The sequence below is a fragment of the Devosia sp. LjRoot16 genome (genome assembly GCF_964252795.1).
Taxonomy (GTDB): Bacteria; Pseudomonadota; Alphaproteobacteria; order Rhizobiales; family Devosiaceae; genus Devosia_A.
The window spans coordinates 500,789-613,625 of the sequence record NZ_CAXUPH020000004.1 but is presented as its reverse complement, the minus strand read 5'-3'; the positions used below and the strand labels follow the sequence as shown (position 1 = coordinate 613,625).

Genomic DNA, 112,837 nt, shown 5'->3' with positions numbered 1-112,837 from the left:
CCTGGTGTTCGTGCTCGGGCTGACGCTGCCGTTCGAGGCGGTGATCACCCCGCTCTACTACGAGATCAAGGCACTCGGGCTGCTCAACACCCGCTTCGCGATCATCCTGCCGCTGATCGGGCTCTACATGCCGTTCGGCGTCTACTGGATGCGCACGCATTTCGTGAACACGCCCAAGGAACTGTCCGAGGCGGCTCAGATCGACGGGGCGAGCGAGTGGAAGCAGTTCTGGCTGGTGCACGTGCCATTGGCGCGGCCGGCAATCATGTCGCTCGCCATCCTGCAGTTCCTCTGGACCTGGAACCAGTTCCTCTTACCCGTTGTGCTCGTGCAGGATCCGCTGCAGCGCACCATGGCGGGGGCGCTCGGCGCCTTCCAGGGGCAGTGGGGCACCGATGTGCCGCTGCTCTGCGCCGGCGCGCTGCTGATCCTTGCGCCGACCATCGCGATCTTCCTGATCTTCCAGCGGCAATTCGTGGCGGCGCTGTTGCAGGGGGCAGTGAAGGGCTGAGCCGACGCCCCCGGCCCGCTCAACCGTTGCGCGCGTTGTCGCTGTCGCCTTCAACCAGTTCCATCGGCCAGACCCGGTGCACGATGCCCTGCGGATAGATGTCGGCATAAGCCGGCATCGAGGCCAGCAGCGACTCCCCCAAGGCAATCCCCACGTCGCGCAGCGACAGCCTGAAACAGGTAAGCGCCGGCGACAGAAACCGGGACAGCGGCGATTCCCGGAAGGCGATAACCGCCACGTCCTGGCCTGGGTTCAGCCCCGCATCCCTGAGGCCCCGGTAGAAGCCGATCGCCATCAGCTCGTAGACCAGCAGGATGGCCGTCGGTCGCTGCGCCATGCTGATCAGCTGATGCGCCGCCTGGTACCCGCCCTGTTCCGATGACGAGGTGTAGATCACGAGGCTCTGCTCGAAGGCGATGCCGTGCCTGGCCAGGGCGTCCTTGTAAGCCTGGAGGAAAATGACGCCAAGATTGATATCGCTGCTCGGGACGGCAACGGCGATGCTGCGATGGCCCTTGGCGACCAGCCGGTCCACGGCGCGGTTCGCCACCCCTTCGAAATCGAGGTCGATCCAGGGATGGTCGCTGGGGGTGCCCGTCCGGCCGAGCGCGATGAACGGCACGTGCGCCTTGTTCAGAAGCTCGACGCGCGGATCCTTTCGATGCGTCGCTGAGATGATCAGCGCATCGACCAGCCGGCGCGCGATCATGCGGCGCAGATACTCGGTGGGGTCTTCGTCGGTGGCGCAGGGGAGCACCACCAGATCCAGCTGGTGCCGGCTCAACACCGCCTGAACGCCGTCGAAGACGCCGAAAAAGAAGTTGTCCGGGTTCCCCGAGGTGTCGGCGCCGGACTCCATCATGAACCCGACGGCATTGGTCGTGCCCTGGCGCAACGTGCGTCCGGCCTGGTTGGGCACATAGCCGAGTTCGGTTGCTGCATCGAGCACCCGGCGGCGGGTTGCCTCATTGACGTCGGGACGTCCGTTCAAGGCACGGGAGACCGTACCGATCGAAATGTTCAGATGTTCGGCAAGGCGGCGTATGCCCTTCATAATACTCGCTTTTCCCAGCGCGCCGGAGGCTTCCGAAAACGTTTACGCAATTCTCTTGACACAGAAATGCCGGCGAATATAGCGTCGTAAACGTTTACGAAGCCGTCGCGCACGCCGAGATAAGGCGTCGGCGGATTCCCTGGGGAGGGGCAATCACGTGTCATTTCGCGCCGTTCTGGCCGGGTGCGGAGCTATGTCGAAAGGCTGGCTCAAGGCCATCGCCGAAACGCCGGCGCTCCGAGACCGCATCACCATTGTCGGCCTCAACGACATCAACCCCGACGCGGCGCATCGCCTCGCGGCGGAGTTCGGCCTCGGCAAGGCGGCGGTCGAAAGCGATCTCCAGGCTCTGCTCAACGGTACCCGGCCGGACCTGCTGTTCGACGTGGTGATCCCCGGCGCCCGGCATGACGTGGTCGCCACGGCGCTCGCGCATGGCTGCCACGTGCTGTCGGAAAAGCCGATGGCCGCCAGCCTCGACGACGCCCGCGACCTCGTCGCTCGCGCCGCCAAGGCCGGCCGGATCCACGCGGTGGTGCAGAACCGTCGCTACATTGCCGGCGTGCGGCGCATCCGCCGGTTGATCGACAGCGGCGCCCTCGGCGAGCTGACGGCGCTGCATGCGGACTTCTTCATCGGCGCGCATTTCGGCGGCTTCCGCGATGCCATGCAGAACGTGCTGCTGCTCGACATGGCCATCCACACCTTTGACGCCGCCCGCTTCATGGCGGGCCGGGATGCCCGGGCCGTTTATTGCCTCGAAAGCAACCCGCGCGGCTCGTGGTACCAGCACGGCGCCGCCGCCAACGCCATCTTCGAACTCGAGGGGGACGCGACCTTCACCTACCGTGGGTCGTGGGCCGCCGAAGGCGCCAACACCAGCTGGGAAAGCCGGTGGCGGATCATCGGCACCCGCGGCACGCTGCTCTGGGATGGCGCCGACCGGTTCGAGGCGCATGTCGTGGCAGGCGAGGACGGCTTCCACCGGCCACTGGCGGAGCTCGCCGTGCCGGAGCCCGCCGAGGACAGCCAGACCCACGGCCATGCCAGCGTCATTGCCGATTTCCTCCGCGCCATCGAGACCGGCACGCCACCGGAAACTGTCGGCAGCGACAACGTCAACAGCCTCGCCATGGTGTTCGCCGCCATCGAGAGCGCCAAAACCCGCCAGCGTATTCTTATCGAGACCCCTAGATGACCAATCCCACCAAAACCATTCGCATCGGCACCATGGTCAGCGCGACGGCCGGCACCGCCGCGCCGCGCATCGCCGAGATCGCCGACCTCGGCTTCGAGAGCTTCGAGCCGTTCTTCTGGCAGACCACCAACGGACAGGACCTCGCCGAGCTCGGCAAGCGCTGCCTCGATGCTATCGGCAACCGCGACATCACCATCTCCACCCTCGGCATGTTCGGCAATCCGCTGGAAGACCAGGAGATGGACCGCCAGACGCTCGATGGCTGGAAGGCCTGCATCGACAACGCCCATCACTTCGGCGCCACGACGGTTGCCGGCTTTACCGGCCGTATCAGGGGCAAGCCGCTGACCGACAGCCTGCCGCAGTACAAGAAGGTCTGGTCGGAACTGGCGAAACGCGCTGCCGACAAGGGCGTCAGGATCGCCTTCGAAAACTGCGCCATGGATGGCAACTGGCAGACCGGCGACTGGAACATCGCCCACAATCCCGACGCCTGGGAGCTGATCTTCAACGAGACGCCGGACGACAATATCGGGCTCGAATGGGAGCCCTGCCACCAGCTGGTCTACCTGATCGATCCGCTGCCGCAGATCCGCAAGTGGGCGCACAAGTTCTTCCATGTTCACGGCAAGGACGCGACCGTCCGCTGGGACGTGATCAAAGAGCACGGCATCTTCGGCAAGCAGAAGTTCGTGTTCATGCGCACGCCGGGCTTCGGCGACAGCAACTGGACCGACATCATCTCCGAACTGCGTCTCGCCGGCTGGTCTGGCTCGATCGACATCGAGGGCTGGCACGACCCGGTCTATCGCAACGCACTCGAAATGACCGGCCAGGTCCGGGCGCTCGAACATCTCAAGCAGGCTCGCGGCGGAGACTTCGTGAATCTGGCGGCGAACTACGAGGGCGGAGACCCCTCGCTTCGACGCGCCAGCTGATGACTGGTGCCGGCGGGGGAGCCGGCACGCAACCCGTGCAAAGCACGAAAGGGAGGACGTGACTATGACTAGGATTGCTCTGAAGGCACTGACGGCTGCTGCCTTTGCAACTGTCACCATCGCCAGCCTGACCAGTGTCGCCATGGCCGAAACGCTGCGCGACAACTGGTGCAGCGACGTCAAGATCCGGTTCTTCGCGGGTGGCGCCGAGGGAGATGCCTTTGCCTCGATCGTCTACAACGGCGCCGTCCAGGCGGCCAAGGATACCGGCGCTCAGGTCGACTATGTGTTCTCGGGCTGGAGCTCGGAAAAGATGATCCAGCAGCTGCGTGAGGCCATCGGCGCTGCTCCGAACGGCATTGCCATGATGGGTCACCCCGGCAATGCCGCGATCATGCCGCTTGCCGAGGAGGCCTCGGCCGCGGGCATCAAGATGATGTACCAGAACGTGCCGGTCGACGAGGTCACCGCCAAGTTCGGCGGCGGCTATGTCGGCGCGCAGCAGAAGCCACAGGGCAAGGCCCTGGGCGAGGAAGCCATCCGCCGCTTCGGCCTCAAGGCCGGCGATGTTGCCATCGTCATGAGCGACTGGTCGCAAATCGAGCGCGCCGAACGCGAACTGGGAACGCTCGAGGCCTTCGAGGCCGCCGGCCTCAAAGTGGTCAAGCTGCAGTCGCCGCAGGAACTCGGCACCGACCCGAACACCGGCATTCCGGTGATCACCGCCGCCATTACCGCCAATCCGGACGTCAAGCTGATCGCCTATCCGGGCGGCCAGCCCCTCGGCAATGCCGCGACCTATATGCAGGCGGCCGGCAAGAACGCCGGCGACATCATCAACATCGGCTTCGACACCAGCCCGCAGATCGTCGAGGCATTCAAGGATGGCTGGGTCCAGCTGACCTCCGACCAGCAGCCGTTCCTGCAAGGCTACATGCCGATCCTGTCGCTCTGCCAGCAGGTCGTCTACGGCCTCGGCGCGATCAACGTCGATACCGGCGCCGGCTTCGTTACGCCCGAGAATTACGGAGCGGTTGCGGACCTCGCCAAGGAAGGTCTTCGCTAAGAGTTTCCGGCGGCAGGGGTCCGGCTCCGGCCGGGCCCCGGCCTATCCACTTGCAGCGAGGGCATCGTGCAAAATCGTATTATCGAGCTCAAGGACATCAAGAAGTCCTATGGGCAGGTTTACGCCCTTGGCGGCGTCGACCTTCATGTCGACCAGGGCGAGGTGGTTGGCCTCGTCGGCGACAATGGCGCCGGTAAGTCCACACTCATCAAGATTCTCGCCGGCGCGGTTCGGCCGACAACCGGCGAGATTCTGGTCCGCGGCGAGCCGGTTTCGAACTGGAACGCGGGACGCTCGCGCGAGGCGGGCATCGAGACGGTGTTCCAGGACCGAGCGCTGGCTGTGCAGCAGACCATCATCTGGAACATCTTCATGGGCCGCGAACTGGTGGGCCCGCTTGGCTTTCTGAAAGTCCGCAAGCAGCGCGAAGAGGCCGAACGGCTGATGCGCGAGATCGGCTTCACCTCCAAGGTCTTCGGCCCCAGTTCCATTGTTGGGCAGCTGTCCGGCGGCGAGCGCCAGGGCGTCGCCATCGCCCGGGCGATGTACAACCAAAGCGACCTGATCATCCTCGACGAGCCGACGACGGCGCTCTCACTCACCGAGACGGCCAAGGTTTTCCATTTCGTCCGGCAGGCGCGAGCGGCAGGACGCTCGATCCTGTTCATCGGCCACAACATCCACCACGTGTTCGATATCTCCGATCGCTTTGTCGTGCTCGATCGGGGGCGCGTGGCGCTGCAGGCCACCAAAGCTGAACTCGGCTCGGCCGAAGCCCTGGTCCGTTTCATGGAAGAACTCGCCCATCCGGGCGGCGCCGGCGTTCAGTCCACAGGAGGGACAGTATGACCGATACAGCCAATCGTGACGGTCAGTCGCCGGCAAAAGCCCTCGACGCGGACACCGTCCGCCGCGTTGCCGAAGGCAAGCACGCCGACCGCTCCAGACTTCGCCGCTTCCTCCGCGACCACCGGCCGGCCGTCGGTTCGTTCGTCGTGCTGGTGGTGATGCTGGCCTGCTTCTTCGTGGGCAACCCGGAAGTGTTCTCGCAGTGGAACATGTATCGCGCCGTGCTCATCGGCCTGCCGGTCGTGCTCTTCGTCGTGGTGCCGCTGGTCTACGTGGTGACCGTGGGCGAAATCGACCTCTCCTTTCCGGCGACCATCGGCATGGCCGGGTGGGTCTTCGCGCTGGTGGTCCAGGCAGGGTACGATCCGTTTCTCGGCATTATCGCGGCGGTGCTGACCGGCCTGGTCCTCGGGCTCTGCGTCGGCTGGCTCGTGGTCTATGCCAACCTCTCGTCGCTCATTGCCACACTGGGCATGAACTTCATGCTGCGCGGGCTGATCCAGATCAACACCGAGGGCAAGTCGATCGCCCTGGTGGGCCTGCCCAAGACCCTGACCTTCCAGATTTTCGGCGGCCAGTTCTTCGGCATTCCGGTGCAGGTGCTCTGGGCCTTGCTGTTCGTGGCGATCTGCTCGTTCATCTACAACCGGCACCGCTTCGGCGTGCATGTGCACATGGTCGGCGACAACCCCGACGCAGCGCAGCAGATGGGCATCAATGTCAAGCTGGTGCGGCTCAAGACCTTCGCCTTCGTCGGCCTAGGCGCAGCGCTCGCGGGTGTTGCCGCCGTGATGATCAACTACACCTGGTGGCCGACCTCGGGTGATGGCTATCTGCTTCCTGCGCTGGCCTCGGTATTCGTTGGCGGCACGGCGCCATGGGGCGGCATCGGCACGATCATCGGCAGCGCCATCGGCAGCTTCACGGTGTCCTTCATTCAGTCGGGCGTCGTGGGAGCGGGTCTCTCCGGCTTCTATGTGCAGTTCTTCTACGGGCTGATCATCATCCTGTCGCTGCTCGGGCACCGCTGGAACCAGGTCCGCTATCGGTAACCTCTCAAGCACCGCTCCTGTTGGAGCGGTGCTTTCACACCGGCAGACCGAAGCCCCTCCGCTCAGGCCAGCCCCTCGCGCAGCACGGCCATGAAACGCTCGCGGCTGGCCTTGCTGATGACCCGCACATTGGCTGGCCGATCGGTCATGGCGCGGTCGTCGAGGATGGTCTGGCCGCGGGTCAATCCGTCCTCGGTTGAGACGAAGACAGCGGCGTCGAAGCTCTCGACTACCACCTGCTCATCGAGGGCCACGGCAACCGCGATGGGGTCGGGCAGGTCAAAGCCGGCAAGCCCCGAGACCTCCTGGCAGAACCGCCGCAGGGTAGCCTGGCAATCGACCGCGACAATGGCGGTGGGCGTGCCGATCTGTCGGAGGCTGGCCGCCTCGTGGTCGTCGATCACCGCATATTTGCGCGAGATGTCCCAGCCGATCATGGTGATCGGCATGCCCGAGGCGAACACCGCCTCGGCGGCTTCTGGGTCGGCCCAGATATTGTACTCCGAAACCGGGGTGATGTTGCCGTAATAGTCCGAGGCGCCGCCCATGATTAAGCAGCGGCTGATCCGGCCCGCCAGCCACGGCGCCTTGCCGAGCGCGATGGCGATGTTGGTGAGGGGGCCAAGCGTGATCACTTCGATCCCGTCTTCATGGCTTTCAGCCAGCGCGATCAGCGCGTCGGCGGCGTGGCCCGGGCTCGGCGCCCATGGCGCGTCGGCGAGCTGCGTCGGCACCAGTCCGACATCGCCCATGCCGTCCTCGCCGTGCACGAACTGCGCGGTCTCGAGCGGCCGCTGCAATGGCCGGTCGGCGCCCTGATGCACCGGCAGGTCCATGCCGCAGAGTTCGCGGATGAACAGCGCGTTGATGGTCGCCTGTTCCAGCGGGCAATTGCCCGCCACGATGCCCAGCGCTTTGACATCCGGACCGCGGAATCTGAATGCCAGCATCAGGGCCACGGCGTCGTCGGACGCGGTGTCGGTATCGATGAAAATCGGCCTGCCCATTTCTGCTCCGTTCCAGGTTGGCGCATGGTCCCAGGCGGGACGCGCTTCGATCGGAGAGAGAAGGGGACGAACGGCGCCGCGACAAACGACTTTTCGTCTTCGTTACGGCGAAAAACTCAAGCGCATGCCGGCAAGCCCGCGGCACCCGACTGACCCTGCCGGCGGAACCACTTCACCGCCGCCGCGGTCGCCGGATGCCGACGGTCCCGCGGTGGTAAGGCGAGGTGGTAGCTGCCTTTGCGCATGATGCGCCCGAACGGGGCAACCAGGCGTCCGTCCGCCAGCGCCTCGCCGATGATCTCCAGCGGCGCAATGGTGCTGCCGACCCCGGCCTCGGCTGCCTGCAGGGTAAAGTACATCCGCTCGAACTCGTGCATTTCGGTGTAGGGCGCGTCCGTTCCACCCTCGCGCAGCCAATCCTCCCAGATCGCCGGGCGGGTGCGCGATACGAGCCTCGGCAAGCCCGCCAATGCCGCGCGTGCATCCGGCTGCCGGGTCAGACGCTGGCCGGCGACGACCAGCGCAAAGCTCTCGGGCATGATGTCGACATAGCTGGCGTCGCTGCCCGCACTGTGCTCGCCGACCGACAGCCAGAGCGACACCGATGGGTCGGAGATATCGGGCGGGCGATCCCAGCTGACCAGCTTGATGCTGCCGCCGAGCGCCGCTTCGAGCCCAGCCTGGCGGGGGATGAGCCATCGCAGCGTCGTCGTGGCGGGCGCCGCGATGACCAGCGGTCGTTCGACATGCTGCCGGCCGAGCCGCGCCGAAGCCTGGCGCAACCGCTCGAAAGCCGGGCCGACATCATCGGCAAAGGCCTGCCCGGCGTCGCTGAGGCCGATCCGGCGACCGGCGCGAATGAACAGTTCCACCTTGGCTCGCCGCTCGAGCTGGCGGATGAGCCGGCTGACGGCGCTCTCGGTGACCCCGAGTTCAGCTGCAGCCCGCTTGAAGCTTCCCAGCCTCGCCGCCGCATCGAAGGCCCTGATGGCGGTCAGTTGCCCCATGACGTCGAGAGAGGAGAGCGACATCGATACCTCGTTGCGGACCGCGCCCGATGCTGACGCAGCAGGCGCAGTCTAGACCAGCCTGACACCGCCGTCAGGTCGGTCGCGAGGCGCTAGAGGCGCAGCCCGTTGGCGTCGAACGCCAGCGCGGCGTCGGGCTCGATGCCGACGCTGATCGGCGTGCCGGTGGCGATCCGGGCGTGACCCTTCTGCTGGATCGTCACCTTGGTCTCCCCGTCCCGCCCGACGGCGTAGACGTAGGAGACGCCGCCAAGCTGCTCCACCACCTGCGCCGTCGCGGTCAGCGCGCCGCCCTCCGGACGGGCCTCGGTAAAGTGCTCGGGCCGGATTCCGACGCTGACCGTCTGGCCGACGCTGACGCCTTTGCCACGGCACCGGACCTGCAGTTCCGGAGCGTCGAACGCGGTCAGGGAAACCGTCACGCCACGATCGTTGATGCCGGTTACCGTGCCCCCGAGAAAGTTCATTCGCGGTGAGCCGATGAAGCCGGCGACGAACAGGTTGTCGGGATCGTCATAGAGCTCGATCGGCGTGCCCTGCTGCTCGATCTTGCCGGCCCGCAGCACCACGATGCGGTCGGCCAGCGTCATCGCCTCGACCTGGTCGTGCGTCACGTAGACCATGGTGGCGCCGAGCTGCTGATGGAGCTTGGCGATCTCGATGCGCATCTGCACGCGCAATTCGGCGTCGAGGTTGGACAGCGGCTCGTCGAACAGGAAGGCCTTGGGTTGGCGCACGATGGCGCGGCCGATGGCAACGCGCTGGCGCTGGCCGCCCGACAGCTGACGCGGCTTGCGCTGCAGCAGCTCGGTCAGCTCCAGCGTACCGGCGGCACTGGCGACACGCTGGGCGACCTGGTCGGCGGGCATCCCGCCCATCCTGAGGCCAAAGCCGAGGTTCTGTTCCACCGTCATGTGCGGATAGAGCGCGTAGCTCTGGAACACCATGGCCACACCCCGCTCTGAGGGGTCGAAATCGGTGACGTCCTCGCCGCCGATCAGCACCTGGCCAGAGCTCGGTTCCTCGAGGCCGGAAATGGTCCGGAGCAGGGTGGATTTGCCGCATCCGGACGGTCCGACGAAGACGACGAACTCGCCATCCCCAATGTCGAGATCGACGTCGTGGATCACGGTCACCGCGCCGAAACTCTTGTTGATGCCTCTGAGCTGAAGTTCAGCCACGGTTCCCTCCCTGCTTGCCTGCTAACGCGCTGCCCAGAGGGCGCCGCGCTCGAAGATGGTGCGCATCTGCGGCACCTCGAATTCTCCCACCACATGGCCGAGCGACGAATAGAACACCCGGCCCTTGCCAAAGCGGCGCTTCCACACCACCGGCATCACCACTCCGTCGATCTCCTCGAACTGCTCACCCGAGAAGGTGGTGGTGGCAAGCACCTCCACGCTGGGGTCGAAGTGCATGTAGTACTGCTCCGACCGGTAGGGAAAATCGCCGATCCCGGCCATGATCGGGTCATCGCCGCGCGTGACGTTGATCGTGTAGTCGATGATGTTGCCGGGGTGGGCCACCCACTGGCCGCCGGTCATGAACTGATAGTCCGGCTCGTTACGGAAGCTGTCGCACATCAGCCCGTGAAACCCGGCAAGGCCGGTGCCGCCGCGCACGGCGGCGAGGAGGTTCGTCAGTTCCTCGCGCTCGATCCGCGACATCGTGATGACCGGCACGATCAGGTCGAACTGGCTAAGGCCGTCATCGGCAAACGCCTCGGTGGTGTTCTCGAGGGTGACCGCGAAGCCATGGCTCTCGAGCATGCCGCCGACGAGGCGCGCGCTCTGCTCCGGCGTATGGCCATCCCAGCCTCCCCACACGATCAGGGCTGACTTGCTCATGGAAATGTTTCCTCCAGTTATGCTGCGTTCCACGGGGCGCTGTAGATGTCGCGCAGCATCAGTGCTGCGGCCCCCCGGGCCCAGAGCTGGTCATCCAGGGTGTGGAAGATCAGCTCGGTGGAATTGAAGTGAGTGAGAAAGCTGTTGGCCTGCGCCGTGGCGCGCACCATCGGCGCAATGGCTTCGCCATAGCGCTGCGACTCCACCGCGACGATGATCTTGGCCGGGTTGACCAGGTTGATGATGTGGGAGAGCCCGATGCCGAGCTTTTCGGCCTGCCGCTCGATGAGGCGCTGCCCCCTTGCATCGCCCGCCTGGGCAAGCCCTGCGAGGTGGTCGAGCAGGTCGTACGAGGCGGCGGCGTCCAGCGCCTCGCCCAGCTCCTGTCGCGCCAGCCGGCGCATGGCGACATCGCCTACATAGGCGTTGAGGCAATCACGCTGGCCGCATTCGCACGGCATCCCCTCATTGCCGACCTTGGTGTGGCCGAAGGCCGGTCCCAGCTTGCTGGAGCCGCGCTGCAGGTCGTCCTCGAGCCACAGCCCGAGGCTCGCCGTCTGGTCCAGCACCACGACGCCGAAGCTGCGGACGCTCTGGGCGTAGCCGAACCAGCTCTCGGCCAAGGCGAGGAGGTTTGCTGGCTTTTCGAGTTTCACCGGCAGGCCGGTGCGCTCGCCCAAAAGCGTCCCGATGGGGATTTCCCGCTCGCCGAACACCGAGCTGGCGTAGCTGCGGCCGGAGCGGGGGTCGACGATACCGGGGATGCCGATGCCGATGCCCTTGATGCGGCTGCGATCCACCCCCGACTTGCCGATGCACTCCTCCATGGCGTCCTCGATCAGGTCGACGATCACCTCGGCGGGCTGGCGGGCCAGCCGCACCGGCAGTTGCACCGAGGCGACCGTCTCGCCGCGGAAATCGATCAGGGTTGCGGTGGTCAGCGCCTGGGAAATACGCACGCCGATGACAAAGGCCGCGTCACGCACCAGCCCGAGCAGCACCCGTGGGCGGCCGCGTAGGGTCTCGTTGGTCGGCGTGGTGTGGATGGCCTCGATCAGCCCCTCCTCGATCAGCGCGCCGGTGATCGCCGACACCGTAGTGCCGCTGAGCAGGGTGCGTTCGGAGATCTCGACCCGCGAAATCTGGCCATGGCACCGGATCGTCTCCAGCACGTGGTACTTGTTGATTTCCCGCATCAGCAGCGGATCAGCGATCTTTACGGCCACGAACTCGCCCCGGGCATCTGGTCAGTCAATTGCTTTGCAACCCGTACAAAAGGCGCTGATGGCACGATCGTCGAAAACCCGGCACTCAGCGGCAGAGTACCGAAAAACAGGCGGTCCTCAAGCGTCAATCCGCAGATTGAGCTGTTTCTGCAGAGCTGAGGTACGTGCCTCTTGCTTCCTTTAATAAGGGATGCTTAGAAAGTAGCAAGTGGTGATTGCGGTAGGGACCGCGTCTGCCGCTGCGGCCGACTGCGCCAGAGAGCGCCCCCCGGCTGCCCAAAGGAGGAGGAAACCCATGAAGCGAATTGCGCTTGCCGCAATGCTCGGCCTGATGGCGCTCGCGCCGGTGCAGGCTCAAACAGTGGTGAAGTATCTGAACATCGCGTCCATCCCGGACGAGGTGAAGCTGATGACTGAGGCGGTGGCAGAGTACGAGGCCGCCAATCCGGGCGTGAAGATCGAGCTGCCGTTCCTCGAGAACGAGGCGTTCAAGGCCAAGCTGACCACGCTGCTGCAGTCTGCCGATGCGCCCGATGTGTTCCACTCATGGGGCGGTGGGGTGTTCTACGAGCAGGCCAAGGCCGGCGTGCTGCGGCCGATCGAGGGCGTCCTGTCTCAGGAGGCCAAGGATGCCCAGGGTACGGCAGGCGTTGCGGCCTTCACCGCGCCTGACGGCCATATCTACGGTATCGCCCGCGACGTGGCCGAAGTGGTGCTGTGGTACAACAAGGCACTGTTCACCCAGGCCGGCGTCGACCCCGAGAGCCTCAAGACCTGGGATGGGTTCCTCGCTGCCGTGCAGAAGTTCAAGGATGCCGGCATCACCCCGCTGGCGATGGGTGGCAAGGACAAGTGGCCGGCTCACTTCTGGTGGAGCAAGCTGGTGGTGCGCCTCGCCGGGCAGGACGGCTTCAACGCCGCGGCGCGCGGCGAGGGCGACGGCTTTGCCGGCGAGGACTTCGTCAAGGCCGGGCAGTTCTTCCTGCAGCTGGCTCAACTCGATCCCTGGCAGGAGGGCTTCCAGGCCGCCACCTATGGCGATGCCTCGGGCTATTTCGGCGACGGCAAGGCTGCGATGCACCTGATGGGCGACTGGGACTACGGCGCCATGAAGGACAACTCGGCGACCAAGCAGGGTATCCCGGATGACCAGCTCGGCATTCTGCCGTTCCCGACCATTGATGGAGGCAAGGGCGACCCGACCGATACGCTGGGCGGCCTGTCTGGCTACCTGTTCTCCAAGAACGCCTCCGACGACGCGGTCAAGTTCATCGAGTGGTACAACGCCAAGCCGGTGCAGTCCCGCTTTGCCAATGCCGGCTACTACATCCCGATCGTCAACGGGGCGGCCGACGGCATGACCAACCCGTTCAAGGTGCTGGTGGCGCAGGATATCAACAAGGCCCACTGGCATGCGCTGTTCTTCGACCAGGCCCTCGGGCCGGCGGTCGGTGGCGTGGTGAACGATGTGTCGGCGGATCTCGCCGCCAACGCGATCAGCGCCGAGGACGCCGCCCAGCAGGTCAAGGAAGCCGTGGACGACGCGGCCAATTAAGGCGTTGGCCTAAGGTCGGCGGGGCAACGATTGCCCCGCCGACCGCATCTGCCTCGAAGGGAAGCCAGTATGGCAAGCATTACGACCGGAGTTGCCGCGGGAACAGGCGTCGCCGTCCGCCGGCGCCGCTACATGGATCGCAAGAGCCTGGTTCCGCTGCTGATTTTCCTGCCACCCTCGCTGATCCTGTTCACCGTGTTCGTCGTCTTGCCGATGGTCGATGCGGGAACCTTCTCGTTCTTCCAGTGGAACGGCTACGGGCCTATCACCAATTTCGTCGGCTTTGAAAACTATGCCGACGTGATCAACCATCGCAATTTCGGCACCGCGGTGCGCAACAGCCTGATCGTGGTGGCCGTCTCGCTGCTGATCCAACTGCCGCTCGCCATGTGGTGCGCCATTGCCCTGTCCGAGCGCTCGGTCAGCATCAACATTTTGCGGACGATCTTCTTTTTGCCCTTCATGCTGGCCGAGGTGGCGGCGGGGCTGATCTGGAAGTTCGTCTATGACGGCAATTACGGGCTCTTGCCGATCCTCGGCGACGCGCTCGGCACCAAGATGCCGTTCGTCCTGGCCGACAAGTTCTGGGTGATCCCGGCCATCATGCTGGTCATCACCTGGAAGTATTTCGGCTTTCACATGATGATCTTCATCGCCGGCCTGCAGTCGATCCCCAACGAGGTGGTCGAGGCGGCGCGGCTCGATGGCGTCAAGAAGTGGCAGATCGTGCGCCACATCAAGATCCCGATGATCCGCTCGGCCATCGTGGTGTCGGTGTTCTTCGCCATCACCGGCGCGCTGCAGCTGTTCGACATCATCATCCCGCTCACCAATGGCGGCCCCTCGCATTCGAGCCACACCATCGTGACCTTCCTCTACCAGTTCGGCATCCTGCGCATGAAACTGGGCTTTGGCGGCGCGGTGAGCGTGCTGCTGTTCATCGCCTGCGTAATCGTGGCGCTCGCCTACCGGCGTATTCTCTTCAGGGTGGAGCAGAACTGATGGCCACGGCATCGAGGAAACGTCGTCCGGCCATTTCGGCCTTTCAGTGGATCACGCTGCTGGTGGTCGCCGCCTTCGTGATCGTGCCGTTCTACACCACCGCCCTCGGCGGCTTCAAAGAGATCGGCGAGCTGCGCGTCAATCCGTTCGGGTTGCCGCAGAGCTGGGATCCGGCGCGCTTCGCCGAGATCATCGGCGGGCCGCGCTATGTGCCCTCGTTGCTCAACTCGCTGCTCGTCGCGCTGGGCTCGGTGGTGCTGTCGACACTGCTCGCTTCGATGACCGCCTTCGCCTTCGCCCATATCAAGTTCTTCGGCAGCCGGTTCCTGATGAGCTACCTGATGCTGGGGCTGCTGTTTCCGTCGGCTACCGCCATCCTGCCGCTGTTCATCAAGATGCGCGACCTGGGGCTGCTCGACAGCCACCTGGGCATCATCATCGCGCAGGTGGCGTTCTCCATCTCGTTCTCGGTGCTGCTGTTCTATAACTTCTTCAAGGAACTGCCCAAGGAGCTGATCGACGCGGCGCGCATGGACAACTGCGGCTATATCCGCATCTACTGGTATGTGACGCTACCGCTCTGCCTGCCGATCATCGCTACGGTCGGGGTGTTCAATTTTGTCGGCAGCTGGAACAGCTTCCTTTTGCCGCTGATCGTGCTCAACTCCGACGCCAACTATACCTGGCCGCTGGGGATCATGCAGTTCCAAGGCCAGTACGGTTCTGACTGGCCGCGCATCCTGGCGTTCCTCACCCTCTCGATCCTCCCCGCCATCGCCTTCTTCCTGTTGGCGCAACGCTACGTGATCTCGGGGCTGACCGGCGGCGCCGTCAAAGGCTGAAGGGTTGTCCCCAGGGCGTGGCAGGTGAACGCGGCGAGTTCACTGTCGTGTTGCGCCTTGCCGGCTGCCGAGTAGCTTAAATCACGGGAGAGTCTGGCAGCGGGCCGGGGTGCCCGTGAGACCGGAGACCAGATGACGCGGGTCAGGCCAATCACCGAAGCGGACATTCCAGGCTTTCATGCGGCGCTTGACGCCGTGGCGCGGGAAAGCAGCTTTCTGAGGGGCAACCAGGCGCCACCACTGGACGATGTCGCGAGCTTCGTTCGCGGCAATATCCAGACCCGAAACCCGCAATTCGTCGCGCTCAGCGACCAGGGGAGCATTGTGGGTTGGTGCGACATCGTCCGCGGACGCGGCGAGCACGAGAGTCACCTGGGCGAACTGGGTATGGGAGTCATGGCGCAGTGGCGCGGCGCCGGCCTTGGCAGGCGGTTGCTGGCCGCGACCGTGGCGGCCGCCGATGCGGAGAGATTCCTGCGTATCGAACTCAGCGTCCACTCAGACAACCTGCGGGCAATATCGCTCTATCGCGGCTTTGGGTTTGTCGAGGAGGGGCGGAAGCTGAAGGCGCGCCTGAAGGCTGCCGTGCCTGTTGATGTGGTGCTGATGGCCCGCCTCAGGCCAGTGGAGGATTGGCCTTCGCGCTAGCCGGCAGGGGCAGCCACAGGAGTTCCCGGTGCTACGCCACGCTTCCGGTATCCGAAGTCGAGCGGATCAGCGTTTGCCTGGCCGATGCCAGGTGCCTGCGGCAGGCGGTGGCGACCGCGCTCCGCGATCGGCTCAGCAGTGCATCGATGTAGGCAAGGTGCTCGCGGATCGCCACCTCGTTGCGCTCCCGCTCGTCCTTCTTGTTCCACTGGTAGTGGTAGTGGAAAATCAGCGTGATGATGTCGAAGAAGCCGTCGATGAAGCGGTTCGGCACCGCCGTGTTCACCAGCCGGTGAAAGCGGCTGTCGAGGTCGGAAAAGTCCTGGAAGCGGGTCTCGATCTCGCTCAACAGGTCGATATGCTCCTGCCGCAACCGGCGCAGTTCGTGCCACAGCGGCGAGCTCCCCGGCAGGCTGCTGAACTCCCGGGCTGACCGCAGTTCGAACATCTCGCGGATCTCGAACAGCTCCAGTGCGAAGCTATGGGTGAAGCCCTGCAACACCCAGCCACCGCTCGGCCGCCGCTCAATCAGCCCGAAGCGCTGGAAGCTGTTCAGAAACTCGCGGATCACCGTGGTCGCAACCTTGAACTGACGCGCCAGGTCGAGCTCGTTGATCAGGGCCCCGGCTTTGGCATCGCCGCGCAGCATCCATTCCATGAACTGTTTCTCGACTTGCACCGAGGTCGGAACCGTCTCGGCTTCGGGGAAGGGCTGCACCTCGCCGGCTGAGGCACGCGCAAAGCGCGACCGTCCCGTACCGGCCACCACGCCCTGCTCGGTCAGCGTCGCGAGGATCTTGCGCACCGTGGTGCGGCTGACGCCCAGCTCGGCCGCGAGCATCGTTTCAGACGGTATCGGATCACCGTCGCGCAGCCGCGAGGTCAACAGCAGGGCGTCGTTGAAGGCCCGTTTGAACAGCGTATCCGTCTTCACATCGCTCTCCGTCTGTTCTGTTCTGTAACTGATAAAAAACAATTTGACGATGTCCCGAAATAGAAGTTTTTTGTACATAAGAAACACGAGGGAGGGGCGTGTGCTGGTGAAACAAGGACCAGATGCGGAGCCGGCTGAGGTACGTACCCGGCCGCTCGCCGACGGCGCGGCGCTTGGCGTCGCGTTGAAGCTGCTCGGCATCGGTCCGCTGCTGATCCTGATCCTGCTGGTGGTCGGCATCAGTCTTGCGACGCCCAACTTCCTCAAGCCGGTCAATCTCGGCAACATCCTGGCGCAGACCGCGGTGATCGCCATTGTGGCGATCGGGCAGCACCTGGTGATCCTGACCCGCGGCATCGATCTTTCGGTCGGCGCCAACCTGGCGCTGGCGACGGTGATCGGTGGGCTGGTTTTCCGGGTTGCCGATTCCGGTCCGCTGGTGATGGCCGCGATGCTTATCGCCGGTGGGGCGGTGGGAGCCATCAACGGCATTGTCTATGTCTTCGGCCGGCTGCCACACCCCTTCATCATCACGCTCGCAACGCTCAGTATCGCCCGCGGCCTGGCGCTGGAGTTCGCCACCGGGCACACCACGATGCGCGGCATGCCGATCGAGATCGCGTTCATCGGCGGCGGTTCGACATTGGGCATTCCCAACTCGTTCTTCGTGGTGTTCGGCGTCGCCGCGCTGGTCCTGCTGATGGCCCGCGCCATGGTGTGGGGGCGCTGGATCTATGCGGTGGGCGGCAAACCCGAGGCAGCGGTGCAGATGGGCATCCCGGTCAAGTGGGTGCTGGTCTCGGTCTACGTCATCTCGGGCCTCTGTGCGGGCGTCGGCGCCATCGTCTTGGCGGGCCGCACCGAAGCCGCCTCACCGCTTTACGGGAACCTGCTCGAGCTCGACACCATCGCGGCGGTGATCATCGGTGGCGCCAGTTTCCTCGGCGGGCGCGGCCATATCGGGCATGCCCTGGTCGGCGCGGTGATGATCGGGGTCATCCGCAACGCCCTCAACCTGCTCAATGTCGATGTGTTCTTTCAGATGATTGCCATCGGGGCGATCATCGTACTGGCCGTCGAGGCGGACGTGCTGCGCAACCATCTGGAAGCGCGGGTGCGCGTCATGCAGTCGGGGAGGGCGTCATGAGCGCCGCCGCGTCCGCCTCGCCGGTCCATTCCGCCTCGCCGGTTCTGGCCGTCAACAATGCCGAAAAGCGCTTCGGCGCCGTGCACGCCTTAAAGGGCGTGAGCCTCGAGGCGTATCGCGGCGAGGTGCTGGCGTTGCTCGGCGATAATGGCGCCGGCAAATCAACGCTGGTCAAATGCATCAGCGGCGTCCACGGCCTGGATGGCGGCGAAATCCTGCTCGATGGCCAGCGGACCGCCATCCACAACCCGGCGGCCGCCCGCAGCGCCGGCATCGAGACCGTCTACCAGGACCTGGCGCTGTTCGACAACCTGACCCCGGCGCAGAACTTTTACTGCGGGCGGGAGCTGTCTTTCCCCTCCTGGCTGCCACGCGGCATGCGGCTGCTGAGGCGCCGGGCGATGGACCGGGAGGCGGCGGCGGTGATTGACCGGCTGAAGGTCCGGTTGCCCCGCTTCGACGCACCTGTGGCGCTGATGTCGGGTGGGCAGCGCCAGGCGATCGCGGTGGCGCGAGCAACCGTGTTTGCCCGCAAGGTGGTGATGCTGGACGAGCCGACCGCGGCGCTCGGGCTGCGCGAGGCGCGCAAGGTCCTCGACCTCATCGCGCAGCTGCGCGACGAGGGCAACGCGGTGATCCTCATCACCCACAACATGGAACATGTCGTCGAACTGGCCGACCGCGCCGTGGTGCTGCGGCAAGGGCGCAAGGTCGGCGAACTCAAGCCAAGCAAGGCAAATCAACACGAACTGGTCTCGCTCATCGTCGGAGCGGAGGCCTAGATCGTTTCACCGTTCAAGTGAAACGGTGAAACGATCTAAGTCATTGATTTTGGAGCGCTTTCGAACCGGAAAAGTCTGCAACTTTTCCTGAAAGCGCTCTAGGGCGCCGGTGCAGGCGCTCGGGGATCGATTCCGAGGGGGATCGAGGAGAGCGACCGCCAACGCGGTCGGAATGGGAGGAAACTATGAAGCTCAAACGACTGCTGGGAGGGCTGGCGCTCGCCGCGGCGATTGCCGGGCCTGCCATGGCGCAGGACAACGTGAAGCTCGGGTTCATCACCAAGTTCCCGGTGCCGTTCTTCGCCACCATGGAAGATGCGGCCAAGGCTTACGCCGCGGCCAATCCGGGTGTCGAGATCATCTACGGGCAAGGCACCTCGGCCACCGATATCGAGGGCCAGATCGCCCAGATCGAATCGATGGTCACCCAGGGTGTGCAGGGGATTGCCCTGACCCCGGTTGATCCGACCGTGGCGCCGGCGCTCGACAAGGCGATTTCCCAGGGCGTGAAGATCGTCCTGATGGACAACAACATCCCCGACTGGAAGGGGCGAACCTCGCTCGCCACCACCGACAACTATGCCGCCGGCGTGATCGCCGGCCAGTACCTCAAGTCGGTGCTCAAGGCCGGCGACACGCTCGGCATTCTCGAAGGCGTCCCTGGCGTTCCGGCGCTGGATGATCGCGTCAATGGCATGCTCGAGGGCCTCAAGGGAGTTGAGGTCAAGGTGGTCGGGCGTGCCGGCACCAACTGCACCGAGGAACTCGGGATCAACGTCGCCCAGGATCTGCTCACCGCCAATCCTGATCTGAAGGCGATCTATGCTGCTTGCGGCCCTCCAGCCGCAGGAGCCGCGCAGGCCATCAAGAACACCGGCATCGCAAGCGACGCGATCGTCCTGGTGGGCTTCGATTTCTGCTGCGGAGAAGCGGAAGCCCTGACCGCAGGCATCGAAGACGCGACCGTCGCGCAGTTCCCGGCGAAGATGGCCGAGCTCGGCGTCGATGCTTTGGTCAAGGCCATCCGCGGCGATGAGGTCCCACTCCTCATCGACTCGGGCGCCGCACTGGTGACCAAGGACACCATGTCCCAGTTCCAGTGACGCGCCGCGAGAGCCGGGCCCTCGGTCTCCCCGGGACCCGGCTCTCGCATCTCTTCTTCCGCCACCTACAGTCGAAAGCAGTTTGAATATGCATGCGCTTGTCTGCCGCCAGCCCGGAATGCTCGAGCTCGAGACCCGGTCAACCCCACACCGCGGCGAAGGCGAAGCGCTGGTGCGCCCGCTCAGGGTGGGGATCTGCGGCACCGACTACCACATCTATGAGGGCAAGCACCCTTTCCTCGAGTATCCGCGCGTCATGGGACATGAGTTGGCGGTCGAGGTGCTGGAGGCGCCGGCCGGGTCCGGTTTCGCTCCCGGCGAGATCTGCGTGGTCAACCCCTACATTTCCTGCGGCAGCTGCATCGCCTGCCGCGCCGGCAAACCGAATTGCTGCGTGCGGATCGCCGTGCTCGGCGTGCATCGCGATGGCGGCATGGCCTCGCTGCTCAGCCTGCCCGCGTCGAACCTGGTCAAGGCGGCAGGCTTGAGCGTCGATGCCTGCGCAACAGTCGAGTTCCTCGCCATCGGGGCGCATGCAGTCCGCCGTTCGAACGCGCGGGCAGGACAGCGTGCGCTGGTGATCGGCGCGGGTCCCATCGGTCTTGGCGTGGGGCTTTTCTCCAGCCTCTCGGGCGCTGAGGTCACCATGATGGATCTCGATCCGGAGCGACTCGCGGCCGCCGAGGCGATCGTCGGGGCTCAAACGATCGCGGCGGGCGACGGGGCCAGGGAGGCCGCCGCCGCACAGACCGGGGGAGACGGTTTCGACATCGTGTTCGATGCGACCGGCAACGCCCGCTCGATGCAGAACGGCTTCGATTTCGTCGCGCATGGCGGAACCTATGTCCTGGTCAGCGTAGTGAAGAGCCCGATCAGCTTCGAGGACCCCGATTTTCATCGCAAGGAGATGTCGCTGCTGGGCAGTCGCAATGCCACGTCGGAGGATTTCCAGCGGGTGATCGCCGCGATCGCGTCCGGTCGCGTCCCCATCGATAAGCTCATCACGCATCGCACGACGCTGACTGATGCGGCGCGCGACATTGCGCTCTGGGCCACGCAGAAGCGTGGACTTATCAAGGCGGTGATCGAGATCGCCGCCTAGCCGTCGGTCGCTTTGCGACTGCGGTCTGCAGAACCTCGCGGGTCATGGCACCCGCGGGGCGATGCCCGTTTGGTGCTGCCAACCGAGGTCGCGGCACTGACATGTTAGAAGGATTTTTCAGCTGTGAGCGTCCTCACCGGCTTGTGACATGCAACTTAGATGATAACGTTTCAACTTACTTGATGGAGGAACGGCCCAAGGCCGGCAATCAAGGAGGAGGAACCAATGAACATGCATAAACTCACGTCCAGAATCCGCCGTCGCGCCGTGCTGGCCGGGGCAAGCCTCGCCATCGTCTTGGCGGCAGTGCCGGCGCTGGCGCAGGATTTGAGCGGCGAGCTCGTCATCTTGCAGTGGCAAGGCGGCACCGATGCCGAGATGTGGCAGAAGCTCGAAGCCGATTTCACCGCCAAGAACCCCGGCGTCGCCGTCCGCGAACTGGTGGTGACGGGGCAGGGCGACATGCGCGGTCCGATGCGCACGGCGCTGCTCGGCGGCGAAAAGGTCGATATCATCATCAACACCTGGCCGGCCTTCCGCGCCGAGCTGGTCGATGCCGGTATCCTGCGTCCGATCGATGATCTCTGGGCCTCGGCCGGGCTCGACGCCGTGCTCGACCAATCCTGGAAGGATCTCGGCTCTACTGCTGGCGTCACCTATGGGGTGAACTACACCTACGGCGATCGCTCGGCCATCTGGTACAAGAAGGCCCACCTCGAAAAGGCCGGCGTCGAGCCTCCCAAGACCTGGGAAGAGTTCCTCGCTTCGATCGACAAGCTCAAGGCTGCCGGCTTTGCCGCGCCGATCGCCATGCCCGCCAAATACTGGGCGCATGGCGAATGGTTCGAAACGCTGCTGCTGCGCACCGGTGGCGTCGAGGCGGCTTCGAAACTTGCCGCCCACGAGATCGGCTGGACCGACGATATCGTCAAGACGACGCTCAAGAAGTATGCCGAGCTGCTCAAGGCCGGCTGCTGCGGCACCCCGGAGCAGATGTTCGCCGGTGACTGGGACTACTCGGCCGACCAGATCTTCACTGCCGATGCCTCCAACTACCTGATGATCGGCATGTGGATGAACGCCCGGGCCCGCAACGACTACAAGCTCAACGAAGGCGTCGACTACTCGATCTTCCAGTTCCCCTCGCTCGGCCTCGGCCATGACGACACCTCGAGCGTCGATGCCAAGGAAGTGGCGGTCACCGCCAATGGCGCCAATCCGGCGGCGGCCGACGCCTTCGCCGTCTACATGGTCAGCAAGGACGCTGCCGATATCCTTGCCTCCTACGGCTATGCCTCGCCCAGCAAGAACGCCGACCCGTCCCTGCTCGGTCCGGTGCAGCAGATCGCGACCGCGGCCGTGGCGCAGTCCAAGGTGCAGTTCGTGCTCGGCGACCTGCTCCCCGGCGACCTGGTCGACGAATATCGCGTGCAGCTGCAGAAGTTCCTGCAGGATCCGTCCGACGCGACGATCGACGCGGTGACCGCGGCGATCGAGGCCAAAGCGATGGAACTCTATTGATATGCAGGACTCCGTAGCCCCCCAGACGGCGGGCTCGCGTCCCGGCGTTCCCTCCCGGCTTCGCGGCGAGCAGAGCAATCTGCTTGCCGCGAAGCGGAGGGTCAGGGACTGGCCGGCAGCCTGGCTGCTGATCACCCCGGTGCTGATCCTGTTCGGGATCGCGGTGGTGTTCCCGCTGATCGATACGATCCGGCTCAGCTTCTTCGACATCAAGGGCCTCGCCAAACCGAAATTCATCGGTGTGGGCAACTACGTGAAGCTGTTCACCGATCCGGCGTTCCGCAACACGCTCTTGACCACCCTGACCTTCACCATCTCGACCACCATCATCTCGGTGGGGCTGGGCTGGATGCTGGCCATGGTGAGCGCTTTCGCGCCGCGCCAGACGCTGCCCTTCCGGGTGATGATTTTCGCCGCGTTCGGAATTTCCGAGGCGGTGGCCGGCTACATGTGGATCGGCATCCTGCGCCCCGACGCCGGTGGCCTGCTCAATGCGGTGATCGGCTTGTTCCAACCCGGCTTCGCGCAGCCCTGGCTGGGCGACCCGCGCACTGCGCTCTGGGTGTTGATCATCGCCGCATCCTGGGGCGGCGTCGGCCTGCCGCTGATGCTCTGCTTCGCCTCGGTGCAGTCGATCCCCAAGACCCTGTTCGAGGCGGCCTATATCGATGGCGCCAACCATTGGCAGGTGATGCGCAACATCATGATGCCGCTGTCGCTGCCTGGCGTACGGGTGGCCGTGTTCATCAACCTGCTTGGCGCGCTCCGGGCCTTCGACATCATCTACATCCTCACCGGCGGTGGTCCGGTGCGCAGCACCGAAACGGTGGGCTATTTCATGTACCGGGAGTCGATGACCCAGTTCAAACTCGGCTACGGCGCCGCGGCGACCGTGGTGCTGCTGGTGGCCGTGCTCGTCGTTTCCATTCCCGCCATCATCCAGCGAACGGCAGGTGCAAGATGATCGGACGCGCCCCCCGCTGGCCCACCATCGTGCTTGGTGTCTTCGGCTTCATCTGGATCATCCCGATCATCGGCATCGTGATGACCTCGATCCGTCCCCTGGCCGAGACGTCGCGCGGCTGGTGGCGTATCGACAGCTTCACCCTCACGCTCAGCGCCTGGCAGCGGGTGTGGGAGGCCTATCCGCTCGCCCCGGCCTTCGTCACCACGGCCATCCTCGCGGTGCTCGCCACCGTCGGGACCATGCTGCTGACGCCCGCCGCGGCCTACGCCTTCCACTTCCTGAAATTCCCGTTCCGCCGCCTGCTGCTGATCATCATCATCAACGCCTTCGTCCTGCCCCAGCAGGTGGTGATCATCCCGCTGTTCCAGCTGTGGCGCGAACTGGGGTTGATCGACAATTTCCTCGCCGTGCTCATCCCTTACATCGGGCTGAGCTTCGCCTGGTCGATCTTCCTCGTGAAGAACTTCCTCGAGGATTTCCCGACCGAGGTGGTCGAGGCCTCGCGCATCGATGGCGCCGGGCCGCTGCAGACCTTCTGGTACATCGTCCTGCCCAACAGCCTGAGCTCGGTGTTCGCCACCGGCATCCTGCAATTCCTGTGGACCTGGAACGCCCTGCTGCTGCCCTTGCTCTATCTCAGGACCAACGTGCCGCTGCCGGTGATCCTCGCCCGCGTCAACGGCACCTATGAACTCAACTGGGACCTCCAATCGGTGGCGGCCATCGTCACCACCGTGGTTCCGTTGGTTGTCTTCCTCATCTTCCAACGTCAATTCGCCGCCGGGGCTGAAACCCGCACCGGCGCCAAGGATTAGTCATGCCCGCCACGAACAAGCCGCTCCGCTATCGCCAGATCCACCTCGATTTCCACACTTCCGAGCACATTCCGGGGATCGGCTCGGCCTTCGACCCCGAGGATTTCGTGGCGACGCTGAAGGCGGCGCATGTCAACTCGATCACCATCTTCGCCAAGTGCCACCATGGCTGGTCGTACTACCCCACCAAGGTCGGCGCGCCGCACCCCAACCTGATGCGGCCCGACCTGATGGGCGACATGGTCAAGGCGCTGACCGCCGCCGATATCGAGGCGCCGATCTACATCTCGGTGCAGTGGGACGAGCGCAACGCCCGCATCCACCCCGAATGGCGGGTGCGCAGCGCCACCGAGAACCGCTTCGACCCCGATCAGTTGACCGCCGGCTGGCACACGCTCTGCCTCAACCACCCGGCCTATCGCGCCGAGCTGCTCGAGCAGGCGCGCGAAGTGGCCCGCAACTACGAGACGCCGGGCCTCTTCTTCGACATCGTGCTCACCCCAGATTGCGTCTGTGCCGAGTGCCTCGCCAGCATGGCCGAGCAGGGGCTCGACCCCGAGAACCCGGCGGACCGGCTGAAGAACGATGAGGCGGTCAACGAGCGGTTTCGCGCCGAGACCAGCGCGGCGCTCAATGCCGAATTCCCCGGGCTGCGCGTCTTCTACAATTGCGGCCATATCCACAAGCAGGGCCCGCAGCGCTTTTCCACCTACACCCATCTCGAGCTCGAAAGCCTGCCGACCGGCGGCTGGGGCTATGACCATTTCCCCTCGAGCGCCCGCTATGCGGCAACGCTCGGCCTCGACATGGTGGCCCATACCGGCAAGTTCCACACCAGCTGGGGCGAGTTCGGCGGCTTCAAGCACCCCGATGCGCTGGAATTCGAGGCAGCGCAGATGGTGGCGCTGGGGGTCAAGTGCCTCGTCGGCGACCAGTTGCACCCCGACGGCTCGATCAACCCCGACACCTACGCCTCGATCGGCCCGGCCTATGCGCGGATCGAAAAGCTCGAGCCCTATCTCGAGGGCGCCCGTCAGGTCTCGGACGTGGCGATCCTCACCGCCGAGTATTTCCACCCGGTCGGGGCGCGCAACAACCTGAGCGACGACGGCGCGGCGCAGATGCTGCAGGAGCTGAAGCTCCCGTTCGACGTGATCGACCCGGCAACGCCGTTCGAGAACTACAAGCTGATCATCCTGCCCGACGAAATCCCGGTCGATGCCGGGCTCGCGGCCGCGCTCAAGGCCTATGCCGACAATGGCGGCAAGCTGATCCTGTCCGGCAGGTCGGCGATCAACCCCGATGGCAGTTTTGCTGTCGACGCCGGCATCCGCAGCGCCGGTCAGGTGGCATTCGAGCCGTCCTATGTCCGCGCTGCCTCCGGACTCGACGCCGGCCTCACCGCCTCACCCTTCGTCATGTATGGGGTCGGGGAGGCGATCACAGCCGAGGGCGCCGAGGTGCTGGCCGAAATCGGCCCCTCCTACTTCAACCGCAGCTACAAGCATTTCAGCTCGCACCAGCACGCTCCCGATGATCCCGCGGCGGCCTCGCTGGGGGCAGCGGTGACGGTAAAGGGCGGCATCGGCTACATCGCCTACCCGATCTTCCAGATGTACCACGCCATGGGTCAGCCGCTGTACAAGTACCTGGTGCGCGGGCTGATCGACCGGCTGCTGCCCAGCCGCGCCATCGTCACCGACCTGCCGTCGTCCGGTCGGGCGACGTTGACGCAGCAGGCGGCGCAGCAGCGCCATGTCCTCCACCTGCTCTATGGGGCGCCGCAGATCCGCGGCAAGGCGGTGCCGGCCGGCGAAGGCCATACCCGCGTCATGGAAATGATCGAGGATATTCCGACGCTTGGGCCGGTGACGGCCTCGGTGCGCTTGCCGCGTACGCCAGCCCGCGTCTATGACGCTCTGACGGGGGAAGACGTGCCGTTCACCAATGGTGGCGATCGCGTGGAAGTGCGGCTCCCGAGCCTTCGCATCCACGCCGCGCTGGTCTTTGAGGGAACGGTTTGAGCGACACCGACGACACCGAGAGCGGCCGGCGGCGCCACGCCACCATCGTCGAGGTCGCCGACCGCGCCGGCGTCGCCATCGGTACCGTGTCGCGCTACCTCAACGGCCACCCGGTGCGCCGCGGCAATCGCGAGCAGATCGAACAGGCAATCGGCGAACTCGGCTATCGCCGCAACGCCATTGCCGCCGCCATGAAGGCCGACCTCACCAACACGGTCGGCTTCATGGTGCCCTCGCTGTCGGAGTTCCACGCGCCGGTGCTCGAGCATCTGAGCCGGTCGATGCGTCGCGCCGGCCGGGCGCTGTTGAGCTATTGCCATGATGCCAACCCGGCATCGATTGGCGATGCGCTCGATTTCTTCGTCACCCATCGGGTCGATTGCCTGATCATGGATGGCCGCAACGACGTCGATGAGCGCATCCTCGAGCTCATCGGCAACGGCACGCCGGTGATCTTTTACGACAATGGCTGGCCGGGCCTGCCGGTGGATCGGGTACTGGTCGAAAACCGCGCCGCGAGTTTTCGCGCTGTCACGCACCTGCTCGATATCGGTCACACCCGCATTGCTGTGCTGACAGGCAATATCGGCGACTGGACCGGCGGCGAGCGCTTCGAAGGCTATCGCCAGGCGCTGCTCGGCCGCGGCATCGAGATCAACCCCGACTATGTGCTCGATTCGCATTGGTACGAGACCGAAGCCTATTCCGGCATGCTGCGCCTGCTCTCGCTCCCCGAACCGCCCACCGCACTCTATTGCTGCAACTACAACATGGCGGTCGGCGCGCTGCGGCTGCTTCGGGAGCACGGCTTGCGGGTTCCCGACGACATCTCGCTGGTCAGCTTCGACGACGTGCCGCTGTTCCAGCTGCATGAAACCGGCATTACCGCGGTGGCTCAGCCGGTGGCCAAGATCGCCGAGACCATCACCTCCATCATGGCCTCGCGCCTGTCGGATCGCGGCCTCAGCCACGCGCCGCACACCATCACGCTCAACTGCGACATTATCCTCCGCGGCTCGACCCGCCGCCTGCCAGACGCCCAGCGCCCCCGCTGATCCAACCCCTTCGCGCTTCCGAGGACCCGACCATGCCACGCTATTGCCTTGACCTCGATACCCCCGCGGCCGGGTTCATCGACAGCTTCCTCATCGGCAATGGCTGGCTCGGGGCGACGCTCGGCGGCGGCGTCGGCACCGAACGCTTCGCCCTCAACCTCGATACGGTGTGGTCCGGCGGGCCGCTGCAGCCCGCAGCCGACGAGGGTCCAGCTCGGCTGATGCCCGAACTGCGCGAGGCGATCCGCCGCCGCGATTACCTCAAGGCCGACGAGTTGGGGCGAGCGCTGCAGGGCAAGGCCTGGACCCAATCCTACCAGCCGCTCGGCGCCATCGAGCTCACCTATGCCGATGCCGATGCGACCGCCTACACCCGCCGCCTCGATCTCGCCGAGGCCGTGGCCCACAGCAGCTACGGCGCGGTTCGGCTCCAGAGCTTCGTCTCCCATCCCGATGGTGTGCTGGTGGCGACTGCCACGGGGCAGGGAGTGCTGGCGCTCGACAGGGTGGGCATGGCGTTCGTTTCGCCACACCCCGACACGCACATCTCGCTGTCCGAGGAGCATGGCATCAGGTGGCTGGTGGCCACCGCCCGGGTGGCTGCGCATGTCGTTCCCAACTACGTGCCGAGTGAGGAGCCGATCCGTTACGACGCGGCTGCGCCTGCGGCCGATGACACCGTCGCCACCGGCATGGGCTATGCCGTCGTCGCCGCAGTTGAGCGCGACAGGCAAACCGGCGGCCTCCGCCTCATCGCCTCCGCCGCCTCGGGCTATCGCGGCCACGATCAGCGGCCCAGCGCCGATTTCGCGGCCCTGGTGTTGGAGGCCCGGGCGCGCGTCGCAGCGGCCCTCGAGACCGGTCCAAGCGAGCTCCGACAGCGCCACCGCGACGATTATCGGCGCTTCTTCGATCGCGTCGACCTCGACCTCAGCGCCTCAGGTCCCGTGGCGGAACGGGCCGAGCTGCTGTTCCATTTCGGCCGCTACCTGATGATCTCGAGCTCGCGGCCCGGCACCGAAGCGAGCAACCTGCAGGGCATCTGGAATGTCGACGTGCGCCCGGCATGGTCGAGCAACTACACCATCAACATCAACACCCAGATGAACTACTGGCCGGCCGAGGCCACTGGTCTCGGTGACCTCCACACCCCGATGTTCAAGCTCACTCGCGAGCTTGCCGAAGCCGGCGCCGTCACCGCCCGGCGCTACTATGGCGCGGCCGGGGCGACCGCCCATCACAATGCCGATCTCTGGCGCTTCACCGCGCCGGTGCCCGGCATCCCGCAATGGTCGAACTGGCCGGCCGGCCTCTACTGGATGGCGGCGCACCTGCAGCACCATCTCGACCACGGTAGCGCGGGGGAGGGATTTGCGGCGGAGACGGCGCTGCCGGTGTTCCGCGCCGCGACCGAGTTCGCCCTCGACATGCTGGTCGACGACGGCGCCGATGGTCTCGTGGCCAGCCCCTCGACCTCGCCCGAGCACAGCTTTGTCGTCGGCGACGCCAAGGTCGCCATTACCGCGGGCACGGCGATGGATCAGGAACTGATCCGCGAGACGCTCGAGAATTTCGTCGGGCTCGCCGACCCCACCGATCCACTTGCAGTGCGGGCGCACGCGGCGCTCGGTCGCCTGCGCCTGCCGGTGATCGGCGCGGCCGGCAACCTGCTCGAGTGGGACGACGACAAGACCCCGGCCGAGCTGGGGCACCGCCATCTCTCCCACCTCTACGGCCTCTATCCCGGCATCCGCATCACCGAGACCGGTACGCCCGAGACGTTCGAAGCGGTGCGCCGCGCCCTGGCGCTCCGCCTCGACAACGGCACCGGCTATACCGGCTGGAGCCAGGCCTGGGTGCTCTGCCTCGCGGCGCGTCTCAGGGATCGCGATTTGGCCGAGCGCTCTATCAGCGGGCTGCTCGACCATCTGACCTCGCGCGCTCTGCTCGTCCTCCACCCGCATGACGGTTGGCCGGAGGGCAACGTGTTCCAGATCGACGGCAATTTCGGCGCCGTGGCCGGGCTTACCGAACTGGTGGTGCAAAGCCACGAAGGCGCCATCAGCCTGTTAAAGACGCTGCCGCCGAGCTGGTCGGCAGGCAGCATCCGCGACATCCGCTGCCGTGGCGGGCACCGGGCGAGCGTTTCGTGGCAGGAGGGCAGGCTGACGTCGGCAGCCATACTGGCCGGGCGCGACGGCGAGATCGTCGTCGACCTGCCGGATGGCGAGGTTGCCGTAACCGATCCGTCGGGACCTGTGGCCGTACGACTCGTTACTGGCGCCGCAGCGGGCAGGCGCCGCCTCGCCTGGAGCGGCAAGACGGCAACGCGCTACGCCATCTCTCCACGCTGAGCCGTGGGCTCGGCGTTGATAAGTCGATGCTGTCTTTGGAGGAAAGTGGTGCCCGGGACCGGAATCGAACCAGTGACACGCGGATTTTCAATCCGCTGCTCTACCAACTGAGCTACCCGGGCAACCGTGGCGCCCGAGGGCGCTAAGTCGGGCGGTTTATAGGGGGCATTGTCGGGGTGCGCAAGCGGGTTTTGCCATCTTCCTCAATGTGGAAAACCCGCCTTGGAAACCGGGCATGGAAGCCCGGTCCCGGGTATCGTTTCTGCACCATTCCGGTGGCTTGCTGCCGGCCGCACGGCTAGTCTGCCGCCGATTCAAAAAGAGGAGCCACCATGCTTGAGGATATCAGGGGCAAGCGCGCCCTCATCACCGGGTCGTCCACCGGCATCGGGGCCGCAGTCGCCAAGGAACTGGCGCGTCTGGGCGCCGCCGTCGCCGTGCACGGCAACAAGAATGCCGAAGCCGCCGAAGCCGTCGCCGCCGAGATCCGCGCCGCGAGCGGCAAGGCGGTGGTGGTGCTCGGTGACGTGAGCAACTCGGCCTCGGCCGCCCGAATCGTCGCCGATGCGGCGGCCGGGCTCGGCGGGCTCGATATCCTGATCAACAATGCCGGCGCGATTCTCGATCGCGTCACCAACGCCGCCTTCGACGATGCGACCTACGACCGGGTCTATAACCTCAATGTCCGCTCGGTGCTGGCTGTCACCAAGGCCGCCTATCCGCACCTGAAGGCCGCCGGCGGCGGTTCGATCATCAATACCGGCTCGGTGGCCGGTCGCTTCGGCGGCTTTGGTGGCTCGGCCGTCTACGCCTCGGCCAAGGCCGCGGTGCACTCGATCACCCGCAACGCGGCCCGCGAGTTCGCCCCCGACCACATCCGCGTCAACGTCGTCGCCCCGGGCTTCATCATCACCCCGTTCCACGACAAGACCCCGCAATCGGTCAAGGACAACGCCGCCGCACAGATCCCGATGCAGCGGCTGGGCACGGCCGAAGATTGCGTCGGCGCCTATGTGTTTTTGGCTTCGGACTCGATGTCCGGCTACATCACCGGCCAGATCATCGACGTGAACGGCGGGCAACTGATGCCGTGAGGGGTGGAGGCGGCAGACGCCGGATCATCAGTCGGGCATCTCCCCCTTGGCGGGGGAGAAAGCGATTTCTTAGGTTTAGCCGTTTGGCTAAGCCTTAGAAATCGCAAGAGAGGGGGACGTGAAGGATGCGCCAACCAGTCCCGCCTCGGCACCGCGCCTTCGCCAAATCCCTCCGCACCGACAGCACCGACGCCGAACGCAAACTCTGGTCCGTGCTCCGCGCCGGGCAACTCGATGGCTTGAAGTTCAAGCGCCAGGTGCCGCTCGACGGCTACATCCTCGACTTCGTCTGCCTTGAGGCCAGGCTGATCATCGAACTCGATGGTGGCCAGCACAGCGGCTCTGCTGCGGATCTGGTGCGCGACGAGCACTTTCGGGCGGCAGGCTTTCGCACGCTGCGGTTCTGGAACAACGACGTGCTGGAGAACCTCGGCGGGGTGTACGAGAAGCTGCGGATCGTGCTGAGAGATCGCGACCCCCTCTCTGGCGAAAACTAAGGGCCTAGCTGCGCTAAACCCAAGTTTTCGCTTTCTCCCCCGCCAAGGGGGAGAGTCCCGACTGATGCGCCGATGCAAATGGAAGCCACCGAACATCTCCCCCTTGGCGGGGGAGAAAGCAAAATCTTAGGTTTAGCCGTTTGGCTAAGCCTTAGATTTTGCAAGAGAGGAGGTCGTTTTGCGGACCCTACTCCTCGTCTTCCGCCTCATCGATCTTGGGAACCCCATCCTCCTCATCCACCTCCACCGGCTCGGCCGGGATCACATAGCTCCCGCTGAGCCAGCGATTGAGGTCGATGTCCTGGCAACGGCCCGAGCAGAACGGATGGTGTTGCTGGCTCGACGGTTTGCCACAGATCGGGCAGGGCCGCGTCGGCTTCAGCTTGATGATCTCGGCGGTCATTCGGAGCGTTTCCAGGAAAAGTGCGAAGCGGTTTTCCGGTTCGGAAGCGCGACCACTATAGAACTCTTAAACCGCTGTCAGGTTCGACTGGTTGAGCCAGTTGAAATGCACCGGATAGCCTTCACCCGCCAACAGCCCCACCGTCTCGTTGAGTGGCAGCCCGACCACCGCCGAGTAGGAGCCCTGAAGCTTCAGGACGAACGCCCCGGCGATGCCCTGGATGGCGTAGCCGCCGGCCTTGTCGCGCCATTCGGCGCTGGCGAGGTAGCTTTCGATCTCGCGGGCCGAGAGCCGCTTGAAGCGGATGCGGGTTTCGACCAGGCGTTTGCGCATCTGGCCCGACGGCGTCAGCATGGTGACGGCGGTGAACACCCGGTGCGAGCGGCCCGAGAGCACGCGCAGGCACTCCGAGGCTTCTTCCATCGTCTCGGCCTTGGGCAGGATGCGGCGGCCCACGGCCACCACGGTATCTGCCGCCAGCACCAGCGCGTTACCCGCGATGCCGGTGGTCTTGGCCTTGTGCTGCGCGGTGATCGCCTTCTGGTCGGCGAGGCGCTGCGCGAGCTTGCGCGGCAGCTCGCCTTTTTCCGGCGTCTCATCGATATGCGCCGGCACCAGATGTTCCGGCTCGATGCCGATCTGGTTGAGCAGCGCGAGGCGCCGCGGCGAGGCGGACGCGAGGATAAGCTCGGGACGGCTGGCCATTGGGTGCCCTATTTGAAGCGGTAGGTGATCCGGCCCTTGGTCAGATCGTAAGGTGTCATTTCGCACAACACCTTGTCACCCGCCAACACACGGATGCGATTCTTGCGCATGCGGCCGGCAGTATGGGCGATGATCTCGTGCTCGTTTTCCAGTTTCACCCGAAACGTCGCGTTGGGCAGCAGTTCGGTGACCACTCCCGGAAATTCGAGCACTTCTTCCTTAGCCATACTGTCTCCATCAGCAGCGCGGCAGTGTCACCCGCCGCACTTCCGGATCTTACCTGAAGCGGTAGTTGATCCGGCCCTTGGTCAGGTCGTAGGGGGTCATTTCGACCAGCACCTTGTCGCCCGCCAGCACACGGATGCGGTTCTTGCGCAGCCGGCCCGCCGTATGGGCGATGATCTCGTGCTCATTCTCCAGCTTCACGCGAAAAGTCGCATTCGGCAGCAGTTCCGTGATCACGCCCGGAAATTCGAGCACTTCTTCCTTAGCCATTCTCTCTCCTGAGACGGCCCCGCGAAACACGTTACTGGCAATGTCGGGGGCTTGAATTGGGCGCCACCTATACTGGATGTCGCCCGGTTTGTGAACCACCCGCAGGTGGGGATGCTCTGTTGATATGGGGAATGCGGTACGATTTGAGAAGTGGGTGACGTTTGCGCGCTGACTGCAGGCAGACGGCCCCCTCCCATCCTCCCCCATGAAGGGGGAGGTGCCCTGCCGGTTCACTCGGTACGATCATAGACAGAGCCTCGACTCTTCACCTCCCCCTTTATGGGGGAGGTCGGGAGGGGGCCGTCTCTATCAGTCAGCCCGCTCACCCCACCTTCGCCGGCGCCGCCACCAGCTTGTCGAGCCGTTCGCGCACCCGCTGCTGCAGTGTATCGCGCAGGGTGCGATAGGCGCTGAGCACCGCTTCGCGGTTGCCCTCGGTCTCGGTGGGGTCCGGCATCGGCCAGTGCTCGATCGCCCCCATCTCCAGCCCACGCCGTTCGACCGCCTCGGGCGCGTCGGTCGACAGCGTGATGACGAGGTCGAAATGGTTGGCCACCAGCTCGTCCATGGTGTGCGGAGTATGCACGCTCATATCGATGCCGATTTCTTCCATCACTTCGTGCACGAACCCATCGGCCTTGCCCGAGCGCACCCCGGCCGAGCGGACGATCAGCCGGCCGGGAAAGAACCGCCGCGCCAGCGCCGCGGCGATCGGCGAGCGCACCGAGTTCATCGAGCAGACGAACAGCACTGTCGGCAGGTTCGACTCGCGCTCGTCGATCCGGCTGGCGAAGGGCTGCACCGCGCAGATCAGCGTGAACAGCCGACGTGCGGTGTTGAGGTCCATCTCCAGCTTGTTGTCGAGCCGGGTGCGCAGCAGCTCCGCCGCCTCGTTGTGCAGGCCGCGCCGCGCCATGTCGACGGTTTCGATCTGGTAGGTCGAGCCGGTCTTGATCGCGTCGTAATAGCTTTCGCGAATGCGGAAATAGTCGCGGATCAGCCGCCGGAACGGCGTCAGCGACAGATAGTGCGCGGCGATCGGCTCATAGGTGTCGGGGTTGCGCACATCGAGCACGATGTAGTTCGAGATGATCGAGACGTGCAGCGCGTAAGGCCCGGTCGCCTTCACCCGCGCCGGGGCGAAGACGTTCTCCTCGACCAGGTCGTAGATGGCGATGCGCCACTCATGCACCTCGTCGGGGTCGACCGAGGTGATGGTGTTGGGGTCCAGCGTCACGGCGACGATGCGATCGCTTTTCGGATCGAACTGTCGCGGCGTCAGCGCCATCTAGCGATTGAGCCTTATGGCGATCGAGCGCTCATGCGCCCCGAGCCCCTCGGTTATCGCCAGCGTCCGGGCTGATGGAGCCAGTTCCGCCAGCGAGGCTGGGTCGCACCCGAGTACCGAGGTCCGTTTCATGAAATCGAGCACCCCCAGGCCGGACGCATAGCGCGCCGAGCGGGCGGTCGGCAGCACATGGTTCGAACCGCCCACATAATCGCCGATCGCCTCGGGCGTGTGATGCCCGAGAAAGATGGCACCAGCATTGCGGATTTTGGGGAGCAGCGCCTGCGGATCCTCGATCGCCAGTTCCACGTGCTCGGACGCGATGCGGTTGGCGAGCTCCACCGCTTCCGCCATCGAGGCGACGGTGATGATCGCGCCGAACTCTTCCCAGCCGGCGCGGGTGATCTCGGCCCGCGGCAACAGCTCGATCTGCCGCCACACTTCGTCCTCGACAACATCGGCCAGCCTGGGGTCGGTGGTGATGAGGATCGATTGCGCCCCGCCGCCATGCTCGGCCTGCGCCAGCAGGTCCGCCGCCACCCAGGCCGGGTTGGCGGAAGAATCGGCGATGACCAGCACTTCCGACGGCCCGGCGATCATGTCGATGCCCACCGTGCCGAACACCTGGCGCTTGGCCGCCGCCACATAGGCATTGCCCGGCCCGACGATCTTACTGACCGGGGCGATGGTCGCCGTGCCGTAGGCCAAGGCGCCGATCGCCTGCGCTCCGCCGATCCGGTAAATCTCGGTCACGCCGGCGATCTTCGCCGCCGCCAGCACCGCATCATTGGCCTCGCCGCCCGGCATCGGCACCACCATGGCGATGCGGCTGGCGCCGGCAACCTTGGCCGGCACGGCGTTCATCAGCACCGACGAGGGGTAGGCCGCCGTGCCGCCCGGCACGTAAATGCCCACTGCCTCGACCGGCGTCCAGATCGTCCCCAGCGTCACCCCGAGGTGATCCTGGTAGACGTGGTCCAGCGGCTTCTGCTTTTCGTGGTGCGCGCGGATGCGCTCATGCGCCACCGTCAGCGCCGAAATCACCTCGGCAGAGGTTCGCGCACTGGCGTCGGCGATTTCCTCGTCGGTAACCCGCAGCGCCCACGCGGCCTGCGCCGGCTTGTCGAACTTTTCAGTGTACTCGATCACCGCCGCGTCGCCGCGTGCCTTCACGTCCGCGAGGATCGTGGCCACCGCGTTGCCCACTTCCTCCGAAGCTTCGCGCTTCGAATTCAGCAGTGTCTCGAAAGCTTCGGCAAAGCCGGCATCCCGGCTGTCCAGAATAACTGGCATTAGTCGACGTGCTCGGGTTTGACCTTCGCCGCCCAGGCGGCGCCCAGATCCTGCAGCCGCGCTTCCAGCACTTCCACTTCCAGCCGCACCGTGCCGCCGCCGGCAAACGCCAGGTCGACCCAGCCGCTCGGCGCCGCGTTCTCGGTGAAGCGGATGGTCAGCAGTTCCAGCGCGCCCTCGAGCGAATTGGTGTCGATCCCCGCCACCTTCACCCCGGTCACCCGGTCGAAGTGCAAAGCCGCGCGCTTCCGCACCCCCGCCTTGGCGTTTCCACCGTCTTCCCAGGCATAGCGGTTCATCAGCAGCGCAAAGCGCTGGTCGGCCTTGGCGTAACCCATATCGCCGACGCGCACGATGGCGTCCTGCGTGGTCGCCGAAATCACGTCGAGGTCTTCGCTATCAAGCGCCAGAAGCTTGAGATCGGTCATGTGTTGGGGGTCCGGAAACGGTGGAATTGACCAGCAAGTGGGGGCCCGACAGACGATCTACAAGCTAAGCGCCGAGGGGGCAATCGCATATGAGCGCAGGTGGCTCCCGCGACCCCCTCTCTTGTGGGAGAAGGTGCCCGAAGGGCGGATGAAAGTACGGGAGTCTTAACGCACTCGCTCCTCTGCGGAGGAAAATTACCTCTCCCTGATTTTCTGCTGAACGCAGAAAATCTGGCCCTCCGCAAGGGCGAGGAAGAAGTCGGTGATTGGTGCAATTTACTTGATAACTGACCAGTCAGTCAGTTATAATCATCCTCATGAACACCACCGACAAGAAGTTCCGCCGGCGTGCAGAGGCGCGGCCGGACGAGGTGCTGGATGCGGCGCTGGAGCTGTTCATCGAGAAGGGCTTCGCCTCGACCCGGGTCGAGGACATCGCCAAGCGCGCCGGGCTGAGCAAGGGCACGGTCTATCTCTACTTTCCATCCAAGGAAGCGCTGCTCGAAGGGCTGGTGCGGCGGGTGGCCCGATTGCAGAGCGGGCGGTGCCGGATATGGCCCAGTTCGAAGGCGATCCGCGCCTGCCCATCGCCATGCTGGTGCATACGCTGCAAAATCTGCTCTGATCCCAATAATCTCGCGGTGCCGCGGCTGATCCTGCGCGAGATCATGAATTTTCCGGCCATTGCCGAACTCTATCGCCGCGAGGTGCTGGGCAAGGTGATCCCGGCGCTGACGGCGCTGGTGGCGCGCGGCGTCGCTTCGGGGCAGTTGCGAAAATCGATCCGGAAATGACCGTGCGCTCCATTGTCAGGCCCATCGTGGCCCATGTGGCGCTGAGCGAAGTTTCAGCATGCGGCGGAAAAGAGGGCTGACGCTCGACCGGCTGGTGGAAAACCACCTCGATATCCTGTTTCACGGCATTTCGCCTGCGGGCGAAGGAGACGCCATGAGCGACTTTTCGGCGGTCTGTTGGCGGCCGTTCTCGCCTTCTTCGCGCACGATGCCGGGCCCACTGGCTTCACCGGCTATATCAGGGCCGACTATGTCTATGTCGCGCCGGTGAGCGCAGGACGGATCACGGAAATCGCGGTGGCCGAAGGCCAGTCGGTGAGGCGCAGGCGACCTGCTCGTGCTCGATCAGAGCCAGCAGCGAGCCCTGCTGTCGGCGGCCGAGGCGCGCGTGGCGGCGGCGCGGGCGACGCTCGAAAATCTCGAGACCGGCAGCCGCAGCGAAGAACTCGATGTCATCCGCGCTTCGCTGAGCAAGGCCGAGGCGGATCTGGGGCTGGCGCGAAAGAGGACAAATCTCACGCGCAGCGAGCAGCTTGAAAAAGCGGGCACGGTTTCGGCGGCCAAGGTCGAGGTGGACAGCAATGCGGTGGCGTCGGCCGAGGCGCCGTCGAACAATTGAAGGCGCAACTGGCGGTGGCCGAACTGCCGGCGCGCTCAGGTCAGCAGGTGGCGGCGGAGGCCAATCTCGCCGCGGCAGAGGCCGATGCTCAAGGGCGCGGATAAATCTTCTCCCGAACGGCAAGTGCATGCGCCGGCCGCAGGCGTCATTGAAAAACTCTATTATGCCGTGGGCGAAGTGGCGGCCGTGGGGACCCCGATTGCCTCCATTCTGCCGGACAAGGCGCTTGAGGCGCGGTTCTTCGTACCAGAGACGGCGCGGTCGAGCCTTTCCGTCGGGCAGGCAGTGACCGTCACCTGCGATGGCTGCGCCGATATGGCAGCGACCGTGGTGCATATCGCGAGCAGGCGCGAACGACGCCACCGGTGATCTATTCGACCGAGGAGCGCAGCCGGCTCGTCTATCTCGTCAAGCGCGGCTTGATGATGCGGCAAAGCTGCAGCCGGGCCAGCCGGTCACCGTGCTGCCATGAGCGAGCCGCTGGTCATCGATGTGCATGGGCTAACCAAGAATTTCGGGCCGAAGCGGGTGGTCGACCATTTCGACATCCAGGTGCCGAAGGGCGCGATTTACGGGTTTCTGGGGCCGAACGGCTCAGGCAAGACCACCACCATTCGCATGCTCTGCGGGCTGCTGACGCCGGATGAGGGTGAGGGCACCTGCCTCGGTTTCGATGTGCGGAAACAAGCCGAGCAGATCAAGGAGCAGGTCGGCTACATGACGCAGAAGTTCTCGTATTACGAGGACCTCTCGATCCGCGAGAACCTCGATTTCGTGGCGCGCATGTACCGGCTCGACCGAAGGAAACAACGGGTCGACCAGGCGCTGGCCGATCTCGGGCTCGCCGACCGCTCGAGGCAGCTGGCCGGCTCACTGTCGGGCGGCTGGAAGCAGCGGCTGGCGCTGGCGGCGTGCCTGCTGCATGAGCCGAAACTGCTGCTGCTCGATGAACCCACCGCCGGCGTCGACCCCAAGGCACGGCGCGATTTCTGGGACGAGATCCGCCGGCTTTCCGCCATGGGTGTCACCGTGCTGGTCTCGACCCACTACATGGACGAGGCCGTGCAGTGCGACTTCATCACTTACATCGCCTACGGCAAGAAGTTGATCGACGGGCCCTCGGGCAAGATTCCCGAAATGGTGGGGCTCGAGACGTGGCGGGTGGAAGGGCCCGAGCTGGCCAAACTCGAGGACCGGCTGCTCAAGGAGCCCGGCGTAGTGCAGGTGGCGCGCTTCGGCACGGTGCTGCACGTCTCGGGCACCGACAAGGCGGCGCTGGAATCGACGGTCGAGCGGCTCAAAGCGGAAGGCACGCATCGCTGGAGCCTGCAGGTTGCCGGGCTCGAGGAGGCCTTCATCTACCTGATGACGGGGGCACGCGACAATTTCGCTGGTGATAGCGGCGCCGCGCCGGCGGGAAAGCAGGCGGCATGAACCTCGGCTTCTCGCTCAAGCGCTTCGGCGCCGTGCTCTACAAGGAATTCATCCAGATGCGGCGCGACCGCATCACCTTCGGCATGATGATCGGGTTGCCGATCATCCAGCTGTTCCTGTTCGGCTTTGCCATCAACGCCGACCCGCGCAACCTGCCGACGCTGGTGGAGATGGGCGATAACGGGCCGTTGAGCCGGGCGGTGATCGCGGGGATGCAGAACTCGTCCTACTTCGCCTTCAAAGGCGCGGTCTCCGGGATCGGCGAGGGCGAAGAGGCGCTGCGCCGGGGTGAAGCCAACTTCGTCGTGGTGATCCCCGAGGATTTTGAGCGCGACGTGGTGCGCGGCAACAAGCCGGAGATTCTGGTGGCAGCCGACGCGTCGGACCCATCGGCGACCGGCGGGGCAGTGGCGGCGCTGTCGGGGATCGTCAACGTGGCGATCGGCGAGACGCTGACCGGACCCCTGGCGCAGCAGGCGGGGTCGGCGCCGTTCTCGATGGTGGTGCACCGGGAGTATAACCCGGAAGGCAAGACCTCGACCAATATCGTGCCGGGGCTGCTGGCCATCATCCTGTCGATGACCATGGTGATGATCACCGCGGTGGCGATCGTCAAGGAGACCGAGCGCGGCACCATGGAGATGCTGATCGCGACGCCGGTAAAGCCGCTCGAGGTGATGCTGGGCAAGATCCTGCCCTATGTGTTCGTCGGCTATGTGCAGACCGCGGTGTTTCTCGCGGCAGCGAGCCTCGTCTTCGGGGTGCCGTTCGAGGGCAGCGTCTGGGCGTTCTTCCTCGGCTTCAACCTGTTCATCGTGGTGAACCTGGCGCTGGGCTTTTTGATCTCGACGGCGGCCAAGAGCCAGATGCAGGCGATGCAGCTGAGCTTTTTCACCATCCTGCCCTCGATCCTCCTCTCCGGCTTCATGTTCCCGTTCGCCGGCATGCCGGGCTGGGCGCAGTTCATCGGCCAGGCCGTGCCGGCGACGCATTTCATCCGGCTCATTCGCAAGGTGATGCTGAAGAGGGCGCCGGGACATTCGATGTGACCCGCTGAGCTGACCGCGCTCGGCGTGATCGTGCTGTTGATCACGGTTGTCGCCATGCTGCGCTATCGGCAGACACTCATTCGGCTAAAAAGGCGCGGGGAGCCACAATGGCCGACCACCCCCCGACCCGAGTCCGCTACGTCACCCCGTAACCCGCTCGATCTCCGCGCCAACCGCGCTCAGCTTGTCCTCGAGCCGCTCAAACCCGCGGTCGAGGTGGTAAATCCGGTTGACCACCGTCTCGCCGCGCGCCGCGAGCCCGGCGATCACCAGCGACACCGAGGCGCGAAGGTCGGTCGCCATCACCTGCGCGCCTTTGAGCTGCGGCACGCCGGTCACTGTCGCCACCTGGCCATCGACCTTGATGTCGGCGCCGAAGCGGGCGAGCTCGGCCACATGCATGTAGCGGTTCTCGAAAATGGTCTCGCGGATCTGCGAGGTGCCGTTGGCCATGGTCATCAGCGCCATGAACTGCGCCTGCAGGTCCGTCGGAAAGCCCGGGAACGGCTGCGTCTCGGCATGCACCGCCTGGATGCCGTTGCCGTTGCGCCTGACCCGGATGCCGTCCGCTTCCGAGCTGATCTCTACCCCTGCGAGCGCCAGCGTATCGAGCGCCGCCTGCAGGTGCTCGGCCCGCGCATGCTTCAGCAGCACGTCACCGCCGGTCATCGCCGCCGCCATGGCATAGGTACCGGTCTCGATCCGGTCCGCCACCACGGCATGGGTCGCCCCATGCAACTCGTCGACGCCCTCGATGGTCAGCGTCCGCGTGCCGATGCCGGAAATCTTCGCGCCCATCTTCACCAGGCACTCGGCGACATCGCTGATCTCGGGCTCCATCGCGGCGTTCTCGAGCACCGTGGTGCCCTTCGCCAGCGTCGCCGCCATCAGCAGCACGTGCGTCGCACCCACCGTCACCTTGGGGAACACCACGCGGGCGCCGCGCAAGCCGCCCTTGGGGGCGCGCGCCACCACATAGCCTTCATCGATTTCGATCTCGGCGCCCAGTTCCTTCAGGCCCGCGAGGAACAGGTCTACCGGCCGCGTGCCGATGGCGCAGCCGCCCGGCAGCGACACCCGCGCCTCATGCGCCCGCGCCAGCAGCGGCCCGATCACCCAGAAGCTCGCGCGCATGGTCGAGACCAGCTCGTACGGCGCCGTGGTGTCGACGATCTCGGCCGCCTGCAGCGTCATCCGCTGGCCTTCCAGCGTCGGCGCCTTGCGGCCATGCACGGCGATATCGACGCCGTGATTCTCGAGGATTTTTTCGAGCTGGTTGACGTCCGCCAGCCGCGGCACGTTCTCCAGCACCAGTGGGTCTTTGGTCAGCAGCGACGCGATCATCAGCGGCAACGCCGCGTTCTTGGCGCCCGAGATGGGGATCTCGCCCCTCAACTCATTGCCACCCACCAGACGAATGCGATCCATGTTGTCTTCCCGACTGCGGAGCGTTCTGCCCCTTGCTTGGAGCATCTCACCGTTTCTGTGAAACGGCGAAAAGCTCCAAATCCCTATTTGTCGCGCTTTCGAACCGGAAAAGTCTGCAACTTTTCCTGAAAGCGCTCTTAGCTATCCGAGTCACCAAGCGGCTTCAACGCGGCCACATCGGCCGTGTCGTTCGATTCCGTCTCGGGTAGAGATTTGCCGGTGCCCGCCGCCCGGGCCCGCGCTTGTTCTTTCCGCCGCTTCAGGTTCTCCCGAAGCTTTGCGGCCAATCTTTGCTCGCGCTTCGCCGCGTCGTCAGCCACGTCCAGCCTTGCCTTCACGTCACTCGATTTCACGCGCCACCCTAGCAGCAAAGCCACGTTCGCTGCTGTAGCCCGTTTGCAAGCTTTTTGCGCTTGCACCAGCCAAAGCCCTGTGGCAGTAACCGCCCCACGCCGCCGGGGGCCTCGCCCCACGCCCATGCGTTCGCTGCAGTAGCTCAGTGGTAGAGCACTCCCTTGGTAAGGGAGAGGTCGAGAGTTCAATCCTCTCTTGCAGCACCATTCTTTCCCGTTGAACCTATCGACAATATCGGATCGGCCCGCGCTCTAGAACTGAGCGAACCGCTGCTCGACCTTCTGCGCGAACTTTTCCCGCGCCTCCGGCGAGATGTCGTAGACGGAGTGTTGCGCGAGATAGAGGTGCTTCACGCCAAGGCCGCCGCAGGTGGCTTTCAACCCGCGCAGCAGCACCTTTCTCGCCGGATCCTGCATCAACAGCTTGTTGTAGAACCAGGGCGCGCCGCAGGTGGTGACCACGCCCATTCGAGTGAGATTCCGCAGAGCCGGCTTGATGAGACCTCCACCCGGCGGCTGTTCAAAGGCCACGCCCGGACGCCATACGCGATCGAAATAACCCTTGAGGATCGCCGGCATGCCCAACCACCAGGTGGGAAAGCAGAAGACGCAGGCGTCGGCCCATTGCAGCGCGTCGATATAGACCTTCAGGTCCTGCGGTGGCGGCTGTGGCGGCTCGTCGTGCCCGCGCCACTCCTCCTCCCCCATCGTCGGGTCGAACTTCATCGCGTAAAGGTCGAAATCAATGACCTCGTCGCCCCTGGCGTTGAGCGTCCGCAGGATCCGCTGGTGCAGCGACGCCTGGTAGCTGCCGACCGCCGGATGCGCATAGACGACGTTGACCTTCATGACGGGCGGCCCCCCTGCGTCCATCCGACTATGGCAGCTTGCGCAAAAACCCCGCAAGGTCCGCCGTCACGTAACGCGCATGCGACCCACCAGTACGTTCGAGCTCCCCCGCTGCTGGGTGCACCTTCGCCCCTATCGATCCGCAACTGGGTAATGGCTGCTCTGGCCGCGCGGGACGTTCGCGTCCTGCACCACAACGGAACCACTTGATTTCGGTATGGCGTCAAGCGTGGTCGAAGATGCCCGGAAACCGGGGATTGGCAGCGACGGATTGAGCGGGGAATTTGGTATGGGGCCGGTGACGGCCTCAGGGTGCATAGTCCCCCCTGTTCGGGCGCGGGGCCGGTTCACCAAGGGGCACTGCGCATGGCGTTGGAAGCATTCACCGAGATCTCCCTCCGGCTCTGGCGTGCGTCTGTCGCCTACGTCACCAAGACGCCCGAGCGGAAGTGGACTGCGGCAGGGGTTGGCCTCGGGTTCGGCGTTGCCTTGATCCTTGTGCCCCCGCTTGGCATCGCGGCGTTCGGCGGTGCCATGGCCGGGTGGTGGATCGTGGTCACTATCGTGACGCTGTTCGGTGGCATGGCGGGGAACCGCTGGGGCGTCCAGCTTGAGCGCCGCCGATCAAAGAAGCCGTAGGACAGCGAAGCGCACTAGGTGTGAGGTGCGGGGATGGTGCGGGGGGTGCGCGGTTGCCACGCCTGTCGAGATCGACACCTCGCATTTTTGGCCAACTTTTGGGGGCCTCAGCGGAGCACCAAGTGGGTGGCTTTCGCTCCCTTTGGTGGTTCGGTAGAGTGCCCTTACGGGGGGCAACGCCATGGCAGACAGGCACTACCAAGTGGTGGTCGAGAAGGACCACATAAATAAGCTCGCCAGCGCAAAGCCGATCCCCGCAGTTGCGGAGTTGGTGTGGAACGGCCTCGACGCGGACGCTACGCGCGTCGACGTGGGGCTTGAGCGCGGGCCGCTGGGGCTTGAGGCGGTCACCGTCACTGACAACGGGCACGGCATCTCCTTCGATGAGGCGGAGGCGCTGTTCGGTAGGCTCGGCGGGTCGTGGAAGGCACACGGCAACCGCTCGCGGAAGCGAGGCCGCATCCTTCATGGCAAGGAGGGTAAGGGGCGCTTCAAGGCACTGGCAATCGGGCGAGTTGCCCAGTGGACCAGCGTCTACCGGGCAGAAGACGGTCGCGTTCTTCGGTTCACCATCACCATCATCCGCGACGATCTGACTGATGTGCGTGTGTCCGAGCCAGAGGAGTTGGGCCGGGGCATTTCCACAGGCGTGGAGGTGCGGATTACGGAACTCGACCGATCCTTCCGCTCGCTTGAAGCGGACCAAGCCGTCCAGCCGTTCTCTGAACTGTTCGCGCTCTATCTGACCGACTACAGGGACGTTGCCGTTTTTGTTGACCGCGCGAAACTAGACCCAGAGAGCCTGATCGAGAACCGCGCGGAGTTCACGCTGAACGAAGTGACCCACGAGGGGCGCACGTATGGCGTCAAGTTACATCTGATCGAGTGGAAGTCGTCGGCGGAACGCTGGGTCTTTCTGTGTGGGGACGAGGGTTTCCCGTTCCAGCGCCTGACACCGACTTTTCACAGTCCGGGGCATCAGTTCTCCGCCTACCTACGGTCTGGGCTTTTCGACGAGCTTCAAACCACCGGCCAGATTGACCTAGCTGACTTCACCCCGGCACTAAAGTCGGCCTACGACGAAGCCGCGGACCTCACGAAGGGCTACTTCAAGGACCTCGACACGGAGCAGTCCCGCTCGGAAATCGAGAAGTGGAAGGAACAGAATGTCTACCCGTACCGGGAGCCCGCCGAAAGCGTTGTGGAGGTGGCTGAGCGGCAGGTCTTCGATATTCTTGCGCTCAACCTGAACCGGCAGCTTCCCACCTTCTCGGATCAAGACAGCCGTACGAAGGCGTTCCAGCTGAGGATGCTCCGCCACGCCGTCGAGAGGGGACCGGAGGAGCTACAACACATTTTCACCGAGGTCCTACAGCTGCCCATAAAGAAGCAGCAGGAGTTATCGCAGCTGCTCCGCGACGCCGACCTCGGGAACATTATCACGGCCTCTCGCTTGGTGACTGACCGGATGAGATTCCTCACTGGGCTTGAAGCGTTGATCTTCGACCCCGACACCAAGCCGCACGTCAAGGAGCGCAGCCAACTTCACCGCATCCTGGCCGAAGGGAACACATGGGTGTTCGGCGAGGAGTTCAACCTCACCGTAGACGACCAGTCGCTGACCGAAGTTCTCCGCAAGCACCGGCAACTGATTGGGGCCGACACCGTCATCGACGAGCCCGTGAAGCGCATCGATGGCAAGGTCGGCATAGTAGATTTGATGCTATCGCGGTCTGTGCCCACCAACCGGGCCGACGAGAGGGAGCACCTTGTCGTTGAGCTCAAGCGCCCGTCGAAGAAGATCGGCGGGGCCGAGATCATGCAGGCCAAGAGTTACGCCTACACCGTGGCGAAGGACGAGCGGTTCCGCCACATCAACACCCGGTGGACCTTCTGGGTAGTCTCCAATGATCTGGACGAGTTCGCTCAGACCGAAGCACGCCAGAAGGACAAGCCGCGCGGGCAGGTTGCGCAGACGGACGACGGCCTCGTTGAGGTGTGGGTGAAGTCTTGGGCGGAACTGTTCGCAGAGAGCAAGGGGCGGATGCGGTTCGTGCAGGACCGGTTGCAGGCGAGCGTGAACCGCGAGGATGCGCTGACCTACCTCCGCTCTACCTACGCCAAATACCTTAACCCCGAGCTTGAGGAGGTCGAGGAAAGCGCCGTGCAAGTCGCCGAGGCTGAGAGCACCTCGGCATAGAAAGGCAAATGTTGGAGGGCAATTTCCCTCATTGGAGCCCCCGTTCACGCCCGTCTAGGACCGCATCAAAGCGACCCACAACGCCCTCAATCCAAGGGACCAGACGGGAAGCGGTCGCCCCCCACTCGTTCAGGTCGCGGATGAGCCGGTCCCATTCTGCCAGCCCGCGCTGGGCGATAACGTGGTCCTTCACGGTGTCGGCAAGGGTCTGCAACTGCTGAGCGTCGGCCTTGATCTTCGCCATCGAGCTTGAGCAGCTTTCCGCCGCAGCAGGTTCGTCGGGGCACACTTGGGCGCACCTAGCGAGCAGCCTCGCGGTCTCGGTGTCTATGAGGTCCAACGCCCTCTCCACGTCCCCTGCCACCTCCGCCGTAAGTCGGAAGGCTTCGGCTCTTCGGTCAGCAATCCGGTCTGCGCGACCCTGCCCAAACCCGAACAGTGAGAGGACCAGCGAAACCCAATCCAACTATCGTCTCCATCTTGGAACCACAGCCCCGATCACACTCGGTTCAGGTCGATCTGAATGCCCTTGGCGTTTATCTCCTTCGCAAGCGGCAGCGCCGCCTCCCTCACGTCATCCTTGAACGGAATGTAGATCAACCCTTGGATATCGCTGGGCCGCTCCATATTCTCTTGCTGCTTCATCAAGACTGCCACCCGATCTCGACCGAGCTTAGTGAGCATCATTCCAAGTTCGAGGACCACGTTCTGCCGTGCCCTAAAAGCCTTCTCCTCGGGGTGCCCCTCGCGATGGCCTTCATCATCGGGTGTGGCAAGCACGACTGCGAAGCTCGCCCTACCTGCCGCACCTTCCAACTTTTCAATGATTGTCTGACCGCCAGAAGTCAGTTGATCGAGGATCAGCGGGTTCAAACCCCATCGCCGTAGCATCGCCTCCAACTCGGTTTTCGCCGGGTCGTCATGCCCATAAACTACAAACACATCGCGCGGTCCTGCTGCTCCATTGGCGGGAGCCGCGACGGGTAATCCGTTGCCAATCGGTACGGCTAGGGGTTGGCCGAGGAGCGCCTTGATGCCGCCTTGGTTCTTTCCCTGGGCGACCACCTTTCCGCTGTCATAGCACTGAACGATCTCGCCGCCCGCACAGCGTATTGACCACCCGAGATCGTTGCTCATGCGGTCAATCGATTGTATTTGCAGTCCGTTCGTCTGCAGTAGGTTGATTATGTCATCCTTGCCCAATTGCTTCCCCCAAGCAGCATGCAAATACGATTTTGAGTAAGTTCAGCTAAACCAAGTGCTCCGGCACCACAACATCAAACCCCCTGTGGTCAACCGAACTGCCACCAACGCGATCTGGATACGAGGAACACGCGATGCGGTATCTGGCGGTCTTGCTTCTGGTCTGCCTAGCGATGATCGGAGGCGCGAAGGCCGGTGGCCTGACGGGGAGCTACGTCGCCCGGTCGGACATGGGTGCCGTACTGGTGCAACTCGTGGAGACAAGCGACGGGCACGTGACAGGCCGCTTTGAGCAGAGCTTGGTGACGGACAAGGGCACCGTGGAGACCCGGACTGCTTCTCTCAACGGAGCGGCAGACGGACCTTCCGCGGTACTGACACTCACCGCCGAACAGTTCCTCGGAGAGTCCGCCACCGTCTCAGTCACCGTCTCGGGGGAAGAACTGGTGCTCACCGGCAAAGGAATGGACCTCCGCCTCCGCAGTGGTGCCGTGGACGACTACCGAACGGCGCTCACTGGCCTAGCCCTATCCGCCGAAATCGTTCGCCAATCCCAAGCGGAGGACAAGGCTCTTAGAGAGCTTCGGGCTTTCAGCGTGGCGGCAAAGAAGTTCGCGGCGGAGACCGTGGACCGGCTGGCGAGGTTCGCCCCCACCGAGGCCGCTTTCAGGGACGCCACGGATCGTATGCGTCGGGGCCTTGCGAAAGAGCGGGGTATCATTGGCGGTGATGAAGCCTCCGTTGCCCGGAGCCAATTGTCTGTCGCTATCAGCCAAACTGAGGTGGAGGCGTCAGCGGCGTATGGGCGGGTTGAGGCGGCCAAGCAGTCGTTTGCGAGTGGAGCCAGTGGGCTACTCCAGCAATCGGAACAGGTGGCGAGCAGGTGCTCAAATCTCGCGCCCCTGCGGAACCCCGATAGCCTTCCCGAATGGAAGTCAGCGTGCGCGGATGCGGATGAGAGCCTAAAGGCCCTCAGGTCCCATATCGGCTCCATGCAGCAGGCGTTCGCCAGCATCGAAGCAGTATGGTTGGAGCAACACGGCGAGATGGTGGAGTTGACCCGTGCGGCGGAGGCGGCGGAGCAATAGAGCCGAACCGGGTGTGGCTACAGGGGTGGTACACACCGGGGTGCACTGATGCTCGGAAAGTGCCCGATTTCCGGGGCTCAGACGAAACTCTCGCCGGGTTCAATCCTCTCCTGCTGCACCATTCACCTCGATTTCGAGGTCTCCGCTCGCGCCGAAGACCGCCTGCCACCCCAGGGCCGCCGTCCATCCCGGCTTCATTCAACTCCCACCTCCGATCGATCCAAGACAGCTCCAGACGCCAGTGCGACTATCCCCTCAGACAACACGGCACACAGCCGGACCCGAGGAGACAAAGGTGCACGATACGCTCAGCGTTCCCGACTACCCGCTCACCCAGGAGCAGATCGACCAGTATCGCCGGGACGGGTTCATTCAACTGGACGATGTGATCACCGGCCCGGTGCTCGAGGCGATGCGGGGGGCCGTGGTGAATGCGGTGGCGGTAGAGACCAACGAGGCGCCCGATCGGCCGCGGACCGGGGCGCAGGCGACCTATGAGAAGATCTTCAATCAAAAGGTGAATCTTTGGCAACGCCACCCCGATGTTGCCCGGTTCACGCTGTCCGCCGCGCTCGGTCGTATCGCGATGCGCCTTGAGGGACGCCCTATGCGGCTCTGGCACGACCAGGCACTGTTCAAGGAACCGATGAAGGGCAACAACCGCACGCCCTGGCATCAGGATGCGGTGTACTGGCCGCATGTCGACCGCTGGCACCAGACGACGATCTGGATCGCGCTCAAGGATGCGACGACCCATAATGGCTGCATGGCCTTCGTCGAGGGCACCCATTCGCTGGGGCCCCAGCCGGCCGTCGATCTCAGCGATCCGCAGGACCTGTTCGACCACGCCCCGCACTTGAGGCCGGTGAAGCCGGTGCCGCGGCCGTTGAAGGCGGGGAGCGCCACCTTTCACAACGGGCTGACCTTCCACTATGCTGGCCCCAACAAGTCCGACGGCACGCGCGAAGCCTTCGCCATCATCTATATGCCCGATGGCACGCGCTACGATGGCAAGCCGCATATCGTCACCGACGAGCAGGGGTTTGCGGCCGGCGATCTGCTCGATAGCGAGCTGTTCCCGCGGGTCGGCTAGCGATGCGCTACCGGGCGTTCGGCGGCACCGGCTGGCAGGTCAGCGAGATCGGCTTCGGCGCCTGGCAGATCGGCGGCGACTGGGGCGGGGCGAGCGATGCGGAGTCGATCCGCACGCTGCACCACGCCTTCGAGCGCGGCATCAACTTCGTCGACACGGCCGAGATGTATGGCAAGGGCCGCTCCGAAACGGTGGTGGGGGAGGCGGTCCGGCAATGGCGGCAGGGCCGGATCTATGTGGCGACCAAGGTGCAGCCGACCGTCTGGCCGAGCCCCAATGAGGATCGCCCACTGATGCGCGGCCGCTACCCGGCCTGGCATCTGCGCGCTGCCGTCGAAGCGTCACTGCGGCGTCTGCAGGTCGAGCGCCTCGACCTGCTGCAGCTCCATTGCTGGGTGGCGGATGGCGTCACCGAGCTCGATTGGCTGGAGACGCTCAATGCGCTGCGGCTCGAGGGCAAGCTCGACCAGATCGGCGTGTCGCTGCGCGATTACCGGCCCGATGACGGCATTGACCTGGCGCGCCTCGGCCTCGTCAGTTCGCAGCAGGTGATCTTCAACCTGTTCGAGCAGCGCCCGCGGGATCGGTTATTTCCCGCCGCGCCGGATCATCCGTCGGCCTTCATCGCCCGGGTGCCGCTCGATTCCGGTTCGCTGACCGGCAGCTGGACTGCCGCGACCTACGCCGGCTGGCGTGCGGGATCGGTGCCGCACCAGCTGTTTCGCGGCGACCGTTTCGCTGAAACACTGGCGCGGGTCGAACGGCTGAAGCAGCTCTGCGCGCCCTATTGTGCGACCCTGGCCGAGGCCGCCATGCGCTTCAGCCTCAGTGCGCCGGAGGTCTCGACCGTCATCCCCGGGATGCACAGCCCGGCCGAGGTGGACGCCAACATCGCCTATGCCGATGGCGCGCCGTTTCCCGAGGAATTGCTGGCGCAACTGAGCGCCCATAGCTGGCCGCGGAACTACTACCAATGAGCGCGGACCCGGCTTCCGTTCAATTCGAGCTGCTGCTGCCGAGCGAAATCCGCGAGGGGCTGGCGCAGCGATCGCTCGTCTATCTGCCGCTCGGGACTTACGAGTGGCACGGCGCGCATCTGCCGGTCGGTCTCGACGGGCTCACTGCGCATGGGCTGTGCCTGTTGGCGGCGCAGCGCGGCGGTGGGCTGGTGCTGCCGCCGCTCTACTACGGCACCGGCGGCGGGCATGGCGACTATCCCTGGACGATCATGGCCGCAGCCGACGAGATCCGGCCCTTGCTGCGGCAGACGCTCCGGCGCCTCGGGGCATTCGAGGTCGGCGCCGTGGTGATCCTCAGCGGTCACTTCGCGGGCGAGCAGATCGAGATGCTCCGCGGGCTGGAGGCGGAATGGGCGTGTTCGGGCGGAGGCATGCGAGTTCGGGCGCTGGCGGTCAGCATGGCCACTGGCCTGGCCCTCGCGCCGGACCATGCCGCCCGCTTCGAGACCACGCTGCTCAGTGCGCTGTGGCCTGATCGGGTGCGGCTCGACCTGCTGCCGGCACTGGCCGAAGCGCCCAGCATCGACCCGGGTGGCAACGAGATGGGGGCGCAGCGGCATGACCCCGCGCACCCGCTGTTCGGGATCTTCGGTCCCGATCCGCGGCGGTTCGACCCTGGTGAGGCGCTGCCGCTGCGGGACGCCATGGTTGATTGGCTGCTGGGGGAGGCTGGTGCGCTCTAGAGCGGAGCGCCTCACTGATGGGGGCCTTCTGGTGCCGTCATGGATGAGCCAGACCGCTGCATCGCCCCACCCACCGGCTGTCATCCCTGCGAAAGCAGGGACCCATTCATCCACCTGCGCTGCGGCGAGTTGGGTCCCAGCTTTCGCAGGGATGACACCGAGTTTGGGGCGCTTGCCGAGCGTCAGTACGGGGCCCTCTGGTGCCCTTCTATGGGTGGGCTAGGGTACTGGATCGCCTCCCCGCCGGCTGTCATCCCAGCGAAAGCTGGGACCCAACTCTCCCCTGGTGCGGGCTGTGAAATGGGTCCCAGCTTTCGCTGGGATGACACCGAGTTTGCGGAGCGGCTTGTAGCCAACAACGTGAAGAACCCGGCTCACACATTGTAAATCGTCCGATACGCCGAGGGCGTCATGCCCTGGTAGCGCTTGAACAGCCGGCAGAAATGCGGGGCGTCGGAATAGCCGAGTTCGGCGGCGATCTCGGTGATGCTGGGGCGCGGGTTGAGCAGCAGCGTGCACGAGCGGTGGATGCGTCGCCGCTGGAAGAAATCCGTCGGCCCATAGCCGGTCGAGGCGCGGAACAGCGCCGAGAAGTGGTCGACCGAGAGCCCCGCCGCCCTGGCGCTGCGGGCCACCGAATAGGGGGTGCCGGCGCCGGCAGCCCGATCGATGGCCTCCATCGCGGTCCACACCTCGGGCCGGAAGGTGAGGGTGGCCGAGGTCGGGTCGTGCCGCATCCAGGCTCTCGCCATCGTCGCCACTGCCTTCTGCAGCGCACAGCGGAGGAACAGCGGCGATGGTGCAGCACGGTTCCCCTCGGCTTCGATCTGCGAGAGTTCCGCGGCAACCAGCTCGAAATCGGCGGCGTCGAGCCGCATCTGCACGGTGTCGACGATCTGCGCGCGCATCAGCGTGGTCGAGAGAAACAGCGGCACCGCTCCGGGCTCGGTCCATAACAGGCCGAGATCGCCCATCAGCCATTCGCTGAGGTAATAGGCGTTGATCACCTCGATCCGCTCGACCCGCTCGAAGGCGTGCACTTCGCCCGGCGGCACGACGACGACATCGCCGCGCGCCAAGGGGGCGCGGCCATTTTTGGTCCGGTGCGTAGCGCCGCCCGAGGTGACGATGCAGATCTCGTGGTAGGCGTGGTCGTGCGGCGGCACATCCTCGATCACCTCCAGCCGCTGCGCCCTGACGGGCCGGCCGGCCGAGAGCTGTACGGTCGATTGCTCGATAGTGTAGTGCGCCGCAAACGGCGATCCGGGATTCATTCAACGAACCTAGCCGCACCTGCCGCAGCGCAACAAGCCCCTTCGTTGGACGCAAATCGCGGGTTCGTTCAAGCTTTGCGGCTGAATGCTGCAAGACGCGTGGCGAGGCGCCGTGGTCCTTTAGCCGACTGCCCAGCGGGAGACGGGTGGAAACTGAGGGAGGAACGAAAGTGAACAAACGCACGGCAATTCATCTGCGCGCCGCTGTCCTGGCGACGGCGCTGACTGGGCTAGTAACCGGGTGGGCCTCGGCCCAGACGGTGAACCTGACCTTGAGCCATTTCAACAACCCGAACGAAGTGGCCACGGCCAACAAGCTCATCGAGGTGTTCGAGGCGGCAAACCCCGACATCAATATCGACGTGGAACTGATCCCCACCGGCGGCGATGGCGACAACCTCGTCAAGACCCGCCTCTCGACCGGCGATATGACGGATCTCCTCTGGTACAATGCCGGCTCGCTGTTTCATGCGCTCAACCCGAAAGAGCGTTTCGTCGATCTGACCGACGAGCCATACCAGGCCGCGATCCTCGATTCATTCAAGTCGGTGGTCACTGAGGACGGTCGCGTCTACGGCGTGCCGATCGGCACCGCCTTCGGCGGCGGCGTGCTCTACAACCGCAAGGTGTTCGAGAAGCTGGGGCTCACCGTGCCCAAGACCTGGGCCGAGTTCATGGCCAATAACGAAAAGCTCAAGGCAGCCGGCATCCCCGCGGTCATCCAGACCTTCGGTACTCCGTGGACGGCGCAGCTCTTCATGCTCGGCGATTACTACAACCTGCAGGCGGCCGAGCCGGATTTTGCCGAGCGCTACACCGCCAATCAGGCCAAGTACGCCACCGCTCCCGCCCTGAAAGGCTTTGAGCGGCAGGAGGAGGTGTTCAAAGCCGGCTACCTCAACGAGGATTTCGCCTCGGCCATCTTCGAGGATGGGTTGCGCATGGTGGCCGAAGGCGAGGGCGCGCAATATCCGATGCTCTCGATCACCGTCGGCACCATCGCCACGACCTATCCGGACCTCGTCAACGATGTCGGCTTCTTCGCGCTGCCGGGCGATGACGCGACGAAGAACGGGCTCACCACCTGGATGCCGAACGGGCTCTACATCACCTCGACCACCTCGCACCTGGCGGAGGCCAAGCGCTTCGTCGAGTTCGTCGCCAGCACTGCCGGCTGCGATGCCCAGACCGCGGCGATCGGCGCGACCGGCCCCTATCTCGTAAAGGGCTGCACTATCCCGGCCGACGTGCCGCCGGTGGTCAGCGACCTCTTGCCCTATTTCGAGACCGACGGAGCAACGGCGCCGGCACTGGAGTTCCTCTCGCCGGTCAAGGGGCCGAACCTGCCGCAGATCACCGTGGAAGTCGGCTCCGGCATCCGCTCGGCCGCTGACGGCGCCGCGCTCTACGACGAGGACGTGAAGAAACAGGCGCAGCAGCTGGCTCTGCCGGGCTGGTAAGCTCCGCCTGGAGCGACCCGCGTCGGGTCCTCGACGCGGGTCGCCGTTCCCTGTCGAGCTGCCGCTTCACCAGCGGCGGCTCGACAACGACGACGGCTAGAGTTCGATCTCGTACGCCGTCACCGAGGCCTTGGGCACGTGCAGTTTCCCAGCCGCCGGCTCGTTGGTGGTGGTCACCGCGAACACCTCGAGTGCGGTGCTGTCGATCGCCGTGTCGAGTTCGGGGTTGATGCGGTGGGCGCGGACCGCCTTCGGTGTCACCCCGCCGAGGTCGAGGTTCACGTCGGCCGCATGGTCGAGGCTGGTGTTGACGACGTGCACGTAGAGCGTGTTGCCCGAGCGGCTGGCCGACACTTCGATTGCCTTGTCGTCCGAAGCGATTGCCACCCCATGCGTGCCCGAGTTGCGGCGGAACAGCCGCATGATGTGGCCGACCGGCAGCAGGTAGGGTTGCTCGCGCGGCGAGCCCAGCAGCACGGCGTTCACCGTCCAGCTGGTGCCGGCGAAATCGGCCAGGGTCGAGATATCGATGATATCGGAATGGCGCTCGAACAGCGCCATGCAGCGCGCGTGGTAGAGCCCGGAGATCCACTCGCGCAGCATCTCGGATTTGTTGTGCGGCTGGATCGACAGGTGCCCTTCGGTGATGGCGAGCTTCGCCGTCGTGCCGAGATCCCTAAGCGTCGCGCGGGCGCCGAGCAGCTTGTCCTCGACTTTTTTGTACATGCCGTCGAGCGCCTCCCAGGTCGCGCCGTAATCCTTGCGGTAATCGCGGCCGTGCAGCACCGTCCGCTCGTCGCCGGGGTTCTGGTGCATCATATGGATGGCGACCATGTCGACCAGGTCGCCGCCTTCCTGCACCAGCTCGTTGGCCCACCACTTGCCGGTGTCGCGCTCCATGTCGCCCCAGCCGATCAACTGGATCGAGGGGTCGCGCGCCTTCATGGCTTTGGCGAACTCGACATAGTTGCGGGCGTTTTCGGCGCTGGTGAACCGTTCGCCGGCCTTGGGGTAGGAGGTCTCGTTGCCGATCTGCCACGTGTGGATCGCCCACGGCGCCTTGCGGCCATTGGCGATGCGCTCGGCATTATCGGGGTCGTTGCAGTAACTGACGAGATCGGCCGCCTCTGTGGCATCACCCGAGCGGTGTTCGCCCAGCTCGGTGTTGATGTATTCCGGGCGGCCGTCGGCGGCGAAGTTGATCGCCATGATCGGCTCGGCCGATACCGTCGCGCAGAACTCGAGGAATTCGTCGACGCCGACGACATTCTTTTCCCAGCCGCCCCACAGGTAGTTGACCATGTCCTGGCGTGAAGCGCGCGGGCCGACGCTTTCGCGCCATTTCCAGAAGCTGGTGAGGATACCGCCCCAGCGGATCGAGCTCGGGGCGAGATCGCGCACCACCTCGATGAAATCCGGGCGCCAGCGATCGGTCAGCGCATCCCAGCAGGCCTCGACCGAGGAGTCGGTGGTGCCGAGTGGCTCCATGAACTGCATGTAGAGGCGCGGTGAAATGGCGTGCAGCGGCCGTGGGTCGACCTTGATCGTCGGCATGAAGAACTCCTGAGACTTTATTTGATGCCCGAGGTTGGGCGCATTCCGCTGACGATCCAGCGCTGGCCCACGAGGAACAGCAGGATCATCGGCAAAGAGGTGACGAAGGCAGCGGCGAGGATCACCGTGTAGTTGAGCACGGCGCTGGTATCGGCGCTGAGATAGGCGATCACCACCGGCACCGGCATCGCCTCGGGGGTATTGGTGACGATCAGCGGCCAGAGGAAATTGTTCCAGCTGTAGAGCGCGGTGATCACCGTGACGGTGATGATCGAGGGCATGGCCAGCGGCACCATGATCTTTAGAAACACCTGAAAATCGGTGGCGCCGTCGATGCGCGCCGCCTCGTCCAGCTCACGCGGCACCTGCATGAAGAACTGGCGCAGGATGAAGATGCCGATGACCCGCGGCAGGCCGGGCAGGATCACCCCCCAGAGCGTGTTCACCAGCCCGATATTGGCCATCAGGTCGTAAAGCGAGATCACCTCGAGGATGCCCGGCATCATCATCGACAGCAGCACCAGGGCGAACAGCACGTTGCGGCCGATGAACTTGGTGCGGGCAAAGGCATAGGCGGCGGGCACGTCGAGCAGCAGGATGCCGACCACCTGCAGCACCATGATCACCGTGCTGTTCCATATGCCGGTCGGCACGCTCACCCCGCGCTGCGTTTCGGTGAGCACCTTGGTGTAGTTGTCGAGCGTCCACTGGGTGGGGATGAACACCCCCTTCAGCACTTCGCTGGCCGGCGCGAACGAGAACAGCACCAGCGAAACCAGCGGCAGGAACCACAGCGCCGCGAGCACGGCGAGGACGATCCAGCGGGTGGCCTGTGAGCCTTTGCGCTGCTGCATGGCTCAGACCTCCCGCCGGAAGAAGCGGAACTGGATAAAGCTCAGCGTCGCGATGATGATGGTGATGACGACGCCGATCGCCGCCGCGCGGCCCAGCGCAAAGCGCTCGAACCCCTCCTCGTAGAGCAGCATGGTGAGCACCGTGGTCGAGCCGAACGGCCCGCCCTGGGTCATGATCAGCACTTCGCCGAAGATCTGGAACGCCTGGACGATCGAGAGCACGACGACGATCAGGAGGATCGGCCGCAGCAGCGGCACGGTGATCAGCACCAGGTCCTGCAGGGCGGTGGAGCCATCGAGCCGCGCCGCCTCATAGAGCTCGTCGGGAATGTTCTCGAGCCCGGCGAGCAGGATGATCACCATGAACCCCACATTGATCCACAGCGTCACGAGGCTGATGACGAACAGCGACCAGCCGGGGATCTGCAGGAGGTTCTGGCCGGGCAGGCCGAAGAAATTCAGCACCTTGTCGATGGTGCCGATATTGGGCTCGAACAGCCAGTTGAAGGCGATGGCGGCAACCGCGACGTTGATCACGATGGGGAGGAAAAAGGCGGTGCGGAAGATGCCGATGCCGGGGAGCTTGCGGTGCAGCATCACGGCCAGCACCAGCGAGATCACCGTGATCATCGGCACATACATCGCGGCAAAACCGCTGGTGATCCAGAACGAACTCCAGAACCGGCTGTCGCCGACCAGCGAGGTGTAATTGTCGAGGCCGACAAAGGCGTTGGGGCCGAAAATGCCCCAGTCGAACAGGCTCATGTAAAGCGCCCGGCCGACCGGATAGGCGACGAACACCGCGAACAGGGCGATGTAGGGTCCCGCCAGCAGATATGGGAACAGGGTCGAGCGGAGGCGGGACATTACGGCCCTTCAAGTTGGTCGGGGGATTAGGGCGATCGGCATTGGCCGATCGCCCTGACGGGCAGGGAGGGGCCCGTTACTTCTTGGCCAGTTCCTGGCGGATGCCGTCGACCATCATGGTCACCGCCTGGTCGACATCGACCTGGCCGGCATAGAACGCTTCGGCCGCCGTCTGCACGACGCGGTCGACCTGCGGCTGCACTGAGAGCGCTGGCGGGAAGTGGACATAGTCGAGCGAGGTGGCGATGAGGCTCTGCTCGGGCAGCGCCTTGAACTCATCGCTGTTGAGCGTCGTCAGCTTGGCCGGCATCTTGCCGGTCTTGGCCCAGGCGAGGCTGTTGTCGCCGATCCATTTGACGAACACCAGCGCATCGGTGCGGGCTTCCGGCGGGGTGCCGCGCGGGATCACGAAGTTATGCCCGAGCGCAAAGGTCGCCGGCTTGTCGCCGAAGGTCGGCAGCGGCGCGACGCCGAAGCTCAGCCCCTGGTCGGCCGCCGCCGTCTGGTAGACCGGCAGGTCGGTGATCTGGGTCAGCGATATACCGATCTTGTTCTGGGCGAACTGCGCCGCGCTGTCGGCGATGATCTCCTTGGGCGAGACGCCCGCATCGATAAAGGCCTTCAGCGTCGACAGCGATTTCTTCGCCGTCTCGGCGAAGCCATCGGCCACGTCGGTCATGTCGGCGTTGTAGAGATCGTCCTGGTACTGCCAGTAGAAGCTGTAGAAGTTGCGCACCGCGCCCGAGCCGTTGAGCTGGAAGAACATCCCCTGCACGCCATTGCCCAGCGCCTGCAGCTTGGTCGTGGCATCGAGCAGTTCGGCGCCGGTCTTGGGTGGGTTGTTCGGGTCGAGCCCGGCCTCAGCGAACAAGGTCTTGTTGTAGTAGATGTGGCGCGGGAAGGCGTCGATCGGCACGCCATAGCGCTTGTCGGCGACGACGCCGGCGGTCCACAGCTGCGGGATGTAATCGGCCTCGGCGAGGCCGGCAGCGGCGATTTCCTCCGGGGTGTAGGCCTCGAGCGCGCCCTGCTTCACGAAGCCGGCGATCTGGTGCGAGTGCATCACCGCGAGGTCCGGCGCGGTGCGCGACGCCATCGAGACCGAGAGCTTGGTGTAGTAATCGTCCCACGGAATGATCAGCAGGTTGACGCTGACGCCCGCCGCAGCCCCCGCGCCGGCGTTGAACTCTTTCACCAGCGCGTCGATGGCGTTGCCGTCCGGCCCGGTGAACGGGCTCCAGAACTCGACCTCGCCGGCGAACGCCGCCAGCGGCATCAGCGATGCGGTAACCAGCGCCATGGCCGATACAGCCATTCGGTTCATAGCCTTCATGATCTTCTCCTCCTGATCGGGCTTCAGCCACAACCTTCTTGCATAGGCTATTGATATATTAGTATCTAAGTCAACGGCTCTCACATCTCGTATTCACGGGATGGCGCGTGCTAAGGTTCAGCTCGTGGCTTTCAAACGCCCGGAAATTAACGGTTCTGCTGTATGGATTTGCCCAAGGAATCGGGCCGGCAACGGCGGCGTGCCAGTCCCTCTCGCATCGCAGGCGGCGGCTCTGCCTCTGCTTGGCGACTAGTATATCAGAACCTTCGTGAGGACATTGTGTCGCTGCGGCTGAAGCCCGGCGACCCGATCAGCGAGAAGGAAGTGGCGGCCCGCTATGGGGTCAGCCGAACCCCGGTGCGGGAGGCCATTCAACGGCTCGCCGACGAGCGCCTGGTCGAGATTTTTCCCCAGTCGGGCACCTTCGTCGCCCGCATTCCGTACGACGACCTGCCCGAGGCCATGGTGATCCGCAAAGCGCTGGAAACAGCTTCGGTGCGGCTGGCGGCAGAGAAGGCGACGCGGAGCCAGCTGCTGGCGCTGGCCACCATTGTCGAGCAGCAGCGCGAAGCGGCGGAAGCCAATGACCGTAGCGGCTTTCACCGCGCCGACGAAGCCTTCCATGCCAAGATCGCCGAGATCAGCGGCTTTCCGGGCATCTGGCGCCAGGTGCTGCAGGTCAAGGTGCAGGTCGATCGCTACCGGCGGCTGACCCTGTCGCAGGAAGGGCGCATGGCGCAGGTGATTGCCGACCACGAGCGGATCCTCGCCGGCATCACCGCCGGCAAACCGCAGGACGCCGAGCTCGGCATGGCGCTGCACCTCGATGCCGTGCTCCCGGAGGCGGTGGAAGGCCAGCCGGCCGACGCCACGGCGGACTGAGAGACCCCTTCTCAGCCCGCTGCCAGCGCTCGGATTTCCTCCAGCGCCGCTTCGTCCACGGCGATGCCGTTGGCGAGGCTCTTGCGGCGGGTAGCGTAACGGCGGTCGCCCGGAAGGCGCGATTGGCCGGCGTCGTGGATTTCGGCGATCAGCACTTCGAGCCGGTCGGCAAAGCTGTTCACCGCGCCGCGCTGTGGGTCGATCAGGATGTAGGTCTGGCCGCCATGCGGCGTGGCAGCGCCCGGATGGGCGCTCCAGTCGATTTCGAACGAATAGTCGCCGCCGGCCAGCGCCGCGCCCATGATTTCCATCATCATGGCGATCGACGAGCCCTTGTGTCCGCCGAACGGCAGCAGCGCACCGCCATCGAGGATGGCGGCGGGGTCGGTGGTCGGGTTGCCGTGCCGGTCGACGCCGGTGCCGGGCGGCAGTTGCCGGCCTTCGCGCCGGGCGATCTGCACGTCGCCATTGGCCATGGCGCTCGAGGCCTGGTCGAACACCAGCGGATCGGTGCCCTCACGCGGTGCAGCAAAGCCGAACGGGTTGGTGCCGTAGACTTTGCGGTGGCCGCCATGCGGCACCACCGATGCCATCGAGTTGATCATGGCGAGGGCAAGAAATCCCTGACGCGCAAACGGCTCGATATCCGGCCACACGGCGCTGAAGTGGTGCGCCTTGCGCACGCTGAGCACGGCGATGCCGTTGGCCCGCGCCTTCTTGACCAGCGCTTCGCGCGCCAGCTCCAGCACCGGCAGTGAGAAGCCGTTGCGGCCATCGGCCCGCAACATGCCGGGCGCCACGTCCTCGAGCACCGGCACGGCCTTGCCATCGACCCAGCCGGTATCGAGCGAGGCGAGGTTGCCCTTGATGCGGAAGATGCCGTGGCTATGTGCGCCGTCGCGCTCGGCGCCTGCCATGTTCTCGGCGAGGATGCTCGCCACCGTCTCGGAGCAGGCGTGCCTGAGGAACACCTGACGCAGCAGGGCGACGAGCTCGTCATATGCGATAGTAGTGGTCACTTGCCGATCCGCGGCCAGGTGTCGGAGAGCCGGTAGCCGCCCTGCCAGGGGTCGGAGGGGTCGAGCATCTCGGTGCGGGTGCCGGTGATCCAGGCGCGGCCGGAGATCGACGGGATGATCGCCGGCCGGCCGCCGAGCATGGTGTCCCGCTCGATCCGGCCGAGAAACTCCGAACCGATGATCGAGCGCGCCAGGTAGCGGTCCCCGACCTGCATCTCGCCCTTGGCGCGCAGCACCGCCATGCGGGCCGAGGCGCCGGTGCCGGTAGGCGAACGGTCGATCTTGCCGGGCTGGATGGCGACCGCATTGGCAGCGGTCAGCATCCCGTCGCGCCGCTCGAGCGGCGCGGCGATCTGGCAGAACGAGAAATGCGTCCAGTCCGGGTTGGTCGGATGGGTGAAGCCGAGCTGCTCGTTGGCGGCGCGGGTGATGCGGATGCCGGTTTCGGCGAGCTCGCGGGCTTCGTCGGGGGCGATGCGGAAGCCCAGCGCCTCGGCATCGACGATGACGAAGCTGTCGCCGCCATAGGCAGTATCGACGGTGAGTGTGCCGACGCCCTCGACCTCGAGTGTTGCGCCAAGCTTATCGGCAAAGCTCGGGACGTTCGTCACGGTGATCCGTTCCGCCTTGCCGTTCCGGCACTCGGCAACCACCTCGACGATACCGCCCGGCGCTTCCAGCACCAGCCGGGTTTCCGGCTCGGTCATCGGGATGATGCCGGTATCGAGCAGCACGGTCGCGACGCAGATCGAGTTCGAACCCGACATCGGCGGCGTGTCCTCCGGCTCCATGATGATGAAGCCCATCTGCGCCCGCGGATCCTTCGGTGGCACCAGCAGGTTGACGTGCCGGAACACCCCGCCGCGCGGCTCGTTCAGCACCAGGTTGCGCAGCGTCTGGTCACGCGCAATGAAGCGCGACTGCTCCCACAGCGTCTCGCCCGGCGGCGGCGCGACGCCGCCGACGATCACATCGCCGACTTCGCCTTCGGCGTGGCAGCCGACGATATGAATTGCGCGGGTAGTTCTCATTTGGTCATCCAGAGTGGGGTGTCGACAGGAGGCACCGGCGGTGCCGTAATCCTCCCCCGCGTGGCGGGGGAGGGGGACCAGCGAAGCTGGTGGAGGGGGGAGCCCAAGCCGGCGAGTCTTGCCGCCCCCTCCACCGCCTTCGGCGGTCCCCCTCCCCCGCCACGCGGGGGAGGATCACGGAGAGGCCGGTGCGTGTCCCGACTGAGGGTCACGCAATCACCTGCACAGCTTGCCCGAGCACGTCCCACTTAGGCTCCACCCCCAGCCCCGGCGCATCGCTCGCCGTCATGAACCCGTTCACCCGCTTCGGCGCACCATCGGCGATCGACACGGTGACGTAGGAGTTGAAGTCGGTCGCCGTGAAGCAGAACTTCTGCGGCGTCGAGCGGGCGAGGTGCGCGATGGTGGCGGTGACGATGTCGCCGCCCCAGGTGTCCTCGATGGTCATCGGGATGCCCGAGGCGACGCAGAGGTCGCGCATCTGCCGCGCCTTGGTGAGGCCGCCGACCTTGCTGATCTTCAGGTTGATGACGTCGAAGGCGTCTTCGGAAATCCCCTTCACCAGATCACCGACCGTGCCGATATTCTCGTCGAGCACGAAGGGCAGGCTGGTGCGGCGGCGGATCGAGACGCTCTCCTCGTAGCTCATGCAGGGCTGCTCGATATAGACATCGAGATCACGGACGGCGTTCACCACCCGCGCCGCGTCGGCCATGGTCCAACCGGTATTGGCGTCGGCGACGAGGATGTCGGTCTCGGCGAGGATTTCGCGACAGGCCCGGATGCGCCGGATGTCGTCATTGGCATCGCCGCCGACCTTGAGCTGGAACTTGGTGTAGCCCTCGGCGCGATAGCCGGCGATCTTCTCGGCCATGACCGCCGAGTCTTCCTGGCTGATCGCCCGGTAGAGCGCGATTCTTTCCTGCTCGGCCCCGCCCAGGAGCTTATAGACCGGCAGCCCCGCGACCTTCCCCAGAATGTCCCAGCAGGCGATGTCGATCGGCGCCTTCACATAGGGGTGGCCGCGCAGCACCGCATCCATGTGATGGTTGAGCGGCCAGAGATCGGTCGGGTCATGCCCGATCAGCTTGGGGCCGATCTCGGCGATGCCGGCCCGCACCCCCTTGGCGTAGGAGGGGAGGTACGCCGAGCCGAGCGGGCAGCACTCGGCATAGCCGGTGATCCCGGCATCGGTCTCGACCGCCACCACGGTCGAGTCGAACACCTCCATGAAGTTGCCGCCACTCCAGTTGTAGCGGCCCTCGCGCAGCGGCAGATCGACCTGGTAGACTTTGATGGCAGTGATTTTCATTCAGAAGGCCCCCTCACCCGGATTGCTGCGCAATCCGACCTCTCCCCCAAGGGAGAGGTGTTGCTGTGGCTCGATCTTGCCCGACCACCACCTCTCCCTTGGGGGAGAGGTCGGCGCGTAGCGCCGGGTGAGGGGGCCTTTCTTTCGGTCCATCGCTCACACCAGCGAGAAGCCGTGGGCGAAGGGGTCGCGGTCGTCGATATAGATAGTGTTGAGGCCGGTCTGGCGGGCCCAGCCGGCGATCGAGGGGACGATCCCGTCATAGTTGCCCACCTTCACCGCGCGCTCGACCCGGCCGTTGAACACCGAGCCGATGATCGACTCGTGGTTGAAGGCGTCGCCGACCTTGAGCTTGCCGCGGCCATACCATTGCGCCATGCGCGCCGAAGTGCCGGTGCCGCAGGGCGAGCGGTCGATCGCCTTGTCGCCGTAGAACACCGCGTTGCGGGCGGTGTTGGCGGCATCGGTCGGCTTGCCGGTCCACAGGATGTGGGTGCAGCCCCGAATGTTGTCGTTCTCAGGATGGATGAATTCATAGCGCTCGTTCATCGCCGTGCGCAGCGCCGGGCTCCAGCGGAGGAGGTCGCCGACCGAGACGTCGGCGATGTCGGAGAAATTCTCCTGGGCGTCGACGATGCAGTAGAAATTGCCGCCATAGGCCACGTCGACCTTGAGCTGCCCGAGCCCCGGCGCCTCGATCTCGAGGTCGGTGGAGTGGAGGAAGCTCGGCACGTTGGTGATGCGGACCTTGTCCACATACTCGCCATCCATGGTGTACTCGGCCACCACCTTGCCGGCGGGCACATCGAGGTTCACCACGCCTGGCGTCTTCGGTGTCATCAGCCCGTTCTCGATCGCCATGGTCACCGTGCCGATGGTGCCGTGGCCGCACATGTAGAGGCAGCCTGAGGTCTCGATGAACAGGATCGCGATGTCGCAATCCTCGCGCGTCGGCGGGTAGAGGATCGAGCCCGACATCACGTCGTGGCCGCGCGGCTCGAACATCAGCCCTTTGCGGATCCAATCGTGGTTGGCGAGGAAATCGGCGCGCCGCTCCATCATCGTGTTGCCCTTGAGCAGCGGGCCGCCGCCGGCGACGAGGCGGACAGGGTTGCCGCAGGTGTGACCATCGATGCAGGTGAAGATATGCCGGGACATGGAAAGGCTCGTTCTAGAAGCGTTGCGGAGAAAAGGGCGTGAGGTCGAGAGACGGCGTGGCGCCGGTGAGGAGTTCCGCCACCAGCTTGCCGGTACCGGCCGATTGCGTCAGGCCGAGATGGCCGTGCCCGAAGGCATAGACGATGTTGCGCGATTGGCGCGAGAACCCAATCGCCGGCAGGCTGTCGGGCAGCGACGGGCGAAACCCCATCCACTGCTTGCCGCCGGTGGTCACAAGACCGGGCATGAAGGTTGCCGCCTTCGTCAGCATGGCGTCGGCGCGCTTGAAATTGGGCGCCAGCTTCAGTCCGCCCAGTTCGACCGCACCACCGACGCGGATGCCACTGGCGAGCGGCGTCACAACGAAGCCGTGGCCGCCGAACACCAGCTGGCGCTTGAGGTCAAAACTATAGCCGGGGAGCGTCGTGTTGTAGCCGCGCTCGGTCTCGAGCGGGATGTCGTCGCCAAGCGCCGCCGTCAGCCGCTTCGACCACGCCCCGCCCGCCACCACCACCTTCCGGGCGCGCAGCGAACTGCCGTCACTGAGCTGGATGACCACGCCATCGCCCTCGGGCCGCACCTGCACCACCTCGGCCTGGCGGAAACTGGCGCCGCGCGCCATGGCCGCCTGGCCCACCGCAACCGCGTAGTCATAGGGGTCGCTGACCGTCTGCCACTTCGGAATGAAGGTGGCGCAGGTGATGCGCGGCGACAGCCCCGGCTGCAGTTCGCTGAGCTCGGCCCCCCGCACATGGCGGAATTCGATGCCCTCGGCTGATTTGGCTGCGTCGTCCCGCGCCGTCTTTTTGAGCTCGTCTTCGCTCTCGTAGAGTTCGAGCACCCCGTCGCGGCGGATCATGCCGTCGAGGCCGGCGCTGGCGACGAGCGCTTCCAGTTCGGATCTGGCAACCCGCATCATGGCGCTCTGCGCCTTGAGGCTTGCCGCCACCTTGTCGGGCCAGCCGGCGCGCCAGAAGCGCAGCAGCCAGGGGGTGATCTGCGGCAGATACTCCGGCCGGACGGTCAACGGGCCCAGCGGATCGCTCAGCCAGCGCGGCAGCTTGCCGAGGACGCCCGAGGTCGCCATCGGGATCACGTCGGAAAAAGCGAACGCCCCGGCATTGCCGCGGCTGGTCTCCTCGGCAATGCCCTTGCGGTCGATCAGCACGGCTGTCCGCCCCGCTTCCTGCAGCTTGAAGGCGGTGGAAACGCCGATAATGCCGGCGCCGATAATGGCGACGTCGATGCTGGTCGTCGTGGTCAAGTCAGGTGGCCTTTGGGCTTACTGTGGAGGTTTCGGGGAGGTGCATTCAGCTGCCGAGATAGGCCTGGACGATCGAGGGATCGGCACTGAGTTGCCTGGCTTCGCCCTCGAGGCGGATGACGCCGCTCTCGAGCACGTAGCCGTAATGGGCGAGCCGCAGCGCCAGCCGGGCATTCTGTTCGACGAGGAGGATAGTGGTGCCGGCTTCATTGAGCCGCTTCACGATCTTCATCGTCTCGAGCACCAGCTTGGGCGCGAGGCCCATCGAGGGCTCGTCGAGCAGCAGGATCTTGGGGCCATGCATCAGCGCCCGGCCGATGGCCAGCATCTGCTGTTCGCCGCCCGACAACAACGAACCGTCCGAGTTGGCCCGTGTCCTGAGGATCGGGAATTGCGCGAATACCTGTTCGAGCCGATCCTTCCTGAGCGTCGCGTCTTTCACCGTGAAGGCGCCGAGCTCGAGGTTCTCGCGTACACTGAGGCCGCGCAGCACATGCCGCCCCTCGGGCACATGCACCACGCCGGCCCGCGCGATCTGGTGCGCTGGCATGCCGGTAATGTCGTTGCCCTCGAACAGCACCCGGCCGGCCTTGGCGCGGACGAGGCCGGAGATGGTCTTGAGCGTCGTGGTCTTGCCGGCGCCGTTGGCGCCGAGCAGCGTCACGATCTGCCCGCGCTTCACCTCGAGGTCGATGCCTTTGACCGCATCGATCTTGCCATAGGCGCTGGCAATGCCTTCGAGCTTGAGCATCACATCAGAGGTCAAGTGCGTCCTCCTCGACACCGAGATAGGCTTCGATCACCCGCTGGTTGGATTGGATTTCCTTGGGCGTGCCCTCGGCGATCATCACGCCGTGGTCGAGCACGCTGACCCGCTCGGAGAGGCGCATCACCAGCCCGGTATCGTGTTCGATCAGGAGGATGCAGATATCCCGCTCGTTGCGGATGCGGCGAATGAGCTCGATCAGCTCTTCCTTCTCGCCCGAGGTCAGCCCGGCGGCCGGCTCGTCGAGCAGCAACAGCCGCGGTGTCGTCGCCAGGGCTCGCGCGATCTCGACGCGGCGCTGCCAGCCATAGGGCAGGGTGGTCGCCTCGCGCTCCCAGCCTTCGGTGATGCCGACAAAGCTCAGGCACTCCTCGGCGATCCGCCGGATTTCGGCTTCCTCGCGCCGTTGCGAGGGCAACCGCAGGATCGCATCGATCACTCCGGCGCGGGTGCGGCTGTGCTGGCCCGACATGACGTTTTCCAGCACCGTCATCTCGCGGAACAGCCGCACGTTCTGGAAGGTGCGGGCGATGCCGAGTTGCGTCACCTGATGCGGCTTCATCCGCAGCGTCTCGGTGCCGTCGAGCCGGATCGAGCCCTGCTGCGGTTTGTAAAAGCCGGTGATGCAGTTGAACAGCGAGGTCTTGCCCGCCCCGTTCGGCCCGATCAGGCTGACGATCCGGCCGGCGGGCACACTGAAATCGACTGCGTCGAGCACCTTCGATCCGGCAAAGCTGAGGTTGACGCCCTTGAGGTCGAGGAGGCTCATCGCTTGCTCCTCGCCGGCCAGATGCCGCTCGGCCGGAACAGCATGATGAGCAGCAGGCCCACCGCGAAGATCAGCAGCCTGAGATCGCCGAAGTCGCGCAGCAGTTCGGGCGCGAGGATGACGATGAAGGCGCCGAGGATGACGCCCGGGATCTTGCCCATGCCGCCCAGGATCACCGCCATCAGGATCAGCACCGATTGCCGGAACGAGAAGCTTTCGGGCGAGATCGCCCCGAGATTGGCGGCAAAGAACGCTCCGCCGATCGAGCCGTAGATGGCGCCGACCACATAGGCGGCGAGCTTCACCTTCACCCGGTTGATGCCCATCGCCTCGGCTGCGTCTTCGTCGTGCCGGACATAGAGCCAGGCGCGCCCGAGCCGCGAGTTGGCGAGCCGCACCGAGGCGATGACGCCGAGGATCGCGAGTGCGCAGAACACATAGTAGAAATCGAGCGGCGTGCGGATGTGCCAGCCGAACAGCCACGGCGAGTCGATGCCGATCAGCCCGCTGGCGCCGCCGGTTTCACGCAGGTTCCGCGCCGTGATCCGCACGATCTCGCCGAAGCCCAGCGTGACGATGGCGAGATAATCGGAGCGGAGCCTGAGGGTCGGGGCCCCGATCACGATGCCGGCGACGATGGCGAGGAGGACGGCCAGCGGCAGCGCCAGCCAGAAGTTGAGCCCGAAATGCAGCGTGGTGATGCCCACCGTATAGGCGCCGACGGCGAAGAACGCCGCAAAGCCGAGGTCGAGCAGGCCGGCATAGCCGACGACGATGTTGAGCCCCAGCGCCAACAGCACATAAAGCAGCGCGTTGGTGAGGATCACCGTGCCGTAGGAGCCGAAGATGTAGGGCGCCACGGCCATGGCGACGAGGATGACGGCGATCGCCGCATAGCGCTTCTGTGGCGTATCGAGCAGCGTTGCCAACCCGCCCCAGGCACTTGGTCGTTCCGGGAATTGCGCCATCACATGCGCTCCTGCTCGGGCTTGCCCAACAGCCCGGTCGGTTTGAACACCAAAACGAGAATGAGGACGGAGAACGAGAACACGTCCTTCCACTCGCTCCCCACCCCCGGCAGCTGTGTGCCGAAACTCTCGAGCAGGCCGAGGATCAGCCCGCCCAGCATGGCGCCGGGGATCGAGCCGATGCCGCCGATCACCGCGGCGGTGAACGCCTTGAGCCCGATCAGAAAGCCCATGAAGTACCACAGCGACCCGTAATAGGCGCCGGCCATCGAGCCGGCCGCTGCTGCGAGCGCCGAGCCGAGGAAGAAGGTGATGGCGATCACCGCATTGACGTTGATGCCCATCAGCCGGGCCATGTCCTTGTCGACCGATACGGCGCGCATGGCGCGGCCATACTGGGTGCGCGACACGAACAGCTCGAGCGCCAGCATCAGCGCGGCGGCGACGCCGACAAGGATCATCTGGTTGTAGCTGATGAAGAGGTTGCCGAGCTTCACCCCGCCGAAGCCGAGCGCCGCGCCGAAGGGCACGTACTGCCCCTTGGTCAGCGTCAGCATGCCGTTCTGCAGCACCAGCGACACCGCGAGCGCCGTGATCAGGATGGAGAGGCGCGGCGCCGACAGCATCGGCGCGTAGGCGACGCGCTCGATGACCACGCCGAGAAAACCGACGGCGATCATCGCCAGCACCAGCGACACCGCGACGCCCAGCCAGCCGGGCCCGAGATAGGGCGCGAGGAACGACAGCACCAGGAAGCCGGCAAAGCCGCCCACCATGTAGAGCTCGCCATGGGCGAAGTTTAAGAGCTTCACCACGCCGAACACCATGGTGTAGCCGAGCGCCACCAGCGCATAAAACGAACCGAGCACGATGCCGTTCAGCAACTGGTTCGTGAAGATGTCGAAGATGCTCACCCGCCACCTCGCCCTTGGGTCAGTCTCGCCCTGAGCGGACCGGCACCGGAGCGCCGATCCGCGATTGGGTCAGGTGGTTACTGCGCCAGCGTCCAGGCGCCGCCCTTGCCTTCGAGCACCACGAAGTTGGAGCGCGCGAGGGTCTTTTCGGGGGTGAACGAGATCGGGCCCGAGATGGTCTCGGTGAAGTTGGCGCCCTGCAGCGTCTCGATCACCTTGGCCGAGTCGGTGGTGCCGGCGGTGTTGAGGGCCCAGGCGAGCAGCTTCATCGCGTCGTAGCTGAGCGTCGAGTAGGGGCCCGGCGCGGCGCCGAACTGCTTCTGGTAGGCCTCGGCGAACGCCTTGGCTTCCGGCAGGAACTCGGCCGTCGGGTTGGAGAAGGCGATCACGCCTTCGGCCGCCGGGCCGGCGATCTTGAACAGTTCCGGCGAGTTGGAGCCATCGCCCACCGCGATCAGCCCCTGGTAGCCGCGCTCGCGCAGCTGGCGGATCAACAGGCCACCATCGGCATAATAGGCGGTCCAGAACACCGCGTCGGGGCTGGCAGCCGTGATCGCGGTGACCACCGCCGAATAGTCCTGCTCGCCCTTGTTGGTGACTTCGAAGTTGGTGACCGTGTTGCCGGCCGCTTCCCAGTTCTTCTTGGTCAGGTCAGCCAGGTCCTGCGAATAGGCATCGCCCTGGTTGATGATGGCGATCTTCTTGATGCCCTTGGCGTTGAAGTACTCGATCGCCTTGGCCACCTGGTCATTGCCGGTCGAGTTGATCATGAAGGCGTTGCCCGGGTTCTCCGGGATCAGCTTGGTCGAGTTGGCCGCCGGAATGATCAGCGGGATCTTGGCGTCGCCGTAGATCTTGAGCGTCGGCACCGTGGCGCCCGAGCAGTAGCCGCCCACGACGCCGACCACGCCGGAGGCCGCCAGCTTGCTCGCGGCATTGACTGCCAGCTGCGCGTCGCAGCCGTCGTCGCCGATGGTCGAGGTCAGCTGCTTGCCCAATACGCCGCCTGCCGCGTTGATCTCGCCGATCGCGAGGTTCACGGCATTGGCCATGTCCTGCCCGTAGGTGGCTTCCGATCCGGTGGTGGGGACCATAATGCCGATGGTCAGCGTATCCTGCGCCATCGCTGGTACGCCGAGCACGATGGCGAGTGCGAGGCCTGCTGCGGTTTTCATGACATTACGCATGTCGTTCCGTCTCCCTTGTCCTCAGATGCATCCTTGCATGCACCTTGTCGGCACAATGCAGCCGCGTTAACATTTCGTCAATTGGGGGCGAACAGGAGCCGGATGATGAGTGGATCCGCACGCGAGACGGCCGGGTTTGCGCCGCGCGTCAAAGGTTCGGGCGTCCAGAAGGTCTATGAGCAGCTGAAGGCCTCGATCCTCGATCTGTCGCTGGAACCGGGCGCGCCGCTCGACGAGGTCTCGCTCGCCGAAACCTTCGGCATGTCCCGCACCCCGGTCCGCGAGGCGCTGGTGCGGTTGGCTGCCGAAGGGCTGGTGAGCCAGCTGCCCAACCGCAACACCATCGTTGCGCCGATCGATTTCGGCGCCCTGCCGGTGTATTTCGAGGCCTTGACCCTGATGTACCGGGTGACCACCAGGCTCGCCGCCGGCGCCCGCACCCGCGCCCATCTCGAGGTCATGCGCGTCCACCAGGCGGCCTATGCCAGGGCGGTGCGTGAAGGTGACGTGCTCGGCATGATCGGCCACAACCGCAACTTCCACGCCACCATCGCCGAAGCCGGCGGCAATCCCTATTTCACCGGGCTGTTCACCCGCCTGCTCGATGAGGGACGCCGCATCCTCAGGCTCTACTACTACAAGAGCTTCAACGACCACCTGCCGCGCAAGTATGTCGACGAGCACGACGCCCTCGTCGCGGCCATCGAGGCCGAAGACGCCGAGCTCTGCGACCGCCTGGCGGCCGAGCATGCCAGCCAGATCGTCGCGCAGATCCAGCGCTACATCGCCGTCGACCGCACCCGCGAACTGTCCCTCGCCAGCGGGGCCTAGCCGAGGCCCCGGCTCCTCCAGTGTGGAACCCTCGGCGGACCGACCCGTTACCGGGGGGAACCAAGGCGGAGTGGTCGCATGACTGGATATTCGCTGAATAGACGCATGTTCGTCACGACGGGGCTTGCGGGTGTCATGGCCTCAACCCTCTCTATCGGGTCGTTGGCAGAGGAGGCGAAGTTGGAAGCGAACGAGGCAACATCAGAGGTCACTTCGAAAGACGGGACCCGTATCGCCATCAGCCGCTCGGGCCAGGGCCCAGCCCTCATTCTGGTCGGCGGCGCGCTGAGCGACGGCTCGGGCGCGGCCCCGCTGGCGAAGCTCCTCGCCCCGCGCTTCACCACGGTCACCTTTGATCGGCGGGGCAGGGGCAAGAGCGGCGACACGCCACCCTACGCGGTGGAGCGCGAGATCGAGGATATCGACGCCATCATCGAGGCGCTGGGCGGCACGGCATTCATTCACGGCCACTCGTCGGGCGCGGTGTTGTCGCTCGAAGCCACGGCAAAGCTCACGGGCAAGGTGACAAAGCTCTCGCTCTACGAGCCGCCCTTCATCACCGATGGCACTCGTCCGCCGCCGCCGGCTGACTTTGCGGCCCACATTGACGAGCTGATCGCCGCCAACCGCCGCGGCGATGCAGTCGAGTATTTCCTCGTCGAGGTGGTTGGCACGCCCGCCGAGGCCATCGCCCAGATGCGATCGGCGCCCGCCTGGCCGGGGCTCGAAGCCCTGGCGCACACCCTCGCCTATGACGTTGCGGTCCTGGGCGACAGGATGTCGGGCAAGCCGCTCGCATCAGGGGCATGGGATGGCGTCAGCATCCCGGTGCTGGTGATGGATGGTGGCGCCAGCCCCGAATGGATCCGCAACTCGGCTCGTTCGGTTGCCGGCCTGCTGCCCAGTGCCGAGCACCGCAGCCTCGAGGGTCAAACCCACAACGCTGCTCCCGAAGTCGTCGCGCCCGAGCTCGAGCGCTTCTTCCTCGGCTGAACCGCTACTCCGCGGCGAGCCGCATCGCTACCTGAGGGGCGAAGAGCGGCGTGCCGTTGGAGAGCTGCAGCGTCGTGAGTTCGCAGCCAAACACCTCGCGCACCAGCGCGATATCCAGCACCTCGGCCGGAGCGCCACACGCGGCGCGCCGGCCTTCGGACATCACCAGCACCTGGTCGGCATAGAGCGCCGCGAGGTTGAGGTCATGGAGGATGGCCACCACCGCGCCGCCGGCTGCCGCAAAGCCCCGCGCGATCTCCATCACCAGCAACTGGTGCTTGATGTCGAGGCTCGAGACCGGTTCATCCAGCAGCAACAGGCGCGGCAACCCCTCGAATACCGGCTGCCACACCTGGCACAGCACCCGCGCCAGTTGTACCCGCTGCTGCTCGCCGCCTGAGAGGCTCTGGTACATCCGGCCGCCGAACCCCGCGAGGTCGACTCGCCGCAGCGCCGCTTCGACCACCGCCTCGCGTTGCGCCGGCAGCACGCCGAGCCCCGCCGACAGCCCCAGCCGCACCACTTCACGCACCGTGAACGGGAAGCTCAGCACCGAGGCTTGCGGCATCACCGCCCGCATCGTCGCCGCCGCCCGTGGCGGCAGTGTACGCAGGGGCTGGCCGTTCAGCGCGATCTCGCCCTGGTGTTCGAGCTCGCCGCTCAGCGCCTTCATCAGCGTGGTCTTGCCCGAGCCGTTCGGTCCGATGATTGCCAGCACTTCGCCGGCGCGCGCCGTGACGCCGACGCCTTCGACGATCGGCTTCCGTTCGATGGCGACGGAAACGCCGCGAACTTCCAGCACCAAGCTCACCATGCCAGCTCCCGCCGTCGCAGCAGGATCCACAGGAAGAACGGCCCGCCCACCGCCGCGGTGACGATGCCGATCGGCAGCTCCGCCGGGGCGACGATGGTGCGCGCCACCGCGTCGGCGACGAGGAGGAAGGCGGCGCCGAGCAGCGCCGAGGCCGGCAGCAGGTACTTGTGGTCCGGCCCGATCACCAGCCGCAACAGGTGCGGCACGATGATGCCGATAAAGCCGATGCCGCCGCTGACCGCCACGGCCGCTCCGGTGGCTGCCGCCACCGCGACGATGGCGATGCGTTTGAGCCGCTGCACCGGGATGCCCAGGTGCATCGCTGTCGCCTCGCCCAGCGTCAGGGCGTTGAGCCCGCGCGTCAGCAGCATGCAGCAGAGCACCGCAATGAGGATGATCGGTCCCGACGCCTGGACCTTCTGCCAGTTCGAACCGGCGAGCGAGCCCATGCTCCAGAAGGTGAAGTCGCGCAGCTGCGAGTCGCTGGCGAGGAACACCATCACCCCCATCACCGCATTGGCGAGCGCCGCGATGGCGATGCCGGCGAGCAGCATGGTGGCGATCTGCGTCTCTGCGCCGCGCGTCGCCACCTGGTAGAGGATCAGCGTGGTGACGAGGCCGGTGACGAAGGCGGAAATCTGCAGGCTGTAGATGCCGAGGATTGCCGTCAGCGGTGCCAGCGCCGTACCACCGAGAACGATCATCACTACCGCGCCGAGGCTGGCGCCGGACGACACGCCCACCAATCCCGGGTCGGCCAGCGGGTTGCGGAACAACCCCTGCATCACCACGCCGGAGACCGCGAGGCCAGCGCCGATCAGGATGCCCAGCAGCAGCCTGGGCAGCCGGATATCGAGGAACACCAGTTGGTCGCGCAGCACCAGCGGATCGTCGGTGGCGCCCGCCATCCAAGCCGAGAGCAGTCGCGGCAGTGAGGCGTCCGAGGCGCCGGTCAGCAGCGCCAGCGCTGCCGCCGCAACCAGCAGCAGCACCAGCCCGACCAGCGTCAGCTGCGCCAGTCGTGTTCGATCCCCGGCAACCGGACTGGCGAGTTCGGCCGTCATTGCGGTGGTGGTCAAGGCTGTGGCACCCGGTCGCCGTAAAGCTCGTGCGCCAGCGTCAGGATCGCCTTGGGCGTACGTGGCCCGAAACCGAGCATGAAGGCCCCGTCCACCTTCAACAGGCGCCCCTGCTGCAGTGCCGGCGACGCTGCGAGCGCCGGATTGGCCGCGAGGTCGGCGGAAAAGTCTCCGGCGCCGGAATTCTGCATCATCACCACAAAGTCGGGGTTGGCGGTGATCAGCGCTTCATCGCTCAGCGTCTGGTAGCCATGCATCTCGGCCAGCGGGTTGATGCCGCCCGAGAGCGCGATGATGCCGTTGGCCGCGGTGCCCGAGCCGGCGGCGCGGATCTTGCCCTCCTGCACCGAGATCACGAACAGCACGCGCTTGCGTTCGGCATCGGGGATCGCGCTCGTCGCGGCTTCCGCTGCTTTCAGCTCGGCGTCGAGCGTCGTCGCCAGCGCCTCGGCCTTGTCGGTGACGCCGAGCGCTTCGCCGACGGCGCGCACCTTGGCGAGGATGCCCTGGTGGCTGAAGTCCTCCGGCACCGTCACATAGGGGATCGAGCCCTTGGAGAGCACGTCGAGCGCCTCCGGCGGCCCGCTGCCATCCACCACCAGCAGCGCCGATGGGTTCACCGACAGCACGCCTTCCGGCGACAGGGCCCGCATATAGCCGACATCCGGCAGCCCCATCGCCTCGGGCGGGAAGATACCGGTGGTATCGCGGGCCACCACTTTGCCTTCCTCGCCCAGCGCGTAGACGATTTCGAGCAGCGAGCCGCCGATCACCGCCACCCGAGACGGGTCGGCGAACGGCGTGATTTCAGCGGCCAGGGTGGGGCCGGCAAGCCCACCGAGCGCGGCGAGGGTCAGCAGAAAGCGGGGGAGGCGCATGGGGAACCCTTAGGCTGCAGTGGATTGGTCGAGCTGGGGCAGGCCTTCGATCAGCGTGCGCCAGGCGGCGCGTTCATCCACCCCTTCCTGGCGCTGGCCGAAGAACTGGATGATGAGCTTGTTGTCGGCGCCGAACGCCTCGATCGAGGTGACGTGCCCATCGGCGGTGGGTTTGCGCACCGCCCATACCTCCTCAATCTGGTCGGCCCTGAGATGGAGGTGGAAGGTCTCGTCCATGACGTTGATCCACGGACCCATGGCCTGCACCTTTTCGATCGGGCCCGAGTGGATCTGGATGCAGCCGCGGCTGCCGACGAACGCCATGATCGGCAGCCCGCTGCCCGCCGCGCGCTCCAGCATGGCGCTGGCAGCGTTGGCGGCCAGCGGCCAGGCATAGTCGCGATCGATAGTCTTCAGCGCCTGGTGCCGGGACAGGTTGAGCCGCTTGAGCATCGGGAAGAACTGGTGCGTGTCGGTCAGCCCCTGCCACGCCTCGCGCAGTTGCGCGGCGCTGGCCTGGGCCGCGGCGGTGTTCACTTCGCTGTCGTCGAGTTCCCGGATCTCGAGCGTCTGCAGCTGTTCGTCTGCCCTGAGGGTCTCGACCAGTGCCTGATAGGCGTCGAGGTTTGTCGCGGGCTGGCAATGCACCTTGTGCACTGCGGTGCCCGCCGCGTCGAAGAACTGCAGCGAGCGCCGTACCGCACCTTCCTTGTCCGACTTTTCGACGGCGTAGGCCGAGGCCCAGTGCGTCGGGAAGATGCGCAGGTCGATCTCTTCGCCCAGGACGATCGAGGCGTGCTGGCCGAAGCGGGTCTTCTCGAATACCCCGATCTTTTCGTGCACGGCGTGCTCGTTGCGCGTCAGGCACATCACCTCGCCCAGCGCCGGGGCGGCGGCGAGGAACGCCTCGACATCGGGGCGCAGCCGCACGCTGCCGGCGCCGACGAAAGCCGCCACCAGCTCCGCCTCGGAGATTTTCTGGATCCGCGCGAAATCGCGCTCCCGCATCTCGGGGTGCAGCGCACGCAGGCGGCGGATTTCCTCGGGCAAGATCTTCTGGCGGGCTTCGGGCAAGATGCGGCGTCCTCTTTCACTGCTCTGTGGCGCCGGCTCCGTTTCGCCGCGCCTGTCACTTAAATCTTGACAGTCAATATCAGGATTTATAAGCCACGCAATAGTGGAGTGATAGAGTCATGTTTTTGAACCCGCTCCGCCATGCCAGCCAGCATCTGCCAGCCAGTGCATGTTCCCGACGCCGGCAGCAGCCAGGCGTCCGTCATTGAATGGAGAAGGAAATGGGGCTGGTGGCACGTAACGCCGCGATCTTGCTTGGCGGCGTCGCGTTGGGGACGAGCTTTGGGGCAGGGGCTGCCATGGCGCAGTCTGGCGGGACCAACTCGCAGTTCGTCACGTTGCTTGAACGCATCGTCGTCGGGGCCGGCAAGGCCAAGGTGGCGATCGATACGCCGCAGGCGGTAACCGTGGTCGACCAGGCCGATATCGACCAGAAGCAGGCCGGCACCATCGGCGAGATTCTCGACGACGTCCCGGGCGTCACCATGATCGGTTCCGAGCGCGTGCTCGGCGAGAGCTTCAACATCCGCGGCATCGGCGCCGCCGAGACCTCCGGCGACGAGGCACGCATCATCCTCACCGTCGACGGCGCGCGGAAATTCTACGAACAGTACCGCATGGGCTCGTTCTTCTCCGATCCCGAGCTCTACAAGGCAGCCGAAGTGCTGCGCGGCCCGGCGTCATCGACGCTCTATGGCTCCGGCGCCTTCGGCGGCGTCATCAACTTCACCACCAAGGACGCCTCCGATTTCATCAAGGACGGCAAGACCGGCGCCGTGCGCCTCAAGGGTTCCTACACCTCGAACGGCAACGGGACGCTTGTCTCTGGCATCCTGGCGCATCGCATCAACGAGACCTTCGAGGTGCTGGCCGCCGGCAACTTCCGACGCTCTGATATCGTCGACCTCGCCAATGGCAGCGAATTGCCAGGCTCTGAGTTTGCCGCCTGGTCCGGCCTTGTTAAGGGCACCATCCATCTCGATGCTGATCAGGTCGTCCGCCTGTCCTACCAGCGCTGGAACAGCGACGCCGACAAGCAGGATTATGCTCAGACCGGCACCATCCCGATCACCGAGCCGACGAATTTCGGCCTGATCGACCGCACCGTCGACGACCAGACGGCGATCATCAGCTACGAGAACGAAGCCTCGGGCAACGACATGCTCGACCTCAAGGTCCAGCTGTCCTACTCCAACACCGCAGTGAGCCAGGAGAATCCGACCTCACCGGTGCCGAGCAGCATTTTTGTCGCCGATTACGGCTACCAGACCACCCAGCTCAACGTCGAGAACACCTCGACCTTTGCCGGCGCGGGCTGGGAGAACTTCCTCACCTATGGCGTTCAGGCGAGCCACCAGAACCGCGTCGCCGATCCACTCGTTGGCGATCTGATCACCACCCATCCGGAAGGCACCTCGTCGAGCATCGGCGTGTTCGCCCAGAGCGAGCACACCATTAACGATACGCTGACCGTGATTGCCGGCGCCCGCGCCGATTTCTCGACCCTCACCCCCAGCGAGACCGTCGTCGGCGCCAGCCCCAGCGAGGATGTCGCCACCTCGCCCAAGCTCGCTGCGCTCTACAAGTTCAACGAGAATTTCAGTGTCTTCGGTTCCGCCGCGCACACCGAACGCATGCCGACGCTGGACGAAATGTTCCAGTACCAGGGCACGCGTACGATGAACCCAAACCTCAAGAAGGAATACTCGGACAACTTCGAACTCGGCCTCGCCACCCAGGCGGACGACATCTTCACCGGCGGCGACAGCGTCGCCTTCAAAGCCACGGCGTTCCACAACACCATTACAGACGGCATCGCCTCCAACCCGATCCAGGCCAACGCTCCGTACTTCATCAACATCGCCGGCATGCGCATCTGGGGGCTCGAACTTGAAGGCTCTTATGACAGCGACGTGATGTTCGCCCGCCTCGCCTACACCTTCACCCGGGGCGTCTATACCGAGGATATGATCTCCTCCAATCCCACCCGCGTGCCACACATCTATGCCGGCGACGACGTGCAATCGATCCCGCAGGACAAGCTGGTGCTGACCGTCGGCGGCCGCGCCCAGGATCTCGACCTCGAATACGGCACCCGTCTGACGCTGGCCGCCAACCCGCTCACCGCGGCCACCACCGTTCCGCCGACGCCGATGCCGGAAGGCTGGGCCACCGTGGACGTGTTTGCCACCTGGAAGCCGCAGAGCGGCCAGTTCGAGGGCCTGGAAGCGACCTTCGGCATCGACAACCTGTTCAACGCCGACTACCGCGAGAACCTGTCGATGGACCGCTCGAAGGGCCGCACCTTCAAGCTCACGCTGGCCAAGCAGTTCGACTACTGACGACAACGGGGTTCCGCCGTCGGGCGGAACCCCTCGCACCTGAATTCAGTGCTGGTATGCGGTCGTATCCGGCCGCTTGTTGCGCGCCAGCACCGCGATCAATGTTGCGCTGAAACTGGCAGTCGGCGCACCCTCCCCCGTAAACGGGAGAGGGCCGCCGACTGCAACCTCCCGACCTACCGCCCGCGGCTGTTCCTTGAATCCTGGTCCAGCCGCAGCGGATAGCGCGTCGGGTGATGCGTCGAGAGCGTCAGGTTGAGTGGCCGCTCGTTGGCATCGAATGCCATCTGCTCCACCCCCAGCACGGCCGCCGGCGGTGGCAGCTCCAGCAGGCGGCTTTCCTCGGCATCGGCCAGCCGCGCCGACAGAATGGTGTGGCCGCGCTGCGGCAGCAGCCCATAGCGTCCGGCGAGCTCGGCATAAAGCGAGCTGTTCGGCACGGTCCAATCGAGTTCGAGAATGTCGGGCACGATCGCGGCAGGCATCCAGTCATGCGCGATGGCCACCGGCTGATCATCGATCAGGCGCAGGCGGCGCAGCGAGATCACCTGCTCACCTGCGCTGAGTTGCAGGGCCCGTGCCACCTCCTCTGGGGCGCCGACTTGCGCCGCCGTCAGCAGCCGGCTGCCCGGCCGTCGGCCATGCGCCACGGCGGTGGCGGTGAAGCTGCGCAGCAGTTCGAGCTCATACACCCCCTTGGGGCGGCCGGTTGGGTAGAACCCCTTGCCCGGATGGCTGCGCAGGTGCCCCTCGAGCACCAGTTCGGTCATCGCCTGCCGGATGGTGATGCGGCTGACGCCGTAGAGCTCCACCAGCTCGCGCTCCGAGGCGAGCTTGGCGCGGGGCGGGATGGTGCCGTCATCGAGCGCCCGCAGCAGGTGTTCCTTCACCTGCTTGTAGAGCGGTAGGGGATCGTCGCGCGTCACGCCGTTGGCCATGGCTTTGGGGTAACCGAACTGATTGCGCTTTGGAAGCGGGCGCCGCGCCCGCCGGCGAAACTTAGCCGTACGATTCCATCTTGCCTACCTATTATGACTGGATATGATCAGTTGCACTGAACGGGGGACGTCAGGGTGAAACTGGTCGTTGTCGGAGGGGGAGGGCTACGCGCCCCACTGTTCGTCGACTCGGCACTGCGCCGCGCCGCGCGGACCGGCCTCACCGAAATCTGCCTGATGGATGTCGACGCGGCGCAGCTCGAGCTGATCGGCGCTCTCGCCACTGAGCTGGCGCGGCGCGCTGGCGGGGCGGTGACCATTTCCACCACCACCGATGCCGAAACTGCCTTTGCCGGCGCCAGTTATGTGGTGACCACGGTGCGCCCCGGCGGCATCGATGGCCGCATTGCCGACGAGCGCATCGCGCTGTCGCATGGCGTGCTCGGGCAGGAGACCACCGGGGCCGCCGGCTTCGCCATGGCGCTGCGCAGTATCCCGACCATCCTGAGCTATGCCGAGACGCTGGCCCGGGTCAGTCCTGAGGCCTGGCTGTTCAATTTCACCAATCCGGCCGGGCTCGTCACCCAGGCGCTGCGCAATTCGGGCTACAGCCGCAGCGTCGGCATCTGCGACAGCGCCAATGGCGCGCAGACCGCCGTCGCCAAATGGTTGCGGTTGCCCGAGCGCTCGGTGCGGGCCGAGGTGTTCGGGCTCAACCACCTGTCCTTCACCCGCCGCGCCGAAGTGGCCGGCCGCGACGTGCTGCCCGACGCGCTGGCTGACGACCGTTTCCTCGCCGGCACGGTGCAGCGGGTGTTCGCGCCGCATGTGGTGCGTCGTCACGGCATGTGGCTCAACGAGTACCTCTATTACTACTACTACGCCGACGAGGCGGTGGCGGCCGGCGCCGCCGGGCCGACCCGCGGCGAAGAGATCCGCACCCTCAACCAGCGGCTGTTGCCACGCTTGCGCCAAGCCGAGCTGCTAGCCGACCCGGGGCAGGCGCTCGATGTCTATTTCGCCTACGAGCGCGAGCGCAGTGCAACATACATGCAGCATACCCATGACGACGCCGAGCCGGTCGCGGCGGTGGCGCAAAGCCATGATGGCGAAGGCTATGCCGGCGTAGCGCTCGACCTGATCGAGGCGCTGCAGGGCGGCACGCCGATCCGCACCGGGCTCAACGTCCCCAATGAGGGCGCCATCGCGGGCTTGCGCGACAGCGACGTGGTCGAGGTCAGTTGCGTGGTCGATCACCACGGCATCCGGCCGCAGCCGATCGGCGCCATGCCCGATGCGCAGGGCTACCTGGTGAACTCGGTGAAGCACTATGAGCGGCTCACTGTGCAAGCCGTGGCTGAACGGAGCCGCGCCCTCGCCGTGGAAGCGCTGGTGGCGCACCCGCTGGTGCTGTCCTACTCGCGGGCCGAGCCGCTGGTTGAGAAATTCCTCGCCGCGCACGCGGCCCATGTCGGGGAGTGGTTGTGATGCGCTCCGCCGATGTGCTGCTGACCGGCGAATACTATTGCGACCTGATCTTCGCCGGCCTGCCCGGCGTGCCGAGGCTCGGCGCGGAGCTGGTGGCGAGTGACCTCGCCGTATTGCCCGGCGGCACCTACAACATCGCCCTGGCGCTGACCCGGCTCGGGCTCGATACCCACTGGGCCGTGGACTTCGGCTCCGACCTGTTCAGCGGCCTAGTGCTGGAGCAGGCGGCGCGCGACGGGCTGAGCCCGTCGCTGTTCAACCGCCTCGACCAGCCGCTGCGCCGCGTCACCTCGGTGTTCTCGTCCGGCGGCGATCGCGGCTTCCTCACCTATGGCGATGGCGCCATCGTACCGCCGCCTGCCGGTACGCTCGATAAGGTCCGCCCCACCTGGCTGCTGCAGACCTTCCGCTTCGAGCCGGAATGGCTGGCTTTTATGCGCGCTGCCAAGGAGCGCGGAGCAAAGCTCTTCGCTGATTGCCGCGGCGGCGATTTCACCCTCGAAACCCCCGGAGTGCGCGAGTTCCTGAGCCTGCTCGATGTGTTCTCGCCCAATGAGGACGAAGCCATGGCGCTGACCGGCATGCACCATCCGGCGAAAGCCGCGGCGCAGCTTGCCGAACTGGTGCCGATCGTCGCCATCAAGCGTGGCGCCGCCGGCGCGCTGGTCAGCGACCGCGGCCGCTGGATCAAGGTCGCGGCCCCCGAAGTGGTGGTGAAGGACACCACCGGGGCCGGCGACACTTTCAATGGCGGGTTCCTCCTCGGGCTGTGCTCGGGGCGCTGCACCGAGGAGGCGGCCGAGCTCGCCGTGCTCGCCGGCTCGCTGTCGGTCACCGATTACGGCGCCTTGGCGGCCCCCACGCTGAACGCGCTCAAAAAATTCGCCGCTGAGCACGGCAGGGGAAAGATGTTTCTCGAAACAGCCTCGTAAGCTCGGCGCTATCTTAGTAGTGATTGTCTATAGGATTTGTAGAGAATAAACACAGACCACAGACAAGGGAGTCCGAGATGACTAAGAAGTGGCTTGCCTACGCCGTCGCTGCTTTGGGATTAGTGTCTCCTGCGCTTGCGCAGTCGACGATTAGTTTTGGATATTGGGGCGACCCGCCGGAGCTGCCGCCATTCGAGGAGATCGTCTCGAAATACCAGGCGGCCCATCCGGATGTGAAGATCGAGATCCAGCACGCGCCATGGTCGGGTTACTTCACCCGGCTCGATGCACAGCTCGCCGCCGGGGCCGGCCCCGACGTGTTCTTCATCACCAATGTGCCGAGCTACGCCTCGCGCGGCGCACTGGCTCCGCTGGACGACCTGATCAAGGCCAGCAACTTCCCGATCGACCAGTATGTACCGAGCTCGCTCCTCACCCACAGTTTTGAGGGCAAGCTCTATTCCATCCCGCGCGACAGCGCCCCGAGCGCCCTCTACTACAATTCCGATGCGTTCGATGCGGCCGGCGTCGCCTATCCGAACGCCGACTGGAAGTGGGCGGATCTGCGCGATGCGGCGATCAAGCTGACCACCACCGAGGGCGGCCGCATCACCCGCTATGGCCTGGCGCTCGAATCCAATGACTGGGCCACCTGGGTGCAGCAGAACGGCGGCAAGGTGTTCGACGATCCGCTGAAGCCGACCACCTTCCTGTTGGCCGAGCCGGCAGCGGTCGAGGCGATCCAGTATATCGGCGACCTGATCAACAAGGATAAGGTCACCCCGAACTTCCTCGAGGCCGAGCAGGCCGGCGGCACCGCCCAGCTGTTTTCCAGTGGCCAGGCGGCCATGGTGATCACCAACCCGTCGCGCCTCGGCACCTTCGCTGACGTGCCGTTCAAGTGGGCCGTCGCCAACCTGCCTGGCGGGCCGACCGGCATCCATTCCAACCGCACCGGCGGCGCCGGCTTTGCCATCAACGCCAACAGCAAGAACCCGGAAGCGGCCTGGGCCTTCCTGCAATATCTCGCCGGACCCGAGGGCCAGTCGATCTTTGCCGGCGCCAAGGCGGCGGCGGTGCCGGCGATGACCGGCAACGAGACGGTACGGGCCGCCTTCAAGGCGCCGTTCGGCGACGTCTTCCTCAAGGAGGCCGATGTCGGCGAGCAGTTCCCGCAGTTCCCGCGCTTCGTCGATCTCTCCAACCTCTACATCCAGCCGGCGCTGGATCTGGTGTGGAACGGCGAGAGCACTGCAGCCGACGCGATCGGCGGCATCAAGGACAAGGTCAACGCCGAACTGGCCAAGTAGTCGAAACAGCAGGCCACTCTGCTGGCCGGGACGCGATTGGGCGCCCCGGCCGTTCTCTAGCAAAATGGATCTGACCTATGCGCGTCTTCGATGCACACGTTCACTACGGCTTCTGGGACAAGCTGTTCTCGCGCGGCGCCGAGATCGGCTTTCTCGAGGCGCTGTCCGATACCTGCGAGGCGTCGGGGATCGAGAAAGTCGCGCTCCTCGCCAACCCTGGCCGCGGCAATGACGCGCTGGCCGGCGCGCTGGAGCGGCGGCCCGACCTGATCGTCGCCCTCGGTCGGCTCGAGCTCGACAAGGACCCGGTGACGCTGGTCGAGGATTTCTACCAGCGCGGCTTTCACGGCATCAAGGTGACCGGCGTCTCGCGCAACTACGACGATCCGGCCTATTACCCGTTCTACGAGGCGGCCCAGGCGCGTGGCCTCCGCATCCTGTTCCACACCGGCATCCTCGGGGGACCGGTCGATTACCTCGAAGGCGGCAAGGAGGATGCCTGGAAAGCCATCCCCGAGGGCGCCGACGAGGAGGCGCTGGTCACCCGACTGTCGCGCGGCATCAAGCGCGAGCGCTATGGCTTCTCCAGCGCCCGTATGCAGCCGATCTATCTCGATACCATCGCCTTCTATTTCCCCGAGCTGTTCATCATCGGCGCGCATCTGGGCTGGCCCGATTACCGCACCGCCTGCGCCATCGCGCGCTGGCGGCCGCGGCTCTATTTCGACATCAGCGGCGGTGACGTGGTGCACAACCACATCGTCGAGGGCGGCTATATCGGCAAGGAAATCTCGCCGCGCAAACTCGTCTACGGCTCGGATTCGGACCTCCGCCGGGTGAAGGGCGATATCGAGCGCTGGAAGGCCGCCTTCGACACCATGGGCCTCAGTGCCGACGACCAGGATCGGATCTTCTACCGCAACGCCGCCTATATCTACGGGATCGACAAATAGTGGCCCCAAGTCTAGCGGCCCCAACTCGGGTCAAGCTGACGAAGGTGGCGCGCGCCGAGGAACGCGCCGCCTGGCTGTTCCTGGCGCCGAGCCTGGTGCTGTTCGCCATCTTCACCGCCATTCCGGTGATCTCGGCGTTCTTCATCTCCTTCACCCAGTGGAACCTCTTCAACGAGGTGACCTGGGTGGGCCTCGGCAATTACCTGGCCCTCGCCGGCGACGAGATCTTCGCCAAGGTGCTCGGCAACACTGCCTATTTCGTGCTGGCCTCGGTGCCGGTGCAGATCGTCCTGGCGCTGCTCTGCGCCCTGGTGCTCAACCGCGGCATTAAGGGTCAGACTTTCTTTCGCGTCGTCTATTTCCTGCCGGTGGTCACCAGCACGATCGCCGCGGCGCTCGTCTGGGCCTGGCTGTTCAACTCCAATTTCGGCCTGATCAACGCCGCCCTCAGCCTTGTCGGCGTGACGGACTTGCCCAAGTGGATGGGTTCCACCCGCTGGGCCATGCCGGCCATCATCATCGTCTCGATCTGGCAGAACCTCGGCTATGCCATGGTGCTGTTCCTGGCCGGGCTGCAGAACATCGGCAAGGACGTGCACGATGCGGCGGCGCTCGATGGCGCCACCGGCTGGGACCGCTTCTGGCACATCACCCTGCCGCTGCTCTCGCCCACCACCTTCTTTGTGCTGGTGATCTCGATCATCGGCAGCTTCCAGGTGTTCGAACTGGTGCTGGTGATGACCAAGGCCGGCCCGGCCAATGCCACCAATACGCTGGTCTACTACATCTACCAGAACGGCTTTCAGTTCTATCAGATGGGCTATGCCAGCGCCGCGGCGATGGTGCTGTTTCTGATCGTCCTCGCCTTCACCTTGGTGCAGTACAAGCTGCAGCGCCGCTGGGTGCACTATGGGTAAGACCGCCACCGACTGGGTGCTGTTCGTGGTCCTGCTGATCGGCGCGCTGCTGATGAGCGGCCCGTTCGTCTGGATGATCGCCACCTCGTTCAAGCCGGCGGCAGACGTGTTCCAGTTCCCGCCGACATTGTTCACCGCCGACCCGCAAATCGAGAACTATGTCCGCATCTTCTCGACCATCCCGTTCGGCCGGGCCATGGCCAACAGCCTCGTGGTCTCGGTGCTGGTAACGCTCTTGCAGCTCATCACCTGCTCGATGGCCGCCTATGCTTTCGCCTGCCTGCGGTTCCGCGGCCGCGAAGTGCTGTTCCTCATCTACCTTGCGGCGCTGATGGTGCCCTCCCAGGTGACGCTGATCCCCAATTTCATCCTGATCAAGTCGCTCGGCTGGATCGATACCTACCAGGGCCTGATCCTGCCCTATGCCTTCTCGAGCTTCGGCACCTTCCTGCTCCGGCAGTACCTCAAGTCTATCCCGGCCGAGCTGCTCGAAGCCGCCCGCATCGATGGCGCCTCGCACGCCCAGATCTACCTGACCATCGTCCTGCCGCTGGCCAAGCCCGCGCTCGGGGCGCTCGCCATCTTCACCTTCGTCGCGCAGTGGAACAACTTCCTCTGGCCGCTGATCACCACCACCAAGCCCGACATGCAGGTGGCAATCGTGGCGCTGGCGACGCTGCAGGGGCAGTACAATACCGACTGGCCGCTGCTGATGACCGGCAGCGTCATCGCCATCATCCCGGTGCTGCTGGTGTTCGTGTTCGGCAACCGCGCCTTCATCGCCGGCCTCACCACTGGAGCCTTTGGCGGGCGCTGATGCGGGTGGTTGAAAAGCCGCAATCGTGCTTCGATTTCGGCACGCGCTTCGGCTACGGCTTCAGCATTGCCGCGCTGGGACCCCTCCCCAATCATGCTGACCTATTTTGCTGATCTGTTGTCCCCGATCTGGGGGCCCGCCCGCCTGCTGTCGTCCTTCGTGATCCTCGCCACCGTCGGCTCGCTCGTTTCGGCGCTGGCGACGCTGTTCTTGTTGCCCAGACTCTGGGATCAGTTGCCGCGCGACCGGGGCAGGGCCCATGCGGTGGGCGCCGCCGACAGCGTCGGCAAGCCCGTCGGCGTCGGGCTCATCATGATCCTGATCCTCCTCGCCGTCGTCGCACTGTTCTCGCCGATCGATCCGCACATCTATTTCGCCATGGGCGCGGTGCTGCTCGCTTCCGGCGTCGGGTTCATCGACGATCGCACCGGGGGCTTAAGCGAGTTGACGCTGGGCCTCACCGACCTGCTCGTAGCGCTGTTCGTCTGCGTCGTGCTGCTCTGGGGGCAGGACACCAAGCTGTGGCTGCCGTTCACCCCGATGGTGTTCGACATCCCGTTCTGGCTTGGGCTCCTGATCTACACGCCGGTGGTCTGGCTCTGCATCAACGCGGTCAACTGCAACGATGGCGTCGACGGCGTCTCGGGCTCGCTCTCGGCAGTGACCATCGCCGCGCTTGGTTTCATCCTCTACATGGTGGTCGGCGACGCCGGCAACGCCAAGTACCTGCTGATCCCGTTCCGCGAGGATGCCGCCAACTGGGCCATCGTCGCCGCCATCTTCTGTGGCGTCATCGTCGGCTACCTCTGGCACAACGCGCCACCCAGCGCGGCCCTGATGGGCGATGCCGGCTCACGCCCTATCGGGCTGTTCGTCGGCATCTGCATCGTCGTCTCGGGCAACCCGGCGATGATCTTCTTCGTCGCCCCACTCATGCTGTTCAACGGCGCCACCGGCCTTGCCAAGGTGGCCCTGATCCGGGTGTTCGGCTTGCGCATCCTGAGCTCGATCCGCTTCCCGTTCCACGATCACGCCCGCAAGAACCTCAACTGGTCCAACTCCCAGGTCCTGCTGCGCTTCCTGCTCATCCACCTCGCGAGCCTGTGGTTCCTGGTGATAATTTTGTTGAAGGTGCGGTGATCCGGGGCCGGTGATCACCGCTCGGCGGGCGAGGCAATCGCCTCCCTCCCCCTTGAGGGGAGGGATTGAGGGTGGGGGTGGCGCGGTGATCACCGATGGACCCCCACCCCCCACCCCTCCCCTCAAGGGGGAGGGGAGCACATCGAGTGTGAGGACCGAACCTTAGCGATCCAACCGTGAATCACCTAAGCCGCCGCGATCAGTGCCTTGGTGTAGTCCTCGGCAATGGCGCCTGAGCGCAGCTGCTCGCGGGTCAGGGTTTCGACTGGTTGGGCGTTGCGCATCACCATCAGTCGCTCGCACATGTAGCTGATCACTGCCAGGTCGTGGCTGACGATGACGAAGGTGAGACCGAGCTCTTTGCGCAGTCGGTTGAGAAGGTTGAGGATTTCCGCCTGGATCGACACGTCGAGCGCCGAGGTCGGCTCGTCCAGCAGCAGCAGTTTCGGGCTGAGCGCCAGGGCGCGGGCGATGGCGACACGCTGGCGCTGGCCGCCCGAGAGTTCGTGCGGGAAGCGGAACTGGAACTTGGTGCCGAGCCCGATCAGCTCCAGCAGCTCCGCCGTGCGGCGCTCCGGGTTGGCGATGCCGTTGATCTTCATCGGCTCGGCGATCTGCTGGCCGATGACATAGCGCGGATGGAGCGACGAGTAGGGGTCCTGGAACACCATCTGGACCACCTTGGCCAGTTGTTTCCGCGGGGTCTTCCGGACATCGGTGCCGTCGACGCTGATGCTGCCGTTCCAGGTGGCGTTGAGCCCCATGACGGTGCGGAGGATCGTCGATTTGCCCGAGCCGGATTCTCCCACCAGCCCAAAACTCTCGCCCGGCTGCACCGCAAAGCTGGTGTCGCGCACCGCCAGCTTGCCGGAGAATTCGACATTGAGGTTACGGATTTCCAGCATCAGGCGGCTCCCGCCCAGCTGGCTTCGCGGTTGAGCACCGGCAGTGGCTCCAGCGAGCCATCGATCTGCGGCAGGCAGGACAGCAGCCCCCGCGTGTAGGGATGTGTCGCCTCGTGCAATCGGCTTGCTTCGATGCTTTCGACGATCCGCCCGGCATACATCACGATCACCCGATCACAGAACTTCGACACCAGGTTGAGGTCGTGGCTGATGAAGATCAGCCCCATGCCGCGACGCGTCACCAACTCGTCGAGGATCGAGAGCACCTGGGTGCGCACCGTCACATCGAGCGCCGAGGTGGGCTCGTCGGCGATCAAGAGGTCCGGTTCGCGCACCACCATCATGCCGATCATCACGCGTTGCCCCATGCCGCCCGAAAGTTCGTGCGGATAGAGCGAAAACACCCGCTCCGGCTCGCGGATATGCACGGCTTCGAGGATGCTCAGCGCCTTCTTCTTCGCGTCGCTACCGGAGATGCGGCGGTCGCCGATGCGGATCGCTTCGACGATCTGCTTGCCGACGGTCATCACCGGGTTCAGCGAGAATTTTGGATCCTGCAGGATCATCCCCATGCGGCCGCCGCGCAGCGAGCGGCGGAGCTTGGGCGAGGCCGACTTGAGGTCGATGCCGTCGAAGGCCATTGTGTCGACGCTGATCCGCGCATAGGGCGGCAGCACGCCGAGCAGGGCGCGGCCGGTGAGGCTCTTGCCCGAGCCGCTTTCGCCGACAATGCCGAGCTTTTCGCGTCCCAGTGTCAGCGACACGCCGCGCACCGCATCATTGTAGCCGCCATCATCGTTGCGGAAGGCGACATGCAGGTTTTCGATCTCGACGAGGTTGCTCATTTGCGCTGCCTCAGGTGCGGATCGAGCAGGTCGCGCAAGGCGTCACCCAACAGGTTAAAGCCGAGCGACACGGTGAAGATCGCGATGCCAGGCACTGTTGCCACCCACCACTGGTCGAAGATGAACTTGCGGCCGGTGGAGATCATGGCGCCCCACTCGGGCAGTGGCGGCTGCGCCCCGAGCCCGATAAAGCCGAGGCCGGCGGCGGTGAGGATGATGCCTGCCATGTCGAAGGTCATGCGCACGATCACCGAACTCAGGCACATCGGGATGACGTGGAACACGATGATGCGGAACTCGCTGGCTCCGGCCAGCCGCACTGCGTTGACATAGTCCGAGTTGCGCACGATCAGCGCCTCGGCCCGCGCGAGGCGCGCATAGGGCGGCCAGGCGGTGAGCGTGATGGCGAGCGCTGCGTTGGTGATGCCGGGCCCGAGTGCCGCAACGAAGGCCAGCGCCAGCAGCAGCTTGGGGATGGCGAGGAACACGTCGGTGATACGCATGAAGATCACGTCGACCCAGCCGCCCACCGTGCCGGAGACCGCGCCGATGATCAGCCCGATCGGCGCCGAGGTGACGATCACCAGAGCCACGATCAAGAGCGTCAGTTGCGAGCCGTAGAGAATGCGCGAGTAGATGTCGCGGCCAAGCTCATCGCCGCCCAGCCAATAGGTCGCACTCGGCGCGGCAAGGCGGTCGGTCAGGCTCGGCAGATACGGGTCGTGCGTCGCGAGGAGCGGCGCGAAGGCGGCGCAGAACAGCAGCACCACGACGATGACCAGTCCGACCACGCCGAGCGGGTTGCGCATGAAGCGGCGGGTGAAGACCTTGAACTCGGCCCAGCGGGCGGCGCGCACCGCGCGCTTCGGATCGGCGACGAGATCGGGGGTGACGCTCATTTGGCGAACTCCCGTGAGCGAGGATCGAGTGCGCGGTACAGCACGTCGCTCAGCATGTTGAGAAGGATGAACACCACCCCGACCAGCAGCGTGCCACCCAGTACGGCGTTCATGTCGGCGGCGAACAGCGAAGAGTAGATGTAGTTGCCGATACCCGGCCACGAGAAGATCGTCTCGATCAGCACCGAGCCCTCGAGCAGCCCGCCATAGCTCAGCGCGATGACAGTGACGAGCGGGATCGCCGCGTTGCGCAGCGCATGCCCGGCCACGGCGCGAAACTCGCTGGCGCCCTTCAGCCGGGCGGTCAGCACATATTCGCGGCTCAACTGGTCGAGCATCACCGAGCGCGTCATGCGCGAGATATAGGCGAGGCTGTAGTAGCCGAGCAGCAGTGCCGGCAGGATCATGTGGCTGATGGCGTTGAAGAAGATCTCCCACTCACCGGCGATGGCGCTGTCGATCAGGATCGAGCCGGTGATGCGGTCGACCACGCCGACAAAGAACACATCGAGCTGGCCCGGGCCCGAGACCCAGCCGAGCAGGTAGTAAAAGACGAAGAGGCCGACGAGGCCGAGCCAGAACACCGGCACCGAATAGCCGACGAGGCCGACGACACGCAGCAGGTGGTCGGGCCACTTCTCATGCCAATAGGCCGAGGCGACACCCATCGGGACGCCCAGCACGACGCCGATGATCAACCCGATTGTGGAGAGCTCGAGCGTCGCGGGGAAGAAATTCAAGAGGTCGGTCAGAACCGGCCGGGAGGTCGAGAACGAGGTGCCGAAGTCGCCGCGCAGCAGCTTGCCCAGATATTCGATGAACTGTTGCCAGATCGGTTTGTCGAGCCCGAGCTCGAGATAGACCTTCTGGTACACCTCCGGCGTCGCCTTCTCGCCTACGATCGAGAGCACCGGATCGATCGGCAGCACCCGGCCGATGAAGAAGGTGAGGGCAGCGAGGCCAATAAGCGTGATCGCCACCGTGATCAGCCATGAGCCGATATCGATGAACAGGCGGAGGGGTTTGGATGCAGCGGTCAATGGTGGCCCTAGCTTGGTATGTGGCCATTCCACCCCCCTCCCAACCTCCCCCGCAAGGGGGAGGTGCCGATTTGTGGGTGCGGCTCGATCGGAGCCAAAAACCACCGGCGGACACCCTCCCCTTGCGGGGAGGGTAGGGGAGGGGGTGGAGGCAGGCACGGGACCGGAGCCGAAACCCCGATCCCTGGTTCAGTTTATTCCTTCGTCACCGCGCCATAGCGGTCGTCGGAGAAGGTGATGCCGAGCACCACGCCCTTGACGTTCTTGCGCATGGCAACCTTGCGGCTGTCCTGGAACATGAACACGAACGGCGAGGTGTCGGTGTGTAGCCGCTGGGCCTCGTCGTAGAGCGCCTTGCGCTTTTCGACATCCTGCTCCTGCACGGCCTGGTTCACCAGCTCGGAGACCTTGCCCGAATCCCAGCCGAAGCGGTCGGCGAGGTTGCCCTTGGTGCCATCGGGATCGGTCGCATCATGGTTGCCGAACGCCTTGGCGTTCGAGTGCGGATCGGGATAGTCCGGGCCCCACAGGCCGAACCAGATGTCGAGATCGTGCGAGCGATAGCGATCGAGCCAGGGGCCGCCGTCCACCACCTGCAGGTCGAGATCGACGCCGATCTGGCTGAGCGTGGCCTGCACGGCCTGCGCGTAGTCAGGGTAGGGCGGCACGTTCCAGACGACGGTCGCGAGCTTGATCGGCGTTGCGACACCGGACTCGGCGATCAGCGCCTTGGCCTTCTCGATGTTGAGCGAGTAGGGGTTGTAGTTGATGCCGCCGCCGAGGAACCCGTCCGGGATCATGGTCTGGTGCACCTTGATGGTGCCCTTGCCGATGGTGTCGGCGATGCCCTGGTAATCGACGCCATACTTGATGGCTTCGACGACCTTCGGGTTGCTCAGCGCCGCATTACGCGTGTTGAGGCCGAAATAGTACATCGTCGAGGACACGCCCTCGAGGATCTGCACATCGGGGTTGGCGGAGACCGCGCCGATATCGTCGGGGCCGAGCTTGTTGGCGATATCGATGTCGCCCTTTTCGAGCGCCAGGCGCTGCGTCGCCGATTCCGGCATGTGCTGCAGGAAGACGCGATCGACGCCCGGGGCGGTGCCCCAGTAGTTCTCGTTGTGGCTGAGCAGGATCGAGACCTTGGGGTCCCACTTAGTCAGCACATACGGGCCCGAGCCGGCCGAATTCTCGGATTTCAGCCAGGCATTGCCGTAGTCGTTGCCGCCATCGGCGAGCTTGCCCTCATGCTGCTTGACGATAGCAGAGTCGACGATGCCGCCGGTGAACGACGACAGCACGTAGAGCACGAAGCTCGGCGCATATTTCTGGTCGACTTCGAACTGCAACGTGGACGCGTCGAGCGCCTTCACCTTGGCTTCGACGTTCTCCTTGGTCAGGCCGAACTGCGCGAAGATGAAGCTGATGCGGCTGTCGATCAGGATGACGCGGCGGATCGAATACTCGGCGTCGGCAGCCGTCACCGGATTGCCCGAAGCGAACTTGGCGTTCGGGTTCATCTTGAAGGTGAAGGTCTTGCCGTCTTCCGACACCGTCCAGCTCTCGGCGAGCACGCCCGTGATCTTGGTCGGGTCGGCCGGGTCGAAGCTGACCAGCGGCTGGTAGATCTGCTGGCTGGCGAGCACGCCGCCGACTTCCGACACTTCCGCCGGATCGAGCGTGATGATGTCGTCGATCGCATCGGCGATGACGAGGGTATTCTTGGGCGTTTCGGCGATCGCTCCGGACGCGGTCATCACCGCGCCGACGGCAACCGCCATAAGCGTCTTGAACAAACGCATGACAGTCTCCCTGGTTGAAGGCGTTAGTCTCCGGCTGATGAGGCCGTTTATCGTCGTAGGCGTCATCTCCTGCTGATCCCCAGGGGCGGGTTACCGATCCCCTCGAAAGTGAAGGTCAGCGCAGCGATGGGTAGAAGGGTATCGATCTGGGCCAGCACAGCCCGGGTGAAGATGCCGGCATCGCCGAGCAGCGCCACCACGCCGCGGGTCTCGCCCGCAATCACGATCGGAAAGCACGAGCAGGCGCCATAGCCCATGGCGACCAGCCCGTCGGTCTCGGGCAGGAAGGCGGCCATGCCGGCGACGCTGTCGCCGATCACCGGCTTCATCTCGCCGAGGATGGTGTTGTTCCAGACGTCATCGCCCACCGGATCGACATTGCCGACCGGGAAATCGACCGGGTTGGACGTGCCGATGCGATGGGTCACCGATCTGTCCGGCGCCGTCGCAATGAAGGTCGCCGTGCGCACCCCCGGAATGCCGGTGAAGAGCTCCGCCAGCACGGCGAAGAGCTGCGTCGGACCAGCCGCCAAAGCGGTGCCGAGCTTCCACGCGATGGCAGGGTCAATCACTGTCATTCCGGGAACAGCTGCATGGTCCCGACCCACAGTTCGAGCGCCGTGCCGGGGCCGATATTGGTGCCGCGATGCGGCCGGCGGCTGTCGAAATGCAGCGTGTCGCCGGGGCCGAGCCGATACTCGACGCCATCGACCTCGTAGAGCATCTCGCCCGACACCAGGTAGACGAAGTCCTCGCCCTCGTGGCTCATCATCTCGGAGGCATGACCGGGCGGCACGTGCGACAGGCAGGCATTGAGCTTAGCGTCGGGGAAGCCGCGCTCGAGGAATTCGTAAAAGCGCGAGGTGCCGCCGACCTTGTAGGTCTGGCGCTGGCCCGAATGGCTGACCACGCTGTGCTGGCGCGCCGGGGCGGCTGACACGAACTGGTCCACCGTGCTCTCGAGCGCCTTGGCGACGTTATACAGCGAGGCCAGCGACGGCGTGGAGATGCCGCGCTCGATCTGCGAGATGAAGCCGACGGTCAGCGATGCCTCTTCGGCCACCTGCTGCTGCGTCTTGCCCAGTTCTTTGCGGCGGTCGCGCAGACGCTGCCCAAGGCTGGGGTCGATCGGAGTCGATTGCTCGACCGGATCGGAACGCTTTTCAAACTTCAAGACTGGCACGGGCGCCCTCGCGATTTTAGTGACACTAAAGTAGCGCGCGCCCGAGTCAATCCCACCCCAGATTATGCCCGGCTGATCCTCGTGTTGTGGAAGCTAGCCCTGGCTCAGCTCCCACTCGATGGTGCGGCGCAGCGCCTGCTCTTCGGGAACGATCTCAGTGTAGCCGAGTTCGGCCCGAATACGAGCGGAATCGAGCGTCAGTGGATAGCTGAGGTCGCTGCTGTCGGCGCGATCGGCAAGCGCGCCGCCGGCATCGGCGTCGACCAGCACGATCTCGCTGTCGACCCCCATCAGCGTCAGCACGGTGCGGGCCCAGTCGGCCTGGGTGCGGACGAAGGGCTGCGCCACGTTGTACACCCGGCCCTCGGCCTCGGGCAGGGTGGCCGCCAGCGCCAGCGCCTCGGCCACATCGTCGATATAAGCGTAGGAATTGAGCCAGCCCGCACCGCGCCGATCGAGCCGGAACGGTTCACCCGCTTTGGCGCCCTTGACCGCCCAGGCGAAGCGATGCTGCTTGTCATCGGGCCCGAAGATCATCGGCAGCCGCAGCACCGTTGCCTGCGGCGCGCCGGCCGCCATGGCGAACTCCTCGATCGGGATCTTGTCGTATTCCTCGAACAGGTCGTCCTCGATTCCCTTGGGCCGGCGCTCGTTCTGCCGATAGGGGTAGCGCAGCGTCCTCAGCGGCGAATCCTCGGTGGCCGGCTCCGGCCGGATCGCCGGGCTTTCCTTCTTCAACAGTCCCCCATAGTTCGAGTAGACGTCGGTGGAACTCACCAGCACATAGCGCGCTCCAGCCTTGCCCGCCGCCTCGATCACCGGCTGCGTGTTGCGCAGGCTAATGGTGAAAATATCGATGACGGCGGTGACGCCGTTATCCTTCAACAGCTTCGTCAGCGTCTCGCCGTCCATGCGGTCGGCCTGCTCGAACCGCACGCCGTCAGGCAGCTTCACCTCGTGCTGGCCGCGCGCCACCACCAGCACGTCATGGCCACGTTCTTTGAGCCGTTTCGCCGTGGCGGTGCCGAGAAAGCCCGTCCCTCCGATGATTGCGATGGTCATGCCGCGCGACTCCTTTTTGCGAGAGAGGCGGGAGGGTGTTCGAGACCGCGGCGAGGAGCAAGGCGTAAGATTGCCGCTCTGGTTCACTAGCCCTCCCTTCCCCCGCGTCCGCTGGGGGAGGGGGCGAAAAGCCACAACAGCGTTAGTTCACCAACCGTCCATGGTGGCGCAGCACCAGGCCGACCGCGCCCATGCAGGCGCCGTTGTCGGAGAATTGGCTGGGCCTGATGATGGTGCGGGCCACGTCGGGAACGTCCCCATGCTTGACCAGGGTGAAGCGCTCGAAGCTCTCAGCCAGGGGCTTCATCAGGATGTCGCCGGCCATCGCCAGGCGCCCGCTCACCACCACCAGCGTCGGGTTGAACACCGAGCCGATCAGCCCCAGGCCGTGCCCACCCGCCTCGCCGGTCTGGGCAATGAGGGAGCGGCAGAGCGCGTCACCGCCCAGCGCCATCTCGACCACGTCGGTCAGCCGCAGCGCGCGGCCGAAATGTCGCTCCGCCTCGGCCATTGGCGCGCGGAAGCTGGCATAGACCTCGATGCAGCCGCGGTTGCCGCAGCGGCAGAGCGGTCCCTGCGGATCGATCACCACATGACCGAACTCGCCGGCGCCGCCGGCAATGCCGCGCAGCACCCGGCCACCGGCGACGATGGCGCCGCCGATACCGAGGTCGAGCGTATAGACCACGAAATCATCGTGCCCCTGCGCCGCGCCCCAGGTCATTTCGGCAATGGCCGAGCAGTTGGATTCGTTGTCGCAGAAGATCGGCACGTCGGGGAAAATCGGCCCGAACAGCTCGCGCATGTCGACGCCGGCCCAGGTCGGCATGCCACCGGCACGGAGTACCGTACCGGTCACCGGATTGACCGGGCCGCCCACCGCGATGCCGACGCCCAACAGGCCATCCTGGCGCTGCCACTGCCCCTCATAGGCTTCGGTGATCAGTCGCCGTACGTGCTGGATCGCGGTTTGCGGCGAATAGTCGATCTCGAGATTAATCGTCTTGTCCGACAATACGGTATGCGCCACATCGGCGAGGATCACCTGGATCTCGGTCGAGCCGATCAGGATGCCGATACAGGTGCCGGCCCGCGGGTTGAGGGTCAGCGCGGTCGCCGGCCGGCCGACGCCGCCGGCCGACTCGCTGCCGATTTCCACAACCATCTGCGAGCGCCGGAGCTCGGTGAGGGCCGTTGAGATCGTGGACTTGGCCAGCCCGGTGAGCCGCGAAAGTTGCGTTGCACTCAGTGCGCCACGCTCGCTCAGGGCGCGCACAATCCGCCCCGCCGGTGTGGCTAAAGCACTGTCAGCAAGTAGAGATTTGAGCTCGATCCGGTTCACGCTCCTCCCTCCCCAAGCGCGTTGACAAGCCGAATAAGTTCACCATAGAACTAATACGACGGTGCGCAGGAGGATGTGCACCGCCGGGAGAAAAGCGCAAGTAGCCACAGGAGCCGGCCGGGTGAGCCGGGGTGGGGACGGGCGCTTTCAAGGGAGAGAGACAATTATGACCTTCACGACCAAGGTCGCGGCCGCCGCGACCACGATGCTTGCTGCCGCGCTGCTTTCGGGCACCGCGATGGCCGCCCCCAAGGTGCTGATGCTGCACCAGTGGGCATCCGGCAACGACGCTGCCTCCATTGCCAAGCTCGGTGAGATGTTCACCGCTGCCGGCGGCACCTGGGAGCAGACCGCCATTGCCGGTCACACCGCCAATACCTTGGCCAAGCTCCGCGCCGACGTCGTCGCCGGCAACGCCCCCTCTGCGGTGCAGCTGAAGGGCCCGGAAATCGCCGAGTGGAACGCCACTGGCGGCACTGCCGACATGGACGAGCTGGCCACCGCCGAGGGCTGGGACAAGGTCGTCGCCCCCGAATTGCTGCCGGTGATGAAGCCGGAAGGCAAGTGGGTTGCCGCGCCGATGAACATCCACCGCATCAACTGGGTGTGGGGCAACAAGGCCGCCATGGAAGCGGTCGGCGTGACCGAGTTGCCCAAGACCTGGGCCGACTTCAACGCCGCCTGCGATAAAGCCGTTGCCGGTGGCAAGATCTGCCTCGCGCACCTCAGCGCCGACTGGACCGACGCGACCACCTTCGAAACCATCGTCTACGGCCAGGATCTCGACCTCTACAAGAAGGCCTTCGTCGAGGCCGACGTTGAGGCCCTGCGTTCGCCGGGCATGATCAAGGCCTTCGACCAGATGCGCCTGATGGTCACCAAATACATGGACCCGGCGATCGCCGGCCGTGATTACGACACCGCCTCCAACATGATGGTCAACGGCGATGCGCTGTTCTTCATCATGGGCGATTGGGAACTGGGCGCCATCAAGTCGGTGGGCCATGAGCCCGGCGGCGACATCCTGTGCGGCCAGTCCCCGACCGACTGGGGCAAGCCGGGCTTCATCCTGAACTCGGACTCGGTGGTGTTCTTCAAGCAGAAGGACCCGGACTATCAGGAAGGCCAGAAGCTGCTTGCCAGCCTCATCCTGTCGCCCGAGTTCCAGAAGGTGTTCAACATCACCAAGGGCTCGATCCCGGCTCGCCTCGACGTCGACCTGAAGGACGGCTTCAACGTCTGCCAGCAGGACAGCCAGACTGCCTTGAAGGCCTCGATTGCTGACGGCACACTCGTCCGCTCGATGGCGCACAACATGACCGTGCTCCAGAAGTATCGCGGCGCGATGATGGATCTCATCACCGAGTTCGTGAACACGCCTGAGATGACCTCGGAAGAAGCGGCCAATCTGATGGCCGACGCCGTCGAAGCTCAGATGTAACCACTACCTGAGGACTGCCGGCCGCGGTGTTTTGCCCGCGGCCGGTTCCCTTGGCGGCCGGTATGGAGGGCATTCCGTTGGCAATTGCAGGTCAGTCCGTTTCGACTGGCACGAGTATGTGGGACCGCATCAAAAAGTGGACACCCATCTTCATCATCGCGCCGTCTATTGTTGCGTCTTTCGTCTACGTTTTCGTCTTCGCGGGCTGGACCTTCTACATCTCGCTAAGTGACTCGACCCTGTTGCCGAGCTACGGGTTCAAGGGCTTCGAGAACTACGTCTCGCTCTGGACCAACCGCCGCTGGAGCGTCGCCTACAACAACCTGCTGTTCTTCTCGCTGTTTTACGTCACCATCTCGATGGCATTCGGCCTGTTGCTGGCCATCCTGATCGACCAGCGGATTCGCGCCGAGTCGTTCTGGCGCACCATTTTCCTCTACCCGCTCGCCGTCAGCTTCATCGCGACCGGTACCGTGTGGCAGTGGCTCTACAATCCCTCGAGCGGCATTCAGTTTCTGGTCAACGCGATGGGCTGGACCGATTTCCAGTTCGCCCTCACCACCGACCGCAAGAACGCCATCTGGGCCATCATCATCACCGGTATCTGGGGCTCGGCCGGCTTCTCGATGGCGCTGTTCCTCGCCGGCCTCCGATCGGTCGATCCGGACATCATCAAGGCCGCGCAGATCGACGGCGCCAGCTGGTTCCGCACCTATCGCAAGGTGATCCTGCCCACCATCGGGCCGATCTTCATCGCCGTGGCGGTGGTGCTGCTGCAGTTTGCCATCAAGACCTTCGACCTCGCCGTCGCCCTTACCAATTCCGGGCCTGGCATCTCGACCACGTTCCCGGCCACCTATGTTTACGACTTCATGTTCCAGCGTGGAGAGATCGGGCAGGGTGCTGCTGCCGCAATGATGGTGCTGGCCGCGCTTGCCATCGTGCTGGTCCCCTATTCGCTCTATCTGGTCTGGCGCCGTCGCAAGGAGGCAAGCAATGGCTGACGCTGTCCTTGGTGCTGGCATGGTTGAAGACCGCGAGGCCGCGGCTGCCAGCCGCCGACGCCTGATCTCGCGGCTTGTCGTCTATGGCCTGCTCGGGCTGATCTCCATCGTCTACATCGTGCCGCTGGCGGTGGTGGTGCTGAACTCGTTCCGCACCAACGCCGAAATCGGCGCCAACGGTCTCATCTCGTTGCCGAACAGCTTCCGGCTCGATGCGTGGCCGCAGGCGTGGAGCGATTTCTGTATCGGCGGCCAGTGCAATGGCGTCGCCCGCTATTTCTGGAACTCGGTGGCGATGGTCATCCCGGCCACCATCATCTCGACGGCGCTCGGCGCCATCAACGGCTACATCCTTTCGAAGTGGCGCTTCCCGGGGTCCGAGGTCGTCTTCGGCTTCATGCTGCTCGGCGTGTTCATGCCCGGCCAGATCGCGCTGTTGCCCTGGGCGTTCACCCTTGGCCAGCTCGGGCTTTCGAACTCGGTCTATGGCCTCGTCCTGGTGCACTGCGTCCAGGGCCTGTCGTTCACGACGCTGTTCTTCCGCAACTACTACGTTTCGATCCCCGATGATCTGCTGAAAGCGGCTCGCATCGACGGCGCCGGCTTCTGGCGCATCTTCTGGAAGATCATGGTCCCGCTGTCGCCGCCGATCATCATCGTTACCGTGATCTGGCAGTTCACCGGCATCTGGAACGAATACCTGTTCGGTGTGGTGCTCAACTCGGGCTCCAACCAGCCTATCACCGCGGCCCTGGTCGCCCTCTCGATGAGCGGCACCACGGTCCGTACCTATGACGTAATGAGTGCGGCCGTGCTGATCGGCGCGCTGCCGCCGCTCCTCGTCTACTTCTTCGGCGGAAAATACTTCGTCCGCGGCCTTACCCAGGGAGCAATCAAGTAAAATGGCATCCTTGACCATCAGGAACCTGCGTAAGAGCTTCGGCATCGTCGAAGTGCTGAAGGGTGTCGACCTCGAGGCCAATACCGGCGAGTTCATCGCACTGGTCGGCCCCTCGGGCTGTGGCAAATCCACGCTGCTCGCCATGATCGCCGGTCTCGAGACCGTGACCACGGGCGAGATCTATATCGGCGATCGGCTGGTCAACTCGGTGCAGCCCAAGGACCGCGACATCGCCATGGTGTTCCAGTCTTACGCGCTCTACCCCACCATGTCGGTTAAGGAGAACATGGCCTTCGGCATGGAAAGCCGGGGCGTGCCCAAGGCCGAGCAGGACAAGACCATCGCTCGCGTTGCAGCGCTGCTGCAGATCGAGCCGTTCCTGAAGCGCAAGCCCGGCCAGTTGTCGGGCGGCCAGCGCCAGCGCGTCGCCATGGGCCGCGCCCTGGTGCGCGATCCGGCGCTGTTCCTGTTCGACGAGCCGCTGTCGAACCTCGACGCCAAGCTCCGTGTCGACATGCGCACCGAGATCAAGAAGCTGCACCAGCGCATCGGCAAAACCACGATCTACGTCACCCACGACCAGGTGGAGGCCATGACGCTCGCCTCGCGCATCGCCGTGATGCACCAGGGTGAAGTGCAGCAGTTCGCCGATCCCGATACCGTCTACAACCGCCCGGCCAACACCTTCGTTGCTGGCTTCATGGGTTCGCCCTCGATGAACTTCATCGATGCCGAGATCACCTCAACCGGTGGCGGGCCGGCGGTCAACTTCCCGCTCTCGGGCGGCAACGTCGCGAGCCTGCCGCTCCATAACGGGGTGGCCGACCGGGCGCAGAGCAAGAAGGTGATCCTCGGTATCCGTCCCGAGCATCTGAGCCGCCAGTCCGCCAGCACGAGCGGCAAGCAGGGTTTTGCCACCATGTCGGCGCTCGTCGAAGTGGTGGAGCCGACTGGCGCCGAGACCATGGCGGTGCTGAAGTTCGGCGACCGCGAGGTGGTCGGCCGGTTCTCCCCGGACGAGGCGCCCAGGACCGGCGAGAACATGCCGCTTGCCGTCGACATGACCCGCGCCTGCCTGTTCGACCCGGCGACGACACGACTGATTTAGGGGTCTGAGGAAATTACCGAGTTCGCCAACTATCCCAGCCTCGCCGGCCGGGTCGTGTTCGTCACCGGCGGCGCCAGCGGCATCGGCGCCGATGTCGTCCGGGCCTTCGCGCGCTGTGGCGCCAAGGTCGCCTTCGTCGATATCCTCGAGGCCGAGGGCCGGGAGCTGGTCACCGAGACCGGCGCCACCTTCCTCGTCTGCGACATCACCGACATCACGGGCCTGCGTGCCGCGATCGATGTGGTCAAGAACCGCCTCGGTCCCATCGGGGTCCTCGTCAACAACGCGGCCAACGACGATCGCCACGCCATCGACGACGTCACCGAGGAATACTGGGACCGTTCGACCGATATCAACCTGAAGCCGCAATTCTTCGCGGCGCAGGCGGTGCGCTCGCACATGCAGGAACTGGGTGGCGGTTCGATCATCAACTTCTCGTCGATCGCCTGGCGCGGCGGCGCCGACAACATGCCGGTCTACGCCACCGCCAAGGCCGCCGTGGTGGGCCTGACCCGCGCGCTCGGTCGCGGCTTCGGCAAGGACAATATCCGGGTGAACGCCATCGAGCCTGGCGCCGTGATCACCGAGCGGCAGAAGCGGCTGTGGTTCCCAACCCAGGAATCGATCGACGCGGTGGTGTCGCGCCAGGCGCTGAAGCACGTTCTGCTCGGCGATGAGATCGCCCGCATGGTGCTGTTCCTCGCCTCCGATGACAGCCGCATGATCACCAAGCAATCCATCACCGTGGATGGGGGATTGCGGTAATACGAATTGATAGGGACGACCCCCTCCCATCCTCCCCATAATGGGGAGACGCCGTGTCCACTTCCTGGAGTCGGCGGCCCATTCAGCCAGGCTTTCGCACCAACGGTACTCCGATGAAACTTACGACCGGCCTCAACCCCTATGGCCTCACCTATTATCTCGGCCTGCAGGGCTCCGGCACGCCGCGCCACAACCCCAACGGCGTCGGCCTCGAGGGCTTCATCAAGCTGACCGAGGAATTGGGCGGCAAGGCCATCGAGTTGTGGGACGGCTGGCTGAAGGACAAGTCCGATGGCGAACTCGCCGCGCTGAAGCAGCGCCTAGACACCCTGGGCTGGAAGCGCGTCGTGAGTTCCGGCCTGCAGCACGGCGACATGGACCAGCTGATCCGCTGCGCCAAGGCGCTCGATGCCCAATATATCCGCGTCGCCATGACCCCGATCCTCTGCGGTGACCGCGCCGCCGCCGGCCAGAAATGGCACGATCTTGTCGCTTCGGTGCACGAGAAACTCCAGGCCGCGGTGCCCAAGCTGACCGCCGCCGGTGTGGTGCTGCTGATCGAGAACCACCAGGACTTCACCTCGCGCGAGCTGGTCAATTTCTGTGATGAGTACGGGCCGAGCGTCCGCATCGTCTTCGACATGGCCAACACCTTCCCGGTGGCCGAGTCGCCGCTCGATTTCACCCGGGTGATCGCCCCTTACGTGCGCCACTGCCACGTCAAGGACTACCGCGCCGTGATCGAGCCCGATGGCTTCCGCCTGGTGCGCTGCCCCTCGGGTGACGGCTGCGTGCCGCACAAGCAGATGTTCGACATCCTCGCCGAGCACAATGACGAGATGGTCGCCTGCATCGAGATCGGTGCGCTCGATGATCGGCACGTCAAGCTGTTTACCCCCGAGTGGTGGCACGGCTATGCGCCCAAGCAGGCCGAGGATCTCGCCGCGTGCCTGCTTGCTGTGCAGAAGAACCGCTTCGAAGTGGGCGAAGAATGGCGCACCCCGTGGCAGCGCAACGCCGACCACGAACTGATCGATTACGAGCTGTCGCAGTACCGCAAGAGTGCTGCGAACCTGAAGGCTCAAGGACTAATGTGATTGGAGGCCGTTATGGCAAAGGATCTTTCAGGCAAAATCGCTTTCGTGACCGGCTCGGGCCGCGGCCTCGGCAGCGTCATGGCGAAGAAGCTGGCGGCGCGCGGCGCCGATGTGGTGGTGCATGACCTGACCTGGGACGCCGCCGCCAAGTACGGCGAGGCGGATAACCTTGGCGCCATGATCAAGACCATCGAGGGGCTCGGTGTCCGCTCGATGGGCGTCACCGGCAATATCGGCGACCGCGACGCGGTCAACAATATGAAGAAAGAGATCGAGGAGAAGTTCGGCCCGGTCGAAATCCTCGTCAACTGCGCCGGCGGCGATATCGGTGCGGCGGGCGGCAAGCCGGTGCCCAACAACATCCTCGGCATCACCTATGACGACCTGATCACGCTGACCAACAACAACCTGATCGGCACCATGCTGGTGACCCAGGCCTTCGTGCCGCAGATGGTCGAACGCCAGCACGGCATTGTCGTCAACATCGCCTCGGTCGCCGCCCATATCGGGGTGAGCGGTGGCGGCATCTACGCCACGCTGAAGGCCGCAGTGACCCATTATACCCGCTGCCTCGCCGACGAGGTCCGCGAGCACGGCGTGCGCGTCAATGTGGTGAGCCCGGGACCGTCGAAGACCGCGCGCTTCCAGGCGACCCGCACGGTCGATCCGGACAAGATGAACTCCAACAAGGTCTCGATGGACCGCTACGCCGAACCCGAGGAAATCGCCGACGCGGTGGTGTTCCTCTGCTCGCCGGAAGCCAAGTTCATCCACGGCCAGCTGCTGCGCGTCGACGGCGGCCTGCAGCTTTACGCGGGCTGATTTCTGGCTTGGGGCGGGGGCGAAGCAGGTAGCTTCCCCCACCCACCGGCTGTCATCCCAGCGAAAGCTGGGACCCATCCCGCAGTCTGCGCCAGTGGATAGTTGGGTCCCAGCTTTCGCTGGGATGACACCGCGTACATGGTGCGATCGCGGCTCGCCCAAGGCCGCCCCGCCCACCGGCGTCATCCCCGCGAAGGCGGGGATCCAGTGGGATGCTTCAACCTCCACCAGACCAGCGGCATCCCACTAGGTTCCCGCCTTCGCGGGAATGACGTCTGGGATGTGGAAGGGCTTGAGCGGACCGCCGCGTCCGGCTAACGCTCGTCGCTCAACCCGGAGCGCCCATGCCCACTCTCGGCCTTGCCATTGCTGCCACCGCGGCGCTCGTCTCATTTCTCACCGCCTGGTTCATCATGCGCCGGGGCGCCAGGCTCGGGCTGATGCAACAGCCCAATGGCCGCTCTTCGCACGTCGTGCCCACCCCGGGCGGCGGCGGTGTCGGTATCGTCGCTGGCGGCTCGATTGCCGGGCTGCTGATGGCGCTGCTGCTGCCCTGGCTGGGTGTGCCGGTGATCATGGCCGGCATCCTCCTCGCTTTCATCGGCTATGCCGACGACAAGCGCCCGATCGCCGCGCGCTGGCGGCTCGGCGCCCAGGTGCTGCTGATGGGCGCCATCGTCGCGGTGCTGCCGATCGACCAGCTCGGCCTGCCGGTACCGGAATCCGTACTGCTGGTGATCCTCACGCTGGGCGGTGCGCTGTGGATCAACCTGTTTAACTTCATGGACGGCATCGATGGCCTTGCGGCATCGGAGGCGATTTTCCTCCTCGTGGGCGCGCCGCTGCTCGCCTACCTGTTCGAGCCCGGCATCATCGATGATCCCAGGCTCTGGTGGATGCTCGGCCTTGCCGCCGCGTGCCTCGGCTTCCTGCTGCTCAACTGGCCGCCGGCAAAGATCTTCATGGGCGATGCCGGCAGCACTTATCTCGGGCTGATGTTGGCCTTCTTCGCCTTCACCACCATGCTCAGCTTCTGGCTCAGCCTGTGGCAGTGGCTGATCCTGGGCGGCCTGTTCCTCGCCGACAGCCTCACCACGCTTTCCCGCCGCCTACTGCGCCGCGAACGTTCCTGGGAAGGCCACAAGCGTCACGCCTACCAGGCGCTGCAGCGCCGCTTCGGCTCGCACCTCAAGGCGACGCTGCTCTATATCGCCATCAATGTGATTGTGCTGCTGCCGCTCGCCTATGTGGCTGGCGTCTACCGCGATTGGGGTTTTGCGATTGCCGCGCTGACCTATGTCGCGCTGGTGGCCGCGGCTATCTGGGCCGGGGCAGGGGCAGAACTACAGCAAGAGGCTGAGGAAGAAGGCGCCGGCGCCTAGGATCGTCAGCGATGCGGCGCTCGCCGCAAACAGCATGTTGCGGGCGAAATCGGTGTGTCGCGCCAGCTCGTGCCGGGTCATGGCGCGGACGTCGAAATGTTCGAATTCCTGGTCGAGCATGATGCGAGCCCCCTGAGCTGCAGGCAAAGGGTGCGCGCATGTCTTCGGGTCAGCCAGCGCTTTGCAAAATCATGCTTAATTAGAGTCAAATGCCTTGTAGTTCGCTCCGGCTCGCGCAACCGTGTGATCGAGGGCAGTCAAACGCCATTTCAACGCCACGATTGGCGCGCTTCTGCCGCCGCCTCGCACTGGAACACTCGCCTATGACGCTTCTGCGCAGCGGTCTTCTTCTTCTCGCCACCCTTTCATTGCTCGCCGCCTGCACCTCGGTGGTGCCGCCGGCCAAGCCGCCGGGCAGTACCAGCAGCGTCGCGCCGATCCAGCTGACCCAGGGCGGCATCATGGCGGCGATCAACGGCACCCGCGCCGCCGCCGGCAAGCCGCCGCTGCGCTACAACATCCAGCTCGAGAACGCCGCCCGCTCGCAGGCCAACCTGATGGCCGCCAAGGACACGCTGTCGCACGATCTCGGCGTCACCCTCCGCCAGCGCGTCACCACTGCCGGCTATGACGGCGCCGTCGGCGAGAACGTCGCCGGCGGCCAGTCGACCCTCGACCAGGCAATCAACGGCTGGCTGGCCTCGCCCGCGCACCGCGATACACTGCTCTCCACCAAGTTCCAGGAATTCGGGCTGGCGGTAGCGACGGTGCCGGCGAACCGGACGAGCAAATATCGGACCTACTGGGCGTTCATTGCCGGTGGGCCGTTCGAGGCGTGGCACTGAGGCGATATGCAGCCGCCGGTGGCTGTGGACCCCACCCCTGTCCCCTCCCCGCAAGGGGGAGGGAGACCCAAACACTGGCATCGAGTTGATCGTCTCCCTCCCCCTTGCGGGGAGGGATTAAGGGTGGGGGGGCAGCCCGCACCGGCCTGTCGGGCACCGCCGGCGCGCTACGAACTGCTCAGCGTCCGCCGCACCGCATCGCGCCAGCCCTTCAGTTTCCGCGTCCGCTCTTCCTCATCCATCCGCGGCGTGAATTGCCGGTCGAGGGCCCAGCGTTCGGCAAAGCCCTGCTGGTCCGGCCATACGCCTGCCTTCCAGCCGGCGAGCCAGGCGGCGCCGAGCGCCGTGGTCTCGAGGATGGTCGGCCGGTCGACGGGTGTGTTCAGCATGTCGGCGAGGAACTGCATGGTGAAATCCGAGGCGACCATGCCGCCATCCACCCGCAGCACCGTGTCGTGCGCACCCTTCCAGTCCTTGCGCATGGCGTCGATCAGGTCGCGCGTCTGGTAGCTGACGGACTCGAGCGCCGCCCGCGCCAGCTCCGCCGGCCCGGTATTGCGGGTCAGCCCGGTGAGCGAGCCGCGCGCCGCCGAATCCCACCATGGTGCGCCCAGCCCGACGAAGGCCGGCACCAGGTAGACGTTCTGTGTCGGGTCGGCCTTGGCCGCCAGCACCCCGGCATCGCCGCTCTTTTCGATGATTTTCAGCATGTCGCGCATCCACTGCACCGAGGCGCCGGCAATGAAGATGGCGCCTTCGAGCGCATAGGTGGTCTCGCCGTTGAGCCGGTAGGCGACGGTGGTCAAGAGCCGATTCTTCGAGCGCACCATGTCGGTGCCGGTGTTGAGCAGCGCAAAGCAGCCCGTACCGTAGGTGGATTTCAGCATGCCCGGGCTGAAGCAGGCCTGCCCAATGGTCGCCGCCTGCTGGTCGCCAGCCGCGCCATAGATCGGCAACGCGACGCCGAAGATCTCGGGGTCGGTCATGCCGAAATCATCGGCATTGTCCTTCACTTCGGGCAGGATGGCGCGCGGGATACGGAACAGTTTCAGCAGTTCGTCATCCCACTCGCCGGTCTTGATGTTGAGCAGCAGGGTGCGGCAGGCATTGGTAATGTCGGTGGCGTGGCTCTTGCCACCGGTCAGTCGCCAGATCAGGTAGCTGTCGACCGTGCCGAAGGCGAGCTCGCCCTTCTCGGCGCGCTTGCGCGCACCCGGCACGTTGTCGAGAATCCAGGCGAGCTTGGTGGCGGTGAAATAGGGGTCGAGAAGCAGCCCGGTTTTCTTGCTCACCAGCTTCTCGTGCCCTGCCTTTTTCAGCTTTTCGCACAGCTTGGTGGTGCGCCGGTCCTGCCAGACGATGGCATTGTAGATCGCCTTGCCGGTCTGCCGATCCCAGACAATCGTCGTCTCGCGCTGGTTGGTAATGCCGATCGCCGCGATCTCGCTGGCCTTGATCCCGGCCTTCTTGATCGCCGTCTTGGCGCTCCACAGCGCCGTCGCCCAGATCTCCTCGGGCACATGCTCGACCCAGCCATCCCTTGGGAAATGCTGGGTGAACTCCATCTTGCCGAGTCCGGCGATCTTCTGGTGCTCGTCGAACACGATCGCCCGGCTGGATGTGGTGCCCTGGTCGATCGCGAGGATGTTGCCGCTCATTGTCTCTTCCCCATCTCGGCGAGGCGTTCGGCCATGTACCTGGCCAGTTCCGCCTTCTCGTTTGCTTTGAATTTCAGGCCCTGCTTCGAGCGACGCCATAGCACGTCGTCGGCGGTCCGCGCCCATTCCCGATCCATCAGGTAATCGACCTCGCGCGCATAAAGCGTTGTGCCGAAATGTTCGCCAAGCTCGGCCGGGCTCTGTGCCTCGCCCAGCACATCGGCAGCCAGCGTGCCATAGGCCCGCACCAGCCGGCGGATGAAGGCCGGGTCGAGGTTCGCCTTTTTCGCCGCGAGCTTCCGCACCTCGGCCTCGAAGGCGGTGGGCGGAAAGTTGCCGCCCGGCAGGTGTGCGCCCTTGGTCCAGCGTTGCCCCTTCTTGCCGAGCAACCCGTCGATCTTGTCGACCACCTGCTCGCTGAGCCGCCGATGCGTGGTCAGCTTGCCGCCGAAGACGTTGATCAGCGGCCCGTTGCCGGTCTCGCCTTCGGTCTTCAGCACATAATCGCGCGTCGCTTCCTGCGCGGCGCTGGCGCCATCGTCGAACAGCGGCCGCACGCCCGCATAAGTCCAGACGATTTCGTCGCGCGTCACCGGCTTGACGAAATACTCGCTCGCCGCGGCGCAGAGATAGTCGGTCTCCGCATCGCTGATCTTGACCCCGGTGGGGTCGCCCTCGAAATCCTGGTCGGTGGTGCCGATCAGCGTGTAGTCGCCCTCGTAGGGAATGGCGAAGAAGATGCGGCCGTCGGCGTTCTGGAAGAAATAGCAGCGGTCATGGTCGAAGAGTTTTCGGACCACGATGTGGCTGCCTTTGACCAGTCGCACATGGTGCGCCTCGTTGCGACCGACCGTCTCGCGGATCACCTGGTCGACCCACGGCCCGCCGGCATTCACCAGCAGCCGCGCCGAAACCGTCTCGTTACCTGCCGGGCCGACCAGCTCGATCCGCCACAGGTTGTTCTCGCGGCGTGCCGAGACGACCTTGGTTTGTGTCACCACCCGCGCGCCCCTGTCGGCCGCGTCGCGGGCGTTGAGCGCCACCAGCCGGGCGTCGTCGACCCAGCCGTCCGAATACTCGAATGCCACCTTGTGCCCCGGCTTCAGCGGTCGCCCGGCCGGGTCCTTGCTGAGGTCGAGCGTCTTGGTCCCCGGCAAGAGCTTCCGCCCGCCGAGGTGATCGTAGACGAACAGCCCGAGCCGCAGCAGCCAGGCCGGCCTGAGGTTCTTCTCGTAGGGCAGGACGAACCGCAGCGGCCAGATGATGTGCGGCGCCGAGGCCCACAGCACTTCACGCTCGGCCAGCGACTCGTGCACCAGCCGGAACTCGTAGTGCTCGAGATAGCGCAGGCCCCCATGCACCAGCTTGGTCGCCGCAGACGAAGTGCCTGAAGCGAGGTCATGCATCTCGGCCAGCATGACCGAATAGCCGCGCCCCACTGCATCGCGGGCAATGCCGGTACCGTTCACCCCGCCGCCGATGACGAACACATCGAACGCGTCTGCTGCGTCACTCATCTGGGGGGTAGTCCTTCGCTGGCAATGTGGAGCTCGACGCCTGATGCCGCGCAGATCGCGGCGATGGCGGGGGAGGGGGCGACATCGGTGACGAAGACGTCGATCTGCTCGAGGTGGCCGATGCGCACCGGCGCGGTACGTTCGAACTTCATCGCGTCGGCGACGAGGATGGTCTTGCGCGCCGTCTCGATGATCGCCTGCGCCACCTTCACTTCGCGAAAATCGAAATCCAGCAGCGTGCCGTCGGCATCGATCGCCGAGGCGCCGATCACTGCGTAATCGACCCGGAACTGCCGGATGAAATCCACTGCCGCCTCGCCCACTACGCCGCCATCGGCATGCCGCACGACGCCGCCGGCAATCACCACTTCGGCGCTCGGCACCTCGCGCAGGATGTTGGCGGCGTTGATGTTATTGGTCACCACCATCAAGCCCGTGTGACGGCGCAGTGCCATCGCCACCTGCTCGGTGGTGGTGCCGATATTGAGGATCAGCGAGGAGTCGTCAGGGATCATCGCCGCGGCGGCAAGCCCGATCCGGCGCTTGCTCTCCGCCGCCAGCATCCGCCGCGCCTCATAAGCATAGTTCGAAACCCCCGACGGGTAAGCGGCGCCGCCATGCAGGCGGTTGAGGAGCTTGCGGTCACAGAGTTCGTTCAGGTCCTTGCGGATGGTCTGCGGCGTCACTGCGAATTGCAGCGCCAGGGCGTCGACATCCACCCGCCCGTGCTGCCGGGCCAGCGCCATGATGTCATCCTGCCGCTGCGTCAGCGCGTCCAATCCATCCTCCGGGAGGTTGGTTCACCTATACGCGGATCAGGTTCGTTTCGATAGCGAAATGTTCGGATGAGTTTCGTTATTGAGCCGAAGCAGACGGCCCCCTCCCATCCTCCCCCATGAAGGGGGAGGTGCCCCGCTGGTGCGTTTGGCACAATCGAAGACCGAGCCTCGACTCTTCGCCTCCCCCCTTGTGGGGGAGGCCGGGAGGGGGCCGTCTCTATCAGTCAGGTCATTGACCCCCGCGCCCATCCCGTGCATCAGGAAACACCTCTCCCGACCGGCCGACCATGCTCGCCATTCTCAACGTCATCCTGCCGGTTTTCGCCATGCTCGCGCTGGGCTATGGCGCGGTGCGGCTCAGGCTGTTTCCGTCCGAGGGGGTGCGTGGGCTGGTGGTGTTCGTGAACAACTTCGCGACGCCGTGCCTGCTGTTCAACGCCATGCTCAACACCGACTTCGCGACGACGTTCAACTGGGGCGTCATCATGCCGTTCTATGTCGGGGCGATCGTGGTGTTCATCGTTGGCATCGTCATCTCGGCCAAGCTGTTCCGCAACAAGCCGGGCGAAGCCGTCGCCTCGGGCTTTTCGGCCACCTTCACCAACACCGTGCTGGTCGGCATTCCCGTGGTGCAGCGCGCCTATGGCGCGGAAGCGCTGGCCACCGCCTTCTCGATCATCGCCTTCCATGCCCCGGTGCTGATCACCGCCGGCATGATCGCCATGGAGCTGCTGCGCCGCGACGGCGCTCCGCTCCACAAGACCCTTGGTGTGGCGCTGATGCGGGTGGTTGCCAACCCGCTGCTCTGGGGCATTGCGCTCGGCGCTGCCGCCAACCTGATGAACGTGACGCTGGTCGAGCCGGCCGAGGCCTTCATCACCATGATGGCCGCCGCCGTCACGCCTGCTGCATTGTTCGGTCTTGGCGGGGCGCTGAACGACTATAAGCTCAGCGACAGCTGGGGGCAGTCGCTCACCATGTCGCTGCTGAAGCTTTTGCTGCAGCCGGCCATCGCCTGGGTGATCATGGTGCCGATCCTGCACATCGACCACGATCTCGCCCGCTACGGCGTGCTGCTCGCCGCCATGCCGGCCGGCATCAACGTCTATGTCTTCGCCACCTACTACAACCGCTCCGTCCACATCGCCGCCAACACCATCCTGATCTCGACGGTGCTGAGCATCCTGACGGTGAGCGGCTGGCTGTATGTGCTGGGGCTTTAGCCCAACGGCTGGTGCTCGCTGACCCCCACCCCTGTCCCCTCCCCGCAAGGGGGAGGGAGACGAAAACACCGGCATCACAGTCCGCGTCTCCCTCCCCCTTGCGGGGAGGGATCAAGGGTGGGGGTCCACAGCCACCGGCCTCAGGATGATCCTACTGCGCCGCCTCGACGCTCATCGCCAGCACCTGCGGCTCGCCGGAGACCGGGATCGCGCGGACCGGCATGGTCGAGGTGGCGTCGAGCCCGACTGCGACTCGGACATGCTTGTCGGTCGGGCAGAGCAGCAGCATCGCGTCGAACCCGATCCAGCCCAGCCCATCATCCCAGGCCTCGGCCCAGGCGTGCAGTGCCGGCTGATCACTGTCGGAGCCGTGGAGATAGCCGGTGACATAGCGCGCCGGGATTTCCAGTGCTCGCGCCGCGCCGATAAAGGCATGCGCGTAGTCGCTGGCCGGCGGATGGACGGCAGCTGCCAGCGATTGGCTCTGGCTCTGCCCGTCCTGCATCTGCGTCTGCTCACTCCCGCCCACCACTTCGGCGACCCGTGCCATCAGCGCGTGCAGCAAGGCGATGCGGTCTTGCCCGGTCTTCGGCGCTGCGCGGAATTTTGAGGTAATCGCCCCCGCCGCCTTGGTGGCCGGGGTCGGGCGGCGATAGAGCGCCGGCGGAATGTCGCCCTGTACCCGGCCGATCACCCCATTGCGGTCGATGGTCTCGACGATCCCGGCGACGGTGATCACCAGTTCCGGGTCGGGCTTGATCTGGCTGACCAGCTGCGCCCGGTTGCCGAAGGCATCGACAAAGCTCGCCGCCCTCTCGAAGCCGGGCATGTCGATCGTCCACTCGCGCACTGTCTGTGTCGGCCCGCTCACCGGCGTCAGCAGCACGTGCTGCACCCCGCGGGCCACGCCGGCGCCAAGTCCAAGGCTCATCGAATGTCGGATAGCGATCTTCATCAGTAGAAATTGTAGCTTTCGGCGAGGGCGTCCGTCATGCGGTTGTTGCGGTCGATGAACTCGGTCAGGAACTCGTGCAGGCCATGCTCGAAGATCTTGTCGACACTGGCGTCCATCACCAGCGCCGTCACCGCATCGGCGGCATCATGCCCGGCCGTGCGTTCGCCATAGATTTCCTCGAGCATATCGATGGTGCGGTTGATCCACTGCACGCAGAAGATCAGCGAACGCGGCATTTCCGGTCTGAGGATCAGGTAATCGGCGATGTTCCAGGCTTTGTAGCGGTCGTGGTAGACGTGCCGATAGCTGCGATGCGCCGAGGCAGCCCTGAGGATCATCGTCCATTGCTGGATATCGACATCGCCGCCCACCATGGTGGCGCGTGGCAGCAGCACATAATACTTCATGTCGAGAATGCGCGCCGTGTTGTCGGCCCGCTCGACGAAATTGCCGATCTGGCTGAAGGCATAGCCGGCATCGCGGAGGAAGGTCGAGAGCAGGGCGCCGCGATAGCGATGGCTCACCTGCTTGACCCAGAACAGCAGCTCCTGGAGCTTGGCCCCCGAGATGTCGCGCGGCCGGATGGCGGAGAACTCGAGCCACGCCGCGTTGATCGATTCCCACATCTCGGTGGTCAGCGCCGTGCGCACCGACCGCGCATTGGTCCGCGCCGCGAGCAGGCACGATTTCACCGAGGAATAGTTCTCCTCGTCGAACAGCATGTAGTGCGCGACGCTCGCGACGTCCGCCTGCTTGTGCTTGAGGTTGAAGCCCTCGTCGGCCTCGGCGGCCTGCAGCATCGACACCAGGTGCTCCGAAGCGCCCCCCTCGCGCCGCGAGGTGAGGCTCATGCGGTAGCCCACCTCGAACATCCGGGCCATGTTTTCGGCCCGCTCGATATAGCGGCTGAGCCAGAAGAGATTCTGTGCGGTGCGTCCGAGCATGGTCAGTCCTCCAGCACCCAGGTGTCCTTGGTCCCGCCGCCCTGCGACGAGTTCACCACCAGCGAGCCCTTCTTCAGCGCCACGCGCGTCAGTCCACCGGGGGTGATCCGGATATCGTCGCCGCACAGCACATAGGGCCGCAAATCCACATGCCGTGGCGCGATCCCCTTGTCGACGAAGGTCGGGCAGGTCGAGAGCGCCAGCGTCGGCTGCACGATGTAATTGTCGGGCCGGGCGAGGATCTTCTTCCTGAATTCCTCGCGCATCGCTTTGGTCGAGGCCGGCCCGACCAGCATGCCGTAGCCGCCCGAGCCGTGCACTTCCTTCACCACCAGTTCCTCGAGATGCTCGAGCACATAAGCCCGCTCATCGTCATTGGTGCAGTTATAGGTGGGGACGTTTTTGAGCAGTGCCTTCTCACCGAGATAGAACTCGATGATCTCCGGCACGTAGACATAGACCGCCTTGTCGTCGGCAATGCCGGTGCCCGGCGCGTTTACCAGCGTCACGTTGCCCGCCCGATAGGCATCGAACAGCCCCGGCACGCCCAGCATCGAGTCCGGCCGGAAGGTCAGCGGGTCGAGGAAATCGTCGTCGATGCGGCGGTAGATCACGTCGACCCGCTCGGGGCCCTTGGTGGTCCGCATGTAGACCTTGCCGCCATCGACGAACAGGTCCTGGCCCTCGCAGAGCTCGGCGCCCATCTGGTCGGCGAGGAACGAGTGCTCGAAATAGGCCGAGTTATGGATGCCCGGCGTCAGCACCACGAGGTTGGGCGAGCCATGCACGCCCCCCGGCGCCACGCTCTCCATCGTCCGGCGCAGCGTTTCGGGGTAGGTCTCGACCGGCGCCACCTTGTAGCGCTGGAACAGTTCCGGGGCGAGCTGCAGCATCGCCTCACGGTTCTCCAGCATGTAGCTGACGCCCGAGGGGGTGCGGAGATTGTCCTCCAGCACGTAGAAATCGTCCGGGCCGGTCCTGACGATGTCGACGCCGATAATGTGCGAATAGACTCCGCGCGCCGGATCTAGCCCCATCATTTCCGGGCAGAACGCCGAGTTGTTGAGGATCAGCTTTTCCGGCACCCGCCCGGCCTTCAGGATCTCCTGGCGGTGGTAGATGTCGTAGAGGAAGGCGTTGAGCGCCCGCACCCGCTGCTCGATGCCCTTCGACAGTCGCCGCCATTCCATCGCCGAGATGATGCGCGGGATGATGTCGAACGGGATGAGCTTTTCGGTGCCTTCGTTGCTGCCGTAGACGGCGAAGGTAATGCCGAGGCGTCGGAACAGGGCTTCGGCGTCAGCCGACATCAGACCCAGGGCTTGCGGAGGCTGCTCTTTCAGCCACTCTTCCAGGATGTGGTAGGGCGCGCGGACAGAGGCATCCGCATTGGTCATTTCGTCAAACGGCGTTGCGGACATCAACTCCCAAGGGCTTGCGGCCTATCCCACTCGGGACTCATTGGTACACTTTTGCTGAAAGGCCACAAGCCGGGTTCGGCGTGAATGTCTCGCACCCGGTGCGAGCTGACCCCCACCCCTGTCCCCTCCCCGCAAGGGGGAGGGAGACGCTTTCATTGGCGTCAGTGTTTTGGTCTCCCTCCCCCTTGCGGGGAGGGGACAGGGGTGGGGGGCCACAGCCACCGGCCGACCGACACGATCCTACCCCCACCAACGTCGCCTTCACCCTCGCGCAAAACTGCCATACAACCTTGCGCCGATAAGGGATGGGACCAATGCCGGAAGAGATTCTCCAGACTCACAAGCTACTCGATCGCTGCGAGAAGGCGCTCGCCGAACGCTACACCGTGCACAAACTGCACGAGGCGGCAGATAAGGAGGCGCTGATCAAGTCGGTGGCCGGCAAGATCCGGGCTATCGCCGGCGGCAATGTCGATGGCGCGCTGATGGACAAGC

At 65.1% G+C, this 112,837-nt stretch carries 111 protein-coding genes and 2 tRNA genes (2 of these 113 cut by a window edge); 57 read left to right on the top strand and 56 right to left on the bottom strand.

Annotated elements, in window-relative coordinates:
- Positions 1-511: the 3' portion of a carbohydrate ABC transporter permease gene (locus ACSQ23_RS20985; protein WP_436091750.1), read on the top strand. It extends 314 nt beyond the left edge of the window; only the last 511 of its 825 coding nucleotides appear in the window; its start codon lies off the left edge, out of view; it ends in the stop codon at positions 509-511.
- Positions 512-530: 19 nt separating this feature from the next.
- Here the strand turns inward: ACSQ23_RS20985 and ACSQ23_RS20980 are convergent, their stop codons facing one another.
- Complete coding sequence (locus ACSQ23_RS20980) at positions 531-1,565, bottom strand: LacI family DNA-binding transcriptional regulator (RefSeq protein WP_055887283.1); 1,035 nt, start codon at positions 1,563-1,565, stop codon at positions 531-533.
- Positions 1,566-1,722: 157 nt separating this feature from the next.
- On the opposite strand from ACSQ23_RS20980, the gene ACSQ23_RS20975 reads away from it, so the two are divergent.
- The 5 genes from ACSQ23_RS20975 to ACSQ23_RS20955 all read left to right on the top strand — a co-directional run bounded on the left by ACSQ23_RS20975 (position 1,723) and on the right by ACSQ23_RS20955 (position 6,668).
- On the top strand, positions 1,723-2,763 hold the full coding sequence (locus ACSQ23_RS20975) for a Gfo/Idh/MocA family protein (RefSeq protein ID WP_055887279.1): 1,041 nt from the start codon (positions 1,723-1,725) through the stop codon (positions 2,761-2,763).
- Positions 2,760-3,701 (top strand): sugar phosphate isomerase/epimerase family protein, encoded by a 942-nt coding sequence (locus tag ACSQ23_RS20970; RefSeq protein ID WP_436091749.1) that lies wholly within the window; start codon positions 2,760-2,762, stop codon positions 3,699-3,701. The genes ACSQ23_RS20975 and ACSQ23_RS20970 overlap by 4 nt, the downstream gene beginning before the upstream one ends.
- Positions 3,702-3,765: 64 nt before the next feature.
- Entirely contained in the window at positions 3,766-4,767 is a 1,002-nt protein-coding gene (locus ACSQ23_RS20965) for a substrate-binding domain-containing protein (RefSeq protein ID WP_056002289.1), read from the top strand.
- Between the two features lie 66 nt (positions 4,768-4,833).
- The gene (locus ACSQ23_RS20960) at positions 4,834-5,616 is read left to right on the top strand and encodes an ATP-binding cassette domain-containing protein (protein ID WP_082528523.1); all 783 of its coding nucleotides are present in this window, start codon (positions 4,834-4,836) and stop codon (positions 5,614-5,616) included.
- Positions 5,613-6,668 carry an ABC transporter permease gene (locus ACSQ23_RS20955; RefSeq protein ID WP_436091748.1) on the top strand — a complete coding sequence of 352 codons (1,056 nt, stop codon included), beginning with the start codon at positions 5,613-5,615 and terminating at the stop codon, positions 6,666-6,668. Before ACSQ23_RS20960 ends, ACSQ23_RS20955 begins: the two co-directional genes overlap by 4 nt.
- 62 nt (positions 6,669-6,730) lie before the next feature.
- Here the strand turns inward: ACSQ23_RS20955 and ACSQ23_RS20950 are convergent, their stop codons facing one another.
- From ACSQ23_RS20950 to ACSQ23_RS20930, 5 genes are all read right to left on the bottom strand, one after another.
- Entirely contained in the window at positions 6,731-7,675 is a 945-nt protein-coding gene (locus ACSQ23_RS20950) for a nucleoside hydrolase (protein WP_436091747.1), read from the bottom strand.
- 116 nt (positions 7,676-7,791) lie between these two features.
- Positions 7,792-8,706 (bottom strand): LysR family transcriptional regulator, encoded by a 915-nt coding sequence (locus tag ACSQ23_RS20945; protein WP_436091746.1) that lies wholly within the window; start codon positions 8,704-8,706, stop codon positions 7,792-7,794.
- 89 nt (positions 8,707-8,795) lie between these two features.
- Positions 8,796-9,884: an ABC transporter ATP-binding protein gene (locus ACSQ23_RS20940; RefSeq protein WP_436091745.1), complete on the bottom strand. Its 1,089-nt coding sequence runs from the start codon at positions 9,882-9,884 to the stop codon at positions 8,796-8,798.
- Between the two features lie 21 nt (positions 9,885-9,905).
- On the bottom strand, positions 9,906-10,550 hold the full coding sequence (locus tag ACSQ23_RS20935) for a ThuA domain-containing protein (protein WP_055887254.1): 645 nt from the start codon (positions 10,548-10,550) through the stop codon (positions 9,906-9,908).
- A gap of 17 nt (positions 10,551-10,567) precedes the next feature.
- Positions 10,568-11,776 carry an ROK family transcriptional regulator gene (locus ACSQ23_RS20930; RefSeq protein WP_055887251.1) on the bottom strand — a complete coding sequence of 403 codons (1,209 nt, stop codon included), beginning with the start codon at positions 11,774-11,776 and terminating at the stop codon, positions 10,568-10,570.
- A gap of 295 nt (positions 11,777-12,071) precedes the next feature.
- On the opposite strand from ACSQ23_RS20930, the gene ACSQ23_RS20925 reads away from it, so the two are divergent.
- From ACSQ23_RS20925 to ACSQ23_RS20910, 4 genes are all read left to right on the top strand, one after another.
- On the top strand, positions 12,072-13,331 hold the full coding sequence (locus ACSQ23_RS20925) for an extracellular solute-binding protein (RefSeq protein ID WP_055887248.1): 1,260 nt from the start codon (positions 12,072-12,074) through the stop codon (positions 13,329-13,331).
- Between the two features lie 69 nt (positions 13,332-13,400).
- On the top strand, positions 13,401-14,333 hold the full coding sequence (locus ACSQ23_RS20920) for a carbohydrate ABC transporter permease (RefSeq protein WP_055887245.1): 933 nt from the start codon (positions 13,401-13,403) through the stop codon (positions 14,331-14,333).
- Positions 14,333-15,175 carry a carbohydrate ABC transporter permease gene (locus tag ACSQ23_RS20915; protein WP_055887242.1) on the top strand — a complete coding sequence of 281 codons (843 nt, stop codon included), beginning with the start codon at positions 14,333-14,335 and terminating at the stop codon, positions 15,173-15,175. Before ACSQ23_RS20920 ends, ACSQ23_RS20915 begins: the two co-directional genes overlap by 1 nt.
- A gap of 132 nt (positions 15,176-15,307) precedes the next feature.
- Entirely contained in the window at positions 15,308-15,823 is a 516-nt protein-coding gene (locus tag ACSQ23_RS20910; protein ID WP_436091744.1) for an N-acetyltransferase family protein, read from the top strand.
- Positions 15,824-15,854: 31 nt separating this feature from the next.
- On the opposite strand, the gene ACSQ23_RS20905 is transcribed toward ACSQ23_RS20910, so the two are convergent.
- Positions 15,855-16,757, bottom strand: a complete 903-nt coding sequence (locus ACSQ23_RS20905; protein ID WP_436091796.1) for a GntR family transcriptional regulator — start codon at positions 16,755-16,757, stop codon at positions 15,855-15,857.
- Positions 16,758-16,941: 184 nt separating this feature from the next.
- Between ACSQ23_RS20905 and ACSQ23_RS20900 the strand changes: the two genes are divergently transcribed.
- The 10 genes from ACSQ23_RS20900 to ACSQ23_RS20855 all read left to right on the top strand — a co-directional run bounded on the left by ACSQ23_RS20900 (position 16,942) and on the right by ACSQ23_RS20855 (position 29,627).
- Positions 16,942-17,904, top strand: coding sequence for an ABC transporter permease (locus ACSQ23_RS20900; RefSeq protein ID WP_436091795.1), 963 nt, complete (start codon positions 16,942-16,944; stop codon positions 17,902-17,904).
- Complete coding sequence (locus tag ACSQ23_RS20895; RefSeq protein ID WP_436091743.1) at positions 17,901-18,686, top strand: ATP-binding cassette domain-containing protein; 786 nt, start codon at positions 17,901-17,903, stop codon at positions 18,684-18,686. The genes ACSQ23_RS20900 and ACSQ23_RS20895 overlap by 4 nt, the downstream gene beginning before the upstream one ends.
- 185 nt (positions 18,687-18,871) lie before the next feature.
- On the top strand, positions 18,872-19,789 hold the full coding sequence (locus ACSQ23_RS20890; protein ID WP_436091742.1) for a sugar ABC transporter substrate-binding protein: 918 nt from the start codon (positions 18,872-18,874) through the stop codon (positions 19,787-19,789).
- An 88-nt stretch (positions 19,790-19,877) separates the two neighbouring features.
- Entirely contained in the window at positions 19,878-20,891 is a 1,014-nt protein-coding gene (locus ACSQ23_RS20885; RefSeq protein WP_436091741.1) for a zinc-binding alcohol dehydrogenase family protein, read from the top strand.
- Between the two features lie 231 nt (positions 20,892-21,122).
- Positions 21,123-22,412 (top strand): ABC transporter substrate-binding protein, encoded by a 1,290-nt coding sequence (locus tag ACSQ23_RS20880; protein ID WP_436091740.1) that lies wholly within the window; start codon positions 21,123-21,125, stop codon positions 22,410-22,412.
- Between the two features lies 1 nt (position 22,413).
- Positions 22,414-23,376 carry a carbohydrate ABC transporter permease gene (locus ACSQ23_RS20875; RefSeq protein WP_055887223.1) on the top strand — a complete coding sequence of 321 codons (963 nt, stop codon included), beginning with the start codon at positions 22,414-22,416 and terminating at the stop codon, positions 23,374-23,376.
- Positions 23,373-24,194, top strand: a complete 822-nt coding sequence (locus tag ACSQ23_RS20870; protein WP_055887219.1) for a carbohydrate ABC transporter permease — start codon at positions 23,373-23,375, stop codon at positions 24,192-24,194. Before ACSQ23_RS20875 ends, ACSQ23_RS20870 begins: the two co-directional genes overlap by 4 nt.
- Before the next feature lie 2 nt (positions 24,195-24,196).
- Positions 24,197-26,218, top strand: coding sequence for a beta-galactosidase trimerization domain-containing protein (locus tag ACSQ23_RS20865; RefSeq protein ID WP_436091739.1), 2,022 nt, complete (start codon positions 24,197-24,199; stop codon positions 26,216-26,218).
- Entirely contained in the window at positions 26,215-27,273 is a 1,059-nt protein-coding gene (locus tag ACSQ23_RS20860; protein ID WP_055887212.1) for a LacI family DNA-binding transcriptional regulator, read from the top strand. Before ACSQ23_RS20865 ends, ACSQ23_RS20860 begins: the two co-directional genes overlap by 4 nt.
- Before the next feature lie 32 nt (positions 27,274-27,305).
- A complete protein-coding gene (locus ACSQ23_RS20855; RefSeq protein ID WP_436091738.1) occupies positions 27,306-29,627 on the top strand; it encodes a glycosyl hydrolase family 95 catalytic domain-containing protein in 2,322 nt (773 codons plus the stop codon).
- A 46-nt stretch (positions 29,628-29,673) separates the two neighbouring features.
- Here the strand turns inward: ACSQ23_RS20855 and ACSQ23_RS20850 are convergent.
- Positions 29,674-29,749: transfer RNA gene (locus ACSQ23_RS20850), tRNA-Phe, on the bottom strand.
- Between the two features lie 210 nt (positions 29,750-29,959).
- On the opposite strand from ACSQ23_RS20850, the gene ACSQ23_RS20845 reads away from it, so the two are divergent.
- Both ACSQ23_RS20845 and ACSQ23_RS20840 read left to right on the top strand, forming a co-directional pair.
- The gene (locus tag ACSQ23_RS20845) at positions 29,960-30,721 is read left to right on the top strand and encodes an SDR family NAD(P)-dependent oxidoreductase (protein WP_436091737.1); all 762 of its coding nucleotides are present in this window, start codon (positions 29,960-29,962) and stop codon (positions 30,719-30,721) included.
- Positions 30,722-30,846: 125 nt separating this feature from the next.
- Positions 30,847-31,218: an endonuclease domain-containing protein gene (locus ACSQ23_RS20840; protein WP_436091736.1), complete on the top strand. Its 372-nt coding sequence runs from the start codon at positions 30,847-30,849 to the stop codon at positions 31,216-31,218.
- Positions 31,219-31,405: 187 nt separating this feature from the next.
- On the opposite strand, the gene yacG is transcribed toward ACSQ23_RS20840, so the two are convergent.
- From yacG to ACSQ23_RS20805, 7 genes are all read right to left on the bottom strand, one after another.
- Entirely contained in the window at positions 31,406-31,621 is a 216-nt protein-coding gene (gene yacG, locus ACSQ23_RS20835; RefSeq protein WP_069907826.1) for a DNA gyrase inhibitor YacG, read from the bottom strand.
- Positions 31,622-31,687: 66 nt separating this feature from the next.
- Positions 31,688-32,326 carry a Maf-like protein gene (locus ACSQ23_RS20830; protein WP_055884460.1) on the bottom strand — a complete coding sequence of 213 codons (639 nt, stop codon included), beginning with the start codon at positions 32,324-32,326 and terminating at the stop codon, positions 31,688-31,690.
- An 8-nt stretch (positions 32,327-32,334) separates the two neighbouring features.
- Positions 32,335-32,553 (bottom strand): translation initiation factor IF-1, encoded by a 219-nt coding sequence (gene infA, locus ACSQ23_RS20825; RefSeq protein ID WP_035082742.1) that lies wholly within the window; start codon positions 32,551-32,553, stop codon positions 32,335-32,337.
- Positions 32,554-32,602: 49 nt separating this feature from the next.
- Complete coding sequence (infA, locus tag ACSQ23_RS20820; protein ID WP_055048078.1) at positions 32,603-32,821, bottom strand: translation initiation factor IF-1; 219 nt, start codon at positions 32,819-32,821, stop codon at positions 32,603-32,605.
- Between the two features lie 322 nt (positions 32,822-33,143).
- Positions 33,144-34,109 (bottom strand): UPF0262 family protein, encoded by a 966-nt coding sequence (locus tag ACSQ23_RS20815; protein ID WP_436091735.1) that lies wholly within the window; start codon positions 34,107-34,109, stop codon positions 33,144-33,146.
- Complete coding sequence (gene hisD, locus ACSQ23_RS20810) at positions 34,110-35,402, bottom strand: histidinol dehydrogenase (protein WP_436091734.1); 1,293 nt, start codon at positions 35,400-35,402, stop codon at positions 34,110-34,112.
- On the bottom strand, positions 35,402-35,830 hold the full coding sequence (locus ACSQ23_RS20805) for a DUF2948 family protein (protein ID WP_436091733.1): 429 nt from the start codon (positions 35,828-35,830) through the stop codon (positions 35,402-35,404). The genes hisD and ACSQ23_RS20805 overlap by 1 nt, the downstream gene beginning before the upstream one ends.
- A 317-nt stretch (positions 35,831-36,147) precedes the next feature.
- On the opposite strand from ACSQ23_RS20805, the gene ACSQ23_RS20800 reads away from it, so the two are divergent.
- The 5 genes from ACSQ23_RS20800 to ACSQ23_RS20780 all read left to right on the top strand — a co-directional run bounded on the left by ACSQ23_RS20800 (position 36,148) and on the right by ACSQ23_RS20780 (position 39,726).
- On the top strand, positions 36,148-36,624 hold the full coding sequence (locus tag ACSQ23_RS20800) for a TetR/AcrR family transcriptional regulator (RefSeq protein WP_436091732.1): 477 nt from the start codon (positions 36,148-36,150) through the stop codon (positions 36,622-36,624).
- Between the two features lie 337 nt (positions 36,625-36,961).
- Positions 36,962-37,243: a hypothetical protein gene (locus ACSQ23_RS20795; protein ID WP_436091731.1), complete on the top strand. Its 282-nt coding sequence runs from the start codon at positions 36,962-36,964 to the stop codon at positions 37,241-37,243.
- Positions 37,244-37,327: 84 nt separating this feature from the next.
- Positions 37,328-37,612: an HlyD family efflux transporter periplasmic adaptor subunit gene (locus ACSQ23_RS20790; RefSeq protein ID WP_436091730.1), complete on the top strand. Its 285-nt coding sequence runs from the start codon at positions 37,328-37,330 to the stop codon at positions 37,610-37,612.
- A gap of 99 nt (positions 37,613-37,711) precedes the next feature.
- The gene (locus ACSQ23_RS20785) at positions 37,712-38,677 is read left to right on the top strand and encodes an ABC transporter ATP-binding protein (protein WP_436090201.1); all 966 of its coding nucleotides are present in this window, start codon (positions 37,712-37,714) and stop codon (positions 38,675-38,677) included.
- Positions 38,674-39,726, top strand: coding sequence for an ABC transporter permease (locus tag ACSQ23_RS20780; RefSeq protein WP_436091729.1), 1,053 nt, complete (start codon positions 38,674-38,676; stop codon positions 39,724-39,726). The genes ACSQ23_RS20785 and ACSQ23_RS20780 overlap by 4 nt, the downstream gene beginning before the upstream one ends.
- Positions 39,727-39,867: 141 nt before the next feature.
- On the opposite strand, the gene murA is transcribed toward ACSQ23_RS20780, so the two are convergent.
- The gene (gene murA, locus ACSQ23_RS20775) at positions 39,868-41,154 is read right to left on the bottom strand and encodes a UDP-N-acetylglucosamine 1-carboxyvinyltransferase (protein WP_436091728.1); all 1,287 of its coding nucleotides are present in this window, start codon (positions 41,152-41,154) and stop codon (positions 39,868-39,870) included.
- Positions 41,155-41,291: 137 nt separating this feature from the next.
- A complete protein-coding gene (locus ACSQ23_RS20770) occupies positions 41,292-41,507 on the bottom strand; it encodes a hypothetical protein (RefSeq protein ID WP_436091727.1) in 216 nt (71 codons plus the stop codon).
- Positions 41,508-41,639: 132 nt separating this feature from the next.
- On the opposite strand from ACSQ23_RS20770, the gene ACSQ23_RS20765 reads away from it, so the two are divergent.
- Positions 41,640-41,714, top strand: a tRNA-Thr gene (locus tag ACSQ23_RS20765).
- A 45-nt stretch (positions 41,715-41,759) separates the two neighbouring features.
- On the opposite strand, the gene ACSQ23_RS20760 is transcribed toward ACSQ23_RS20765, so the two are convergent.
- The gene (locus ACSQ23_RS20760; RefSeq protein ID WP_436091726.1) at positions 41,760-42,356 is read right to left on the bottom strand and encodes an NAD(P)H-dependent oxidoreductase; all 597 of its coding nucleotides are present in this window, start codon (positions 42,354-42,356) and stop codon (positions 41,760-41,762) included.
- A gap of 366 nt (positions 42,357-42,722) precedes the next feature.
- Between ACSQ23_RS20760 and ACSQ23_RS20755 the strand changes: the two genes are divergently transcribed.
- A complete protein-coding gene (locus ACSQ23_RS20755; protein WP_436091725.1) occupies positions 42,723-42,995 on the top strand; it encodes a hypothetical protein in 273 nt (90 codons plus the stop codon).
- Positions 42,996-43,176: 181 nt separating this feature from the next.
- The gene (locus ACSQ23_RS20750; protein WP_436091724.1) at positions 43,177-45,195 is read left to right on the top strand and encodes an ATP-binding protein; all 2,019 of its coding nucleotides are present in this window, start codon (positions 43,177-43,179) and stop codon (positions 45,193-45,195) included.
- A 28-nt stretch (positions 45,196-45,223) separates the two neighbouring features.
- On the opposite strand, the gene ACSQ23_RS20745 is transcribed toward ACSQ23_RS20750, so the two are convergent.
- Positions 45,224-45,439 (bottom strand): hypothetical protein, encoded by a 216-nt coding sequence (locus ACSQ23_RS20745; protein WP_436091723.1) that lies wholly within the window; start codon positions 45,437-45,439, stop codon positions 45,224-45,226.
- A 254-nt stretch (positions 45,440-45,693) separates the two neighbouring features.
- The gene (locus tag ACSQ23_RS20740) at positions 45,694-46,332 is read right to left on the bottom strand and encodes a TIR domain-containing protein (RefSeq protein ID WP_436091722.1); all 639 of its coding nucleotides are present in this window, start codon (positions 46,330-46,332) and stop codon (positions 45,694-45,696) included.
- Positions 46,333-46,532: 200 nt separating this feature from the next.
- Here ACSQ23_RS20740 and ACSQ23_RS20735 point away from each other — a divergent pair, with 200 nt between their 5' ends.
- The 4 genes from ACSQ23_RS20735 to ACSQ23_RS20720 all read left to right on the top strand — a co-directional run bounded on the left by ACSQ23_RS20735 (position 46,533) and on the right by ACSQ23_RS20720 (position 50,281).
- Positions 46,533-47,486, top strand: coding sequence for a hypothetical protein (locus ACSQ23_RS20735; protein WP_436091721.1), 954 nt, complete (start codon positions 46,533-46,535; stop codon positions 47,484-47,486).
- A gap of 295 nt (positions 47,487-47,781) precedes the next feature.
- A complete protein-coding gene (locus tag ACSQ23_RS20730) occupies positions 47,782-48,579 on the top strand; it encodes a phytanoyl-CoA dioxygenase family protein (RefSeq protein ID WP_436091720.1) in 798 nt (265 codons plus the stop codon).
- Positions 48,580-48,581: 2 nt separating this feature from the next.
- The gene (locus tag ACSQ23_RS20725) at positions 48,582-49,556 is read left to right on the top strand and encodes an aldo/keto reductase (protein WP_436091719.1); all 975 of its coding nucleotides are present in this window, start codon (positions 48,582-48,584) and stop codon (positions 49,554-49,556) included.
- The gene (locus ACSQ23_RS20720) at positions 49,553-50,281 is read left to right on the top strand and encodes a creatininase family protein (protein ID WP_436091718.1); all 729 of its coding nucleotides are present in this window, start codon (positions 49,553-49,555) and stop codon (positions 50,279-50,281) included. Before ACSQ23_RS20725 ends, ACSQ23_RS20720 begins: the two co-directional genes overlap by 4 nt.
- Positions 50,282-50,655: 374 nt before the next feature.
- Here ACSQ23_RS20720 and ACSQ23_RS20715 read toward each other — a convergent pair whose 3' ends face one another.
- Positions 50,656-51,555 (bottom strand): AraC family transcriptional regulator, encoded by a 900-nt coding sequence (locus tag ACSQ23_RS20715; protein ID WP_436091717.1) that lies wholly within the window; start codon positions 51,553-51,555, stop codon positions 50,656-50,658.
- A 170-nt stretch (positions 51,556-51,725) separates the two neighbouring features.
- Here ACSQ23_RS20715 and ACSQ23_RS20710 point away from each other — a divergent pair, with 170 nt between their 5' ends.
- Positions 51,726-53,015, top strand: coding sequence for an ABC transporter substrate-binding protein (locus ACSQ23_RS20710; RefSeq protein ID WP_436091716.1), 1,290 nt, complete (start codon positions 51,726-51,728; stop codon positions 53,013-53,015).
- A gap of 96 nt (positions 53,016-53,111) precedes the next feature.
- Here ACSQ23_RS20710 and ACSQ23_RS20705 read toward each other — a convergent pair whose 3' ends face one another.
- From ACSQ23_RS20705 to ACSQ23_RS20690, 4 genes are all read right to left on the bottom strand, one after another.
- Positions 53,112-54,569: a hypothetical protein gene (locus ACSQ23_RS20705; protein ID WP_436091715.1), complete on the bottom strand. Its 1,458-nt coding sequence runs from the start codon at positions 54,567-54,569 to the stop codon at positions 53,112-53,114.
- Positions 54,570-54,586: 17 nt separating this feature from the next.
- Positions 54,587-55,423, bottom strand: coding sequence for a carbohydrate ABC transporter permease (locus ACSQ23_RS20700; protein WP_056002026.1), 837 nt, complete (start codon positions 55,421-55,423; stop codon positions 54,587-54,589).
- A gap of 3 nt (positions 55,424-55,426) precedes the next feature.
- On the bottom strand, positions 55,427-56,290 hold the full coding sequence (locus ACSQ23_RS20695) for a carbohydrate ABC transporter permease (RefSeq protein ID WP_056002023.1): 864 nt from the start codon (positions 56,288-56,290) through the stop codon (positions 55,427-55,429).
- Positions 56,291-56,366: 76 nt separating this feature from the next.
- On the bottom strand, positions 56,367-57,623 hold the full coding sequence (locus ACSQ23_RS20690; protein WP_436091714.1) for an extracellular solute-binding protein: 1,257 nt from the start codon (positions 57,621-57,623) through the stop codon (positions 56,367-56,369).
- A 279-nt stretch (positions 57,624-57,902) separates the two neighbouring features.
- Between ACSQ23_RS20690 and ACSQ23_RS20685 the strand changes: the two genes are divergently transcribed.
- Positions 57,903-58,505 (top strand): GntR family transcriptional regulator, encoded by a 603-nt coding sequence (locus ACSQ23_RS20685; RefSeq protein WP_244488526.1) that lies wholly within the window; start codon positions 57,903-57,905, stop codon positions 58,503-58,505.
- 11 nt (positions 58,506-58,516) lie between these two features.
- Here the strand turns inward: ACSQ23_RS20685 and ACSQ23_RS20680 are convergent, their stop codons facing one another.
- From ACSQ23_RS20680 to ACSQ23_RS20635, 10 genes are all read right to left on the bottom strand, one after another.
- The gene (locus ACSQ23_RS20680; RefSeq protein ID WP_436091713.1) at positions 58,517-59,524 is read right to left on the bottom strand and encodes an Ldh family oxidoreductase; all 1,008 of its coding nucleotides are present in this window, start codon (positions 59,522-59,524) and stop codon (positions 58,517-58,519) included.
- Positions 59,521-60,555 carry a trans-3-hydroxy-L-proline dehydratase gene (locus ACSQ23_RS20675; RefSeq protein ID WP_436091712.1) on the bottom strand — a complete coding sequence of 345 codons (1,035 nt, stop codon included), beginning with the start codon at positions 60,553-60,555 and terminating at the stop codon, positions 59,521-59,523. The genes ACSQ23_RS20680 and ACSQ23_RS20675 overlap by 4 nt, the downstream gene beginning before the upstream one ends.
- Before the next feature lie 208 nt (positions 60,556-60,763).
- Complete coding sequence (locus ACSQ23_RS20670; protein ID WP_436091711.1) at positions 60,764-61,867, bottom strand: cis-3-hydroxy-L-proline dehydratase; 1,104 nt, start codon at positions 61,865-61,867, stop codon at positions 60,764-60,766.
- Between the two features lie 156 nt (positions 61,868-62,023).
- Positions 62,024-63,025, bottom strand: a complete 1,002-nt coding sequence (locus ACSQ23_RS20665; RefSeq protein ID WP_436091710.1) for a 4-hydroxyproline epimerase — start codon at positions 63,023-63,025, stop codon at positions 62,024-62,026.
- A 13-nt stretch (positions 63,026-63,038) separates the two neighbouring features.
- On the bottom strand, positions 63,039-64,289 hold the full coding sequence (locus ACSQ23_RS20660) for an NAD(P)/FAD-dependent oxidoreductase (RefSeq protein ID WP_436091709.1): 1,251 nt from the start codon (positions 64,287-64,289) through the stop codon (positions 63,039-63,041).
- A 46-nt stretch (positions 64,290-64,335) separates the two neighbouring features.
- On the bottom strand, positions 64,336-65,040 hold the full coding sequence (locus tag ACSQ23_RS20655) for an ATP-binding cassette domain-containing protein (protein WP_156387446.1): 705 nt from the start codon (positions 65,038-65,040) through the stop codon (positions 64,336-64,338).
- Between the two features lie 4 nt (positions 65,041-65,044).
- Positions 65,045-65,824 (bottom strand): ABC transporter ATP-binding protein, encoded by a 780-nt coding sequence (locus ACSQ23_RS20650; protein WP_436091708.1) that lies wholly within the window; start codon positions 65,822-65,824, stop codon positions 65,045-65,047.
- Positions 65,821-66,792 (bottom strand): branched-chain amino acid ABC transporter permease, encoded by a 972-nt coding sequence (locus ACSQ23_RS20645; RefSeq protein WP_055884634.1) that lies wholly within the window; start codon positions 66,790-66,792, stop codon positions 65,821-65,823. The genes ACSQ23_RS20650 and ACSQ23_RS20645 overlap by 4 nt, the downstream gene beginning before the upstream one ends.
- Positions 66,792-67,706, bottom strand: coding sequence for a branched-chain amino acid ABC transporter permease (locus ACSQ23_RS20640; RefSeq protein WP_055884637.1), 915 nt, complete (start codon positions 67,704-67,706; stop codon positions 66,792-66,794). The genes ACSQ23_RS20645 and ACSQ23_RS20640 overlap by 1 nt, the downstream gene beginning before the upstream one ends.
- Before the next feature lie 77 nt (positions 67,707-67,783).
- On the bottom strand, positions 67,784-68,881 hold the full coding sequence (locus tag ACSQ23_RS20635) for a branched-chain amino acid ABC transporter substrate-binding protein (protein WP_200940429.1): 1,098 nt from the start codon (positions 68,879-68,881) through the stop codon (positions 67,784-67,786).
- A 117-nt stretch (positions 68,882-68,998) separates the two neighbouring features.
- Between ACSQ23_RS20635 and ACSQ23_RS20630 the strand changes: the two genes are divergently transcribed.
- Together ACSQ23_RS20630 and ACSQ23_RS20625 are read left to right on the top strand one after the other, a co-directional pair.
- Positions 68,999-69,724, top strand: a complete 726-nt coding sequence (locus ACSQ23_RS20630; protein ID WP_055997934.1) for a GntR family transcriptional regulator — start codon at positions 68,999-69,001, stop codon at positions 69,722-69,724.
- A gap of 180 nt (positions 69,725-69,904) precedes the next feature.
- On the top strand, positions 69,905-70,717 hold the full coding sequence (locus ACSQ23_RS20625; RefSeq protein WP_436091707.1) for an alpha/beta fold hydrolase: 813 nt from the start codon (positions 69,905-69,907) through the stop codon (positions 70,715-70,717).
- A gap of 4 nt (positions 70,718-70,721) precedes the next feature.
- Here ACSQ23_RS20625 and ACSQ23_RS20620 read toward each other — a convergent pair whose 3' ends face one another.
- Genes ACSQ23_RS20620 through ACSQ23_RS20605 form a run of 4 tightly spaced genes read right to left on the bottom strand, consistent with a single transcriptional unit; the run spans position 70,722 to position 74,562 of the window.
- Positions 70,722-71,519: a heme ABC transporter ATP-binding protein gene (locus ACSQ23_RS20620; RefSeq protein WP_436091794.1), complete on the bottom strand. Its 798-nt coding sequence runs from the start codon at positions 71,517-71,519 to the stop codon at positions 70,722-70,724.
- 5 nt (positions 71,520-71,524) lie between these two features.
- A complete protein-coding gene (locus ACSQ23_RS20615; RefSeq protein ID WP_436091793.1) occupies positions 71,525-72,595 on the bottom strand; it encodes a FecCD family ABC transporter permease in 1,071 nt (356 codons plus the stop codon).
- An 11-nt stretch (positions 72,596-72,606) separates the two neighbouring features.
- Positions 72,607-73,488 (bottom strand): heme/hemin ABC transporter substrate-binding protein, encoded by an 882-nt coding sequence (locus ACSQ23_RS20610; protein WP_436091706.1) that lies wholly within the window; start codon positions 73,486-73,488, stop codon positions 72,607-72,609.
- A gap of 9 nt (positions 73,489-73,497) precedes the next feature.
- Positions 73,498-74,562: a hemin-degrading factor gene (locus tag ACSQ23_RS20605; protein WP_436091705.1), complete on the bottom strand. Its 1,065-nt coding sequence runs from the start codon at positions 74,560-74,562 to the stop codon at positions 73,498-73,500.
- Positions 74,563-74,792: 230 nt separating this feature from the next.
- On the opposite strand from ACSQ23_RS20605, the gene ACSQ23_RS20600 reads away from it, so the two are divergent.
- A complete protein-coding gene (locus ACSQ23_RS20600) occupies positions 74,793-76,904 on the top strand; it encodes a TonB-dependent receptor domain-containing protein (protein WP_436091704.1) in 2,112 nt (703 codons plus the stop codon).
- A 176-nt stretch (positions 76,905-77,080) separates the two neighbouring features.
- Here ACSQ23_RS20600 and ACSQ23_RS20595 read toward each other — a convergent pair whose 3' ends face one another.
- Complete coding sequence (locus ACSQ23_RS20595) at positions 77,081-77,842, bottom strand: GntR family transcriptional regulator (RefSeq protein ID WP_436091703.1); 762 nt, start codon at positions 77,840-77,842, stop codon at positions 77,081-77,083.
- 135 nt (positions 77,843-77,977) lie between these two features.
- On the opposite strand from ACSQ23_RS20595, the gene ACSQ23_RS20590 reads away from it, so the two are divergent.
- The 7 genes from ACSQ23_RS20590 to ACSQ23_RS20560 all read left to right on the top strand — a co-directional run bounded on the left by ACSQ23_RS20590 (position 77,978) and on the right by ACSQ23_RS20560 (position 85,399).
- A complete protein-coding gene (locus ACSQ23_RS20590; RefSeq protein ID WP_436091702.1) occupies positions 77,978-79,330 on the top strand; it encodes a 6-phospho-beta-glucosidase in 1,353 nt (450 codons plus the stop codon).
- Positions 79,330-80,262: a carbohydrate kinase family protein gene (locus ACSQ23_RS20585; protein ID WP_055884657.1), complete on the top strand. Its 933-nt coding sequence runs from the start codon at positions 79,330-79,332 to the stop codon at positions 80,260-80,262. Before ACSQ23_RS20590 ends, ACSQ23_RS20585 begins: the two co-directional genes overlap by 1 nt.
- A gap of 77 nt (positions 80,263-80,339) precedes the next feature.
- Positions 80,340-81,572 (top strand): ABC transporter substrate-binding protein, encoded by a 1,233-nt coding sequence (locus ACSQ23_RS20580; protein WP_082528407.1) that lies wholly within the window; start codon positions 80,340-80,342, stop codon positions 81,570-81,572.
- Between the two features lie 77 nt (positions 81,573-81,649).
- Positions 81,650-82,525 carry an amidohydrolase family protein gene (locus ACSQ23_RS20575; protein WP_055884661.1) on the top strand — a complete coding sequence of 292 codons (876 nt, stop codon included), beginning with the start codon at positions 81,650-81,652 and terminating at the stop codon, positions 82,523-82,525.
- 44 nt (positions 82,526-82,569) lie between these two features.
- Positions 82,570-83,442, top strand: a complete 873-nt coding sequence (locus ACSQ23_RS20570) for a carbohydrate ABC transporter permease (RefSeq protein ID WP_197421381.1) — start codon at positions 82,570-82,572, stop codon at positions 83,440-83,442.
- The gene (locus tag ACSQ23_RS20565; RefSeq protein WP_055884664.1) at positions 83,435-84,259 is read left to right on the top strand and encodes a carbohydrate ABC transporter permease; all 825 of its coding nucleotides are present in this window, start codon (positions 83,435-83,437) and stop codon (positions 84,257-84,259) included. Before ACSQ23_RS20570 ends, ACSQ23_RS20565 begins: the two co-directional genes overlap by 8 nt.
- A 93-nt stretch (positions 84,260-84,352) precedes the next feature.
- On the top strand, positions 84,353-85,399 hold the full coding sequence (locus ACSQ23_RS20560) for a hypothetical protein (protein ID WP_055884666.1): 1,047 nt from the start codon (positions 84,353-84,355) through the stop codon (positions 85,397-85,399).
- Positions 85,400-85,584: 185 nt separating this feature from the next.
- On the opposite strand, the gene ACSQ23_RS20555 is transcribed toward ACSQ23_RS20560, so the two are convergent.
- The 9 genes from ACSQ23_RS20555 to ACSQ23_RS20515 form a co-directional block, all read right to left on the bottom strand.
- On the bottom strand, positions 85,585-86,304 hold the full coding sequence (locus ACSQ23_RS20555) for an ABC transporter ATP-binding protein (protein WP_436091701.1): 720 nt from the start codon (positions 86,302-86,304) through the stop codon (positions 85,585-85,587).
- On the bottom strand, positions 86,304-87,149 hold the full coding sequence (locus ACSQ23_RS20550) for an ABC transporter ATP-binding protein (protein ID WP_436091700.1): 846 nt from the start codon (positions 87,147-87,149) through the stop codon (positions 86,304-86,306). The genes ACSQ23_RS20555 and ACSQ23_RS20550 overlap by 1 nt, the downstream gene beginning before the upstream one ends.
- Positions 87,146-88,048, bottom strand: a complete 903-nt coding sequence (locus tag ACSQ23_RS20545) for an ABC transporter permease (protein ID WP_436091699.1) — start codon at positions 88,046-88,048, stop codon at positions 87,146-87,148. Before ACSQ23_RS20545 ends, ACSQ23_RS20550 begins: the two co-directional genes overlap by 4 nt.
- Positions 88,045-89,088: an ABC transporter permease gene (locus tag ACSQ23_RS20540; protein WP_436091698.1), complete on the bottom strand. Its 1,044-nt coding sequence runs from the start codon at positions 89,086-89,088 to the stop codon at positions 88,045-88,047. Before ACSQ23_RS20540 ends, ACSQ23_RS20545 begins: the two co-directional genes overlap by 4 nt.
- Positions 89,089-89,282: 194 nt before the next feature.
- A complete protein-coding gene (locus ACSQ23_RS20535; RefSeq protein ID WP_436091697.1) occupies positions 89,283-90,893 on the bottom strand; it encodes an ABC transporter substrate-binding protein in 1,611 nt (536 codons plus the stop codon).
- 62 nt (positions 90,894-90,955) lie between these two features.
- Positions 90,956-91,471, bottom strand: coding sequence for a hypothetical protein (locus tag ACSQ23_RS20530; RefSeq protein ID WP_156387433.1), 516 nt, complete (start codon positions 91,469-91,471; stop codon positions 90,956-90,958).
- Positions 91,468-92,076: a helix-turn-helix domain-containing protein gene (locus ACSQ23_RS20525; RefSeq protein WP_082528408.1), complete on the bottom strand. Its 609-nt coding sequence runs from the start codon at positions 92,074-92,076 to the stop codon at positions 91,468-91,470. The genes ACSQ23_RS20530 and ACSQ23_RS20525 overlap by 4 nt, the downstream gene beginning before the upstream one ends.
- A 93-nt stretch (positions 92,077-92,169) precedes the next feature.
- Positions 92,170-93,138, bottom strand: a complete 969-nt coding sequence (locus ACSQ23_RS20520; RefSeq protein ID WP_436091696.1) for an NAD-dependent epimerase/dehydratase family protein — start codon at positions 93,136-93,138, stop codon at positions 92,170-92,172.
- 142 nt (positions 93,139-93,280) lie between these two features.
- On the bottom strand, positions 93,281-94,303 hold the full coding sequence (locus tag ACSQ23_RS20515; protein ID WP_436091695.1) for an ROK family protein: 1,023 nt from the start codon (positions 94,301-94,303) through the stop codon (positions 93,281-93,283).
- A gap of 343 nt (positions 94,304-94,646) precedes the next feature.
- Between ACSQ23_RS20515 and ACSQ23_RS20510 the strand changes: the two genes are divergently transcribed.
- The 8 genes from ACSQ23_RS20510 to ACSQ23_RS20475 all read left to right on the top strand — a co-directional run bounded on the left by ACSQ23_RS20510 (position 94,647) and on the right by ACSQ23_RS20475 (position 103,000).
- Positions 94,647-95,921: an ABC transporter substrate-binding protein gene (locus tag ACSQ23_RS20510; RefSeq protein WP_436091694.1), complete on the top strand. Its 1,275-nt coding sequence runs from the start codon at positions 94,647-94,649 to the stop codon at positions 95,919-95,921.
- Between the two features lie 77 nt (positions 95,922-95,998).
- Positions 95,999-96,925, top strand: coding sequence for a carbohydrate ABC transporter permease (locus tag ACSQ23_RS20505; protein ID WP_436091693.1), 927 nt, complete (start codon positions 95,999-96,001; stop codon positions 96,923-96,925).
- The gene (locus ACSQ23_RS20500) at positions 96,918-97,826 is read left to right on the top strand and encodes a carbohydrate ABC transporter permease (RefSeq protein WP_436091692.1); all 909 of its coding nucleotides are present in this window, start codon (positions 96,918-96,920) and stop codon (positions 97,824-97,826) included. The genes ACSQ23_RS20505 and ACSQ23_RS20500 overlap by 8 nt, the downstream gene beginning before the upstream one ends.
- A gap of 1 nt (position 97,827) precedes the next feature.
- The gene (locus ACSQ23_RS20495) at positions 97,828-98,934 is read left to right on the top strand and encodes an ABC transporter ATP-binding protein (RefSeq protein WP_436091691.1); all 1,107 of its coding nucleotides are present in this window, start codon (positions 97,828-97,830) and stop codon (positions 98,932-98,934) included.
- 54 nt (positions 98,935-98,988) lie between these two features.
- Complete coding sequence (locus ACSQ23_RS20490) at positions 98,989-99,699, top strand: SDR family NAD(P)-dependent oxidoreductase (protein ID WP_436091690.1); 711 nt, start codon at positions 98,989-98,991, stop codon at positions 99,697-99,699.
- Positions 99,700-99,812: 113 nt separating this feature from the next.
- A complete protein-coding gene (locus tag ACSQ23_RS20485; protein ID WP_436091689.1) occupies positions 99,813-100,796 on the top strand; it encodes a sugar phosphate isomerase/epimerase family protein in 984 nt (327 codons plus the stop codon).
- A 12-nt stretch (positions 100,797-100,808) separates the two neighbouring features.
- Positions 100,809-101,618: an SDR family NAD(P)-dependent oxidoreductase gene (locus ACSQ23_RS20480; protein WP_055884709.1), complete on the top strand. Its 810-nt coding sequence runs from the start codon at positions 100,809-100,811 to the stop codon at positions 101,616-101,618.
- Positions 101,619-101,962: 344 nt separating this feature from the next.
- Positions 101,963-103,000 carry a hypothetical protein gene (locus tag ACSQ23_RS20475; RefSeq protein WP_436091688.1) on the top strand — a complete coding sequence of 346 codons (1,038 nt, stop codon included), beginning with the start codon at positions 101,963-101,965 and terminating at the stop codon, positions 102,998-103,000.
- Here ACSQ23_RS20475 and ACSQ23_RS20470 read toward each other — a convergent pair.
- Positions 102,962-103,120 (bottom strand): hypothetical protein, encoded by a 159-nt coding sequence (locus tag ACSQ23_RS20470; protein WP_156384551.1) that lies wholly within the window; start codon positions 103,118-103,120, stop codon positions 102,962-102,964. The two genes, ACSQ23_RS20475 and ACSQ23_RS20470, sit on opposite strands and share 39 nt — an antisense overlap.
- 203 nt (positions 103,121-103,323) lie before the next feature.
- Here ACSQ23_RS20470 and ACSQ23_RS20465 point away from each other — a divergent pair, with 203 nt between their 5' ends.
- A complete protein-coding gene (locus tag ACSQ23_RS20465) occupies positions 103,324-103,845 on the top strand; it encodes a CAP domain-containing protein (RefSeq protein ID WP_436091687.1) in 522 nt (173 codons plus the stop codon).
- A gap of 167 nt (positions 103,846-104,012) precedes the next feature.
- Here ACSQ23_RS20465 and glpK read toward each other — a convergent pair whose 3' ends face one another.
- Genes glpK through ACSQ23_RS20450 form a run of 3 tightly spaced genes read right to left on the bottom strand, consistent with a single transcriptional unit; the run spans position 104,013 to position 107,799 of the window.
- On the bottom strand, positions 104,013-105,503 hold the full coding sequence (gene glpK / locus ACSQ23_RS20460) for a glycerol kinase GlpK (protein ID WP_436091686.1): 1,491 nt from the start codon (positions 105,501-105,503) through the stop codon (positions 104,013-104,015).
- On the bottom strand, positions 105,500-107,020 hold the full coding sequence (gene glpD / locus ACSQ23_RS20455; protein ID WP_436091685.1) for a glycerol-3-phosphate dehydrogenase: 1,521 nt from the start codon (positions 107,018-107,020) through the stop codon (positions 105,500-105,502). The genes glpK and glpD overlap by 4 nt, the downstream gene beginning before the upstream one ends.
- Positions 107,017-107,799 carry a DeoR/GlpR family DNA-binding transcription regulator gene (locus tag ACSQ23_RS20450; protein WP_282569970.1) on the bottom strand — a complete coding sequence of 261 codons (783 nt, stop codon included), beginning with the start codon at positions 107,797-107,799 and terminating at the stop codon, positions 107,017-107,019. The genes glpD and ACSQ23_RS20450 overlap by 4 nt, the downstream gene beginning before the upstream one ends.
- A gap of 287 nt (positions 107,800-108,086) precedes the next feature.
- On the opposite strand from ACSQ23_RS20450, the gene ACSQ23_RS20445 reads away from it, so the two are divergent.
- Positions 108,087-109,022 (top strand): AEC family transporter, encoded by a 936-nt coding sequence (locus ACSQ23_RS20445; RefSeq protein ID WP_436091684.1) that lies wholly within the window; start codon positions 108,087-108,089, stop codon positions 109,020-109,022.
- Positions 109,023-109,173: 151 nt separating this feature from the next.
- Here the strand turns inward: ACSQ23_RS20445 and ACSQ23_RS20440 are convergent, their stop codons facing one another.
- From ACSQ23_RS20440 to ACSQ23_RS20430, 3 genes are read right to left on the bottom strand one after another with little or no spacing between them, the layout of a single operon-like run.
- Positions 109,174-109,977: a transglutaminase family protein gene (locus tag ACSQ23_RS20440; RefSeq protein ID WP_436091683.1), complete on the bottom strand. Its 804-nt coding sequence runs from the start codon at positions 109,975-109,977 to the stop codon at positions 109,174-109,176.
- The gene (locus ACSQ23_RS20435; RefSeq protein WP_055884729.1) at positions 109,977-110,921 is read right to left on the bottom strand and encodes an alpha-E domain-containing protein; all 945 of its coding nucleotides are present in this window, start codon (positions 110,919-110,921) and stop codon (positions 109,977-109,979) included. Before ACSQ23_RS20435 ends, ACSQ23_RS20440 begins: the two co-directional genes overlap by 1 nt.
- 2 nt (positions 110,922-110,923) lie before the next feature.
- Positions 110,924-112,342, bottom strand: coding sequence for a circularly permuted type 2 ATP-grasp protein (locus ACSQ23_RS20430; protein ID WP_055884732.1), 1,419 nt, complete (start codon positions 112,340-112,342; stop codon positions 110,924-110,926).
- 314 nt (positions 112,343-112,656) lie between these two features.
- Between ACSQ23_RS20430 and ACSQ23_RS20425 the strand changes: the two genes are divergently transcribed.
- A protein-coding gene (locus ACSQ23_RS20425; RefSeq protein WP_055884735.1) for a 2-hydroxyacid dehydrogenase crosses the window boundary here: on the top strand, positions 112,657-112,837 show its beginning. 749 nt of this gene lie beyond the right edge of the window; the window shows 181 of its 930 coding nt (coding positions 1-181); its start codon is at positions 112,657-112,659; its stop codon lies beyond the right edge, outside the window.

Coding starts and splice junctions, on each gene's coding strand:
- ACSQ23_RS20755 (WP_436091725.1), top strand. CDS start 42,723: ATGGCGTTGGAAGCATTCACCGAGATCTCCCTCCGGCTCTGGCGTGCG.
- ACSQ23_RS20585 (WP_055884657.1), top strand. CDS start 79,330: ATGCGCTCCGCCGATGTGCTGCTGACCGGCGAATACTATTGCGACCTG.
- ACSQ23_RS20575 (WP_055884661.1), top strand. CDS start 81,650: ATGCGCGTCTTCGATGCACACGTTCACTACGGCTTCTGGGACAAGCTG.
- ACSQ23_RS20500 (WP_436091692.1), top strand. CDS start 96,918: ATGGCTGACGCTGTCCTTGGTGCTGGCATGGTTGAAGACCGCGAGGCC.
- ACSQ23_RS20785 (WP_436090201.1), top strand. CDS start 37,712: ATGAGCGAGCCGCTGGTCATCGATGTGCATGGGCTAACCAAGAATTTC.
- ACSQ23_RS20470 (WP_156384551.1), bottom strand. CDS start 103,120: ATGCTCGACCAGGAATTCGAACATTTCGACGTCCGCGCCATGACCCGG.
- hisD (WP_436091734.1), bottom strand. CDS start 35,402: ATGCCAGTTATTCTGGACAGCCGGGATGCCGGCTTTGCCGAAGCTTTC.
- ACSQ23_RS20690 (WP_436091714.1), bottom strand. CDS start 57,623: ATGAAGGCTATGAACCGAATGGCTGTATCGGCCATGGCGCTGGTTACC.
- ACSQ23_RS20885 (WP_436091741.1), top strand. CDS start 19,878: ATGCATGCGCTTGTCTGCCGCCAGCCCGGAATGCTCGAGCTCGAGACC.
- ACSQ23_RS20840 (WP_436091736.1), top strand. CDS start 30,847: ATGCGCCAACCAGTCCCGCCTCGGCACCGCGCCTTCGCCAAATCCCTC.
- ACSQ23_RS20560 (WP_055884666.1), top strand. CDS start 84,353: ATGCTGACCTATTTTGCTGATCTGTTGTCCCCGATCTGGGGGCCCGCC.
- ACSQ23_RS20665 (WP_436091710.1), bottom strand. CDS start 63,025: ATGTCCCGGCATATCTTCACCTGCATCGATGGTCACACCTGCGGCAAC.
- ACSQ23_RS20530 (WP_156387433.1), bottom strand. CDS start 91,471: ATGACAGTGATTGACCCTGCCATCGCGTGGAAGCTCGGCACCGCTTTG.
- ACSQ23_RS20980 (WP_055887283.1), bottom strand. CDS start 1,565: ATGAAGGGCATACGCCGCCTTGCCGAACATCTGAACATTTCGATCGGT.
- ACSQ23_RS20890 (WP_436091742.1), top strand. CDS start 18,872: ATGAAGCTCAAACGACTGCTGGGAGGGCTGGCGCTCGCCGCGGCGATT.
- infA (WP_055048078.1), bottom strand. CDS start 32,821: ATGGCTAAGGAAGAAGTGCTCGAATTTCCGGGCGTGATCACGGAACTG.
- ACSQ23_RS20535 (WP_436091697.1), bottom strand. CDS start 90,893: ATGCGTTTGTTCAAGACGCTTATGGCGGTTGCCGTCGGCGCGGTGATG.
- murA (WP_436091728.1), bottom strand. CDS start 41,154: ATGGATCGCATTCGTCTGGTGGGTGGCAATGAGTTGAGGGGCGAGATC.
- ACSQ23_RS20650 (WP_436091708.1), bottom strand. CDS start 65,824: ATGAGCCTCCTCGACCTCAAGGGCGTCAACCTCAGCTTTGCCGGATCG.
- ACSQ23_RS20760 (WP_436091726.1), bottom strand. CDS start 42,356: ATGAAGGTCAACGTCGTCTATGCGCATCCGGCGGTCGGCAGCTACCAG.
- ACSQ23_RS20800 (WP_436091732.1), top strand. CDS start 36,148: ATGAACACCACCGACAAGAAGTTCCGCCGGCGTGCAGAGGCGCGGCCG.
- ACSQ23_RS20700 (WP_056002026.1), bottom strand. CDS start 55,423: ATGCAGCAGCGCAAAGGCTCACAGGCCACCCGCTGGATCGTCCTCGCC.
- ACSQ23_RS20635 (WP_200940429.1), bottom strand. CDS start 68,881: ATGAAAACCGCAGCAGGCCTCGCACTCGCCATCGTGCTCGGCGTACCA.
- ACSQ23_RS20845 (WP_436091737.1), top strand. CDS start 29,960: ATGCTTGAGGATATCAGGGGCAAGCGCGCCCTCATCACCGGGTCGTCC.
- ACSQ23_RS20805 (WP_436091733.1), bottom strand. CDS start 35,830: ATGACCGATCTCAAGCTTCTGGCGCTTGATAGCGAAGACCTCGACGTG.
- ACSQ23_RS20705 (WP_436091715.1), bottom strand. CDS start 54,569: ATGCCGACGATCAAGGTCGACCCACGGCCGCTGCACGCCATTTCACCG.
- ACSQ23_RS20675 (WP_436091712.1), bottom strand. CDS start 60,555: ATGAGAACTACCCGCGCAATTCATATCGTCGGCTGCCACGCCGAAGGC.
- ACSQ23_RS20925 (WP_055887248.1), top strand. CDS start 12,072: ATGAAGCGAATTGCGCTTGCCGCAATGCTCGGCCTGATGGCGCTCGCG.
- ACSQ23_RS20830 (WP_055884460.1), bottom strand. CDS start 32,326: ATGGCCAGCCGTCCCGAGCTTATCCTCGCGTCCGCCTCGCCGCGGCGC.
- ACSQ23_RS20510 (WP_436091694.1), top strand. CDS start 94,647: ATGACCTTCACGACCAAGGTCGCGGCCGCCGCGACCACGATGCTTGCT.
- ACSQ23_RS20920 (WP_055887245.1), top strand. CDS start 13,401: ATGGCAAGCATTACGACCGGAGTTGCCGCGGGAACAGGCGTCGCCGTC.
- ACSQ23_RS20915 (WP_055887242.1), top strand. CDS start 14,333: ATGGCCACGGCATCGAGGAAACGTCGTCCGGCCATTTCGGCCTTTCAG.
- infA (WP_035082742.1), bottom strand. CDS start 32,553: ATGGCTAAGGAAGAAGTGCTCGAATTTCCGGGAGTGGTCACCGAACTG.
- ACSQ23_RS20580 (WP_082528407.1), top strand. CDS start 80,340: ATGACTAAGAAGTGGCTTGCCTACGCCGTCGCTGCTTTGGGATTAGTG.
- ACSQ23_RS20880 (WP_436091740.1), top strand. CDS start 21,123: ATGCATAAACTCACGTCCAGAATCCGCCGTCGCGCCGTGCTGGCCGGG.
- ACSQ23_RS20555 (WP_436091701.1), bottom strand. CDS start 86,304: ATGCTGGAAATCCGTAACCTCAATGTCGAATTCTCCGGCAAGCTGGCG.
- yacG (WP_069907826.1), bottom strand. CDS start 31,621: ATGACCGCCGAGATCATCAAGCTGAAGCCGACGCGGCCCTGCCCGATC.
- ACSQ23_RS20545 (WP_436091699.1), bottom strand. CDS start 88,048: ATGAGCGTCACCCCCGATCTCGTCGCCGATCCGAAGCGCGCGGTGCGC.
- ACSQ23_RS20735 (WP_436091721.1), top strand. CDS start 46,533: ATGCGGTATCTGGCGGTCTTGCTTCTGGTCTGCCTAGCGATGATCGGA.
- ACSQ23_RS20865 (WP_436091739.1), top strand. CDS start 24,197: ATGCCCGCCACGAACAAGCCGCTCCGCTATCGCCAGATCCACCTCGAT.
- ACSQ23_RS20750 (WP_436091724.1), top strand. CDS start 43,177: ATGGCAGACAGGCACTACCAAGTGGTGGTCGAGAAGGACCACATAAAT.
- ACSQ23_RS20610 (WP_436091706.1), bottom strand. CDS start 73,488: ATGCGCCTCCCCCGCTTTCTGCTGACCCTCGCCGCGCTCGGTGGGCTT.
- ACSQ23_RS20970 (WP_436091749.1), top strand. CDS start 2,760: ATGACCAATCCCACCAAAACCATTCGCATCGGCACCATGGTCAGCGCG.
- ACSQ23_RS20655 (WP_156387446.1), bottom strand. CDS start 65,040: ATGCTCAAGCTCGAAGGCATTGCCAGCGCCTATGGCAAGATCGATGCG.
- ACSQ23_RS20445 (WP_436091684.1), top strand. CDS start 108,087: ATGCTCGCCATTCTCAACGTCATCCTGCCGGTTTTCGCCATGCTCGCG.
- ACSQ23_RS20485 (WP_436091689.1), top strand. CDS start 99,813: ATGAAACTTACGACCGGCCTCAACCCCTATGGCCTCACCTATTATCTC.
- ACSQ23_RS20515 (WP_436091695.1), bottom strand. CDS start 94,303: ATGGTTGTGGAAATCGGCAGCGAGTCGGCCGGCGGCGTCGGCCGGCCG.
- ACSQ23_RS20615 (WP_436091793.1), bottom strand. CDS start 72,595: ATGACGGCCGAACTCGCCAGTCCGGTTGCCGGGGATCGAACACGACTG.
- ACSQ23_RS20950 (WP_436091747.1), bottom strand. CDS start 7,675: ATGGGCAGGCCGATTTTCATCGATACCGACACCGCGTCCGACGACGCC.
- ACSQ23_RS20780 (WP_436091729.1), top strand. CDS start 38,674: ATGAACCTCGGCTTCTCGCTCAAGCGCTTCGGCGCCGTGCTCTACAAG.
- ACSQ23_RS20520 (WP_436091696.1), bottom strand. CDS start 93,138: ATGACCATCGCAATCATCGGAGGGACGGGCTTTCTCGGCACCGCCACG.
- ACSQ23_RS20630 (WP_055997934.1), top strand. CDS start 68,999: ATGAGTGGATCCGCACGCGAGACGGCCGGGTTTGCGCCGCGCGTCAAA.
- ACSQ23_RS20495 (WP_436091691.1), top strand. CDS start 97,828: ATGGCATCCTTGACCATCAGGAACCTGCGTAAGAGCTTCGGCATCGTC.
- ACSQ23_RS20465 (WP_436091687.1), top strand. CDS start 103,324: ATGACGCTTCTGCGCAGCGGTCTTCTTCTTCTCGCCACCCTTTCATTG.
- ACSQ23_RS20935 (WP_055887254.1), bottom strand. CDS start 10,550: ATGAGCAAGTCAGCCCTGATCGTGTGGGGAGGCTGGGATGGCCATACG.
- ACSQ23_RS20910 (WP_436091744.1), top strand. CDS start 15,308: ATGACGCGGGTCAGGCCAATCACCGAAGCGGACATTCCAGGCTTTCAT.
- ACSQ23_RS20645 (WP_055884634.1), bottom strand. CDS start 66,792: ATGGCGCAATTCCCGGAACGACCAAGTGCCTGGGGCGGGTTGGCAACG.
- ACSQ23_RS20875 (WP_055887223.1), top strand. CDS start 22,414: ATGCAGGACTCCGTAGCCCCCCAGACGGCGGGCTCGCGTCCCGGCGTT.
- ACSQ23_RS20790 (WP_436091730.1), top strand. CDS start 37,328: ATGCTCAAGGGCGCGGATAAATCTTCTCCCGAACGGCAAGTGCATGCG.
- ACSQ23_RS20475 (WP_436091688.1), top strand. CDS start 101,963: ATGCCCACTCTCGGCCTTGCCATTGCTGCCACCGCGGCGCTCGTCTCA.
- ACSQ23_RS20815 (WP_436091735.1), bottom strand. CDS start 34,109: ATGGCGCTGACGCCGCGACAGTTCGATCCGAAAAGCGATCGCATCGTC.
- ACSQ23_RS20855 (WP_436091738.1), top strand. CDS start 27,306: ATGCCACGCTATTGCCTTGACCTCGATACCCCCGCGGCCGGGTTCATC.
- ACSQ23_RS20435 (WP_055884729.1), bottom strand. CDS start 110,921: ATGCTCGGACGCACCGCACAGAATCTCTTCTGGCTCAGCCGCTATATC.
- ACSQ23_RS20565 (WP_055884664.1), top strand. CDS start 83,435: ATGGGTAAGACCGCCACCGACTGGGTGCTGTTCGTGGTCCTGCTGATC.
- ACSQ23_RS20440 (WP_436091683.1), bottom strand. CDS start 109,977: ATGAAGATCGCTATCCGACATTCGATGAGCCTTGGACTTGGCGCCGGC.
- ACSQ23_RS20595 (WP_436091703.1), bottom strand. CDS start 77,842: ATGGCCAACGGCGTGACGCGCGACGATCCCCTACCGCTCTACAAGCAG.
- ACSQ23_RS20945 (WP_436091746.1), bottom strand. CDS start 8,706: ATGTCGCTCTCCTCTCTCGACGTCATGGGGCAACTGACCGCCATCAGG.
- ACSQ23_RS20895 (WP_436091743.1), top strand. CDS start 17,901: ATGAGCGCCGCCGCGTCCGCCTCGCCGGTCCATTCCGCCTCGCCGGTT.
- ACSQ23_RS20720 (WP_436091718.1), top strand. CDS start 49,553: ATGAGCGCGGACCCGGCTTCCGTTCAATTCGAGCTGCTGCTGCCGAGC.
- ACSQ23_RS20550 (WP_436091700.1), bottom strand. CDS start 87,149: ATGAGCAACCTCGTCGAGATCGAAAACCTGCATGTCGCCTTCCGCAAC.
- ACSQ23_RS20965 (WP_056002289.1), top strand. CDS start 3,766: ATGACTAGGATTGCTCTGAAGGCACTGACGGCTGCTGCCTTTGCAACT.
- ACSQ23_RS20715 (WP_436091717.1), bottom strand. CDS start 51,555: ATGAATCCCGGATCGCCGTTTGCGGCGCACTACACTATCGAGCAATCG.
- ACSQ23_RS20955 (WP_436091748.1), top strand. CDS start 5,613: ATGACCGATACAGCCAATCGTGACGGTCAGTCGCCGGCAAAAGCCCTC.
- ACSQ23_RS20670 (WP_436091711.1), bottom strand. CDS start 61,867: ATGAAAATCACTGCCATCAAAGTCTACCAGGTCGATCTGCCGCTGCGC.
- ACSQ23_RS20870 (WP_055887219.1), top strand. CDS start 23,373: ATGATCGGACGCGCCCCCCGCTGGCCCACCATCGTGCTTGGTGTCTTC.
- glpK (WP_436091686.1), bottom strand. CDS start 105,503: ATGAGCGGCAACATCCTCGCGATCGACCAGGGCACCACATCCAGCCGG.
- ACSQ23_RS20745 (WP_436091723.1), bottom strand. CDS start 45,439: ATGGCGAAGATCAAGGCCGACGCTCAGCAGTTGCAGACCCTTGCCGAC.
- glpD (WP_436091685.1), bottom strand. CDS start 107,020: ATGAGTGACGCAGCAGACGCGTTCGATGTGTTCGTCATCGGCGGCGGG.
- ACSQ23_RS20430 (WP_055884732.1), bottom strand. CDS start 112,342: ATGTCCGCAACGCCGTTTGACGAAATGACCAATGCGGATGCCTCTGTC.
- ACSQ23_RS20480 (WP_055884709.1), top strand. CDS start 100,809: ATGGCAAAGGATCTTTCAGGCAAAATCGCTTTCGTGACCGGCTCGGGC.
- ACSQ23_RS20740 (WP_436091722.1), bottom strand. CDS start 46,332: ATGAGCAACGATCTCGGGTGGTCAATACGCTGTGCGGGCGGCGAGATC.
- ACSQ23_RS20725 (WP_436091719.1), top strand. CDS start 48,582: ATGCGCTACCGGGCGTTCGGCGGCACCGGCTGGCAGGTCAGCGAGATC.
- ACSQ23_RS20695 (WP_056002023.1), bottom strand. CDS start 56,290: ATGTCCCGCCTCCGCTCGACCCTGTTCCCATATCTGCTGGCGGGACCC.